At 64.0% G+C, this 114,053-nt stretch carries 107 protein-coding genes and 4 tRNA genes (2 of these 111 cut by a window edge); 51 read left to right on the forward strand and 60 right to left on the reverse strand.

Going from position 1 to position 114,053, the window contains the following annotated elements; translation table 11 throughout:
- On the forward strand, positions 1-865 hold the 3' portion of the coding sequence (locus tag QRN13_RS07755) for a dicarboxylate/amino acid:cation symporter (protein ID WP_284877473.1). It extends 458 nt beyond the left edge of the window; only the last 865 of its 1,323 coding nucleotides appear in the window; its start codon lies off the left edge, out of view; it ends in the stop codon at positions 863-865.
- A gap of 2 nt (positions 866-867) precedes the next feature.
- Here QRN13_RS07755 and sseA read toward each other — a convergent pair whose 3' ends face one another.
- From sseA to QRN13_RS07770, 3 genes are read right to left on the reverse strand one after another with little or no spacing between them, the layout of a single operon-like run.
- On the reverse strand, positions 868-1,692 hold the full coding sequence (sseA, locus tag QRN13_RS07760) for a 3-mercaptopyruvate sulfurtransferase (protein ID WP_284877474.1): 825 nt from the start codon (positions 1,690-1,692) through the stop codon (positions 868-870).
- A complete protein-coding gene (locus tag QRN13_RS07765; RefSeq protein ID WP_284877475.1) occupies positions 1,689-2,909 on the reverse strand; it encodes a class I SAM-dependent methyltransferase in 1,221 nt (406 codons plus the stop codon). Before QRN13_RS07765 ends, sseA begins: the two co-directional genes overlap by 4 nt.
- A 32-nt stretch (positions 2,910-2,941) precedes the next feature.
- Entirely contained in the window at positions 2,942-4,399 is a 1,458-nt protein-coding gene (locus QRN13_RS07770; protein ID WP_284877476.1) for a cryptochrome/photolyase family protein, read from the reverse strand.
- A 111-nt stretch (positions 4,400-4,510) separates the two neighbouring features.
- Between QRN13_RS07770 and kdsA the strand changes: the two genes are divergently transcribed.
- From kdsA to QRN13_RS07805, 7 genes are all read left to right on the forward strand, one after another.
- Complete coding sequence (kdsA, locus tag QRN13_RS07775; RefSeq protein WP_284877477.1) at positions 4,511-5,389, forward strand: 3-deoxy-8-phosphooctulonate synthase; 879 nt, start codon at positions 4,511-4,513, stop codon at positions 5,387-5,389.
- A gap of 30 nt (positions 5,390-5,419) precedes the next feature.
- Positions 5,420-6,862, forward strand: coding sequence for a D-glycero-beta-D-manno-heptose 1-phosphate adenylyltransferase (gene rfaE2, locus QRN13_RS07780; RefSeq protein WP_284877743.1), 1,443 nt, complete (start codon positions 5,420-5,422; stop codon positions 6,860-6,862).
- Positions 6,863-6,870: 8 nt separating this feature from the next.
- Complete coding sequence (rfaD, locus tag QRN13_RS07785; protein WP_284877744.1) at positions 6,871-7,860, forward strand: ADP-glyceromanno-heptose 6-epimerase; 990 nt, start codon at positions 6,871-6,873, stop codon at positions 7,858-7,860.
- Entirely contained in the window at positions 7,860-8,951 is a 1,092-nt protein-coding gene (locus QRN13_RS07790; RefSeq protein WP_284877478.1) for a DUF3089 domain-containing protein, read from the forward strand. The genes rfaD and QRN13_RS07790 overlap by 1 nt, the downstream gene beginning before the upstream one ends.
- Before the next feature lie 75 nt (positions 8,952-9,026).
- Entirely contained in the window at positions 9,027-10,016 is a 990-nt protein-coding gene (locus QRN13_RS07795; protein WP_153921808.1) for an SPFH domain-containing protein, read from the forward strand.
- A gap of 17 nt (positions 10,017-10,033) precedes the next feature.
- Positions 10,034-10,492, forward strand: coding sequence for an NfeD family protein (locus QRN13_RS07800; RefSeq protein WP_284877479.1), 459 nt, complete (start codon positions 10,034-10,036; stop codon positions 10,490-10,492).
- Positions 10,493-10,522: 30 nt separating this feature from the next.
- Positions 10,523-11,920, forward strand: a complete 1,398-nt coding sequence (locus QRN13_RS07805; RefSeq protein WP_284877480.1) for an MFS transporter — start codon at positions 10,523-10,525, stop codon at positions 11,918-11,920.
- Here QRN13_RS07805 and rnhA read toward each other — a convergent pair.
- On the reverse strand, positions 11,917-12,369 hold the full coding sequence (gene rnhA, locus QRN13_RS07810) for a ribonuclease HI (RefSeq protein ID WP_284877481.1): 453 nt from the start codon (positions 12,367-12,369) through the stop codon (positions 11,917-11,919). The genes QRN13_RS07805 and rnhA overlap by 4 nt on opposite strands.
- 111 nt (positions 12,370-12,480) lie before the next feature.
- Here rnhA and QRN13_RS07815 point away from each other — a divergent pair, with 111 nt between their 5' ends.
- The 3 genes from QRN13_RS07815 to tatC are packed head-to-tail and all read left to right on the forward strand — an operon-like array spanning position 12,481 to position 14,188.
- Positions 12,481-12,699, forward strand: a complete 219-nt coding sequence (locus QRN13_RS07815; protein ID WP_017503863.1) for a twin-arginine translocase TatA/TatE family subunit — start codon at positions 12,481-12,483, stop codon at positions 12,697-12,699.
- A gap of 23 nt (positions 12,700-12,722) precedes the next feature.
- On the forward strand, positions 12,723-13,301 hold the full coding sequence (tatB, locus tag QRN13_RS07820) for a Sec-independent protein translocase protein TatB (RefSeq protein ID WP_066551524.1): 579 nt from the start codon (positions 12,723-12,725) through the stop codon (positions 13,299-13,301).
- A complete protein-coding gene (tatC, locus tag QRN13_RS07825; RefSeq protein WP_066551525.1) occupies positions 13,298-14,188 on the forward strand; it encodes a twin-arginine translocase subunit TatC in 891 nt (296 codons plus the stop codon). Before tatB ends, tatC begins: the two co-directional genes overlap by 4 nt.
- A 99-nt stretch (positions 14,189-14,287) precedes the next feature.
- Here tatC and glnA read toward each other — a convergent pair whose 3' ends face one another.
- Positions 14,288-15,694, reverse strand: coding sequence for a type I glutamate--ammonia ligase (glnA, locus tag QRN13_RS07830; RefSeq protein WP_066551526.1), 1,407 nt, complete (start codon positions 15,692-15,694; stop codon positions 14,288-14,290).
- 81 nt (positions 15,695-15,775) lie between these two features.
- Positions 15,776-16,114 carry a P-II family nitrogen regulator gene (locus QRN13_RS07835; protein ID WP_008261682.1) on the reverse strand — a complete coding sequence of 113 codons (339 nt, stop codon included), beginning with the start codon at positions 16,112-16,114 and terminating at the stop codon, positions 15,776-15,778.
- A gap of 114 nt (positions 16,115-16,228) precedes the next feature.
- Between QRN13_RS07835 and QRN13_RS07840 the strand changes: the two genes are divergently transcribed.
- Complete coding sequence (locus QRN13_RS07840; RefSeq protein ID WP_284877482.1) at positions 16,229-17,065, forward strand: NAD(P)H-hydrate dehydratase; 837 nt, start codon at positions 16,229-16,231, stop codon at positions 17,063-17,065.
- A 29-nt stretch (positions 17,066-17,094) separates the two neighbouring features.
- Here the strand turns inward: QRN13_RS07840 and QRN13_RS07845 are convergent, their stop codons facing one another.
- Genes QRN13_RS07845 through QRN13_RS07855 form a run of 3 tightly spaced genes read right to left on the reverse strand, consistent with a single transcriptional unit; the run spans position 17,095 to position 22,701 of the window.
- On the reverse strand, positions 17,095-20,448 hold the full coding sequence (locus QRN13_RS07845; RefSeq protein WP_284877483.1) for an error-prone DNA polymerase: 3,354 nt from the start codon (positions 20,446-20,448) through the stop codon (positions 17,095-17,097).
- Positions 20,445-22,031: a Y-family DNA polymerase gene (locus tag QRN13_RS07850; protein ID WP_231868780.1), complete on the reverse strand. Its 1,587-nt coding sequence runs from the start codon at positions 22,029-22,031 to the stop codon at positions 20,445-20,447. Before QRN13_RS07850 ends, QRN13_RS07845 begins: the two co-directional genes overlap by 4 nt.
- Complete coding sequence (locus QRN13_RS07855; protein WP_284877484.1) at positions 21,922-22,701, reverse strand: ImuA family protein; 780 nt, start codon at positions 22,699-22,701, stop codon at positions 21,922-21,924. Before QRN13_RS07855 ends, QRN13_RS07850 begins: the two co-directional genes overlap by 110 nt.
- Positions 22,702-23,051: 350 nt before the next feature.
- Between QRN13_RS07855 and QRN13_RS07860 the strand changes: the two genes are divergently transcribed.
- On the forward strand, positions 23,052-23,720 hold the full coding sequence (locus QRN13_RS07860; protein WP_284877485.1) for a zinc-binding dehydrogenase: 669 nt from the start codon (positions 23,052-23,054) through the stop codon (positions 23,718-23,720).
- A gap of 11 nt (positions 23,721-23,731) precedes the next feature.
- Positions 23,732-23,986: an MDR/zinc-dependent alcohol dehydrogenase-like family protein gene (locus QRN13_RS07865; RefSeq protein WP_284877486.1), complete on the forward strand. Its 255-nt coding sequence runs from the start codon at positions 23,732-23,734 to the stop codon at positions 23,984-23,986.
- A gap of 33 nt (positions 23,987-24,019) precedes the next feature.
- Here QRN13_RS07865 and QRN13_RS07870 read toward each other — a convergent pair whose 3' ends face one another.
- Both QRN13_RS07870 and QRN13_RS07875 read right to left on the reverse strand, forming a co-directional pair.
- Positions 24,020-26,533, reverse strand: coding sequence for an ABC transporter permease (locus QRN13_RS07870; protein WP_284877487.1), 2,514 nt, complete (start codon positions 26,531-26,533; stop codon positions 24,020-24,022).
- Positions 26,530-27,222 (reverse strand): ABC transporter ATP-binding protein, encoded by a 693-nt coding sequence (locus tag QRN13_RS07875; RefSeq protein WP_284877488.1) that lies wholly within the window; start codon positions 27,220-27,222, stop codon positions 26,530-26,532. Before QRN13_RS07875 ends, QRN13_RS07870 begins: the two co-directional genes overlap by 4 nt.
- Positions 27,223-27,462: 240 nt before the next feature.
- Between QRN13_RS07875 and QRN13_RS07880 the strand changes: the two genes are divergently transcribed.
- From QRN13_RS07880 to QRN13_RS07895, 4 genes are all read left to right on the forward strand, one after another.
- Entirely contained in the window at positions 27,463-27,999 is a 537-nt protein-coding gene (locus QRN13_RS07880) for an arylesterase (protein WP_284877489.1), read from the forward strand.
- 104 nt (positions 28,000-28,103) lie between these two features.
- Complete coding sequence (locus QRN13_RS07885) at positions 28,104-28,316, forward strand: hypothetical protein (RefSeq protein ID WP_284877490.1); 213 nt, start codon at positions 28,104-28,106, stop codon at positions 28,314-28,316.
- Between the two features lie 196 nt (positions 28,317-28,512).
- On the forward strand, positions 28,513-30,024 hold the full coding sequence (locus QRN13_RS07890; RefSeq protein WP_284877491.1) for a tryptophan halogenase family protein: 1,512 nt from the start codon (positions 28,513-28,515) through the stop codon (positions 30,022-30,024).
- Between the two features lie 214 nt (positions 30,025-30,238).
- Complete coding sequence (locus QRN13_RS07895) at positions 30,239-33,334, forward strand: TonB-dependent receptor (RefSeq protein ID WP_284877492.1); 3,096 nt, start codon at positions 30,239-30,241, stop codon at positions 33,332-33,334.
- A gap of 64 nt (positions 33,335-33,398) precedes the next feature.
- Here the strand turns inward: QRN13_RS07895 and QRN13_RS07900 are convergent, their stop codons facing one another.
- Complete coding sequence (locus QRN13_RS07900; protein ID WP_284877493.1) at positions 33,399-34,805, reverse strand: tryptophan 7-halogenase; 1,407 nt, start codon at positions 34,803-34,805, stop codon at positions 33,399-33,401.
- Entirely contained in the window at positions 34,802-36,328 is a 1,527-nt protein-coding gene (locus QRN13_RS07905) for a tryptophan halogenase family protein (RefSeq protein WP_284877494.1), read from the reverse strand. Before QRN13_RS07905 ends, QRN13_RS07900 begins: the two co-directional genes overlap by 4 nt.
- 137 nt (positions 36,329-36,465) lie before the next feature.
- Here QRN13_RS07905 and QRN13_RS07910 point away from each other — a divergent pair, with 137 nt between their 5' ends.
- The 4 genes from QRN13_RS07910 to QRN13_RS07925 all read left to right on the forward strand — a co-directional run bounded on the left by QRN13_RS07910 (position 36,466) and on the right by QRN13_RS07925 (position 43,002).
- Positions 36,466-37,509: a LacI family DNA-binding transcriptional regulator gene (locus tag QRN13_RS07910; protein WP_284877495.1), complete on the forward strand. Its 1,044-nt coding sequence runs from the start codon at positions 36,466-36,468 to the stop codon at positions 37,507-37,509.
- Positions 37,510-37,663: 154 nt separating this feature from the next.
- A complete protein-coding gene (locus tag QRN13_RS07915; protein ID WP_502868582.1) occupies positions 37,664-40,189 on the forward strand; it encodes a glycoside hydrolase family 3 protein in 2,526 nt (841 codons plus the stop codon).
- A 30-nt stretch (positions 40,190-40,219) separates the two neighbouring features.
- A complete protein-coding gene (locus tag QRN13_RS07920; protein ID WP_284877496.1) occupies positions 40,220-41,524 on the forward strand; it encodes a cation:proton antiporter in 1,305 nt (434 codons plus the stop codon).
- A 47-nt stretch (positions 41,525-41,571) separates the two neighbouring features.
- Complete coding sequence (locus tag QRN13_RS07925) at positions 41,572-43,002, forward strand: sugar porter family MFS transporter (RefSeq protein ID WP_284877497.1); 1,431 nt, start codon at positions 41,572-41,574, stop codon at positions 43,000-43,002.
- 61 nt (positions 43,003-43,063) lie between these two features.
- Here QRN13_RS07925 and QRN13_RS07930 read toward each other — a convergent pair whose 3' ends face one another.
- Positions 43,064-44,905 (reverse strand): glycoside hydrolase family 9 protein, encoded by a 1,842-nt coding sequence (locus tag QRN13_RS07930; protein ID WP_284877498.1) that lies wholly within the window; start codon positions 44,903-44,905, stop codon positions 43,064-43,066.
- 208 nt (positions 44,906-45,113) lie between these two features.
- Here QRN13_RS07930 and QRN13_RS07935 point away from each other — a divergent pair, with 208 nt between their 5' ends.
- The 3 genes from QRN13_RS07935 to QRN13_RS07945 all read left to right on the forward strand — a co-directional run bounded on the left by QRN13_RS07935 (position 45,114) and on the right by QRN13_RS07945 (position 50,858).
- The gene (locus QRN13_RS07935; protein ID WP_284877499.1) at positions 45,114-46,364 is read left to right on the forward strand and encodes an MFS transporter; all 1,251 of its coding nucleotides are present in this window, start codon (positions 45,114-45,116) and stop codon (positions 46,362-46,364) included.
- A 710-nt stretch (positions 46,365-47,074) separates the two neighbouring features.
- On the forward strand, positions 47,075-49,096 hold the full coding sequence (locus QRN13_RS07940) for an SIR2 family protein (RefSeq protein WP_284877500.1): 2,022 nt from the start codon (positions 47,075-47,077) through the stop codon (positions 49,094-49,096).
- Complete coding sequence (locus tag QRN13_RS07945; RefSeq protein WP_284877501.1) at positions 49,089-50,858, forward strand: hypothetical protein; 1,770 nt, start codon at positions 49,089-49,091, stop codon at positions 50,856-50,858. Before QRN13_RS07940 ends, QRN13_RS07945 begins: the two co-directional genes overlap by 8 nt.
- 222 nt (positions 50,859-51,080) lie before the next feature.
- Here QRN13_RS07945 and QRN13_RS07950 read toward each other — a convergent pair whose 3' ends face one another.
- A complete protein-coding gene (locus tag QRN13_RS07950) occupies positions 51,081-51,635 on the reverse strand; it encodes a recombinase family protein (RefSeq protein WP_284877746.1) in 555 nt (184 codons plus the stop codon).
- A gap of 250 nt (positions 51,636-51,885) precedes the next feature.
- Here QRN13_RS07950 and QRN13_RS07955 point away from each other — a divergent pair, with 250 nt between their 5' ends.
- Together QRN13_RS07955 and QRN13_RS07960 are read left to right on the forward strand one after the other, a co-directional pair.
- Positions 51,886-52,782 carry a 3'-5' exonuclease gene (locus QRN13_RS07955; RefSeq protein WP_284877747.1) on the forward strand — a complete coding sequence of 299 codons (897 nt, stop codon included), beginning with the start codon at positions 51,886-51,888 and terminating at the stop codon, positions 52,780-52,782.
- A 164-nt stretch (positions 52,783-52,946) separates the two neighbouring features.
- Positions 52,947-55,073 (forward strand): CHAT domain-containing protein, encoded by a 2,127-nt coding sequence (locus QRN13_RS07960; protein WP_284877502.1) that lies wholly within the window; start codon positions 52,947-52,949, stop codon positions 55,071-55,073.
- A gap of 31 nt (positions 55,074-55,104) precedes the next feature.
- On the opposite strand, the gene QRN13_RS07965 is transcribed toward QRN13_RS07960, so the two are convergent.
- Genes QRN13_RS07965 through QRN13_RS07980 form a run of 4 tightly spaced genes read right to left on the reverse strand, consistent with a single transcriptional unit; the run spans position 55,105 to position 58,272 of the window.
- Complete coding sequence (locus tag QRN13_RS07965; protein ID WP_284877503.1) at positions 55,105-55,851, reverse strand: DUF6602 domain-containing protein; 747 nt, start codon at positions 55,849-55,851, stop codon at positions 55,105-55,107.
- Positions 55,848-56,786 carry an AAA family ATPase gene (locus QRN13_RS07970; RefSeq protein WP_284877748.1) on the reverse strand — a complete coding sequence of 313 codons (939 nt, stop codon included), beginning with the start codon at positions 56,784-56,786 and terminating at the stop codon, positions 55,848-55,850. Before QRN13_RS07970 ends, QRN13_RS07965 begins: the two co-directional genes overlap by 4 nt.
- Positions 56,786-57,301, reverse strand: a complete 516-nt coding sequence (locus QRN13_RS07975) for an HORMA-1 domain-containing protein (protein ID WP_284877504.1) — start codon at positions 57,299-57,301, stop codon at positions 56,786-56,788. The genes QRN13_RS07970 and QRN13_RS07975 overlap by 1 nt, the downstream gene beginning before the upstream one ends.
- Before the next feature lie 5 nt (positions 57,302-57,306).
- Positions 57,307-58,272, reverse strand: a complete 966-nt coding sequence (locus QRN13_RS07980) for a CBASS oligonucleotide cyclase (RefSeq protein WP_284877505.1) — start codon at positions 58,270-58,272, stop codon at positions 57,307-57,309.
- Between the two features lie 1,213 nt (positions 58,273-59,485).
- Between QRN13_RS07980 and QRN13_RS07985 the strand changes: the two genes are divergently transcribed.
- Genes QRN13_RS07985 through QRN13_RS14670 form a run of 3 tightly spaced genes read left to right on the forward strand, consistent with a single transcriptional unit; the run spans position 59,486 to position 62,552 of the window.
- Positions 59,486-60,598 carry a TnsB C-terminal domain-containing protein gene (locus QRN13_RS07985; RefSeq protein WP_350224842.1) on the forward strand — a complete coding sequence of 371 codons (1,113 nt, stop codon included), beginning with the start codon at positions 59,486-59,488 and terminating at the stop codon, positions 60,596-60,598.
- A complete protein-coding gene (locus QRN13_RS07990) occupies positions 60,592-61,485 on the forward strand; it encodes a TniB family NTP-binding protein (protein WP_284877506.1) in 894 nt (297 codons plus the stop codon). Before QRN13_RS07985 ends, QRN13_RS07990 begins: the two co-directional genes overlap by 7 nt.
- A gap of 2 nt (positions 61,486-61,487) precedes the next feature.
- Positions 61,488-62,552 carry a TniQ family protein gene (locus QRN13_RS14670; RefSeq protein WP_350224843.1) on the forward strand — a complete coding sequence of 355 codons (1,065 nt, stop codon included), beginning with the start codon at positions 61,488-61,490 and terminating at the stop codon, positions 62,550-62,552.
- A gap of 599 nt (positions 62,553-63,151) precedes the next feature.
- Here the strand turns inward: QRN13_RS14670 and QRN13_RS07995 are convergent.
- Positions 63,152-63,946, reverse strand: coding sequence for a DUF1365 domain-containing protein (locus tag QRN13_RS07995; protein WP_284877507.1), 795 nt, complete (start codon positions 63,944-63,946; stop codon positions 63,152-63,154).
- Positions 63,943-65,280, reverse strand: a complete 1,338-nt coding sequence (locus QRN13_RS08000; protein WP_284877508.1) for an NAD(P)/FAD-dependent oxidoreductase — start codon at positions 65,278-65,280, stop codon at positions 63,943-63,945. Before QRN13_RS08000 ends, QRN13_RS07995 begins: the two co-directional genes overlap by 4 nt.
- A 166-nt stretch (positions 65,281-65,446) precedes the next feature.
- Here QRN13_RS08000 and QRN13_RS08005 point away from each other — a divergent pair, with 166 nt between their 5' ends.
- The 3 genes from QRN13_RS08005 to QRN13_RS08015 are packed head-to-tail and all read left to right on the forward strand — an operon-like array spanning position 65,447 to position 67,463.
- Positions 65,447-66,025 (forward strand): sigma-70 family RNA polymerase sigma factor, encoded by a 579-nt coding sequence (locus QRN13_RS08005; RefSeq protein ID WP_039245158.1) that lies wholly within the window; start codon positions 65,447-65,449, stop codon positions 66,023-66,025.
- Positions 66,022-66,660 (forward strand): cadmium/peroxide/UV radiation responsive anti-sigma factor ChrR, encoded by a 639-nt coding sequence (gene chrR / locus QRN13_RS08010; RefSeq protein ID WP_284877509.1) that lies wholly within the window; start codon positions 66,022-66,024, stop codon positions 66,658-66,660. The genes QRN13_RS08005 and chrR overlap by 4 nt, the downstream gene beginning before the upstream one ends.
- Positions 66,661-66,710: 50 nt before the next feature.
- Positions 66,711-67,463 (forward strand): DUF1295 domain-containing protein, encoded by a 753-nt coding sequence (locus tag QRN13_RS08015; protein ID WP_284877510.1) that lies wholly within the window; start codon positions 66,711-66,713, stop codon positions 67,461-67,463.
- A gap of 7 nt (positions 67,464-67,470) precedes the next feature.
- On the opposite strand, the gene trhO is transcribed toward QRN13_RS08015, so the two are convergent.
- The 9 genes from trhO to QRN13_RS08060 all read right to left on the reverse strand — a co-directional run bounded on the left by trhO (position 67,471) and on the right by QRN13_RS08060 (position 72,756).
- Entirely contained in the window at positions 67,471-68,427 is a 957-nt protein-coding gene (gene trhO / locus QRN13_RS08020; RefSeq protein ID WP_284877511.1) for an oxygen-dependent tRNA uridine(34) hydroxylase TrhO, read from the reverse strand.
- A 27-nt stretch (positions 68,428-68,454) separates the two neighbouring features.
- A tRNA-Arg gene (locus QRN13_RS08025) sits at positions 68,455-68,531 on the reverse strand.
- A gap of 19 nt (positions 68,532-68,550) precedes the next feature.
- The gene (locus tag QRN13_RS08030; protein ID WP_039245189.1) at positions 68,551-68,856 is read right to left on the reverse strand and encodes an ETC complex I subunit; all 306 of its coding nucleotides are present in this window, start codon (positions 68,854-68,856) and stop codon (positions 68,551-68,553) included.
- A 77-nt stretch (positions 68,857-68,933) separates the two neighbouring features.
- Positions 68,934-69,010 (reverse strand) — tRNA-Pro (locus QRN13_RS08035).
- A gap of 45 nt (positions 69,011-69,055) precedes the next feature.
- A complete protein-coding gene (locus QRN13_RS08040; protein WP_284877512.1) occupies positions 69,056-69,535 on the reverse strand; it encodes a DUF192 domain-containing protein in 480 nt (159 codons plus the stop codon).
- Positions 69,536-69,556: 21 nt separating this feature from the next.
- On the reverse strand, positions 69,557-70,096 hold the full coding sequence (locus QRN13_RS08045) for a cold-shock protein (protein ID WP_284877513.1): 540 nt from the start codon (positions 70,094-70,096) through the stop codon (positions 69,557-69,559).
- A gap of 206 nt (positions 70,097-70,302) precedes the next feature.
- Positions 70,303-70,377 (reverse strand) — tRNA-Glu (locus QRN13_RS08050).
- Between the two features lie 78 nt (positions 70,378-70,455).
- On the reverse strand, positions 70,456-72,267 hold the full coding sequence (gene recJ / locus QRN13_RS08055; RefSeq protein ID WP_284877514.1) for a single-stranded-DNA-specific exonuclease RecJ: 1,812 nt from the start codon (positions 72,265-72,267) through the stop codon (positions 70,456-70,458).
- Between the two features lie 39 nt (positions 72,268-72,306).
- Positions 72,307-72,756 (reverse strand): hypothetical protein, encoded by a 450-nt coding sequence (locus QRN13_RS08060; RefSeq protein ID WP_284877515.1) that lies wholly within the window; start codon positions 72,754-72,756, stop codon positions 72,307-72,309.
- 84 nt (positions 72,757-72,840) lie between these two features.
- On the opposite strand from QRN13_RS08060, the gene phaC reads away from it, so the two are divergent.
- Positions 72,841-74,772 (forward strand): class I poly(R)-hydroxyalkanoic acid synthase, encoded by a 1,932-nt coding sequence (gene phaC / locus QRN13_RS08065; RefSeq protein WP_284877516.1) that lies wholly within the window; start codon positions 72,841-72,843, stop codon positions 74,770-74,772.
- Positions 74,769-75,146, forward strand: a complete 378-nt coding sequence (locus QRN13_RS08070) for a hypothetical protein (RefSeq protein ID WP_055753598.1) — start codon at positions 74,769-74,771, stop codon at positions 75,144-75,146. Before phaC ends, QRN13_RS08070 begins: the two co-directional genes overlap by 4 nt.
- Here QRN13_RS08070 and msrB read toward each other — a convergent pair.
- From msrB to rplM, 4 genes are all read right to left on the reverse strand, one after another.
- Positions 75,143-75,646, reverse strand: a complete 504-nt coding sequence (gene msrB / locus QRN13_RS08075) for a peptide-methionine (R)-S-oxide reductase MsrB (protein WP_284877517.1) — start codon at positions 75,644-75,646, stop codon at positions 75,143-75,145. The two genes, QRN13_RS08070 and msrB, sit on opposite strands and share 4 nt — an antisense overlap.
- Before the next feature lie 39 nt (positions 75,647-75,685).
- The gene (gene argC, locus QRN13_RS08080; protein ID WP_284877518.1) at positions 75,686-76,636 is read right to left on the reverse strand and encodes an N-acetyl-gamma-glutamyl-phosphate reductase; all 951 of its coding nucleotides are present in this window, start codon (positions 76,634-76,636) and stop codon (positions 75,686-75,688) included.
- Positions 76,637-76,737: 101 nt separating this feature from the next.
- On the reverse strand, positions 76,738-77,232 hold the full coding sequence (gene rpsI, locus QRN13_RS08085) for a 30S ribosomal protein S9 (protein WP_017503896.1): 495 nt from the start codon (positions 77,230-77,232) through the stop codon (positions 76,738-76,740).
- A 2-nt stretch (positions 77,233-77,234) separates the two neighbouring features.
- Positions 77,235-77,711, reverse strand: a complete 477-nt coding sequence (gene rplM, locus QRN13_RS08090) for a 50S ribosomal protein L13 (RefSeq protein ID WP_055809236.1) — start codon at positions 77,709-77,711, stop codon at positions 77,235-77,237.
- A gap of 261 nt (positions 77,712-77,972) precedes the next feature.
- Between rplM and QRN13_RS08095 the strand changes: the two genes are divergently transcribed.
- Positions 77,973-79,358 carry an alkaline phosphatase PhoX gene (locus QRN13_RS08095; RefSeq protein ID WP_284877519.1) on the forward strand — a complete coding sequence of 462 codons (1,386 nt, stop codon included), beginning with the start codon at positions 77,973-77,975 and terminating at the stop codon, positions 79,356-79,358.
- Here QRN13_RS08095 and QRN13_RS08100 read toward each other — a convergent pair.
- The gene (locus tag QRN13_RS08100; RefSeq protein ID WP_284877520.1) at positions 79,327-80,427 is read right to left on the reverse strand and encodes a COX15/CtaA family protein; all 1,101 of its coding nucleotides are present in this window, start codon (positions 80,425-80,427) and stop codon (positions 79,327-79,329) included. The genes QRN13_RS08095 and QRN13_RS08100 overlap by 32 nt on opposite strands.
- Before the next feature lie 134 nt (positions 80,428-80,561).
- On the opposite strand from QRN13_RS08100, the gene QRN13_RS08105 reads away from it, so the two are divergent.
- Both QRN13_RS08105 and QRN13_RS08110 read left to right on the forward strand, forming a co-directional pair.
- Positions 80,562-80,813, forward strand: a complete 252-nt coding sequence (locus QRN13_RS08105) for a transglycosylase (protein ID WP_284877521.1) — start codon at positions 80,562-80,564, stop codon at positions 80,811-80,813.
- On the forward strand, positions 80,813-81,007 hold the full coding sequence (locus tag QRN13_RS08110; RefSeq protein WP_017503901.1) for a DUF2842 domain-containing protein: 195 nt from the start codon (positions 80,813-80,815) through the stop codon (positions 81,005-81,007). The genes QRN13_RS08105 and QRN13_RS08110 overlap by 1 nt, the downstream gene beginning before the upstream one ends.
- Before the next feature lie 77 nt (positions 81,008-81,084).
- Here QRN13_RS08110 and QRN13_RS08115 read toward each other — a convergent pair.
- The 7 genes from QRN13_RS08115 to QRN13_RS08145 form a co-directional block, all read right to left on the reverse strand.
- Positions 81,085-81,161, reverse strand: a tRNA-Pro gene (locus QRN13_RS08115).
- A 59-nt stretch (positions 81,162-81,220) separates the two neighbouring features.
- Positions 81,221-81,628, reverse strand: a complete 408-nt coding sequence (locus QRN13_RS08120) for a MerR family transcriptional regulator (protein ID WP_284877522.1) — start codon at positions 81,626-81,628, stop codon at positions 81,221-81,223.
- Positions 81,629-81,633: 5 nt separating this feature from the next.
- The gene (locus tag QRN13_RS08125; protein WP_026108237.1) at positions 81,634-81,942 is read right to left on the reverse strand and encodes an integration host factor subunit alpha; all 309 of its coding nucleotides are present in this window, start codon (positions 81,940-81,942) and stop codon (positions 81,634-81,636) included.
- Positions 81,943-82,019: 77 nt separating this feature from the next.
- Positions 82,020-82,997, reverse strand: a complete 978-nt coding sequence (locus tag QRN13_RS08130; RefSeq protein WP_284877523.1) for a beta-ketoacyl-ACP synthase III — start codon at positions 82,995-82,997, stop codon at positions 82,020-82,022.
- Positions 82,994-84,037 carry a phosphate acyltransferase PlsX gene (plsX, locus tag QRN13_RS08135; protein WP_240893665.1) on the reverse strand — a complete coding sequence of 348 codons (1,044 nt, stop codon included), beginning with the start codon at positions 84,035-84,037 and terminating at the stop codon, positions 82,994-82,996. Before plsX ends, QRN13_RS08130 begins: the two co-directional genes overlap by 4 nt.
- Before the next feature lie 139 nt (positions 84,038-84,176).
- Positions 84,177-84,695 (reverse strand): YceD family protein, encoded by a 519-nt coding sequence (locus QRN13_RS08140; protein WP_284877524.1) that lies wholly within the window; start codon positions 84,693-84,695, stop codon positions 84,177-84,179.
- Between the two features lie 5 nt (positions 84,696-84,700).
- The gene (locus QRN13_RS08145; RefSeq protein ID WP_017503907.1) at positions 84,701-85,225 is read right to left on the reverse strand and encodes a ubiquinol-cytochrome C chaperone family protein; all 525 of its coding nucleotides are present in this window, start codon (positions 85,223-85,225) and stop codon (positions 84,701-84,703) included.
- Between the two features lie 91 nt (positions 85,226-85,316).
- On the opposite strand from QRN13_RS08145, the gene QRN13_RS08150 reads away from it, so the two are divergent.
- Positions 85,317-85,796 (forward strand): outer membrane protein assembly factor BamE, encoded by a 480-nt coding sequence (locus tag QRN13_RS08150; protein WP_017503908.1) that lies wholly within the window; start codon positions 85,317-85,319, stop codon positions 85,794-85,796.
- Positions 85,797-85,874: 78 nt separating this feature from the next.
- On the opposite strand, the gene QRN13_RS08155 is transcribed toward QRN13_RS08150, so the two are convergent.
- The 13 genes from QRN13_RS08155 to QRN13_RS08215 form a co-directional block, all read right to left on the reverse strand.
- A complete protein-coding gene (locus tag QRN13_RS08155) occupies positions 85,875-88,022 on the reverse strand; it encodes a sodium-translocating pyrophosphatase (protein WP_055753608.1) in 2,148 nt (715 codons plus the stop codon).
- A gap of 177 nt (positions 88,023-88,199) precedes the next feature.
- Positions 88,200-88,631, reverse strand: a complete 432-nt coding sequence (locus QRN13_RS08160; RefSeq protein WP_055753609.1) for a hypothetical protein — start codon at positions 88,629-88,631, stop codon at positions 88,200-88,202.
- Between the two features lie 42 nt (positions 88,632-88,673).
- A complete protein-coding gene (gene thiL, locus QRN13_RS08165; RefSeq protein ID WP_284877525.1) occupies positions 88,674-89,663 on the reverse strand; it encodes a thiamine-phosphate kinase in 990 nt (329 codons plus the stop codon).
- Positions 89,663-90,187, reverse strand: coding sequence for a transcription antitermination factor NusB (gene nusB, locus QRN13_RS08170; protein WP_284877526.1), 525 nt, complete (start codon positions 90,185-90,187; stop codon positions 89,663-89,665). The genes thiL and nusB overlap by 1 nt, the downstream gene beginning before the upstream one ends.
- The gene (ribH, locus tag QRN13_RS08175; RefSeq protein ID WP_284877527.1) at positions 90,184-90,645 is read right to left on the reverse strand and encodes a 6,7-dimethyl-8-ribityllumazine synthase; all 462 of its coding nucleotides are present in this window, start codon (positions 90,643-90,645) and stop codon (positions 90,184-90,186) included. Before ribH ends, nusB begins: the two co-directional genes overlap by 4 nt.
- Positions 90,642-91,778, reverse strand: coding sequence for a 3,4-dihydroxy-2-butanone-4-phosphate synthase (gene ribB / locus QRN13_RS08180; RefSeq protein ID WP_284877528.1), 1,137 nt, complete (start codon positions 91,776-91,778; stop codon positions 90,642-90,644). Before ribB ends, ribH begins: the two co-directional genes overlap by 4 nt.
- Complete coding sequence (locus QRN13_RS08185; protein ID WP_284877529.1) at positions 91,778-92,380, reverse strand: riboflavin synthase; 603 nt, start codon at positions 92,378-92,380, stop codon at positions 91,778-91,780. Before QRN13_RS08185 ends, ribB begins: the two co-directional genes overlap by 1 nt.
- 65 nt (positions 92,381-92,445) lie before the next feature.
- Positions 92,446-93,066 (reverse strand): RibD family protein, encoded by a 621-nt coding sequence (locus tag QRN13_RS08190; protein WP_284877530.1) that lies wholly within the window; start codon positions 93,064-93,066, stop codon positions 92,446-92,448.
- On the reverse strand, positions 93,066-93,536 hold the full coding sequence (gene nrdR, locus QRN13_RS08195) for a transcriptional regulator NrdR (RefSeq protein WP_039245113.1): 471 nt from the start codon (positions 93,534-93,536) through the stop codon (positions 93,066-93,068). The genes QRN13_RS08190 and nrdR overlap by 1 nt, the downstream gene beginning before the upstream one ends.
- A gap of 7 nt (positions 93,537-93,543) precedes the next feature.
- A complete protein-coding gene (glyA, locus tag QRN13_RS08200) occupies positions 93,544-94,827 on the reverse strand; it encodes a serine hydroxymethyltransferase (protein WP_039245111.1) in 1,284 nt (427 codons plus the stop codon).
- A gap of 547 nt (positions 94,828-95,374) precedes the next feature.
- Positions 95,375-95,563 (reverse strand): DUF6898 family protein, encoded by a 189-nt coding sequence (locus QRN13_RS08205; protein WP_284877531.1) that lies wholly within the window; start codon positions 95,561-95,563, stop codon positions 95,375-95,377.
- The gene (gene hemA, locus QRN13_RS08210) at positions 95,560-96,786 is read right to left on the reverse strand and encodes a 5-aminolevulinate synthase (RefSeq protein WP_284877532.1); all 1,227 of its coding nucleotides are present in this window, start codon (positions 96,784-96,786) and stop codon (positions 95,560-95,562) included. Before hemA ends, QRN13_RS08205 begins: the two co-directional genes overlap by 4 nt.
- A gap of 131 nt (positions 96,787-96,917) precedes the next feature.
- Positions 96,918-97,754, reverse strand: coding sequence for a class I SAM-dependent methyltransferase (locus tag QRN13_RS08215; RefSeq protein WP_284877533.1), 837 nt, complete (start codon positions 97,752-97,754; stop codon positions 96,918-96,920).
- A 112-nt stretch (positions 97,755-97,866) separates the two neighbouring features.
- Between QRN13_RS08215 and hemB the strand changes: the two genes are divergently transcribed.
- On the forward strand, positions 97,867-98,865 hold the full coding sequence (gene hemB, locus QRN13_RS08220) for a porphobilinogen synthase (RefSeq protein WP_284877534.1): 999 nt from the start codon (positions 97,867-97,869) through the stop codon (positions 98,863-98,865).
- Positions 98,865-99,356, forward strand: coding sequence for a GNAT family N-acetyltransferase (locus QRN13_RS08225; RefSeq protein WP_284877535.1), 492 nt, complete (start codon positions 98,865-98,867; stop codon positions 99,354-99,356). Before hemB ends, QRN13_RS08225 begins: the two co-directional genes overlap by 1 nt.
- Positions 99,357-99,359: 3 nt before the next feature.
- Here QRN13_RS08225 and QRN13_RS08230 read toward each other — a convergent pair whose 3' ends face one another.
- Complete coding sequence (locus tag QRN13_RS08230; protein ID WP_284877536.1) at positions 99,360-100,220, reverse strand: NAD(P)-dependent oxidoreductase; 861 nt, start codon at positions 100,218-100,220, stop codon at positions 99,360-99,362.
- A 116-nt stretch (positions 100,221-100,336) separates the two neighbouring features.
- On the opposite strand from QRN13_RS08230, the gene QRN13_RS08235 reads away from it, so the two are divergent.
- From QRN13_RS08235 to QRN13_RS08255, 5 genes are all read left to right on the forward strand, one after another.
- The gene (locus tag QRN13_RS08235) at positions 100,337-101,227 is read left to right on the forward strand and encodes a flagellar motor protein MotB (RefSeq protein WP_055753623.1); all 891 of its coding nucleotides are present in this window, start codon (positions 100,337-100,339) and stop codon (positions 101,225-101,227) included.
- 114 nt (positions 101,228-101,341) lie between these two features.
- Positions 101,342-102,079, forward strand: a complete 738-nt coding sequence (locus tag QRN13_RS08240; RefSeq protein WP_284877537.1) for an arginyltransferase — start codon at positions 101,342-101,344, stop codon at positions 102,077-102,079.
- A gap of 75 nt (positions 102,080-102,154) precedes the next feature.
- On the forward strand, positions 102,155-102,925 hold the full coding sequence (gene yaaA / locus QRN13_RS08245) for a peroxide stress protein YaaA (protein WP_284877538.1): 771 nt from the start codon (positions 102,155-102,157) through the stop codon (positions 102,923-102,925).
- 53 nt (positions 102,926-102,978) lie between these two features.
- The gene (locus QRN13_RS08250) at positions 102,979-103,821 is read left to right on the forward strand and encodes a 3-hydroxybutyrate dehydrogenase (RefSeq protein WP_284877539.1); all 843 of its coding nucleotides are present in this window, start codon (positions 102,979-102,981) and stop codon (positions 103,819-103,821) included.
- A gap of 18 nt (positions 103,822-103,839) precedes the next feature.
- On the forward strand, positions 103,840-104,943 hold the full coding sequence (locus QRN13_RS08255) for a patatin-like phospholipase family protein (protein ID WP_284877540.1): 1,104 nt from the start codon (positions 103,840-103,842) through the stop codon (positions 104,941-104,943).
- Here QRN13_RS08255 and QRN13_RS08260 read toward each other — a convergent pair.
- Positions 104,903-105,820, reverse strand: coding sequence for an L-threonylcarbamoyladenylate synthase (locus QRN13_RS08260; protein WP_284877542.1), 918 nt, complete (start codon positions 105,818-105,820; stop codon positions 104,903-104,905). The two genes, QRN13_RS08255 and QRN13_RS08260, sit on opposite strands and share 41 nt — an antisense overlap.
- Entirely contained in the window at positions 105,817-106,368 is a 552-nt protein-coding gene (locus QRN13_RS08265) for a cytochrome b (protein ID WP_284877543.1), read from the reverse strand. The genes QRN13_RS08260 and QRN13_RS08265 overlap by 4 nt, the downstream gene beginning before the upstream one ends.
- A gap of 134 nt (positions 106,369-106,502) precedes the next feature.
- Between QRN13_RS08265 and QRN13_RS08270 the strand changes: the two genes are divergently transcribed.
- The 5 genes from QRN13_RS08270 (at position 106,503) to QRN13_RS08290 (ending at position 112,937) form a co-directional block, all read left to right on the forward strand.
- The gene (locus QRN13_RS08270; RefSeq protein WP_284877544.1) at positions 106,503-108,287 is read left to right on the forward strand and encodes an acyl-CoA dehydrogenase; all 1,785 of its coding nucleotides are present in this window, start codon (positions 106,503-106,505) and stop codon (positions 108,285-108,287) included.
- Between the two features lie 79 nt (positions 108,288-108,366).
- Positions 108,367-110,586 carry a S9 family peptidase gene (locus QRN13_RS08275; RefSeq protein ID WP_284877545.1) on the forward strand — a complete coding sequence of 740 codons (2,220 nt, stop codon included), beginning with the start codon at positions 108,367-108,369 and terminating at the stop codon, positions 110,584-110,586.
- Positions 110,583-111,149, forward strand: coding sequence for a GNAT family N-acetyltransferase (locus QRN13_RS08280; RefSeq protein ID WP_284877546.1), 567 nt, complete (start codon positions 110,583-110,585; stop codon positions 111,147-111,149). Before QRN13_RS08275 ends, QRN13_RS08280 begins: the two co-directional genes overlap by 4 nt.
- Positions 111,150-111,188: 39 nt before the next feature.
- Positions 111,189-111,527, forward strand: coding sequence for a hypothetical protein (locus tag QRN13_RS08285; RefSeq protein ID WP_284877547.1), 339 nt, complete (start codon positions 111,189-111,191; stop codon positions 111,525-111,527).
- 57 nt (positions 111,528-111,584) lie between these two features.
- Positions 111,585-112,937, forward strand: coding sequence for a hypothetical protein (locus QRN13_RS08290; protein WP_284877548.1), 1,353 nt, complete (start codon positions 111,585-111,587; stop codon positions 112,935-112,937).
- A gap of 1 nt (position 112,938) precedes the next feature.
- Here the strand turns inward: QRN13_RS08290 and QRN13_RS08295 are convergent, their stop codons facing one another.
- Both QRN13_RS08295 and pyrG read right to left on the reverse strand, forming a co-directional pair.
- On the reverse strand, positions 112,939-113,103 hold the full coding sequence (locus tag QRN13_RS08295; RefSeq protein ID WP_165116665.1) for a hypothetical protein: 165 nt from the start codon (positions 113,101-113,103) through the stop codon (positions 112,939-112,941).
- Between the two features lie 98 nt (positions 113,104-113,201).
- A protein-coding gene (pyrG, locus tag QRN13_RS08300; protein WP_284877549.1) for a CTP synthase crosses the window boundary here: on the reverse strand, positions 113,202-114,053 show its 3' portion. The gene runs 801 nt beyond the window's last position; only the last 852 of its 1,653 coding nucleotides appear in the window; its start codon lies beyond the right edge, outside the window; the stop codon is at positions 113,202-113,204.

Here is a 114,053-nt window from a genome sequence, read left to right on the forward strand (position 1 = left end):
GGATCTGATTCCGTCGAACGTCTTCACCGCTGCCTCCGAGAACCAGATCCTGCCGGTGATGGTGTTCGCTCTGTTCTTCGGCATCGGCCTGGTGATGGCCAAGTCGCCTGCGACCGACCGCTTGCAGCAGGTCATCGAGGGCATGTTCGAAGTCACGATGAAGCTGATCAACCTCTTCATCAAACTGGCCCCCATCGCCATCGCCTGCTTGATGTTCAACCTGGCGGCCCTGTTCGGCTGGGACCTTTTGGTGCGCCTCGCGGCCTATGTCGGCGTCGCGGTGGGCGCGATGGCGATCCACATGTTCGTCGTCTATCCGGTCGTGATCTGGATCCTTGGCGGCCGGTCGCCGATTGCCTTCTTCAAGGGCGTGCGCGAGCCGATGGTGGTGGCCTTCTCGACCGCTTCCTCCAACGCGTCTCTGCCTGTGTCGCTTAAGGCGGCCGAGCAGGAGCTGAAGCTGCCGCGCAAGATCGCTCGCTTTGTCCTTACGGTCGGCGCCACCGCCAACCAGAACGGCACGGCTCTGTTCGAAGGCGTAACGGTGCTGTTTCTGGCCCAGTTCTTTGGCATCGACCTGACGATCACGCAGCAGGTCATCGTCATGCTGGTCTGCATCCTTGGCGGCATCGGTACGGCAGGCGTGCCGGCTGGTTCGCTGCCGGTCGTGGCGATGATCCTGGTGATGGTGAAGGTGCCGCCGGAGGGCATCGGCCTGATCCTGGGCGTGGATCGCTTCCTGGACATGTGCCGCACAACCCTGAACGTCACGGGCGATTTGGTTCTGGCCACCGTCGTTTCGCGCGGCGAGGAAGACGAGCCGATCGACGCCGACGATGTCGTCCCCGTGGCGCCGCCGGCCTGATCTCAGCCGGTTTCGACGGGGGTGTCCGTTCGGGCACCCCATTCAGCCCAAGAGCCGTCATAAAGCCGCGACGGACGACCGAGTTCGGCTAAGCCCAGCGTCAATATCGCGGCGGTCACTCCGGATCCGCAGGTCGTGATGATAGGTCGGTTGATATCCACGCCGGCGTCCGCAAAGGCCTGCTCCAAAGCTGAGCCACGCTTCATCGTGCCGTCGTTGCTTAGCAATCGGCCGAAGGGGAGGTTGTGTGCGCCGGGCATATGGCCGCTGCGAACGCCGGCGCGAGGTTCGGGCGCCGCGCCGTTGAATCGTGGTGCGCCTCGCGCATCCACGACCTGGGCGTCCTGGGCCAAGGCCGCGCGCACGTCATCCAACGAGGCGACAGCATCGAGCGTCATCTTGGCATGGAAGTCTTTTGCATCTGCGACTGAAGGCCCGGAGACGGTTGGCAGGCCGTCGTCACGCCAGCGCGGCAGGCCGCCGTCGAGCACCTGAACCCTCGTCGCGCCCATCGTCTTCAGCATCCACCAGACGCGCGCCGCCGAGAACAATCCGGCTGTATCATAAACGACGATCTGGTCATCGACGGAGAGGCCCAGCGTCCCGACCGCCGCCCCAAAGGCCTCTGGTGTCGGCATCATGTGGGGCAGTGGGCTGTCGTGGTCCGATATCGCGTCCAGATCGAAAAAGACGGCGCCAAGGATATGAGACCGCTCGAAATCGGAGCGCGCATCTCGCCCATCCAGATGCCAGCTGCCATCGACGATCCGTAAATCCGGCGCGCCCAATCGCGCGGCAAGGTCCGTCGTCGAAATCAACGGGCTCATGGGCGAGACAGGCTCAGTTGGATGACGTCGGTGCGGCCGGAGCGGAAACCGGCCTCGCAATAGGCCAGATAAAAGTGCCAGAGCCGGCGGAATCTTTCGTCAAAGCCGGAAAGCTTGCTGATTTCGCCCCAGGACGCCTGGAAACGTTCATCCCAAAGCTTGAGCGTCGCAGCGTAGTCGAGGCCGAACCGTTCCACCGACTGCCATGACAGTCCGGCTTTCGACACGACCGGCGCCAGCCGGTCTTCGGAGGGCAGCATTCCGCCGGGGAAGACGTATTTCTGGATGAAATCCGTCCGGGCATTGTATTCGTCGAACAGGTCGTCCTGGATCGTGATGATCTGTAGTCCGGCCTTGCCGCCAGGTTTAAGCACGTCGTGGACCTTGCCGAAGTAGGCGGGCCAGTACTCCATGCCCACAGCCTCGAACATCTCGATGGACGCCACCCGATCAAATCGACCCTGCACATCGCGGTAGTCGATCAGCTGAATATCGGCGCGGTCGCTCAAACCCGCGTTGAACATGCGCTGGCGAGCGAAATCGTGCTGCTCTGTGGAAATCGTGATCCCGGTGACCTTGGCGCCGATCTCGCGCGCCGCGAACTCGGCGAAGCCGCCCCAGCCGCAGCCGATTTCCAGCACTGACATGCTTGGCCGAAGATCCATCATTCGGGCCAGGGCGACGTATTTCTCACGCTGCGCCACCTCCAACGCCTCACCATCGCGGCTGAAGCGGGCCGATGAATATGTCATCGTGCCGTCCAGCCACTGGGAATAGAAGGCGTTGCCCAGATCGTAGTGGGCGTGGATGTTTTTCTTGGATCCGGTCTTGCTGTTACGATTGGTGCGGTGGCTCAGCCAGTTGACCACCCACATGATCAGGTTGCCGTCGAACAGGCGCCGGATGTGATCGTAGTTGTCCACCAGGGTTTCGAGCAGACCGGCCAAGTGCGGACTGTCCCACTCGCCCGCGATATAGCCTTCGGCGAAGCCGATATCGCCGGCCGCGAGTACGCGGCGTGCGAACCGATAGTCGCGCACCGTCATTATGCCGCTGGGGCCCGGCTGCTTGCCTTGAAGCACATGGGTCTCACCATTGGGCAGTTGCACCGTCAAGCGGCCGAAGGTCCAGTTGGCGGCCAGAAGCCGCAGCATCATAGCGAACACGCGCGGTGTTCGGCTGGCGACGGCTTCGATATCGGCGTGTGCGACGCTCATTTTTTGACTTTCAACGCGGAATACAAAGGGGGTCAATCACGGTCGCTGTGGTCGTCGCCGCGACCGGAAACGGTCTTCAGGGCAGCAAGCGCCCGGGCGCGGCCCTTCTCATGTTCGACGATCGGCTTGGGGTAATCGCGCCCTAGAACGATTTCGGCGTCACGCAGCACTTCAGCGGGTGCGGTCCAGGGCGACTGTAGCCAGCGGTCGGGCAGGCGGCGAAGTTCCGGCACCCACCGACGGACATAGCCGCCGTCGGGATCGAACTTTTCGGCCTGCGTGATGGGATTGAAAATGCGGAAGAAGGGGGAGGCGTCTGCGCCCGACCCTGCGACCCACTGCCAGTTCTGCACATTGCTGGCCCGGTCGGCGTCCACCAGCGTGTCCCAGAACCAGGCTTCGCCTTCGCGCCAGTCGATCAGCAGATGTTTGATCAGGAAGGAGGCGACGACCATTCGCACCCGATTGTGCATCCACCCCGTCGTCCAGAGCTGACGCATCCCGGCGTCCACCAACGGGTATCCGGTCCGCCCCTGTCGCCACGCCCTGAGGCTCGCGTCGTCCTTACGCCAGGGCATGGCGTCATATTCGGGACGGAACGCGCGCTCGGTGATGTAGGGAAAATGGTGCAGCAGGTGCGCCGAGAACTCGCGCCAGCCGATCTCAGCAATGAATTTGTCGGCCTCCGATGATGACACCTTGCCGTCTTTGGCTTCCTGTCGGGCGCGGTCTATCGCCCGCCAAGGGCTGATCTCGCCCCAGTGAAGATGCGGCGACAGGCGGCTGTTGGCGCCTTGCCGGTCGGGAAAGTCGCGATCCTTCGCATAGGTCTTCAGGCCGGATGGTATGAACCTGGATAAGGCCTGCGAGGCCCCATCCTCCCCCGGCGTCCAGTCGAAGCCCTTGGACCAATCCGGACGGTGGGGGTGCAGCTTCCAGCCGTCGAGGTCGTCGGATTGAACCGTTTCGGGCGTCTGTATCTGGCGAGGTCCCGTTGTGTGAGCCGGCGCCTCGGCCGTGGCCAGCAGAGCTCTCAAGAACGGCGTGAAGACTTTGTACGGCTGGCCCGAACCGTTCAGCACCTCGCCCGGGCGGCAGAGCAGGGCGCCATTGAAGCCACGACATTCGACGCCGTCCGCCTTGAGCGTATGGGCGATTTCGGCGTCATGCTCAAACGCCTCTGGTTCGAACAGGCGGTTCATAAAAACAACGTTGGCGCCGGTTTCGGCGATCAGCGCCTGAAGCTGGCTCAGCGCATTGCCCTTGCGCAGAATCAGGCGCGAACCGCGATATTGAAGCGCGGCATCCAGCGCCCTCAACGACTTGTCGAGCCACCAGCGCGACGCGGCGCCCATCGGCCGCTCGAAATGCTCGTCTAGAATATAGACGGGCAGGATTGGTCGCCCCGTCTCCGCTGCGTGGTTCAGGGCGGGATTGTCATGCAGTCGCAGATCGCGGCGAAACCACAGGATGACAGGTTTGGTGGCCACGCGGGCGAACTCCGTGATAACTTGCGCTCATCCCTTCAGAGCGCCACCTGATGGCCCAATAGCTGCGGCAAAAGCCGCCTCCACAACACCGAACGTCGAAAGAGCCGCCTCGTGAGCCGACCCAACGCTGTCATTACGTTGTCCGAAGGTCTTCGGACGCCTGTCGTCATCGGTGGCGGCGCAAGAATCGCTTTCATCGCCGGTCCTTGCCAGATGGAGAGCCGCCAGCACGCGCTGGAGACGGCCCATGCCCTGAAGGAAATCGGCGAGCGGTTGAACGTCGGCATCATCTACAAGACCAGTTTCGACAAGGCGAACCGGACCAGCGCCAGCGCCGCGCGGGGCATCGGTCTGAAAGACGCCATGCCGATCTTCGCCGAGATTCGCGAGGTGACCGGCCTGCCAACCCTGACGGACGTCCACTCCGAGGTTCAGTGTGGTCCGGTCGGCGAGGTCGTCGATGTGTTGCAAATCCCGGCCTTCCTCAGCCGCCAGACCGACCTGCTGCTGGCCGCCGCCGCCACCGGCAAGGCGATCAACATCAAGAAGGGTCAGTTCCTGGCTCCTTGGGACATGAAGAACGTCATCGCCAAGGTCGTCGGCGCCGGCAATCCGAACGTCATGGCCTGCGAACGCGGCGCCAGCTTCGGCTACAACACTCTGGTCAGCGACATGCGAGCGCTTCCGGTGCTGCGAGAGATCGGCTGCCCCGTCGTCTTCGATGCGACCCACAGCGTTCAGCAGCCGGGCGGGCAGGGCGCGTCGTCGGGCGGTCAGCGCGAGTTCGTGCCGGTGCTCGGGCGCGCGGCGGTGGCCGTCGGCGTCGATGCAGTCTTCATGGAAACGCACCAAGACCCGGATAATGCGCCGTCGGATGGCCCAAACATGGTGCCGCTGAGCCAGTTCGAGACCCTGGCCGCCGAACTGATCGCCTTCGATGACCTGGCCATCAAGATCGGGGCCAAGGCGCCGGTGGCGCGGGCCGCCTGAATCCTCTAGGTCGGACCTATGTCTGACACCATGGATCTGGGCGCCCTTCAAAGCCTGTTGGAGCGCGTGCGCGGCCTGAAGATCGCCTGCGTCGGCGATCTGATGCTGGATCGCTACGTCTATGGCGAGGTGAGCCGCATCTCGCCCGAGGCGCCGATCCCTGTGCTCCGCACGAGCCGCACCGTCGCCATGCCGGGCGGCGTCGGCAACGTCGCGCGTAATATCGCGGCTATGGGTGGGGTGGCGCGGCTGGGCGCCGTGATCGGCGACGACGCGGCTGGAGCGGAACTGACCGCTCTGATCGCCGCCGAGCCGCACATAGAAGACGTCGTGGCGAGGCCGGCAGGCGCGTCCACCATCGTGAAGACGCGCTTCGTTTCGGGAGGGCAACAGCTGTTGCGTTTGGATGACGAGGCTGCGCCGACCTCGATCCAGGATTCGGACGCGTTTGCAGACGCTTCGGTGTATTTGCTTTCAGATTACGCCAAGGGCGTCGTCAGCGATGCACTTCTGGCTTCGGCGCGGAACGCGGCGCAGACATCGGGTGCGCCGGTTGTCGTCGATCCAAAGGGAAGGGACTTCGCTCGCTACGGCGCGGTCGATGTCATCAAGCCCAATGCTTCGGAACTGGCCGGCGCTACAGGCCTGCCAGTCGGGACGGACGCCGAGGTCGAGACGGCTCTGGCCGCCTTGCTGGGCGCCACGACCGCCAAGGCGATCATCGTCACACGTGCGGGTAAGGGCATGAGCCTGGCGCGGCGCGGCGAACGAGTGAAGCACTTCCCCGGCCGGGCGCGCGAGGTCTTCGACGTGTCTGGCGCCGGCGATACAGGCCTCGCCGCCATCGGGTTGGCGCTGGGCGCCGGCGCATCGCTGGAGATGGCGGTCGAGTTCGCCATCCTGGCCTCTGGCGTGGTCGTCGGAAAGGCTGGCACGGCTGTCGTCACACCCGCGGAGTTGATCGAAGCCGAGATGAGTCAGCACGCCACCGCTGCGGTGTCCAAGGTGACGCCGCTCGACGAGTTGGCGGTCGAGGTCGAGGGCTGGCGGCGTCAGGGCCTGAAGGTCGGTTTCACAAACGGCTGTTTCGACATCCTGCACCGCGGCCATGTCGCCTATCTGGCGCAGGCGCGCAGCTGGTGCGATCGGCTGGTCGTGGCGCTGAACACCGACGCCTCGGTCAAACGACTGAAGGGCGAGGGGCGACCGGTGAATGATCTGGACAGTCGTGCCGTCGTCATCGGCGGGCTGGCCAGCGTCGATCGCGTCACCAGTTTCGATGACCCGACGCCGATCGCCCTGATCGAACGGCTGCGTCCTGATGTTCTGATCAAGGGCTCGGACTATACGCGAAAGGGCGTCGTGGGCGGCGATCTGGTCGAAAGCTGGGGCGGCGAGGTCAAGCTGGCCGATTTTAAGGACGGCTATTCAACCACGCGGACGATCGAGAAAATGACAGGGAGCGCGCAGTGACGCCGAGAATGATCGTCGTGACCGGCGGCGCCGGTTTCATCGGCTCGAACATCGTCGCCCGACTGACGGCGGAGACCGCCTATGATGTGGTCGTCTGCGATCGTCTGGAGACGGCCGACCTGGCCAAGTGGAAGAACCTGGCCAAGCACGCGATCGCTGACTTCTGGTCGCCGGAAGAGTTGTTCGAGCAGCTGGAGCGCCACGCTGAGCGGATTGAGGCCGTGGTCCATATGGGCGCGATCTCTTCGACGACCGAGCCGGACGCCGACCTGATTTTGCGGACCAACTTCACTCTGTCCCGCGACCTGTGGGATTGGTGCGCGATCCGGGGATCGCGGATGATCTACGCGTCGTCGGCTGCGACCTATGGCGACGGCGAGACGGGCTTCAACGATGACGACGATGCAGACTCATTATCGCAGCTTCGCCCGCTAAATGCCTATGGCTATTCGAAAATGCTGTTCGACCAATATGCAATCCGACAGGCGGATCGGGGGCAGGCGCCGCCTCAGTGGGCGGGGCTGAAATTCTTCAACGTCTATGGCCCGAACGAGGGTCACAAGGGCGGAATGAAGTCGGTTGTGGCGCAAATCTGGCCCAAGGTTGCGGTGGGCGAGACCGTGACCCTGTTTCGGTCGCACAATCCGAACTATGCGGACGGCGGGCAGATGCGGGACTTCGTCTATATCGACGATGTGGTCGATATCATCGAGTTTTTGCTCCAGTCGCCGCAAGTCTCCGGCATCTTCAACGCCGGCTCGGGTCAGGCGCGGTCGTTCGCCGATCTTGCGCGCGCCACCTTCGAGGCCGCCGGCAAGACGCCCTCCATCGATTATGTCGATACGCCCCTGTCGATCCGCGACCGCTACCAGTATTTCACCCAAGCCCGCATGGATCGCATCCGCGCCGCAGGCTTCGAAGGTCAATCCACGCCGTTGGAAGAAGGCGTGCGGCGCTACGTGCAGGACTTCCTCGCCACGGCTGATCCGTACCGCTGATGCGTCGGCTGACCTTCAGGCAATGGGTCGGGTATGCAGGCTTCGCCGCCGTCTTCGTGCTGACGGCGGCCGTTGCGGTGTGGAGCGGCGACATTCTGAGGGCAGGGCTGGACCCGCAGGTGCCGTTCCAGACCTACAAGCCGCCGCCCGCGCCCGACTATCGAAAGACATCCTCCTGGGCGCTGATCGACCAAGGCGCGCCCAACCAGGCGGCGGTCTTCTTCGTCATGCCGACCACTTTCGATGGTGGAGCCGAGTGGAATGGGCCGATCGACGATGCACGGGCCAACGCCTATATGCGGCGCGTCGTGCTGCCCAACTATGCGTCGCCGTTCGCCCGGGAGGGCAGGGTCAGCGCGCCGCTGTATCGTCAAGCCAGCCTGTACACCCGCCTGACCTTGCGTGATGACGCGCGCGAAGCGCGCGCCTTTGCCTATGAGGACGTGAAGGCCGCCTTCGAACTGTGGCTACAGCAGCATCCGTCTGGCCCCATCGTGATCGCCGGCGTCGAACAGGGCGGAGAGCTGACGGCGCGTCTGGTTCGCGACCAGTTCCGCGCCAATCCGGCGCTGAAGGACAGGCTTGTTGCCGCCTATCTGATCGAGACCCTGGTCGGGCGCGAGATGTTCCGGCAGGCGATATCGCCATGCGACGCCGCCGATCAAACGGGATGTGTCGTGGCCTGGGCGTCGGTGCAGGACGGCGACGAACCAGGCGCGCGGCGGAAGCTGAGACGCGCTCTGGAATGGGACGATCGCGGCGATCTGGTGAATCTGTCCACTGATCCTATCTGCGTGAATCCGGTAACGGGTGCTGCGAGCCAGCCGCGCGCGCCAGCGCGTCAGCACAGCGGCGCGACCAATGCGACCGGCTTGGAATGGGGCGCCCGACCGGCTCTCACGGGTCGGCTTATTTCCACGGAATGTCGTGGCGGCCTGTTGTGGCATAGCGCGCCTGACGCCGATTTTTTGACGGCTGGCGGCAGTTGGGCGGATCGGCGCAAGATCGTCCCCTACAACCTTTTCTACGGCGACATCGAGCGGGACGTCAGCGTGCGTCTCGCAGCTTGGCGGGCCAAGCACGACCTTTAAGGCGGCCATCCTTTCGGTTTGTCTGGCGCCGCTCGCGCGCAGCGGGTAGGCTTGCCGCGTCAGGGAGGGATCTGAATGGACGTGACCACCATCTTCGCCGGCGTCGTGCTGTTGCTGGCCATCGTGCTGTTGATCAGCGTGATCAAGATCGTGCCGCAAGGCCGTGAATTCACAGTCGAGCGCTTCGGCAAATACACGAAGACTCTGAGCCCCGGCATCGGCTTCCTGACGCCGTTCGTGGAACGCGTCGGCCGCCGCATGAACATGATGGAACAGGTGCTGGACGTGCCGACCCAGGAGGTCATCACCAAGGACAACGCCATGGTGAAGGTCGACGGCATCGTCTTCATCCAGGTGATGGATTCCGCCCGCGCCGCCTATCGCGTCGACGATCTACCTTACGCCATCTCGCAGCTATGCATGACCAATCTGCGGACCGTGGTCGGTTCGATGGAACTCGATGAGGTGCTGAGCCAGCGCGACAGCATCAACACGCGCCTGCTGCATGTCATCGACGCGGCCACCGAACCGTGGGGCGTCAAGGTCAATCGGATCGAGATCAAGGACCTGACCCCGCCGACCGACATCACCAATGCCATGGCTCGCCAGATGAAGGCCGAGCGTGAACGTCGCGCCGTCATCACCGAGGCCGACGGCGAGAAATCCGCCGCCATCGCTCGCGCCGAGGGCGCCAAACAGGCCGCCATCCTTCAGGCCGAGGGTCGCAAGGAAGCCGCCTTCCGCGACGCCGAGGCGCGCGAGCGCGAGGCCGAAGCCGAGGCCCGCGCCACGGCCATGGTGTCGGAAGCCATCGCCCGCGGGGACGTCAACGCCATCAACTATTTCGTGGCTCAGAAGTACGTCGAGGCCTTCGCGGAACTGGCCCGCAGCCCGCAGCAGCGCACCGTCATCGTGCCGGCCGAAATGGGCGCCCTGGTCGGCACGATCGCCGGCATCGGCGAAATGGTCAGCCTGGCCAAGGATCAGAACTCGGGCGCGACGCCGCCCGTGCGGCCCGCGCCGCCCCGCCGCCCCGCCGGGGGCTCCGTTCCACCCTCGGCCTGATCGAAGGAGGCTGACCCATGATGTCGCTTGCTGATCTCTATGTCGCCCAGCCGTTCTGGATATGGTTGGCGATCGGGGTTCTGCTGCTGGCGGTCGAGGCGATGTTCTCGACCGAATGGCTGCTGTGGCCCGCTGTTTCAGCCGGCGTCGTCGCGGTCATGACGGCGGCGGGCGTGCAGTTGGGGCTGCCGGGCGAGGTCGCCGTGTTCGCTATTCTGACGGTCATCGCCACCCTGCTGTCCCGCCGTCTGATCTCCAAAGCCAATCCCGACGGTCCCGACATCAATGACCGAGACAGCCGTCTGCTCGGCCAGCGCGCGCGGGTGGTCGAAACGTTCGTCTCGGGCCGCGGTCGCGTCTTCATCTCCGGCGCTGAATGGCCGGCGGAGATCGTGGGCGAGGCGCCGGTCGAAGGACAGGATGTCGTCGTGATGCGCGTGAACGGCTCTTTGCTGACGGTGCAATCACCCGTCTGAACGCAACGGTGGCATCGGCGTTCGTCAGGCATGACAGACAGCCAGAACGCCGTCACAGACGGCTTGCCGACACCCAGACGCTATTGGGCCATTGTGTCCATCGGCTTGGGCATCACGCTTGCCGTCCTGGATGGCGCGATCGCCAATGTCGCCCTGCCGTCGATTGCACAGGATTTACAGGCGTCATCGGCCGCCTCGATCTGGATCGTCAACGCTTATCAGATCGCCATCGTGGTCGCTCTTTTGCCACTGGCGTCGCTGGGCGAGATCGTTGGCTATCGGCGTGTGTCACAGGCGGGGCTGGCCGTGTTCACCCTGGCCTCCATCGCGTGTGTGTTCGCCAACTCCATCGAGACGCTCAGCCTCGCACGCGTTGTTCAGGGCTTCGGAGCGGCAGGCATCATGAGCGTCAACGGGGCCCTGGTCCGTTACACCTATCCGCAGCGACTGCTGGGTCGTGCGGTCGGGATCAACGCGGTGATCGTGTCGCTGGCGGCGGCGGCGGGGCCGACCATCGCCAGCGCTATCTTGGCTATTGGACACTGGCGCTGGCTCTTTGCGCTGAATGTACCCATCGGCCTGTTGGCGGTGTCGCTGGCGGGTTTCACCCTGCCGCACAACCGACTCCAGCCGCGAAAGCTGAACTGGCTCGGGGCCGCGCTTAACGCTGCCGCATTCGGCCTGCTGATCACAGGCCTTCAATCGCTGGCGCACGGTGAGGCGGCCGTTCTTGGCTTCGGTCTGACAGGGGCAGGGCTCGCAGCCGGGATTTTGCTGATTCGCCACGAGCGCTCACGGACGTCGCCGTTGATACCGCTCGACCTCCTGGCGCGACCGATGTTCAGCCTGTCGGTCGCCACCTCGATCATATCCTTCACCGCCCAGATGATGGCGTTCGTCGCCTTGCCGTTCTTCCTCCAGGGCACATTGGGGCTTACGGCGGTCGAGACTGGCCTGCTGATGACCCCTTGGCCACTGGCGACCATGATTGCCGCGCCGCTGGCCGGCCATCTGTCTGATCGCTATTCGGCGGGCGTGCTGGGGGCCATCGGCCTGAGCCTGTTCGCCTGCGGCCTAATGGCGCTGAGTTTCCTCAATGCCGATTCGACCCATTTCGACATCGTGTGGCGCATGGCGCTTTGCGGCGCGGGCTTCGGATTTTTCCAGTCGCCCAACAATCGCGCCATGTTGTCGGAAGCGCCGAAGAATCGCGCCGGGGCAGCGGGTGGAACCCTGGGCATGGCGCGGGTCGTCGGGCAATCCCTGGGCGCCGTGGTGGTGGCCTTTCTGCTGTCGGCCGCGCCGATCAACGGCGTTAGGCATGGGTTTCAGATCGCGGCCGTCACGGCTCTGTTTGGTGCGGTGATGAGCGGGTCGCGAGTCCGCCGACGTCCAGCCGAGCCGGACAAGGAAGTGGAGGCGGTCTAGCGCCGGGGCAGTTCCGCGACCCCGCGATTCGCCAGTTGGTCGGCGCGTTCGTTCAGTTCATGGCCGGCATGACCCTTCACCCACCGCCATTTCACGTCGTGACGCAGGCGGGCCGTGTCCAGCCGCTGCCACAAGTCTGCGTTTTTCACAGGCTTTTTGTCGGCCGTCAGCCAACCGCGCGCCTTCCAGCCGCGCATCCATTCGGTGATACCCTGCATGACGTATTTGCTGTCGGTATGCAGTTCGACCTTACAGGGCCGTTTCAAGGCTTCCAGCGCCATAATGGCGGCCATCAGCTCCATGCGGTTGTTGGTCGTGTTGGCCTCGCCGCCCCACAGTTCCTTTTCGTGACCGCCGCCGTCCTGAAGCACGGCGCCCCAGCCTCCGGGGCCCGGATTGCCCTTGCAGGCGCCGTCGGTGTGGATGATGACGTGATCGGAGGGACTCATGGTCGCGCAGACCTACAGCCTCCCTTGGCGCGGGGCCATCACTGCGCCTATATGCGGGTCGAATTAAGAGTGGATGGGATCGGATGGCCGATCCCCGCGAGGAGATTAGCCATGGGCTCCATGAGCATCTGGCATTGGGCCATCGTCATCGTCGTCATCGCGCTGCTGTTCGGTGGCCGGGGCAAGCTGTCGGGCATCATGGGCGACGCCGCCAAGGGCATTCGCGCCTTCAAGGACGGCCTGAAGGACGAAGACAAGAAGGACGGTCCGCACGAGGGCGTCAGCTCGCTGCCGCGCACCGAGGCGGAAAAGGAAGAGCTGAAGCGCTAGTCGTCGTCTGTAAGGGCTGACGCATGGGCGGGCTCGGCCCCGGTATCGGGGGTTTCGAATTAGTGGTGATCGGTCTGGTGGCCCTGCTTGTGGTGGGGCCAAAGGATCTGCCTGTCCTGATGCGTCGCGTCGGTCAGATGGTGGCCAAGGCGCGCGCCATGGCCAATGAGTTCCGATCCAGTTTCGACGAGATGGCGCGTCAGTCCGAACTGGACGACCTGCGCAAAGAGGTCGAGGCGCTGCGGACGGGGCAGGGGGCCGTGTATCCCCTGGGTGCCGAGGCGGACGCCGCCTTCAAGGACATCAACGCCGGATTGACCGGGCCGACTGCGGCGGTTGCCCTGCCTGCGCCCGAAACGGAGGCGCCGGTGATGACGCCTGCGGCAGATGAATGGCCGGATACGCCCGCGCCCGTTGAGCCCGTTACGACGACGAAATCCAAGCGAGCGGCCCCCAAGGCAAAGACGGGGGCGGCGGTCGCCGGATCGGCGACCGCCAAGCCTCGCTCAGCCGCCAAACCGAAGACCGCCGCGCCGGCGGCCAAGGCCAAGCCTGCAGCCGCCAAGCCCAAGACCTCGCGCAAGAAAGCCGTTGACCTGTGACGCCTTCCGATCGTGACGAGGCCGAGATCGAGGCGTCGCGCGCGCCCCTGATGGATCACCTGATCGAGCTGCGCGGGCGGCTGCTGATCTGCGTCGTGGCCTTCTTTTTGGCCTTCATCCTCTGCTTCGCCTTCGCCAATCAGATCCAGATTGCGCTGATCAAGCCGTATCAGGCCGCCGTGGCGATCCATGCCGCCGCCCTGTCGACCGGCGGTCACGCCAATCCGATCGAACTGATCGCGGTGATGACGGGGATCAAACCCTATCCGCCAGGGAGCGCCGCCGTTGTCCAACTGATCGCCACGGCGCCGCTGGAACAGCTCTTCACCAAGATGAAGATCGCGGCCTTTGGTGCGGCGGTCCTGACCTTCCCGGTCATGGCGTGGCAGATGTACCGGTTCGTGGCGCCGGGTCTTTATCGCAACGAGCGCGGGGCGTTTCTGCCGTTCCTGATCGCCGCGCCTGTGATGTTCTGCCTCGGCGGGGCGCTGGTCTATTATGTCATGCTGCCGTTCGTGATGCTGTTCTCGCTGAGCCAGCAGGTGGCCACCGACGGCATATCCGTGGCGCAGACGACCAAGATTTCCGACTATCTCAGCCTGGTGACCTCGCTGCTTCTCGCCTTCGGGCTTTGCTTCCAGCTTCCTGTGGTGACGACCCTTCTGGGCCTCGCTGGCCTGATCAGCTCCAAGGTCATGGCGGCCGGTCGGCGCTACGCCATCGTCGCCGTGGTCGTGGTCGCGGCGGTCGTCACGCCGCCCGATCCGATCAGCCAACTGATGCTGGCCGTGCCGCTGGTCATTCTCTACGAGATTTCAATCTGGTGCGTGCGACTAATCGAGCTGCGCCGCAAGAAAGCGGACGATCTGGAAGCCGAGATCGCTTAGCGCCACGGCGGCGTGTCGGTCGCTGCTCGAAACAGCCAGGCCATGCAAAAAAGGCCGGGGAGCGATCCCCGGCCCTTTGTCTTGACTGCGATCAGGTGATCAGCAGCTGTAGTACATGTCGAACTCGACCGGGTGCGGGTGCAGTTGCAGACGCATCACCTCTTCCATCTTCAGTTCGATGTAGCTGTCGATGAAGTCGTCATCCATGACGCCGCCCTTCTTGAGGAAGGCGCGGTCCTTGTCGAGGTTCTCGAGCGCTTCACGCAGCGAGCCGCAGACCTCGGGGATCGAGCCGCGCTCTTCCGGCGGCAGGTCGTAAAGGTTCTTGTCGGCGGGCGCGCCCGGATCGATGCGGTTCTCGATCCCGTCCAGACCGGCCATCAGCAGGGCCACGAAGGTCAGATAAGGATTGCCCATAGGGTCGGGGAAGCGGGCTTCCAGACGCTTGGCCTTGGGCGAGGAGACGTGCGGGATGCGGATCGAGGCCGAACGGTTGCGGGCCGAATAGGCCAGCTTCACCGGGGCTTCATAGCCGGGGACCAGACGCTTGTAGCTGTTGGTGGTCGAGTTGGCGAAGGCGTTGATGGCCTTGGCGTGTTTGATGATGCCGCCGATGTACCACAGACATTCCTGCGACAGACCAGCGTACTGGTCGCCGGCGAACTGGGGCTTGCCGTCCTTCCAGATCGACATGTGAACGTGCATGCCCGAACCGTTGTCCGCAAACATCGGCTTGGCCATAAAGGTCGCCGACTTGCCGTATGCGTGGGCCACATTGTGGATCACGTATTTATAGAGCTGCAGGCGGTCGGCCATGGTCAGCAGGTCCGAGAACTTCAGGCCCAGTTCGTGCTGAGCTGGAGCCACCTCGTGGTGGTGCTTCTCGGGCTGAAGGCCCAGATCGCGCATGACGCCCAGCATTTCGCCGCGCAGGTCCTGTCCGGAATCGACCGGATTGACGGGGAAATAGCCGCCCTTGGGCCCAGGGCGATGGCCCATATTGCCTTCGGAATATTCAGCGCCGGTATTGGCCGGCAGCTCGGTCGAATCGTAGCTGTAGCCGGTGTCGTGCGGCTGGGTCGACCAGCGCACGTCGTCGAAGATGAAGAACTCCGCTTCCGGCCCGAAGAAGACCTGGTCGCCCACGCCCGACGACTGGACGTAGGACAGCGCCTTCTTGGCCATCGAGCGGCTGTCGCGGTTGTAGGGCTCGCCGGTGTCCGGGTTCAGCACGTCGCAGAACAGGAACATCGTCTTCTGCTGATAGAAGGGATCGATATAGGCCGTGGTCAGGTCCGGCTTCAGCAGCATGTCGGACTCGTTGATGGCCTTCCAGCCGGCGATCGACGAGCCGTCGAACATCGTGCCTTCGTTCAGGAAGTCCTCGTCGACCAGATCGACGTCGAAGGTGACGTGCTGCAGACGGCCGCGCGTGTCGGTGAAGCGGACGTCCACATATTGGACCTCCTCATCCTTGATCTCTTTGAGGATCTTGCTGGCGCTCATTCTCGAAAAGTCCTGTTCTTGTCGTTTGGGGAGGAGACCGGACAACGACCCGAGGGCCGAAGGCCGGGGAGGGTAGTCAGGTCAGACGGCTTGGGCTCCGGTTTCGCCGGTGCGGATGCGGATCACCTCGGCGACGTCGGACACGAAGATCTTGCCGTCGCCGATCTTGCCTGTGCGGGCCGAGGTCTGAATGGCCTCGACAACCGCGGGTGCGAGGTCGTCGGCGACGACCACCTCGATCTTGATCTTGGGCAGGAAGTCGATGACGTATTCCGCGCCGCGATACAGTTCGGAATGACCCTTCTGGCGGCCATATCCCTTGGCCTCCAGCACAGTCATGCCTTGCACGCCCACGTCCTGGAGCGCCTCTTTGACGTCATCCAGCTTGAAGGGCTTGATGATGGCTTCGATTTTCTTCATGGCGACCCCGGAGCGGCGCACGGAATGCAGCGGCGCTCGGGCGCGAATGGGACACAGCAGGGCCGCTCAAAGCAAGCGATTTTCGCAGGCTGGCGAAGGATAATCGGAACGCGGATGATAGAAACCAACGACCCGGCGATCTGGCGCAATTTTCTGCCTTGGCCGAGCGCGGAAACGCACAAGCATGCGCGTGGACGTTTGGCGGTCGTTTCGGGAAAGGCGCATCATACCGGCGCTGCGCGACTTGCAGCCCATGCGGGTCTCAGGATGGGCGCTGGTGTCGTGCGAATCCTTTGTCCGCCAGATGCAGCGTCGGTGATCGCGCCGGCTGTGCAGGCAGTGATGTTGACGCCTTTTTCTTCACCCGAAAACTTAAGTCGAGAAGCTGCCGGCAGCGACGCCGTCGTGATCGGGCCAGCCGCAGGCTTGGACGATGCGACGATCGCAAACATTCAGGCGCTGGGCTCGACCGGCGCCGTTCTGGTGATCGACGCCGACGGCCTGTCGGTCTTCAAAGGTCGGACTGCGGAACTGTTCGCGGTGTTGGATCGTGACGATATCCTGACGCCGCATGAAGGCGAGTTCAAACGACTGTTCCCAGGCCTGCTTGCACAAGGCCGCGAAACGGCCGTTCAAGAGGCTGCGCGAGCGACCCAGGTGACGATCGTCTTGAAGGGCGCCCAGACGCTGATCGCATCGCCTGACGGCCGCGTCCGCCGAAACGAAAACGGCTCGCCGTGGCTGGCGACAGCCGGAACCGGCGACGTCTTGGCTGGCATGATCGGCGGATTGGCGGCCCAGCGTATGGACAGCTTCGATGCCGCTTGCGCCGCCGTCTGGCTTCATTCCGATGCCGCAGAACGCTTTGGGCCGGGACTGACCTCAGACGACCTCTACGATGTTTTGCCGAAGGCGTTGTTTGAGCAGTGGAGTATCGGGAATCAGAAATGACATTTTGAGTTCGGTCCCGCAATTCTGGATCAATGAAAATCTCTAGATCCTGGCAAGATACGCACATCACGCGGATGGCGATGCGGTGGATGGCGGGGTGTCTGGGGATGGGCAACGACGTCCGCGCGGGCGAGTTGGACGGCGGTGTCGTGATCTTGTGACAGGCGGGACAGTTCGCTGGAGCGGTCGATGACGCGGTGGGCGACCAGGTGGACGACACCTTCGGGGCTCTTCTCCACTACGCCCTCGACCGCCATCAGCCGGGCGGCCATGACCTCGCGGCGGAACTGCTCGAACATCCGCGCCCACAGGACGACGTTGATGATGCCGGTCTCGTCTTCCAGGGTGACGAAGATGGCGTTGCCCTTGCCGGGACGTTGACGCACCAAAACAACACCAGCGACCTGCACCACGGCGCCCCCGCGTCGGGCTTCGGTTTGGGCGCAGGTCAGCAGGCCTTCGGCGTCGAAGATCGGGCGCAGGATCGCCATAGGATGCGCCTTCAGCGACAGGCGCAGGGTCTGGTAGTCGGCGGCGACATGCTCGCCCAGCGGCATGACCGGCAGCCGGACGTCGGGTTCGGCGCCGAGCTCGCGGGCGTCGGCGGCGGCGAACAAAGGCAGGGGCGCGTCGTCAGACAGGCGTCGTACCGCCCACAGGGCCTCGCGCCGGTCCAGCCCCTGCGAGCGGAAGGCGTCGGCGTCGGCCAGCTTGCGCATAGCGGCAGACGGCAAGGCGGCGCGGCGGGCCAGAGTTTCGATGTCGGACAGGGGCGAGCCGCGGGCGGCGGCGAGCGCCTCTGCCCAGTCTTCGCGAAAGCCGTCGATCTGGCGCAGGCCGATCCGCAGCGCCGGCGTCCTCTCCGAACCTTCCAGACTGTTGTCCCAGCCGCTGTATGAGACATCGACCGGTTGCACCTCGACGCCGTGTTCGCGGGCGTCGCGCACGATCTGGGCCGGGGCGTAGAACCCCATCGGCTGGCTGTTCAGCAGGGCGCAGGCGAAGGCCGCCGGATAGTGGCGTTTGATCCATGAGGAGACATAGACCAGTTGGGCGAAAGAGGCGGCGTGGCTTTCCGGAAAGCCGTAAGAGCCGAAACCCTTGATCTGGTCGAAGCAACGCTGGGCGAATGTCGGGTCATAGCCGCGTTCGATCATGCGGCCGACCATTCGATCCTCATAGGTGTGCAGGGTGCCGTCGCCCCGGAAGGTGCCCATGGCCTTGCGCAGACCATTCGCTTCCTTCTCGTTGAACTCGGCTGCGACCATGGCGACCTTCATCGCCTGTTCCTGAAACAGGGGAACGCCCAGGGTCTTCTTCAGCACCTGCTCCAGTTCGTCGTGGGGGTATTGCGGTCCCGGCTTGGAATACTCCGGCTCCTCGAGCCCATTGCGGCGGCGCAGATAGGGGTGAACCATGTCGCCCTGGATCGGACCGGGTCGGACGATCGCCACCTGAATCACCAAATCGTAGAGGCGGCGTGGCTTCAGACGGGGCAACATGTTGATCTGGGCGCGGCTCTCGACCTGGAACACGCCGATGGAGTCGCCCTTGCACAGCATGTCGTAAACGGCGGGATCGTCGCGCGGGATCGTATGCAGCGCCCAATCGTCCCCGTGATGAGCGCGGATCAGATCGAACGCCTTGCGGATGCAGGTCAGCATGCCAAGCGCCAGCACATCGACCTTCATCAGGCGAAGTGCATCGATGTCGTCCTTGTCCCATTCGATGAAGGTGCGATCCGGCATGGCGGCATTGCCGATAGGGACCAGTTCGTCCAGCCGGTCCTGGGTCAGGACGAAGCCGCCGACGTGCTGGGACAGGTGGCGGGGAAAGTTCAACAGCCGCATGGCCAGCTTCACCGCACGCTGGATCATGGGATTGGCGGGGTCCAAACCAGCCTGTTTGACATGGCGTTCGCCGATCTCACTGCCCCAACTGCCCCATTGGCTGGAGGCCAGACGGGCAGTCACGTCCTCGGTCAGACCCAGCGCCTTGCCGACATCACGGATGGCGCTCTTGGGACGATAGCGGATGACGGTGGCGGCGATGCCGGCGCGCGCGCGGCCATAGCGAGTGTAGATGTGCTGGATGATCTCCTCGCGCCGCTCGTGCTCGAAATCGACGTCGATGTCGGGCGGCTCGCCACGGTCGGTGGAAAGGAAGCGTTCGAACAGCAGGTCGGATTCCGCCGGGTCCACCGCCGTGATCCCCAACACATAGCAGACAGCCGAGTTGGCCGCCGAACCACGACCTTGACACAAAATCCGCTTGTCGTTCGCCACACGCACGATGTCGTAGATGGTCAGGAAGTACGGCGCGTAGCCGGCCTGCGCGATGAAGATCAGTTCTTTATCCAGCAGCGCCTTGACCTTGTCGGGCACGCCGTCGGGATAACGCATCTCGGCGTGTCGCCAGGTCAGCTGTTCCAGCCAGCCCTGCGGCATCTCATCAGGCGGGGTTGTCTCTTCCGGATACTGGTAACTGATGTCGCCCAAATCGAAGCCGATACGAGACAAGGCGTGCTGGGTCTCGACCAGGGCCTCGGGCGCATCGCGGAACAGGCGGGCCATCTCGTCGAGTGGTTTCAGCCAGCGTTCGGCATTGGCGTTCAGGCGTCGGCCTGCGTCCTCGATCGTCACGCCTTCGCGAATACAGGTCAGCACGTCCTGCAGATCGCGTTGGATCGGGTCGTGATAGAGAACATTGTTGACGGCCAGAAGCGGTGCGCCGCTTCGCTCTGACAGTGTCTTCAGCCGGGCCAGTCTTCGACGGTCGTCGCCGTTGCGCCCCATCACCGCGCCCAGCCAGACTGCGCCGGGCGATGCATAGGTCAACTTTGCCAAGACCTGATCGATGCCGTTCAACCGTTCGCCCGGCATGAGGATCAGCAGCAGATCCTCGGGCGCGGCCAGCAGATCGCGCAGTCCGATCTCGCACTGCCCCTTCACCGCCCGGCGATTGCCCAAGGTCAGCAGCCGCGTCAGTCGTCCCCAGCCGGCGCGCGTCTCAGGATAGGCGATGATGTCGGGCGTCCCGTCGTTGAAGACCAGACGCGCGCCGGTCGCCAGTTTGAACGTCGCGGCCCTATCCTTGACCATCTGTGACAGGGCTGGATCGTTCAGCGGATCCTCGACATAGATCACTTCGCCGGGCCCGCCGCCGTCGCGCACGACATCGGGCGGCGACAGGCCGTCCTCGCGGATGGTCCGCAACGCGCTCCAGGCCCGCACCACGCCGGAGACCGTGTTGCGATCGGCCAGACCCAGCCCCGAATGCCCTCTCAGGATCGCGGTCAGCACGAGATCCTTCGGATGCGACGCCCCGCGTAGGAAGGAAAAGTTGCTGGCTGTGGCCAGCTCAGCATAGGCGGGCGCGGTCATGCGAACAGGCCGTGGACAAACCAGCGCGGTTCGTCGGTCTCGCCATACAGGCCCTGACGGAACAGCCAGAAACGCCGACCCTCGCGGTCCTCGACACGGTAATAGTCGCGGGTCTTCTGATCCGGCGCGCGCCACCATTCGCCGCCGATCCGCTCCGGCCCTTCGGCCAAGGCCACCTCATGCAGAACCCGGCGCCATCGGAAACGCAGGGGCGAACCGTCCGGCACCTCCGCCAAGGTTTCCACCGGCTGGGGCGGGTCGAACATCTGAAAGGGCCGCAAGGGCGGATCGTCGGGATCGAGATCAGGCCATTCATGGGCCGTTCGCAGCGCCTTCATCGTCGCCGGAACCATCCGTCCGGCGCGCTCGGGGATGTGCGACCCTAGCGGTTCGAAACTCAACACCGCCTCGGGCCCCAGTCGAGCCGTCAATCGGTCGATCAGACGACTGAAATCCTCGCCGTCGAGGCGGTCGCCGTTGAGGCCGCACTGAACCGGTTTCAACGTCTGGGTTTCCAGAACCGATAGCCGCATCTGATCGAAACCGAAGCCGGGATCCAGCGGGCTTGCCAAGGCCGCCAAACGTTCGCGAAACAGAAGCAGCACCGTGTCCACATCGCGTGTCGGACGACCCGTTCGTGCGACGACGCGCCGAATCTGACCATCGACTCGATAGAAGCCGGCCTCGAACGCCCGCCCGCCCTGGCCCGCTTGGTCCAGGCGATCGGCGGTGTCGATCAGCAGGTCGGACAGGACGCGCTCCACGTCCGCGTCGGTGATTATGGGTTCGAAAAAGACGCGGTCCACGACGATGGGGGGCGGCGGTCGGTGCGGGGTGATGCGGACATCTTCGTCGCCGAGCACACGAGCCAGATGTGCGGGAAAGTCCGTCCCAAATCGGGCCGCAAGAGGCGCGCGCGGCCGGTCGTCCAGATCGGCGATCCTCTTCAGCCCGGCGCGCTGCAGCGCCTGGGCGTCACGCTCCGGCAACTCTAGCGCCGTGATTGGCAGCTGGCGCACCGCCTGTCGATCCTCGCCCGACGCGAACAGGCCACCCCGCGCGAAACGGGCCAGGGCGCGCGCCGCCTGGGGTGTGGACGCCAAGGCGCTGCGCATCTCCAGGCCGATGCGACCCGCACGCTGATGCGCGGCGCGCACCAAGCCAGCCTCCCCGCCGAACAGATGGGCGCAACCGGTGACGTCCAACAACAGACCGTGCGGCGCATCCTCGGCGATCATCGGAGTGAAGCGGCCGAAGTCTTCCAGCACCCGCAGCAGCAGGTCAGAATCCGCCTCGGGCCTATGGATGATGGTGCGCAGGGACGGCGTTCGCGCCTTCGCGTCAGCCAGGGTCAGTCCGGGCGTCAGCCCCGCCCTTGCCGCCGCCGGATCGACGGCCGCCAGACGCAGAGCGCCGCCGACCTTCTCGACCAGAACGACCGGCGCGGGATCAGGTCCAATTTCAGGCCCAATCTCAGGCGACGCGTCGCCCGCTATCGCCCCACGCCTCAGCCGGTCGCTGGGCAGCCACGGGAACCATAGCGCCAGATAGCGGCGCCGGTTCGCGGAACGATCGGGCGTCACGATCCCACTCCAAGATCCAGTTTTTCACTTCGCCCCCACCGCGCCGCCGCAGCAGGGTAAGTGAGAAAGACGGATGACCAGGCGCGCCTCCGGCCAGAGAGGTGGAGGCTGTTGCCTTCACAGACCATCTTGTCTCTGCCGCACTGGGTGATGGCTCGGCTCCAGCACGCACACAGAAAAGCGTTGCGCCTCCCAACTTGGCCGCCAGAGCAAGGCGTCGACTAGAGTTCAATGAGAGGGCTTTAGAATTTCCCCAGGCGCTAATAACAACAGATCCGAAAGGAGGCGATTTTAGTGATTCCTCACCAACAATGAGAAGACTTTTTATATTTGGGGCTTTGACTAGCAAAATTTTAGATGAATCAATTCCCATTTCTTCAATGCCAACGACATAGGGTGTCCCATGTTCTGAAGTCATCGTTGCATCCAATGCCCAGACAACATGCTGTCCATTTGCGGAAAGCATCCCGACCGCCAAAGCAAAGGCATTCACCGCAACTGCGTCTGCAGGATTGGCTGCATAGAGTTCGTGAATCGCTTCCTGCTTAAAAACACCAGACAACAGTCCAGGCGTCTGTTTTGAATGACAAACTTCTGGGCAGCCTTGGTTCAAGGCCCTGATTCGCTGACGGACAAGAGATAAACGTTCAGCCCTGCACATGTTCTTCATTTGTTCTTTTTTTGCATTGTGAAGAGAGACTTTGTCAAGCCGTTATGTAGCGGCCAGATCGAGCATGACAAGCGCGTCAGACCAGATCTGAACCGATCGCGGGACACAAAACGTCGTGCATCCGTTCACCACCCGATGCCTCGATAAGGACCAATCTTCATGGCCCACAAAACGCGTGAATTACGATCAACGGTGAACAGGGACGGGGTTCTAACGCTGTCGCTTGCGGAGATTGTGCTGGATGATCCGGCCTCCGACGAAATCATTGTCCGTATCGAGGCGGCTCCCATCAATCCCAGCGATCTCGGTTTGCTGTTGGGCCGGCGGACGCAACCTCGGTCCGCAAGGATGTGTCGGACGGCATTCCGCAGCTTAGCCTCGATATTCCACCGGCGCGGATGGGCGGCATGGCCGGCCGGATCAACCAGTCGCTTCCAGTCGGCAACGAAGGGGCAGGGACCGTCATCGCCGCCGGTGATCAAGCAAAGGACTGGATCGGGCGTCGGGTTGGTGTGATCGGGGGCGGGATGTACGCCGATGTTAGAAAGATCAGGACGCGGGACGCCCTACCGCTTCCCGAAGGTGTGACGGCCGCCCAGGGCGCAGCCTTGACAGTCAATCCCATGACGGCGCTTGGTTTCGTCGAGACCGCTCGGGCCGAAGGACATTCCGCAATCATCCACACTGCAGCCGCATCCAGCCTGGGCCAGATGCTCCAGCGGATTTGCGCCCAAGACGGTGTGCCACCCGTCAATATCGTGCGTTCTGATGATAAGTTGCGACTGCTGAAGGACGCGGGGGCGACGCATGTTCTCAACAGCCGCGAAGATGATTTTCGAACACAACTCATCGACGCTGTCACTGAAACCGGGGCTACGGTCGCGTTCGACGCCATCGGCGGCGGATCTCTGGGCGGCGAAATCATGCAGGCGATGGAACATGGCGCGGTCAACTGCATGACCGAGTACAGCCGATATGGCTGTCAACGTTCAAGCAATTTTACGTCTACGGCGCGCTAAACACTTCGCCGATGGTTCTGGACCGTCTTGCTTTTGGTTTCCAGTGGAGCGTGTCCGGCTGGCTGCTCACACCTTTCATGCAGAAGGCTGGACCCGAGACGGTATCGCGCATGCGTAAGCGCGTATTTGATGAACTCACCACCACGTTCGCAACGCGCTACACACGTACAATCGGTCTTGCCGAAGCGTTAGAGCCAGAGATTCTTCGCGCCTACGAGCGTAAGGCGACAGGCGAGAAGTTCCTGATCGATCCGACATTGAATTGATACAGGTTGATAAACGAATAGGCTTTTACGCAATCAATCCGACCGAAGAACCGGCGCCGGGCGACGCGACAGGGCGTGCAAGGCCGCCACACTGCCGCCCAAGGCCGCGACGCCCGTGGCGCTGGTAAGAAGAAGAACGACGCCGGGCCAGTCCACGCTCCAGCTTGCCTTGAAGGCGAGGGTCACGACCGGCCACGCGCCGGCGGCGCCGAGAAGAAGGCCGGCCAGACCGGCGATCGCGCCGACCAGGCTGTACTCCACGAGATAGGCGGTTAGAATCTGGGCGTGGGAACCGCCCAGCACCTTGAGCACGGCGGCCTCGCGCGCCCGCTCGCGCACGCCCGCCGCAATGGCCCCGATCAGGACGAGCAGGCCCGCGAGACCGGCGACGGCCGCGGCCCCGCGAATGGCCAGGGCGAGGCGGTCGAACAGGGTGGCGGCGGCCTCGAGCTGCTCGCGGACGCTGATGATGTTCACCTCTCGGAAGTCCGCACCCAGCGCCTGCGTCAGAGCGTGTTCTTCGGTGGGCGAGGCGCGGGCGATGGCGACGCTGCGCGGATTGGCGCCTTCGATGGCGGCGGCGTTGAGGACGAGCAGGAAGTTGGTCCCGAATCCGCCCGGCTCGGTCCGACGAAGGGCGGCGATGCGTACGTCCATCTCGCGGCCCAGCAGTTGCAAGGTCAGGCCGTCGCCCACCTTGAGATCAGCGGCCTTGGCCAGATCCCGCGAGAGTGCGATCTTAGGCGGACCGGCGTAGTCGGCGGCCCACCATTTGCCGGACACGACGTTCGCATCGTCCGGCGCGCCGGCTAGGGCGGACAGGAGAATGTCCTGATCGAAGGCCCAGCGTTCGCCTTGAGGCAGGGCATCCACATCGACCGGCGCGCCTTTCAGCCGCACGATCCGCCCGGTCAGGAGGGGAAGGCGCCGGTAGCGATCCGGTCCGGGCGTCTCCATCACCTTCGCCACCGCCGCATCGAACGCCGCGCCGCGATCAGCGGGGATTTCCGTGAAGACGACGGATGGGGCCGATCGTGGTGCGACCTCGGTGATCTGGCCCAGCAGGCTGGACTGGATCAGGACGACCATGGCCAGAAGCGCGACGCCCAGGCCGATGGCGGGGGAGGCGGTGCGCGCCGCCGAGCGCGGCCCGGCGAGATTGGCCAGTCCCAGCCGCACAGCGCCGCCGGCGTGTCGTCTCAAACGCCCGGCCAGGAAGGCCGCCGTACGGCCGAGCGCCCACAGAAGGGCGAAGGCGACCGCCGTGCCGCCGATCAAGGCCGCCGCTGAAAGCTTGGACGGCGCGGTCCAAAGGGCCAGACCCGCCAGGCCGATGGCGGCCAGGACAGCGAAGACCAGTTCGACGCCGAGGACGGGTCGGTCGGTGAGCTGGCGACGGAACAAGGCGGAGGGCGGCGTGGCGCGGGCGCGGGCCAGGGGCGCGAGCGCGAAGGCCGCGGCCGCCAGAAGGCCGAACGCGCCCGCCTTGGCCAAGGGCGCTGGATAGACAGCGAAGAGGGCGGGGATGGGCAGGCTGTCCTTCGCCAGCACGCCGATGGCGAGCGGCACGATGGCGCCGATCACGAGCCCGATGAAGACCCCGACGGCGGCCAGCACGCCGATCTGGATCAGATAGATATTGCGGATCAGCCCGCCCTCGGCACCCAGCGCCTTCAGCGTCGCGATCGACGGCTTCCGGCCTTCCAGATAGGCCGAGACGGCGCCCCCGACGCCGAGTCCGCCGGCCACCAGGGAGGCCAGACCGATGAAACCCAGGAAATACTCCAGCTGATCGATCAGCCGTCCGGCGCCAGCGGCGGCCTCCGACCGATCTCGCGCTTCAAGCCGACTTTGCGGAAACCGCTTTTCGATGCCAGCGATGGCGGCCTTGGGATCGACGCCGGCGGGAAGGGCGATGCGCACCGCCTCGCCAAACAGGCCGCCGGGCGCGAGCAGGCCGGCCTGTTCGACGGCGGGAATCGTCGTCACCACGCGCGGCCCGAGCGCAAAGCCCCGGCCAAGTCGGTCAGGTTCGGCCAGCAGGACGGCGCGGGCGACAAACCGCGTGTCACCGACGGTGAAGGTGTCGCCGAGCTTGAGATTCAAACGGTCCAGCAGCGCCTGTTCGACGACAGCGCCCGCTAAGCCGTTCTCGACGCGCAAGGCCGTGGCCAGATCAGGTGCGCCGGACATTTCGACCGCCCCAACAAGCGGGTAGGCCGCGTCGACCCCGCGCATATCGACCAGACGACGCTGGCCGGTTTCAGTTTCGGCCATGCCGTTGGCTCGCACCGAATAGGCCACGGGCCCCATCGCGGCGAAGGCGGCGCGTTGGTCAGGGCTGAACCGGCCCTGGTCGAGGCTGAAGACGACGTCGCCGCCGAGAATCTCGCGCGCTTGGCTGGCCAATCCTTGGCGGAAGGCCTCCGCAGTCGATCCGGAGGCGGCGATCGCCGCCACGCCCAGCGCCAGACAGGCCAGAAAGATTCGAAACCCCGCAATTCCGGAACGGAGTTCGCGGCGGGCGAAGCGGAAGGCGAGTTTCATGCAGAGGCCTGCGCCGGGGCGACGACCCGGCCGTCGCGCATCGTCACGATCCGGTCCGCGCGCGCGGCGAGACGGTCGTCATGGGTCACCATGACCAGGGCCGCGCCGCTGTCGCGCACGAGGTCGAACAGCAAGTCGGCGACCAAGGCGCCGTTGGTCCCGTCCAGATTTCCGGTCGGTTCGTCGGCGAACAAGAGTTCCGGCCCGACGGCCAGGGCGCGAGCCAGGGCGACACGCTGCTGCTCGCCGCCCGACATCTGATGAGGATAATGCGACCGCCGGGCGCCGAGGCCGACCCGCTCCAGCCAGTTGCGCGCCAAGGCTACAGCCTCCGGCCTGTGCGCCAACTCCAGCGGCGCGGACACGTTCTCCTCGGCCGTCATATTGGGCAGGAGGTGGAAGCTCTGAAAAACGAGGGCGGCGCGCCCCCGACGCAGACGAGCTCGACCGTCCTCGCCCAGCGCGGCCATATCCTGACCGAACAGCATGGCCCGACCCCGGGTCGGGGTTTCCAGCCCTGCGGAGACGGAAATCAGCGAGGATTTTCCCGATCCGGAGGGGCCGACGATGGCGACCGTCTCGCCCGGCGCTACGACCAGGTCCACGCCGCGAAGGATTTCCACGAGTCCTGCCGCCGAGGGCAGGGTGAGGACGACGCCGTCGAGGACGAGTGGGGCGGCTGAAGCCATCGATATGTCGCCTGCTGCACTGGGAGGAGGAAAATCGGTCCCTATATGGGAGTGCAGATCATGACTCCAAAGCCCTCCTCGCCCATGCCGCCTATTCCCCGCCGCACGCTGCTGACCGGTGGGGTGGGGCTCGTCTTCGCCGGATGCAGCGCCTCGAAAGAGGACACGTCAGAGACGCCGGCTAAGCCTTCGGTCTCGCCTTCACCCACGGCAGTACCTTCGGACGGGCCGGAAAAGATCGTGACCCTCTTGGGAGATTCCATCACCGCCGGATTCGGCCTGCCTTCCGCCGAGGCTCTGCCTGTGCGCCTGGAAGAGGCGTTGAGGGCAAAGGGGTTCCGGGTGAGGGTTCGCGGCGCCGGGGTTTCGGGCGACACGACCGGCGGCGGACTGGCCCGGGTCGGCTACAGCGTCCAGGACGACACCGACCTATGCATCGTGGCCCTGGGGGGCAATGACATGCTTCAGGGCGTGGATCCCAAAACGGTCCGATCCAATCTGGAGGCGATCATCGCCTCGCTGAAGGCGCGCGATATTCCCGTCTTGCTCGCAGGGATGAAGGCTCCGCCTCAATACGGCGCCTACGCCGTCGAGTTCGACCGCATCTTCGCGGACTTGGCGCGCAAGGAAGATGTTCCGACCTATCCCTTCCTACTGGAAGGGGTGGCCCTGGATCGCCGTTACAACCAGCCTGACGGCATCCACCCCAACGCCGAAGGGGTGCGCATCATCGCCGACGGACTGGCGCCGGTCGTCGTAAAAGCGCTGTCCAGATAGTGAAGGACGCGGCGACGTTATGGGATCGCCCTAAGGCCCCGATTGCTCATCGCTTTGTGCGACGGCTGACTGTTGTTTGAAAAGAACCCCTGTCCGAGCGTTTTATGCCGAAATCCAACGATACCGTACATCTGCGTTTCACGCTGAAGGGCGAAAGCGGCCCATTCTGGCAGACGAATGCAACGATTGCTTCAGTCGGCAGTGGAACGGCTCTGCTCGACGGCCTGGATCGCCAAATCGTCGCGCGCATCGCCGATCTCCGCCGGGCAGGAGAGGGGCGTTGGACACTCGACTTAGAGGTGCGGGCGCGGCCGTGATTGGATTGCGTTTTCAACTTTATCGACTTGCATGTGGCGCACAAGTTGATTTGCCGATGCCCGAAGGTCGACTTTGGCGTTAATGCGAACGTCCCATCAGTAACGCTTACCGATCCAGCGCCACCTCGGCGACGGTCCAAATTAATGCCGTAGGCAACATTGCAATCGAGACCTAAAATCCTGACCGAGGCGCAACTTGTCCGACCCATCTTCAATCATAAATCGCATCGTCATCGTCGGGGGCGGCACGGCGGGGTGGATGGCGGCGGCGGCGCTGGCGCATGCGTTCGAGGGCGCCGGCAAGACCGTGACCTTGGTCGAATCCGAGGCGATCGGCATCATCGGCGTCGGCGAGGCGACGATCCCTGAAATCGTGAAGTTCAACGCGCGCCTGGGGATCGACGAGGCGGACTTTCTGCGTGAAACCAAGGCCACTTTCAAGCTGGGGATCGAGTTCGACGGCTGGCGACGCGAGGGCGAGCGCTATTTCCATCCGTTCGGCGCCTTTGGGCTGGATATGGAAGGCATCGCCTTTCATCATTTCTGGCTGAAGGCCTGCGCCGAAGGCGGGTCGGAGCCGCTGGAAACCTATTCCATGGCCTGGCAGGCCGCGCGCCGTGGCCGTTTCGTCCATCCGCAGGGCGGGCCGCAGTCGCCGTTGTCCAGCCTGGGCTACGCCTATCATTTCGATGCGGCGCTCTATGCTGGCTTCCTGCGCCGCTTTGCGGAAGGGCTGGGTGTCGTTCGCCACGAGGGGCGGGTGGTCGAGGTTCAGCAAGCGGCGGACGGCGAGATCGCGGGCGTCAGGCTGAACGACGGGCGGATCGTCGAAGGGGACTTCTTCATCGATTGCACCGGCTTCGTCGGACTTCTGATCGAGCAGGCGTTGAAGTCAGGCTACGAGGACTGGAGCAACTGGCTTCCATGTGACAGCGCTGTCGCCGTCCCGTGCGTGCGGGAGGGGGCGTTGTCCCCTTACACGCGGTCGACGGCGCGCGAGGCCGGATGGCAGTGGCGCATCCCGCTGCAACACCGGGTGGGCAACGGCTACGTCTATTCCTCGGCGCACATCTCGCATCAGGAGGCCGAGGACGCGCTGATGTCGCGGCTGGAGGGCACGGCTCTGGCCGAGCCGCGTCGCCTGCGGTTCGCCACAGGCCGGCGCAAGGACTGCTGGAAGCGCAATTGCGTGGCGGTCGGATTGTCGAGCGGCTTCCTGGAGCCCTTGGAATCGACCAGCATTCACCTGATCCAGAGCGCCATCACCAAGCTGATCACCCTGTTTCCGTCGCACAAGAACAGCGACGGCCTTCGCCGTGAGTTCAACGCGCTCATGGAGGAGGAATTCGTCACGGTCCGCGACTTCCTGATCCTGCATTACAAGGTCAACCAGCGAGCGGGAACGTTCTGGAGCCACGTGCGCGACATGCCGATCCCGGACAGGCTGGCGGCCAAGATCGCTCTGTTCGAGGATACGGGTCGGATCGTCAGGCGCGACCATGACATCTTTTCCGAATCAAGCTGGCTGGCGGTCGCGGTGGGGCAGGGACTGACGCCGCACGGGCGTCACCCGATTTCCGACGTCATCAATCATGACGCCAATCTGGGCCGGCTGTCGGCGATCCGTGACAGCATCTGGCGCACGGCCGACGCCCTGCCGACGCACGAAGGCATCCTGACGACGACGATGAATCGTAAGGCGTTTTGAGGCCGGGCCTGCCGCCTGCAAGCCGTGTCAGCAGACTGGCGTCCGTCGCAACGGTGCGCGCGCACCGCTTCTGAACCCGCCGATCGAAAACGCGCCAAGTTTGTCGCGAAGCGTTGACATCGCTGTCAGTCGGTAGTCCAACACGCTCGCGGACGGTCGATCAAGGCTGCCGAAACGATTGCGACGGGCTGAACCGTCCTCGGGGGGATCAGAAGTGAAGTCAGAGATGTTCCAAGCCGGCTATGCGCCCGCCGCTCGCGGGCTGCGCCGTTCCGTGTCCGCCCTGGCGTTGACGGTCGCCGTAGTCGGTGCAACCGCCGCCCACGCCCAATCGACGCCGACGCCCCAGACCACGACCCCCGCCACGGACGATGCGGCGCAGGTCGACGACGTCGTCGTCACCGGCATCCGCGCGCGGATCGCATCCTCGCAGGCGATCAAGCGCGACTCCGACACCTTCGTCGATGCCGTGACCGCCGACGACATCGGCGCCCTGCCGGACAAGTCGGTCAACGAGGTGCTGCAGCGAATCCCCGGCGTGAACATCAACCGTTTCCAGGGCCCGACCGACCCCGACCACTTCTCGGTCGAAGGTTCCAACGTCATCATTCGCGGCCTGTCCTACGTCCGCTCAGAGTTCAACGGCCGCGACGCCTTCAGCGTGAACACGGGTCGCGCCCTGGGCTTCAACGACGTGTCGCCGGAACTGCTGTCGAGCGTGCAGGTGTTCAAGAATGCGACGGCCGACAGGATCGAAGGCGGCATCGCCGGGGTCGTCGATCTGCGCACCCGCAAGGCGTTCGACAGCCGCAAGTTCGTCTTCGGCGCGACGGTCGAAGGCTCTTATGGCGACCTGCGCGAAAAGCCGGGCCTGGGCTTCTCGTCCCTGATCAGCAACGTCTGGGACACCCAGTACGGTTCGTTCGGAGCCCTGCTGAGCTATGGCGAATCCGACCTCTATTCCGAAGCCTACGGCAGCCACCTCACCGACTTCACCTACCGGTCCGATCTCTCGAACGGCAACGATCGCCGCTATGTGCCTCGAGGCGGCGCGGTGCGGACCCAGCAGTTCGACCGTTCGCGTTCGACTCTAGACGGTTCGCTACAGTGGGAGTCCACCGATGGCCGCGCCAAGCTGACCGGCGAATACATCCGTGCCGATTCGACCTCGGCCTGGGGCGAGCGCGTGGTCGAGGTCGATCTGGGCAGCGGGGGCAATCCGACTCCCTTGCCGGGCCAGTCGTTCACCTATGATTCCAACGGCGTCTTCACGAGCGGTTTGCTGGTCAGCAATTCGCCGAACCTTCAGGTTCTGCCCAAGCGTCAGCGCGATCTGCAAACCCTGACCGAAGATTTCTCTCTGGCCGCCGAATTCCATCCGACCGATCGCCTGTCGATCTGGTTGGATGCGCAGTACAGCAAGGCCAGCGCCGACGATCTGGACATGAGCGTCTATGGCGCCATCACGCCGCTCTACACCTTGATCGGCGAAGGGCGTCATGGCGTCCCGGACATCCAGTTCGTGGACGCGTCAGGTCAGCCGTCTGCCAGCACAAACGACCCGTCGAACTTCTACTATCGTTCGGCGATGGACCACATCGAACAGTCGGACGGCGATCAGACCGCGTTCAAGGCCGACGTCAAATACGACTTCGACAACTCGCCGCTGCGCGCCATCCGCATGGGCGCGCGCTATTCGGACCGCGAGCAGACGCGGCGCTACACCGCCTATAATTGGGGTGCGATTTCCGAGAGCTGGGCTGGCGGCGTCACGCCGTTCCAGACCACAGGTCCGCTCGCTGTCGAAGCCTATGACTTCCCCAACTTCCAGCGCGGTCACAATCCGACGCCGATGAACGGCTTCTATCCGACAGCCGATCTGATTGCGGCCTATCGGGACGGCACGCTGCAGGCGGCCTTGGCTGCAGCGAGCAGCTCGGGCTCGACCTGGCGTCCGCTGGATCAGCGTCCGGGCGCTATCGCCGGCACGCCGTTCTTGCCGGGCGATATCAACAACTCGGCCGAACAAACGACATCGGCCTATGTCCGGTTCGACTTCGGCTGGGATGATGTCTTCGGTCCGGACACCGCCATCACCGGCAACCTGGGTGTTCGCTACGCCAAGACCGACTTCCAGACGCGCGGCTTCATCTCCAGCCCCAACATCGCGCAGAACTTCGGTGATGCGAACGGCAACGATCCGCGCTTCCCGGGTCAGAACATTCCGGTGACCCAGGCCAATGCGGCGGCCATCGCCCGTTTCCGGTGCTCGACCGTCCAGCCGGGTCAGTCGGCACCGGGCTACTGCCTGCTGTCGAACGACCGTCTGAACCAGCTGGTCGCCTTCAGTGACGGCAGCTTCCAAGAGGTCGAGCTCGGCAACAGCTACGACGACTGGCTGCCCAGCCTGAACGTCAACCTGAAGTACAAGGAGTGGGTGTTCCGCGGCGCAGTGTCGCGCGCCATGACGCGCCCGGACTTCGGTGTGACGGCCTTCGCCGCCACCCTGTTCTACACAGACATGAACCAGGTCCGGGACAACGGCGGCGACGTCAACACCGCCCCGCTGCTGACGACCTTCACCGGCGGATCACAGCTGACGGGCGTGCGCTCGTGGAACTATGACCTTGGCGTGGAATGGTATTTCAAGCCGGGCAGCTCGCTGACCTTCAACGCATTCTACAAGGACCTGTCGGACATCCTGGCCAGCGGCTCGACCGTCCAGCAGTTCAGCAACGCGCAGGGGGTCTCCACCGACGCTCAGGTCAACCAGCAGGTCAATATCGGCTCCGGCTGGATCAAGGGCTTCGAGGTCGGTTATCAGCAGACCTACAGCTTCCTGCCAGGCCTGTGGAGCGGGCTGGGTATCGAAGCGAACTACACCTACGTCGAGCCTTCGACCTTCCCCAACGCTGTGACCGAGCCGCGCTATGTGGGTCTGGAACTGCCGTTGCAGCAGCTGTCGAAGCACACCTACAACTTCTCGGTCTTCTACGAGCGGGATCGGCTGTCGGCGCGCCTGGCCTACAACTGGCGCAACGGCTTCCTGCTGACGCCGCGCGACGACGTGAACCCGTTCTCGCCGATCTTCAACGACTCGACGGGTCAGCTTGACGGTTCGATCTTCTACACGCTGAACGACAACTGGAAGATCGGCCTGTATGGCGCCAACCTGCTGGACGAGGTCACCGTCACCCAGCAGCAGACGTCCTACAACGTCAACGGCGCAAACCAGGCCGGTCCGCTGGCCCCGCGCTCCTACTTCCGCAGTGACCGCCGCGTGACGTTCAGCCTGCGCTATACCTTCTAAGACTTCTTCTCTGAGCGAAGACTTGGGGCGTCGATCCGATCGACGCCCCTTTTTTCGTTCTGGATCAGCCGCCTTCGCGCAGCCGGTCGATGAACTGAGAATGGGCGGGCAGGGCGGCCAAGGTCTGGTCGAAAGCCATGACCATTCGCCCCAACGAAGCCGTTGCGCTCTTGATGTCCAGACGGTCGGCCTGGATGTCGTAACGGCGCGGCGTCAGGCCAAGGCCGGCCATCAGCAGGGTCCAGTGCTGTGGGTCGTAGGGATCGCCATCCAGGCCGACACCGGCGTTGCGAGACGTAAACTGAGCGATGCGACGCGCGAGGTCGTCGCCAGGCGGGGCCAGTCGCTGGCCTTGCGACCCGCACAGAAGGATCAAATGGAGTCGGTCCGCGCGGTGCGTGATGTCGCGAACGACGGCATCATTATAAGCCTCGGCGCAGGCTGGAATCTGCTCGGACGCGCCCGGCAGCGATAAGACCAGTTGTGTCAGCTGTCGCTCCAGCGCGGCGCTATCCAGGCCCAAGGCGTCGCCAAAGCGCGCCGCCGCCGGACCAAGAGCAAGACGACGGCCGGTCCAGGGATGCGTATCCAGGCCGGGGGCGAGGGCGACGTCCGACTGGGCGGCGACATCAACGCCGCCCAACCAGGCCGCCAGCGCCGCCGTCGCAACGTCAGCGGTGGTGCGATCTGCGGCGTAGGCCAGGCTGGCGAAACCGCCGCCGGGCAGGGGGCTGCGACTGGCCAGCCCTTCGAACAGGTTGGTCATATCCAGATGCGGCGCGTGATCGCCACCCGCGTAGCGCACGGTCAGACAGCGGTCGTAGCCCAGGCGTGCGGTCCAGTCGCCGTCGCCGTCAAAGGCTCTGGTCGTTCGCGTGTCCACGGTCATGAAGGGCGCGATCTCGCGGGTGTCGCCCAGACCCTCTCGCACGCCGGCGCGCCGGGCGATGTCCCGCAGTCGCGCCGTCAAAACGCGCGCGTCCAGCATCAGTCTGGGACGAAGAAGAGAGCGGGGCGATTGCCGATCCGGGCTGGGATGGGCGTAACGACCGGCCGCCATCACGCGCGCCTGAAACTGCAGCGGCGCCAGAAGAGTGGCATAGTCGGGGGCGTCAGGAGATTGACGGGCGGCGCGCAGCACCACATCCGCCAACGCGACCCCATCGATCCCAGGTAGGGGCTCCTGCTCGACGACGGCGATGTCTCGCCCGTCGCGCCAGTTTCGCAGCAGCGAGCCGAGGAAGAAACCGCCGTGGCCCCGAGCCAACAGGTCGGCGCCGTCAGACAACTGGACGAGCACACCGTCTGGATCGGCGATCACGACCTCGGGCTCTTCACCAAGCGCGGGAGGAGCGGCGTCTTCGATCAGGACCGAATGACCGGACGGCAGCGTCTTGGCCAACAGGGCGGCCGCCGCCCAGGCCGCCAGTCCGCCGCCTCGAATGACCCAAGCCTTGTCTGACCCGCTCATCGGACGCCCCCAGCGCGCTGGCCCGCCTGGCGGATGAAGGTCATGTGATCGGGCGTTCGATCGACGGTCGATCGGACGTCGTCGCTCAGGCACCCCAGCTTGGCGGACAGGGCTTGCGGTTCCAGCCGATCGACACGCGGATCCCAGGCGTTCGGGACGATGTTCTGCCCCACCAGCACGGCGAGCCAGCTGGGCGGCAGGAAGACGCCGATGTCGTAGTCGGGCAGCAGGCCGCGCGACTTGAAGGCCTCGACCTTGGCCGACAGACTGTCTGGCCAGGCCATGGTTCGCATCTCGCGCCAGAACGGCTCGTCGCGCTGGTTGGCGACATAGTGCAGGACGAGGAAGTCACGAATCCGGTCGAACTCCAGCGCCATGATCCGATTGTATTCTTGGGCGTCCGCCGCCATCCCGACCCTGTCGGGAAACAGATCCAGCAAGGTCGTGATGCCCAACTGGATCAGGTAGATGCTGGTGGACTCCAGCGGCTCAAGGAAGCCGCCGGACAGACCGATCGCGACAACGTTTCGGCTCCACAGTTTGTGCCGACGCCCCGTCTTGAAACTCAATCGACGCGGCTCGGCCAGCGCCGGACCTTCCAGATTGGACATCAGGGTCGCCACGGCGTCCTCGTCCGAGATATGGGCCGAGGAGAAGACGTGGCCGTTTCCGGTGCGATGTTGCAGGGGAATGCGCCATTGCCAGCCTGCCGCACGGGCCGTCGCGCGGGTATAGGGGCCGACCGGCGCCGTCGTCTGGCACGGCACGGCGAAGGCGCTATCGCAGGGCAGCCAATGGCTCCAGTCCTCGAACGTCGTCTCCAGCGCCTGATTGATCAGCCGACCGCGAAAGCCCGAGCAATCGACGAACAGATCGCCCGAAACACGGCGCCCGTCCGACAGGACGACGGCGTCGACATCGCCCGTCGCGCCATTCAGGACATGATCGACGACCTTCCCTTCGGTGCGGACCACGCCGCGCCCGCACGACACTTGGCGCAGGAAGGCGGCGTAGCGGCTGGCATCGAACTGAAAGGCGTAGCTGAAGGTGCACAGCATGGAGCCGGGGTCGGAAACCGGCCGCTGGAAGCGGTTCGCCTCGGCCGCCCTGACTGGATAGCTGTAGTCGCTGATGTCGGCTGCGTCGCCCATGGCGCGGCGCGCGGCCCAGACATGGTGGAAATCGATCCCCTCGATCGGCTCGCCATAGGCGCCGAAGGAATGGATATAGCTGTCGCCGGGCCGTCCCCAATCCACGAACTGGATGCCCAGTTTGAAGGTCGCCTGAGTCTGGTCGATCAACGTCTGTTCGTCGATGCCCATGGCCGTGTTGAAGGCGCGGATGTGGGGCAGGGTGGCCTCGCCCACGCCGACGATGCCGATCTCGTCGGACTCGACCAGTTCGATCAAGACGGCGCTGTCCGCCAGACGATGAGACAGGGCGGCTGCCGTCATCCAGCCAGCGGTTCCCCCGCCCAGGATGACGATTTTTCGGATCGAACCGGCATCGTTTTGGATCATCATGCCGACTGTCTAGCAGACCATTTTTCGGCATGACAGCGATGGACAAGCCTGACCATAAGCTGTGTCGGCATCGCCTTTTCGAACGGGGATGTTAGAAGCGATCTGAGCGACGTTCAGGGGGACGGATTTTGGCGACGGTGACGATCTATGACGTGGCCGCGAAGGCGGGCGTGTCCATCAAGTCCGTGTCGCGCGTGCTCAACAACGAGCCGAACGTCAGCCCCACGCTGCGAACCAAGGTGGAGGAGGCGGCTGCGTCTCTGGGGTATCGACGCAGCCTGTCGGCGCGCAGTCTGGCGGGGGCGTCGTCGTCCCTGATCGCGGTCCTGGTGGACGCGGATCTGACCATCGAACACTGGAAGAGCGGGCGCGGAAGCGACTATCTGGGGCGTCTGGAGTTCGGCGCCCTGATGGAGGCGCGCCAGGTCGACTACCATCTGATGATCGAGCTGGTGGACCATAACTCGCCTGATCTCGAACGCGATCTGATGGCGCTCTTGAACTCCATCCGGCCCGAGGGCGTCATTCTGACCCCGCCGAACTCGGACAATACGGTGGTGATGGATGCTCTCGACGCGGCCGGTACGCCCTATGCCCGCATCGGTGCGGAAGCGGCGTTTGATCGGGGCTTCTGCATCGAGATGGACGAACGGCGCGCCGCATTGGAGATGACACGTCATCTTATCGACCTCGGGCACACGCGGATCGCCTTCGTCACCGGACCAGTCGCCTACGGCGCCAGCCGGCGCCGTCTGGCTGGCTACAGGGACGCCATGGCCGAGGCTGGCCTGGATGTGGCGTCGGCTTGGGTGGTGGAGGGCGACTTCACCTTCAACTCCGGAGCGCGGGCGATGGAGAAACTGCACGAGACCTCGCCCGACATCACGGCGATCTTCGCCAGTAACGACGATACGGCCCTTGGCGTCCTGCAATGTGCGGCGAGGCTGGGGCTGTCGGTGCCCGGCGACCTGTCGGTGGCCGGTTTCGACGATTCGCCCGGCGCGGGTTTCAGCACGCCGGATTTAAGCACCATCCGTCAGCCTGTAGCGGAGATGGCTGCCGCCGCCGCGCAACGCCTTATTCCGCCTCTGCGTCGTCTCCTGGACGGCGACGCCGCCGCGCGTGTCATCGTTCCGCATGATCTGATCGCGCGCCAGTCCACGGCTCGCAGCGAGCATTGAAAGGGCAAGCTCAGGGCAGCTGTTGACAGCGCTGTCAGACGTTTGGCACAGTGGGTTTCGTCCGGGGCTGTTTCGGACATCCATATCGGCCTGAAGGCGCGTCTCCGGGGTTGGCTTGGGCGGCGTGGCGGCCGCAACGATCAGGTCTCCTTCCATGCGCATGGCCGCCACCGCCCTGGTGATCACCCTCATGTCGAGCGCCTGCGCCATCGACCCCAGTATGGCTCGGACCGTTCCCGTTCAGGCCGTGACGCCCCAAGCCTCCATCGTCACAGACGGGGCGCGCGCCCATCCGGCGCTTTGGCCCCATGCGGCGTCTCCGGTGGCGATGACCGATGCGGCGACGGAAGCCTTCGTCACCGAATTGATGAGCCGGATGACGCTGGAGGAGAAGGTCGGCCAGACGATCCAGGCCGACATCGGCTCGATAAAGCCTGAAGACCTGCAGACCTATCCGCTGGGTTCGATCCTGGCGGGCGGCAACTCCTCGCCGGGCGGCGACGAGCGCGCCTCGGCCGACAAGTGGGTGGAACTGGCCCAGGCCTTCCGTGCGGCGGCGGCCCAGCGGCCGGGCGCCAGGATCCCGCTGATCTACGGCATCGACGCCGTGCACGGTCACAACAACATCGTCGGCGCCACCATCTTTCCGCACAACATCGGCCTGGGCGCCGCGCGCGATCCCGACCTGATCCGCCGCATCGGCGAAGCGACGGCGCTGGAAGTCGCTGTGACAGGCGCCGACTGGACCTTCGGCCCGACTCTGGCCGTGCCCCAGGACGACCGCTGGGGCCGGACGTATGAAGGCTATGCCGAGAACCCCGAGGTCGCCAAAAGCTACGCCGGCCCCATGACCCTGGGCCTGCAAGGCGCGCTGTCTGCGGATCATCCGTTGACCCCCGGCCATATCGCCGGCTCGGCCAAACATTTCCTGGCTGACGGCGGCACCACGGGCGGCAAGGACCAGGGCGACTTCGCCGGGTCCGAGCAGGAGCTGATCCGTACCCATCTGTCGGGCTATCCCCAGGCGATCGACGCCGGGGTGCTGTCGATCATGGCCAGCTTCTCCAGCTGGAACGGCGTCAAGCACTCGGGCAACGAGACCATTCTGACCGACGTGCTGCGCGGCCCGCTGGGCTTCGACGGCTTTGTGGTGTCGGACTGGAACGCCCACGGCCAGCTGCCGGGCTGTTCCAACGAGAGCTGCGCCCTGGCCTTCAACGCCGGCATCGACATGTTCATGGCCCCCGACAGCTGGAAGCCGCTGTACGAAAGCACCCTGTCCCAGGCGAAGTCGGGCGAAATCCCGATGGCGCGCCTGGACGAGGCGGTGCGCCGCATCCTTCGCGTCAAGGTCAAGACTGGCCTGTTCAACGACAGCCGCCCGGTCGAAGGACATCTGAACGAGCTGGGCTCGCCGGCCCACCGCGCCCTGGCGCGTGAAGCGGTGCGCAAGTCCCTGGTGTTGCTGAAGAACGAAGGCTCGGTGCTGCCGATCCACGCCGGTGCACGGGTGCTGGTCGCCGGCCACGCCGACGATATCGGCCAGGCCTCGGGCGGCTGGACCCTGACATGGCAGGGCACGGGCAACTCGAACGCGGACTTCCCCAACGGCCAGTCGATCTGGAGCGGCATCCGCGAGGCGGTCGCCGCCGGCGGCGGCCAAGCGACGCTCAGCGCCGATGGCTCCTTCACCCAGAAACCCGACGTGGCCATCGTCGTCTTCGGCGAAACGCCCTATGCCGAGTTCCAGGGCGATGTGGACACGCTGGACTTCCTGCCGACCGAACCGCTTGAGACGTTGAAGCGCCTGAAGGCGGCGGGCATTCCGACCGTGTCGGTCTTCCTATCGGGCCGCCCGATGTGGACCAATCCCGAGATCAATGCGTCCGATGCCTTCGTCGCGGCTTGGCTGCCGGGCACGGAGGGCGGCGGGATCGCCGATGTGCTGGTCGGCGATGCGGCGGGCAAGCCGCGCAACGACTTTACCGGAACCCTGTCCTTCAGCTGGCCCAAGACCGCCAAGGGCGAGCCGCTGAACGTGGGTCAGCCGGGTTACGACCCGCAGTTCGCCTATGGCTACGGCCTGACCTACGCCCGTCCGGCGCGGGTCGGCGCCCTCTCCGAAGACAGCGGCGTCGTCGGGTCCGGCAGCAATCTGGATCGCTATTTCGTCGATGGACGCTTCGTCGCGCCCTGGTCGCTGATGCTGCGCGACGCGGGCGGCGAGTTCCGCCTGGGGGCCGAGAAGAGCGGCGCCAGCCCGCGCGGCGGCGTGTCCGTGCGCTCCACCGACGGCGCAGGCCAGGAATCGGCCCGCGCCCTGACCTTCTCGCAGAACGGGGGGCAGGCCATCATCGCGGCCCAGCCGGTCGATCTGACGCGCCAGTCGAACGGCGAGATGGCCATCGCCTTCCGCTATCGCGTGGACGCCCGCGCCAAGGGGCCCGTCTTCCTGACGCTCGGCTCCGGTTCGGTCGATATCTCCAGCCTGATCGCCACAGCGCCCGTCGGCGAATGGCGCACGCTGAAGGTGCGGCTGTCGTGCCTGCGCGACCGCGGCGCCGACATCGCCGCCGTCGATCAACCCTGGGGCCTGCGCACCGCTGCCGACTTCGCGGTTACGGTCGAGGATATCCGCCTGGCGTCGAACGAGGGCGACGCCGTCTGTCCGACGCAGTAGGCTGACGCTCGCCAAGGGGGGACCGGCCGCATGACCAATGCTGAACTGAGCGTGGCCTTCTTCCTGCAGATGGCGATCATCATCGCCGCCTGCCGCATCGTGGGCTGGCTGGCCAAACGCTACCTCGGCCAGCCGCAGGTGGTGGGCGAGATGATCGCCGGTGTGATCCTGGGCCCGTCGCTGTTCGGCCTGTTCGCGCCCGATCTGCAGGCGGCCCTGTTCCCCAAGGAGTCGCGCTCGATCCTGTTCGTCGGCGCCCAGCTGGGCGTCGGCCTCTACATGTTCCTGGTCGGGCTGGGCTTCCGGCGCGACCACTTCCGGGCCAATGCGAAGAGCGCCGCCGCCGTGTCGCTGGCCGGCATGGCCGCGCCCTTCCTGGTCGCCGTCGCCATTGCGCCCTGGCTGGTCGCTGAGGGACTGTTCGGGCAGGGCATCCAGACCTGGCAGGCCATGCTGTTCATGGGCGCGGCCATCTCGATCACCGCCTTTCCCATGCTGGCGCGCATCATCCAGGAGCGGGGGCTCAGCGGCACGCGGCTGGGTTCGCTGTCGCTGGCGGCGGGCGCCATCGACGACGCCGGCGCCTGGTGTGTCCTGGCCATCGTCCTGGCCAGCTTCGGCGCGGGACCGATGGTGGCTGTGACAGCCATCGCCGGAGGCGGCGCCTTCGCCCTGTTCATGCTGACGCTGGGGCCGAAGCTGCTGGCGCCGCTGGGCCGAATCGTCGAGCGGGAGGGGCGGCTAAGCCCGACCGTGCTGGGCATCGTGCTGATCCTGTTCATGCTCAGCGCCTGGGCCATGGACGCAGTCGGCATCCATGCTGTCTTCGGCGGGTTCATCCTGGGCGTCGCCATGCCGCGCGGTCTCTTGAGCGACGAGGTCAAGCGTCAGCTGGAGCCGTTTGCCGTGCTGGTGCTGCTGCCGATGTTCTTCACCTTCTCGGGGCTGAACACACAGCTGACCATGGTCAACAGCCTGGGGCTGCTGGCCGTGACCGCCGTCATCCTGCTGGGCTCTATCCTGGCCAAAGGCGGCGCCTGCTGGGCCGCCGCCCGCCTGACGGGGCAAGACAACGCCACGGCCATGGGCATCGGCGCCCTGATGAACGCGCGCGGCCTGATGGAGCTGATCATCATCAACATCGGCCTGCAAAAGGGCGTCATCGGCCCGGCCCTGTTCTCCATCCTGGTGCTGATGGCCATCATCACCACCCTGATGGCCTCGCCCCTGTTCGAGTGGGTTTACGGCCGGAAAGCGAGGGAGCGGGGCGAGCTGGGCGGGTTGAACGAGTTTGATCCCGAATTGCCGGGTATCACCGAACGCCAGCAGGCTTAGGAATAAACGCCCGAACCATTTTGCGGGCTTTCGGAGGGAATATCGAGATGGCAGGACCGACGGGTGGCTCCGGCCCCGACATCGCGGGCGACGACCGCGTCAACATGGCCTTCATCGCCCTGATCGTGGCGGTCGCCACCATCGGCGGCTTCATGTTCGGCTACGATTCCGGCGTCATCAACGGCACCCAGGACGGGCTGGAGGCGGCCTTCAACCTGTCGGCCCTGGGAACCGGTTTCAACGTCGGCGCAATCCTCTTGGGCTGCGCCGTCGGCGCCTTTATCGCGGGACGTTTGGCAGACGCCATCGGCCGTCGCACGGTCATGCAGATCGCCGCCGCCCTGTTCATCGTCTCGGCCTTCTGGGCGGGCGCGGCAGACACTTCGGCCCACTTCATCATCGCCCGCTTCATCGGCGGCTTGGGCGTGGGCGCGGCCTCGGTCCTGTCGCCGGCCTATATCTCCGAAGTGACGCCAGCCTCGATCCGCGGCCGGCTGTCGTCGGTGCAGCAGATCATGATCATCACCGGCCTGACCGGCGCCTTCGTGGCCAACTACGCCCTGGCCAAGACCGCCGGCGGATCAACGGCGGAATTCTGGCTGGGCTTCCCCGCCTGGCGCTGGATGTTCTGGCTGCAGGTCATCCCCGCCGCCGTCTATCTGATCGCCCTCCTGGTCATCCCGGAAAGCCCGCGTTTCCTGGTCGTCAAGAAGAAGGACGCCCAGGCCGAGACGGTCCTGTCCAAGCTGTTCGGCGTCGACGCCGGTGCGCGCAAGGTCCAGGAAATCCGCGCCTCGCTGGCGGCCGACCACAAGCCCAAGTTCGCCGATCTGCTGGACCCCGCGACGAAGAAGGTGCGCCTCATCGTCTGGGCCGGGCTCATTCTAGCCGTGTTCCAGCAACTGGTCGGCATCAACATCGTTTTCTACTACGGCGCGGTGCTGTGGCAGTCGGTCGGCTTCTCCGAGAACGACGCGCTTCAGATCAACATCCTGTCCGGCGTCTTGTCGATCGCCGCCTGTCTGGCCGCCATCGCCGTCATCGACAAGATCGGCAGAAAGCCTCTGCTCCTGATCGGTTCGGCCGGCATGTTCGTGACCCTGGCTGTCGTCGCCTGGTGCTTCTCCAAGGCCGCCCTGATCGACGGATCGCTGCACCTGGACGATCAGACCGGCCTGATCGCCCTGATCGCAGCCAACGCCTATGTGGTCTTCTTCAACTTCAGCTGGGGTCCGGTCATGTGGGTCATGCTGGGCGAGATGTTCCCCAACCAGATGCGCGGTTCAGCCCTGGCCGTCGCCGGCTTCGCCCAGTGGATCGCCAACTTCGCCATCTCGGTCAGCTTCCCGTGGATGGCGGCGACCCTGGGGCTGGTCTTCACCTACGGCTTCTACGCGGTCAGCGCCCTGATCTCCTTCTTCCTGGTCCAGGCCTGGGTGAAGGAAACGCGGGGTCGCGAACTGGAAGAGATGGCCTAGGCGTTTCACACGCTAGCTTCCGCCGTCCGAAGAACGGCGGAAGTCTTGGACTTGCGACGTCTCAATGGTCGTCGATGAAGGCGGCGACCCAGACCAGGGGCGCGTTCCAGTTGATGGCCACTTCGTTCAGGGCATAGGCGTTGATGTCGTCGGCCCAGCAGGTCTGGGCCGCGCACTTGCCGACCAGGGTCTTGGCCACGTCGTCGATCATGGCCTGATTGTTCGGCCCGCCCGACAGGGCGCCCGCCGGGGGTAGGGGATAGGCCGGGTCGGCCTGATGCGCCCAAAAGCGATGGTGCGGGTTCTGGACCGGACGATCGCCATAGCCGGTCACATAGGACCGATCCATCGGATTGCGGCCGAGAACATAGTCCAGTGACCAGATCACCGCGTTGCGGAAATTCCAGTCGCCGGTGTAGTCGAACGCAGAGCCTAGGATCACCGCTCGGCTCATCAAGGCGCCGTTCGAGCCCCATTCGTATTTCTCGCCCGCGACCGGCAGGCCGTAGCCCTGACCATAGCCGGCATCGACGTATGCGCGGGCGGCCGCCACGATATTGGCGCGCACGGTGACCAGATCCTCGGGCGGCAGAACGTCCGGCACGGTCGCCAGCGTCAGCGATCCCAGCGACGCCGTCCAGGAAAAGCCCGGATCGCCAGTCGCGCTTTTGCCCGACAGCGGTCCGCCCAGATAATAGGGCGAAGTCTCCAGCGCGTTCAGATAGGCCGGATTGCGCGTGGTGGCCAAAAGCTCGGCCGTGGCCCAATAGAATTCGTCCGAGAAGTCGTTGTCGCCATAGGCGCCGCCGCCGGCGAAATTCTCTCCGGCCCGAACGTCGCGATTGCGCAGCGCCGCGCGGAAGGCCCGTTGCGACGCCGTCAGACATCGGCGCGCGAAGGCCGGATCGATGTCACGCCAGATCCGCGCGCATTGGGCGCCGACTGCAGCGAGATTGAGCGTCGCGGCCGTGCTGGGCGAATACAGAATGCGCGGCTGTGGATCGTCCGCCGGGGCCATAGGCAGGCCCGTCCACTGCGCATCATGCACCTTGTGATGGACCATGCCGCCGGCGTCGATCTCGGTCAGGGTTAGCGGCTGACCCGGCGCCTGGGCGCCGACCGGGACCTTCAGCTTCACGCCGTCGGCAATCTGCATCTTCAGCAGGAACTCGATCTCGTAACGCGCCTCGTCCAGCAGATCGTTGACGCCGTTTCCGGCCTCGGGAATGTCGACCTTGCCGTCCGCGAAGGCGCTTGCGCCGGGGCCGCTCTTGGTCATGGCGCGTTCATAGGCGTTCAAAAGCATCCAGACCGAGATGCCGCCGTTGACGACGTATTTTCCGTGATCGCCGGCGTCATACCAGCCGCCGGTGACATCCAGCGTATAGTCGCATCCGGGCCAGACCACGCCGGCCATGTCCGCGCCCGAGAAACAGGCGGCGACCTCGTGCGGGTGCCCGGCCGCACGCGCCAGATCCGGCCGCGCGACATAATCCGCCAGGATCGGCACGCCCGCTCGATTCTGATAAAAATAGGCCAGGGCGTCGTACTTCAGTCGCGCGTGCGGATGCTGCTGAATCGAAAAGGGGCGGCTCTCGTGCGATCCCACGATCAGGCGGTAGCCTTCGCCGTCGGTCTGCAGCGACTGAAAGTCGACCGTGTGGACGCTCTGCCCGGAGGCGGCGTCCTGGCCGAAGACTTTTGACGCGCCCTGGGCGACGACAGCGCCGGAGCGATCGACGATCCGCCAGGGCAGTGGCCGTGCAGCGTGATCTTCAACCGTCGCCGTCTTTGGGCCTTGCGTCTCGAACCCGACCTGGCTCATTCGGACTGCAACGGCCGCAGGCTCCGCGTGGGCGGCGCCGAATGCGGCCGTTAGGGCCAAGACTGCTACGGTCGTCACCAATCTCTTGTTCACCCTAACCTTCCCTCACGGCTTTGTTGGTTCTTAGACGGCGCAGTTTGCGAAGACGTCCGCTTCGCTCTAGAACAGAAGTATCTGACAGCGTTGTCAAGAAAGGCTTTGGACGCCTTCGTCTATCCCTACTCAGGCCGAAGGATTGCGCTGGAACGCACTTCGGTGGTCGTGTCATAGAGGCGTAGGTCGTTCGATGGAGGAGGGCGAAGTTTCAAGTTTTTCCCATCCCCGCCGTACACGACTGATCGTTGCGGCGTACTTGGTGCTGTTTCTGGCCGCCTTCATTGGCTTGGCGCCCCTTTTCCAGATCATCGCCCCGCTTCATGCGGCTGGGCTGGATACGGATTCCAAAACGGAAATCCTGAGCCGTGCGATGTTCTGGGGCGCCATTACGGCTGCTGGCGCCAACGTCGTCATGGGGACCATCAGCGATCGAACCACATCACGGTTCGGGCGTCGAAGGCCTTGGATCGCGTTGGGTGCGCTCCTGACGGTTCTGAGCTATGTGGGCATATGGCAGTCGTCGACGCCGGCTGAGTTCGTCTGGGCCTTGATCGGCTTTCAGCTGGCTTTCAACGTTCTGGTGGCGCCGCTTTCAGCGGTGTTCGCAGATCGCGTGCCGATCGCCTTGAGAAGCACCGTTTCTGCGATGCTGGGACTGTCTTATCCGCTCGCCGTGGCTTTGGGGTCCAGCCTGATGGCGCTCGGTCCTCAATATGAGCTAAGCAGATTGGCACTTTTGGCGGGCATTCTTCTTGGTGCTGCCGCGTTATTTGTTGCGGTTTTCGATGAGGCGGCTCCACAACGAAAAGTCAGTTTGCCGTCTTACACCGGCCGCACCGGATCGCTGCTTGCGCCGTTTCGATCCCGCAACTTCACCATAGTCTGGTTAGGTCGGCTACTCATTGCGACCGGCTATGCTCTTGTCAGTGTTTATCTGCTCTTTTTCGTCACCGACGCAGTCGGATGGCCTAGGCATGCCCCTGAACGTTCCCATGCCGTGCTGACGGGCGTTGCACTCGTGAGCGTCGTAATCGTCGCTAGTGTAATGGCGCTGTTTGGAACTCGTATTGTCCAGCGGCAAGCTATAGCCTTAGCGGGGGCAGTGGCCTTGTGTTTGGCAACTATTGCTTTGGCGATTGCGCCGTCATGGACAGTCGTTGTTTTTGCCTTCGCGATCTACGGTTTAGGGCAAGGTGCGTATGGGTCGGTAGAAATGGGGTTGATGGCGGATGCACTTCCCAAACAAAACAACCGTGGACGGGATATGGGCCTCAACAACCTGGCAGTCGCCTTACCCCAAGCAATGGCCCCACTTTCTGCGACTATTATAGAACGTATGGGTTTCAATATTCGAGGACTCTACATCGCGGCGGCCGCGTGTTTCGCTGCTGCTGCTGTCATTACTAGCTTATTTCGTTCGTCTCGCACTGAAAAAATGTGATCGCAGATCAGACATCTAGATTGGCTGCGGGCCACCTAAATTGCGTTTGCGCGATTTGATAGCTGCGCAGCGCGGCTCTTGCTCCATGGCAAGCTAACTGTCAGCGTTCCTGACTCGTAAGACTCCAACTATCTGAATTCAATAGAACTTCATGTTCCTGGTTCGTTGGATTCTAATCGGCAGGACTTCTGGCTAGCGGTCTCGCTCTGCTAGCAGTCGTTGTCGCTGCTTTTCGGAGAGAGACATGGCTGCCCGCACCTCCAGCGTTTCTAGCCCTAGGACGGGGATGTTCAGGGTGCGTTTTACATCGCCAGTGGTCGATAGCAGCCACGGGTTGGCTCGCGCCAAGCGCCGCAAGACCCATAAGGGTAACCAGATCTGCATGACTACGCCTCGCTGTGGTGAGAACGACCTTAGCTGTTGCAGGCAACAATGTCGGTCATAGACCTTGGGGCTCCGGGCGGATGGCCCGATAAACGTGCTGCGCGATAAGCCGAAGGTCGCTGCAACCCCCACCCATCGTCTGGCCGCTTCGTCTGCGTCACCACGAGACCGACACTGGTGGGCTAGCTGGCAAAGCGGCGTCTTGGGCTGACACGCTCTAAAGGGCGGAGCATCGCTATCCGTAGTTGCGTCTCTTGGATAATGATGTCGCCAAGGTAAGGGGGAAGCTGAGTCGAATGCCACAATTTGTGCGCCACGGTCCCATCGTGCCCGATAAGCTCGTCCAGGATCTTGAGGACGACCGGGTCATCATTTTTTGTGGCGCGGGCATCTCGATGGGAGCAGGGCTCCCCAGCTACAGGGGGCTTGTCGAGCACTGCTATCGCGAGTTGGGTAGGGCGGAGCCAAAAGCCAAAGATAAGGAATGGGATTGGCCAGATCGCATGCTCGGCTTCCTAGAGAGCCGCAGCACGCCAGATCAAGTGCGAAAGATCGTTGCCGATCGGCTGAATCGGCCACCCTCAAACCTCGACATGCACAAGGCCATCCTCCGTTTAGCCCGCCTGCGCAACGTCGAGGGTACGCGGTTGATCACCACCAACTTCGATACCTATTTCGAACAAGCCGGACACGAGTTTCGCCTCGGGCACGACTATCATGCCGGTCCGATCCTACCGATCCCAAGAGATGATCGGGCGTCCAGCTGGCGAAGTCTGGTATACCTGCACGGCCGGCTGGACGAGGGGGCTAACCATCAGTTGGTCATGACCAGCGCCGATTTCGGGCGCGCCTATCTAACCGAGGCCTGGGCGGCGCGCTTCGTCGCCCGGCTGTTCGCGGACTTCACTGTCCTGTTCATCGGGTACAGCCTCAATGATCCGGTCCTGAGGTACATGACCGACGCGTTTGCGGCTGAGGATGCAGATGCGCGTTTGGGTCGAACCCGCGGACCCGCCTACATTTTCACATCCTATACGGGGCGCGATATCCCGGACTCGCAGCCCTACCTTGATCGTAACCTTCATCCTATTTTCTATCATGGAATGCGGCACCATCTGCGGCTCAAGAGGACGCTGATGGCCTGGGCCGATGCCCGCGAGGACTATCTGGCGAATACAGCTCGCATGATCGACCGGATCGCGAAGTTTCGGCCGGACGCGATAGATCCAACCGATACAGCCAATCTTCTTTGGGCCGTCGCTGGTCGGCCGAATGACAACGGCCATGGTGCGCGGGTATTTTCTAAGGTCCGCGTCGGTTCGAAGGCGGAGCCGCCACCGATCGAGTGGTTAGACGTGTTCGAGGGACAAGAGAGTGAGCGGCTGGCGCAGCATGATCGGGAAGAAGCTCGAGCAGTCGCCATGGGGGCGGCAAAGTCAGAGGCGAAGGATGCTGACTTCGCATTGCTTTTCCCGTCCGCGTTAGACGGTCGCCAACTCGGGCTGACACCGTTCGGTGTTGCGCTCATTCCATGGCTGCTTCGTCACCTTGAGAATGAAGGCTTTGTAAGACGGGTCATTCTCAAACTTGAGCGTGGCCGGCGGCCGCATGCGATACTGCGTCAGAGAATTAGGCAAAGGCTATCCGATGGCCCAGCGCTTGAGCCAGGCTACGATCGCTTCTGGCGCATTGTGTCCTCCGAAGGGGATTGGGCCTTGCCATCCAGCGGGATACGGGTCGGTTGGAGCGTCGCGCATGCAATGGGCACGCACCATGAATCTCCATGGTTGAAACAGGAGCTGCTTTCCGCCCTCAGACCGTCGCTGAGTTTGAAGCAGGCGCTCGATCGTCGTGTTTTCGACGATCCGAGCCTGGACACGGAGCCGCCGCAGGTCATTGAGCGCGTCACGCAAATTGCGGACGCGGAGGTGGTGCTTGCGGATGACATGAGCCTGCAGAGCATCATCGATGCGGCTAGTCGCTTAGAGGACCCCGGTGCCTATTGGGCAAGCCTATTGGATGACCTGACTAGCCTACTCCTACGCATTCTTGACCTGTACGCGGTCGTCGGCCGAGCAGATATCAATCACGATCCAAGTGTCTTCAGCCGCCCTTCCATCGTGCCGCACGATCAGAACCACGATCATCAAAACTGGCCAATACTGTTCGATCTAATATGGCTTGGGTGGACTAGGATCGAACGAGAAGACGCTACAGCCGCCCGAATGCACGTGTCACGATGGCGGCAGCTGCCATACTTAAGCTTCGGCCGTCTAGCGGCAGCGGCCATGAGCTACAGCGAGCTCTTCTCAGAAGAAGAAGGATGGGAGGTGTTGACCCATGTCTGAAATTCCAATGATCTGGAAATCTGGTGCTCGAAAGGAGGCGGGGGAACTCCTGACGCGTCTTTGGTCCACAGGATCTGATGAAGCTCGAGAAAAGATCGCGCAGACGATCATTGCTGGCCCTCCACCAGAGCTGTTGGATAGGATCGAGCCAGAGGAACGGAACTCCTCCCGCGATCGGCGTATCTTTGATCGCCTGGCCATTATCGAGCGTGTCGGAGCGCCACCACTTAACCAGGCTTTGACGCGGGAGGCAGAGCGCCTTCGTGTGGCCTATCCCCATTGGCTCGCTCAAGACGGAGAACGTGCTCTTTTCACCACGTGGTCTGAGGTCCGGATCGGAAACGAAACTAACTACAGTTCTGATGCTCTCAAGGAGATGGAAGCGCCCGAGCTGGCAGAGGTCCTTTCGCACGAAGAGGAATTCCGTGAAGGGTTGATGGATGCGTGGCGCGAGGTCGGTGTCGCGAAGCCAGACCTTGCAATCGCGGTGATGGAGCTCTTGACCAACACCGCCGCTGCTCAGCCACCAGAGATTTACCAGTATGGCCTCTGGGGTGTGCGGGACAGTGCCGCCCTGCCCGAATACCGGACGAGGACTTTGTCGATCGCCCTGGCGTTGCCCGCGGAAACGTTCGCGCGTCCCGAAATCGTTTATGCTGTAGCCGACGTTCTGGACGCTGCCAGCAAGGGCAAGCTGCAGGATTATGAGTCGACGATCTTCTGGGAGCTATTCGATGCGACGCTTCTCGCGGCGGCTATGGACCCGGACAATGCTGAGGTGCCAGAGGATCGAGGTTGGATTTCGCTTTCAATCAATCGATCAATGGGCCGCCTCGCCACAGCATTCTTGGCGAGACTTTTTGCGCGCGGCCTGAAAGTTGGGGATGGCATCCCCAAAGATCTGGTCAGCAGGTTCGACCTTCTGTTGAGCCCGGGCACCGATGCCCACAGGCCCGCGCGCGTCATCGCTGCATCGCGCTTGTCCTATCTGTACGCGGTTGATTCCAGCTGGGCCAACGCGGTTCTCGTTCCCAGATTTGACTGGGCGGATGAGGTCGAGGCCCTGGCTGTTTGGCAGGGTTTTGCTTGGCAGCCCCGTATCGACGAAAAGCTGTGGCCGGCGCTGAAGCCCCATTTCCTCGGGTTATTTGAGGCAGAGCGCATGGAGCACATGCGCAGCACTGGTCGAAACATGGCCGCGATGCTGATGCTGATCGGGGTCGAATTTGGTGCCTCTGAGCTTCCCAGGGACGATGTGCGGCAAGCCATCAAGGCGATGCCCGGCACCATGAGGACCGAGGCGGCGGCTTGGATCGCATCGTATCTCCAGCAACCCAACGAGGAACCGATCGAGGGGCGCAATCCAAGAGCTGACGAGCTCTGGACCAAGAAGGTGGCACCATGGCTCAAGCTGGTTTGGCCAGTAGAGCCAGAGTTCAACGAACGAGGCACATCGTCCCAATTCGCCCGAGCCGCTGTAGCGACCAATCATCGCTTCCCTGAAGCGGTGGCCATGCTGACACCTTATCTGAGGGTGGCCGACGCCGACTTGGCAATCCATGAATTGGCCAGTTCGGGGCATCCTGAGGTGCATCCAGAGGCATCGCTGAGCCTGCTGACGGCGATCGTGAACCTGGACACACTCTACTTTGCTGACGATGTTGGAACGGTCCTTCAGCGCATAGGCGAGGCGGACCCGGCTTTGATGAACTCAAATGCGTTTCGCCGCCTTGATGAGCAATTGCGCGTGCAGCGCCACTGAATTCCGGAGATGACGGCAAAAGAAGGATGGTGAGATGGGCAACGGGCTTGGCGACGGGGATGTTTAGGGTACGTCTCGCATCGCCAGTGTTTGGCAGGAGCCAGGGATTGGCTCGAGCCAAGCGCCGCAAAACCCATAAGGGCAACCAGATCTGCACGACTGAGCCTCGTTTGCGGTCGGAACGACCTTAGCCATTGCGGACGACAAGATCGGTTATGGACCTCACGGCTTCGAACGGAGGGCCCGATACAACGTGCTGCGGGATACGCCCAAGGTCGCTGCGATCTCAGCCATCGCCTGGTCGGGATGCTGCATCAGATGTCGCGCTTGCGTCAGTTGTCTCTGCGATAGGGCAGGGGGCCGCCCGCCTTTCCGGCCTCGGGCACGGGCAGCGGCTAAGCCGGCCATTGTCCGTTCGCGAGTCAGATCGCGTTCCATCTCAGCAAGGGCGGCCATCATGTGGAAGAAGAACCTCCCAGCGGGGGTGGTCGTGTCGATGCCGTCTGTCAGGCTTCGAAACTCTATGCCGTCCTGGTTCAGCTTGGCGACAAACTCAACGAGCTGGCGCACCGTGCGTCCGAGGCGATCGAGCTTCCATACGACCAGTGTATCGCCTGAACGAAGATGAGATAGAGCGGCGGCCAACCCAGGACGGTCCAGCCTGCTGCCGCTCAGCTTGTCGGAGAATATTCGGTCGCAGCCGGCCGCGCTTAACGCATCCGCCTGGAGCTCCAAATTCTGCTCATCAGTTGAGACTCGCGCGTAACCCAAGAGCATTTGCGTCAAAACCCGTTATCGCGGCGTCGGATGAGACGCTGAATTCGCTACAGACTACTGCAACACGAGCGCTGTAGGAATCCTGCAAAGTGGACAGGCACCAGGTGTCGCGTGTCAAAAACGGTCGTTTATGACTTCATACAACAGTCCGGCGCTGAGTGATTGGCCAGTTCGGGTATCCGCCTGGCGCCCCGTGTCGGGGACGAGGTCGATATCGACGCAGTGGAAGACGAAGCTGCTGAGGACCTTGATGACGTATTCGGCTGAGCAGCTCGAAGCCATGGCAGACGCGCTGGTGGCTTCAGGCGACTATCGGGTCGTTCGCCGCCTCAAGCCTCGCCTCGGCATTACACCGCCGCCAGGCGTTGCGGTGCGCTGTGGCTTGGTCGTCGATGTGGAGACGACCGGCCTAGATCCGCGTCGACATGAGATCATCGAATTGGCAATGACGCCGTTCAGCTACGGCCTGGATGGCACGGTGTTCATGGTCGGCGAAAGTTTTCAGGCGCTGCGGGAGCCCAGCGAACCAATCTCGCCGGAAATCACAGCGATCACCGGCATCACCGATGCTATGGTCAAGGGACAGGTTATCGACTTCAACGCTGTCGCGCGGTTTGCCGCTCCAGCTTCGCTCATCATAGCGCACAACGCGGCGTTCGATCGCCGCTTCCTCGAGCGCTTCGACCAAGTCTTCTCGACCAAACCTTGGGCCTGTTCGCTCAGCCAGGTCGATTGGGCCGCGGAGGGATTCGAAGGCGTCAAGCTCGGGGACCTAGGTCAAGCCGCGGGGTTCTTTTATGACCGCCATCGCGCGATGAACGACTGCTTGGCGACCGTGGAACTGTTGGCGTCACCGCTTCCGCGATCGCGCGTCACCGGACTCAGTAGGCTCCTAGATGCCGCCCGCGTTCCGACATGGCGGATTTGGGCAGAGCACTCACCCTATGAGCTGAAGGATACTCTAAAAGCACGCGGCTACCGTTGGAACGGTGATCTTGGACCACTTCCGCGAGCTTGGTACATCGACGTCCCTGACGGCCAACAAGAGGCTGAACTTCACTTCCTCAAGGCGGAGATCTACCGCCGCGAGATCGACCTTTTGGTGCGCCGGATCGATGCGCACGATCGATTTTCGGACCGCGTTTGAAAGGAGTCTCTGAATATGCAGAGAAATAAACGAGTGAGCGTCCGTTTCCGGATCAGGAGCAAGTGTGTCTGCCGTTCGCGCAAGCTATTGTCATTTTGGTGAGGGCGCGATGAAAAATATAGCACCGGTTACTTCGCCCCATCCACATCACTTGCAGTGAGACCATGACGCTCGGCGAAACCTTTCCCCGTACTGCCGCCGCTTGGCCTGATCTGGTTCGGTGGGACGCGAACTTCGCATGGGCCGGAGGCTCCGCTGCGGCCATCGCTCAGCTCCTGATTGACAAAATGGTCGAACTTCAGATGCAGGGGCGAGCCGCTTTGCTCGAGTTTGCTAAGCTGGTGAGACTCGACCTGACCGACGAGACGACGCGAGTAGGGGATGGTGACTGCGCCGCTCAGATCGATGCCGTTCGATTCCTAGTTTCCAGTCCTGCGATCGCGACCACCCTCGCCTTGGGGCAGAACGGCGATTGCTACTCATGGCTGCACTGGTCGGCCAGCCGAACGCACGTTTTTGACGCCCGCACTAACAGCGGGCAGTACCGGCTGCCTCCATTCGACGGGGCGTCTGCCGACGCCAACCAACTTTGCATCGCTCACCTGACCGACTGGATCAGCGCAGCGTTCATGATCGCGAGAAAACTCGGTGGAATGGACCAGTGGTGCGCAGATATCGCTGACTTCTGCATCGCACATGTCCTTGATGAACTTGTCGCGGGTCTGCCGGAGGATGACCGAGTGACCGCCATCGTCACCATCGCCAACTGGGCGACAGATCGGGATGATCCACATGCTGAACCTCTTGTCCAATCTCTCGCCGCAATGTTCGATCACCTCCCTCCTCGTGCCAGAGCGACGGTGGCCATGCTGTTCACGACCAGCGCGAGTCGCTGGACGGGGCGGACGCACCAGGAGTGGGCAAGACTGGCTCTCGACGAGCTTCGTCCGGTCCTTGTCGAGCACGAGGCACTACAGTTCCTCTCAGTGACACTCGACACTCTAGACCGCTGGGCCGCCGCTCGCACCGAGGTCCTCGCCGAGATCCGCAACCTTGTGTCCCAGTATCGGGCCGGCGAGGCGGCAGACCAAGCCCCGCTCGCGCTTGAAGCGCGAGTGTCGATCATCCATCCGCTGATCTTCAACCTCACGGAATATGGCACCGTTGACGATATCGTTGATGTGCTTTGGGCTTGGTATGGCGACGACAATCACGACCGGCCCGACGCGAACGTCTTGTTCGTCGGATCCGCCCATCGCCACGGCGTAGCCTATCTGTGGCCGGGTGGGCGCCTTCACGTTGGTGAAGAGCAGCCGGTTGCGACACTTCAACTGCTGCTCGACGCTTTGTCCGCCGCCTTGAACGAGTATTTCCGAGGTCCTGACGGGGATAGGGTTAGATGGCTGGACGATCGGATGATCGGCGCTCCCGCGTTCGATATGGCGGATGAACTCGTGCGGGCCATGTCGAGCCATTATCGTCTGGATGCACTTGAAGGTGCACTGCCGCAGGGCTGGAGGCCACGCTCAATTATCGTGCTTCCGGCACATCGGGACCCTCTGCAGGCGCTGCTGGCGTCGCAACTCGGCTGGCTCGCCCCGCTGGAGGCGAGTGTGACAGCCGGGCAAGATCAACGTGAGATCCGCCGTCTTTCTGTCTGGCCAGGCGAGACTCACACCACTGAAGCTGAAGTGTCCTTCTTGACAGCGGTCGCGCAGCGTTCGGGTTGGACCGTCAACGTCGTGGCTGGGCTCCTCGATGCGGAGGCCTTCCAGACCTTCTATGAGGACGTTGAAGCCGATCTTCTGTGGGTCATCGGTCACGGAGCCCAATCCCCGTTCCGTCAGAATGAGAGCGGTCTCATCCTCGCGGGGGGTGAAGTCCTGACGTCCGCACAAATTTCCGGCTTCGTCCAACCGAACGACGGGCGGCGTTTGCTTGTTCTGAATATCTGCAGCGCGACTGCCACGCAGAATCGCGGTGGCTTGGCGCGGATTGGCTTCGGACACGACCTGACGACAGCTGCTCAGACGGTAGTCGGGCATCTTTGGCCTATCGACTATTTCGCCGCGCTCGCTTTCGGCTGCTCGTTCGCACTGGACCTCCCCAGCTTGGGTCCAGCAGACGCTTTGAAGTCCGCAGTCGACCGCATGAAGACCCCCGCGACGCTTCTGCGTGATCTTGAAGGTCTTGACCGGAATGCATCCGCACTGGACCGCCTGAGAAGCGACCGGGCAGCAGAACAAATCTCCAGTATCCTCTCATGGGGTAGCCCGGCGCTGCTGACCTGACGGTATTCAGATTTCCCGTCATTCAGTCCAGCTAGGGTTCCTCTTTCGTCGCATCGAGGATCGACGCGTAAGCGCTCCAGTCTATGGCTGTGACGGTTCCAAGCGACTGCAGCTTGCCCAGCAGTCGGAACAGGAAGTGGATCAAAGCCCCGTCAGCTCCCCGAACCTTAAGTTCGCCCTCAAAGCGGTCGAATGCACCGTCGTTCAGTGCGCACCCGCAATCGAGCAATTCGTCAGCTTCTGTCGGAAGATGATTGATGAAGGTGTCGTCGATGCCATCGGCCCAGCTAGACCGGGCCGTGAGAATGCCGGCCACGATGGGGAAGGGCGCTCGCGGCGAGTAGGCGCCCCCGGCATGGGTGATAGCCACTGAGGTGCGGTGCAACCTGCGAACGGAAGCGGCCTTCTCCCCAGCGTACTGCAGATAGGCCTTGTCGAGATGGGGCTTGCACTCGAACACAGCGTAGACGGCCTCGGCCGGGACGTATCGATGGCTTTGCTGGTCCAGCAGCGTGGGCGTGTAGTGCCGATCATAGACGACCAGATCAATCTGGTGGCTACGGCCGCCCAGGCTGTCGATGACGAAGGCGGAGGCGACCTCGTACCGGTTCGGCAAATAGGCGCGAAAGATCTCCAGCCAGTGCTCCTCGTTGACAGCGCCCTTGGCGCCGGAGTGACCTATCGAACTGTTGGCGCGCTGAATCTTGAAGGACAGCTCTGTTTGGACGTCGATGAACGCTTGGTGCATCCAAGCGAGGTCGGATTGCTCAGCCGTCATACACCGCCCTCCTTGAAGCGCGGCGTCGGCTGCATGGCTCGCGCGATCTCAAGCGCGCGGTGGGGATCGATTGCCGTCGTTGGATAGGCGTCGAGTATAATCCCCGGGGCCAACCGCTGCGTCAGATCGGAATAGGTGAAGCCGTCCTGGCAACCGGGCCGGGCCCCGGTGGCGGCGACCAGCGCTTCGATATGGCTTTCGGGCCAGCCGAAGCCGCCGAACATGGCCGTCAGCGCGTGGCGGCGCTGGGCCTCGTTCGGGCGAGTGAACGTTAGGATATCGGCCGCCCGCCGGCGGACCGCCGGATCCAAGGCGTCGAGACGATTGGTGCACATGAGGACGGCGGCGGGCAGTTGTTCGGTCGCGAGCCGGTTCACCCCGCGAATGAAGGCGTTCACGCCGGCCTTGTCCTCGTGGTGCATCTGGGCCGCTTCCCGGGATTGAGCCAGGGCGTCAGCCTCATCGACGAGCATCAAAACAGCTCCTCGGGCCCGGCCGTTCGCACCCTTGAGACGCTGCGCGTCGGCTGCGACCGCGTCGAAGGCCGCCGACAGCAGTTGGGTCATTTCCCCTACACGACCCTGGCCGCGCGTGGCGAGGCTGAGCGGGTAGAGGGTGATGTTGATGTCCTCCTGACGGGCCACCGCGTCCCCGATCGTTTCGGCCAGCTCGGTCTTGCCCGAACCGACGTCGCCTTCGAGCACCACCAGCGGAGGGCGGCGGCCGACAACATCGATCAGGCCCTGCGCATGCGGATGATGGTGGCGTTGCCAGTCCTGCAAGCGTCCCGGATTGACGAGGACGCCGACCATCTTCGTCAGGCGAGCCTTGTGATCGTCCAGGCCAACCAGCCGGGCGAGGCGCGCCTGCGCATTGAAGTCGGGCAGGACGACACGCGGTTCAAACAGGTCGTCCAGGCCAGGTTTCGTTGACATCACCAGCTCCTCAGGGTCGAGCGTTGAAGGGCCCGCCCGCCGGCGGAGTAGTTAAGGTCCGCGGCGAGGTAGCCGGAGATCGTGGGCTCGGAGGCGTTCGACCTGGAGAAGGGAAGGTCGGCCTCGAACGTCGCCTGCTGGGTCGACGTCAAGGCGAACCAGGCGGTCGTGTAGTGCATGTAGCTGGCGAAGGCGGCACCCAGCACGTTAGCGCCGGGCCGGATCTTGCCCGGATCATCGTCGATGCCCGTCGAGCCGTTAAGGTCCGAGGCCTCGTAGCGCAACGTCGGCTCGATATAGTCGCCGTCGCGCTTGAAGCCGTAGATGACACGTTTAACGTACCCGCCCTTGAGCATCGCGATCAGCTCGGTCTCGTAGTCCGCGATCTGCTGGTCGGTGGGCCGTCCGTACAAGCGTTGGATGCGCCGGAGGTCGGTCGCGACCTTGGCCGCGATATGGCGCGCGTGGGTCACCGTGAAGGTGGCGGTTTCCGTATAGGTGGTGGCGAAGGTCATGGGCGTCAGACCTGGAACGAGGGGCCGAAGACCTTCTGCCAATAGCGGACGGTCTCCTGTTTGGTGGGGGCGTGCAGGGCGGCGTCGATAGCGTCACCGGCATCCAAGGCCGCATCGACGATCATGTCGGCCTGGGCGCTCGTGTAGAGGCGGGCCACATTGTTCAGCGCGTTTACCGGATCGATGATCTGGACCGGTTCAGCGAACACGCCGACCGACGAGGCGGGATAGCAGTCGGTGAACACGATCTTCTCGCGCATGTTCGACCGCGCGATGTAGGTGAACACCGCCTGTAGGGCTTCGTAGTAGTCCGACAGATCCACCCCCTGGTCGCAGAGGTGAGCCACGACCATCTCGATCATGAAGCTCTTGAATCGGAAGCCGTCGCGCTCCGCCTTCATGTTGCGGGCCCAGAACTTCACCAGGCGAACGACCTGGGCGTAGTGTTTGGGTTGCGCCTTCTTGCGCGCCCGGGTGAAGGCCAAGTGCAGCGGAATGCTGGTCCTCAGACGCGACCCGTCATCCTGGCTCACCAGGTCGCCGTACCATTGCGGATCGCCGTCGTAGAGGATCGGCACCACGTCGACGTCGAGACCCGATCCGCGGAAGGAGACGGTGACCGAATAGGTTTTCGGGGTGACCTGATCGGCGCTGAAGTTGGGGAAGGCCTTGCGCAGACGCTCGGCCAGATAGTCCAGCAGAGCGCGCGTATCCGTCGGCGCCGACGCGCCGCTGATGTAGGCCGCCATGTCGATGTCGTTGATGGTCCGCAGGGCCGTGCCCTTGGCCAGGCTTCCGGCGATCTGGAGCCGCCTCAGGCTGAAATCCGGGTGTTCCGTCAGGTAGGAGTCAAGGCGCTCGCCGAGCCGGTTGGCCTGCGCGCGATACTCGATCGCCTTGTTGGAAGGCAGATTGACCCGATCTTCGGCGAACCGGACCAGATCCTGGTGATCAACGTGGGTGCGGGCCAAACGCCCCTCCATCCTGAAACGCGCGACGCCGCGTGCGCCGCTCCGGCACTAGGGCTCGTTTCAGGACCTTGGGGGTGGCAGCACGGTTGTGCTGACGTCGACGATGCGCAAAAGTCGCACCGCCGACCCTTCGCGAGTCGGTACGCAAGAGGGGCGGCTTTCTGGACCGCCAAGTCGACGGCCGCCTCTCTTCACCCCCTCAGTCCGCTGGCGCGGCCATCAACACGGGGACGGCTACTGGTTCCGGCGCAGCGGCCGCAGCCGTCGAGCCAGAAAATAGTTCGACATCGGACGGTTTTGGAACAGCCCAGCTCCGACCGCAGACTCATGACCTAGACCGAGTCGCAGCGCTCAGGAAGACGTATTTCACGTCCTGTTAACCCGTCCGCAGATTTGCGCCGATTCGTGAGTTGGGTCGAGGCGTTTGTCCAGATGTTGTGGTCTACCGTTCACTGCTCCCCATCATGGTGGGCTGGCCTAGTTCCGCGTGGCTACAATGTCGCAGTGATTGCTGCCGCCAGACGTGATCAGAAGCGCTGAGGCGGAGGCCTGTTCTTTGTGAACTGCCCATGTGGGCTACTTGCGCTAAGGCTCACCACTACGAGTAGTTTGTGATCCGAGTTGACAGCGCCAGGGATTCGTCTGCTGATATCCACATATCTAATTATCGGCGAGTCTTCTCATGGCCCGACGGATGAACCGCGCCGAGGCATCAAACACTGAATGGGACAAGGCAGTTCGCCAAACAGAGGTTCTCGCTCCGTTAGCGCAGCAGGATAGGAGAAGACGCGCAGATGTTGATCGAGCTGCCCAGATTCTGGGCATTTCGACGTCCAATGCCTATCGTCTGCTCCGACTTCTAGCGACCGATCCTCGTCCTACGGCTATCCTGCCACATGCGCCAGGACCGGAGGCCGGCAGGAGCTTGCTCGATCCCCGTGTTGAGACAGTAATCTCAGAGGTATTGAAACGCTCATATTGCTCGGTGCAAAAGCCCAAGGAATCGGCCGTAGTCTTAGAGATCAGGGCAAAGTGTCGGGCGCAGGGCTTGGCTCTTCCGGGTCGTAAAGCCATTCACGCGCGCATACAGGCGATCGACCTGTTCACACGGTTACGCACAAGGGAAGGGGAGAATGCTGCCGAACGAGCCGCGCCTCGTCCCGGAGGCATGGAAGCGACTGCCCCCAATCATATTTGGCTCATCGATCACACCTTGGCCGATGTCATCCTCGTGGACAGGCGTTACAGGCTACCGATCGGGCGGCCTACGATCACCCTAGTCATCGACGCCTACACGCGGATGTGCGTCGGTTCCTACGTGAGCCTGGGCGCTCCATCAATCATCCAGACTTCGATGGCTCTTCTGAGGTCGTTCATGCCCAAGGACGCCCTTCTGGAATCCATTGGTCAGGATTGGCCTTGGCCCTGCAACGGTTTTCCATCGGTCGTTCACTCGGACAACGGCATGGACTTCAGATCACTCGCTATTCGGCGTGGACTAGACACATACGGTATAGTCCAACACTTCCGGCCCGTCCGCCAACCGCGGTATGGTGCGCTTATCGAACGTTTTATTGGTACACTGATGGGCGAGTTGCACCTCGTACCCGGTACCACCTTCTCTAACGTCGATCGACGCGGCGAGTATGATAGCGACCGCCGCGCTGTCATGACGCTCGATGCTTTCGAAACGTGGGTCCTGCTTCAGATCAGTCGTTATCATCGCTCCCCACACCGCGGAATCGACGGCTTCACACCTCAATCGCGATGGGACGAAGCAGTTGAAAGAGGTTTCAAGCCGCGAGCGGTGCCGCCAAGCTATGCAGAAGATGTGCTGCTGGCTTTCCTGCCTGGCTCGAAAAGAAAGATCAGCCGCACGGGCATTCAGTTCAAAGGCCTGCGATACTGGGCTCCTTGGTTCGGACCGCTAATTCGCAAAGGAGCGGGATCGGTCGAACTCCGCTTCGACCCACGTGATATGTCCTACATCTGGGTCTTGGGTCCGACCGGATGGGAGAGGGCTCACCTATATCGAAGAAGGGCCCCTTTCACGCTGAGAGAGCACGAGCTCGCTTCTGCCGAACTTCGAGCGAAGGCGGCTTCCACGGTGAGCGAAGATGACATCCATTATCTGCGTGAACAGATGCAGGAGCTTGTGGAGGCCGAGGCAAAGGCGACCCGTCGAGCCAGACGTCGCAACGAGAGCAGCCATCGCGCTATTGAGGCTGCGGAAGCTGTGGTTTCCACCATCGAAACCCCGCCATTGGCTCTCGATTTCGCCTCGGCGTCGCGCCCATTGCGACAGAGGGAGGTCGAAGAGTGGTGACCGATACTTTGGCCCCGCACCAGGACCCTTGGTCACGAGTTACCCTCATTCTGAAAGATCGATGGGCCTCAAATCCTGTGAGCGATGAAGCCCTGGTTCGCGCTCGCCTCACCGTAGCCACCGCAGGTCGCTTGCGGCCAAAGGCCTTGCTATTCTGGGGTGTCCCCAACGCTGGCAAGACGGCGCTAAAAGTGAAGCTTCTGCGAGAAATATCTCAGAAAACTTTTCTCCCCGGATTGGCGTCGGCACCGGAAGTCCTAACGGTTGAGGCACCGGTCGAAGCTGACGAAGCTCGCTTCTACGAGGCCATACTGCAGGCCGGACATCAATATGTGCCTAGCGGCAACGTCCGTACGCTGTTGAAAGCGGTTTCTGCGTTTCTTGATGAGCTTCGTCCCGACGTCATGATCTTGGATGAGGCGGGCAACCTAAACGCTTATGTCGGCGCTCGAGGCAACGTCTGCCTCAACGCAATACGCAGACTTTGCAATGTGCATCGAATGGCTCTCCTTGGCTTCGGGACGGCGGCAGCGATGACGGCTTTGCAAGGCGATGAGCAGCTTGAAAATCGTTTTGAAACCTTCGAGCTCAGACCACTCGCCCCGCCAGAGTTTCGAGAGTTCGTTGAACTTCTAACCGGAGCCATGCCACTTCGACACGCAACTCACTGGACTATCGGCATGCTAGAGAGCGCGTATGAGCTGAGCGGCGGATATGTTGGTCGAGCGTCGTACGTGGTGCAGGAGGCAAGCGCGCAGGCGGTGCTGTCCGGCGATGAACAAATCACTGAAAAAATTCTCAAATCCAGTGAGCTCAGCAATAGTCTCGCCGCATTGAGGCACGCTGGATCGAGAGCGGGAAGACGAACCCGACGGCCGTTTGTCTGACAATGCTTGCATACCCTGACGAAGCGCTAACCTCGATTGTGCTGCGATGGTCTGTCAGAAGGCGCCTGAATCCATCGTTGGCTCACAATGCGATCCGGGCCGGCGGAACCCACCTTCCACCAGCAGTCCTCAAGGCCATGCAAAGAGCCGGCGCTCCATCACCGCAGCTAGAAAGGCTGACCGCTATGTGGATCAGCGAATGGCCAAATGTTTCCGTTGGCGATTTGCGCGTTCCGCCGGATGACGGATCTGGAATCGGTAAGGGGTGTGCCGCCTGTTTGGCCGATGATGCAGCGGGGGGGCGCGACCATTACCTGCGCAATGCCTGGCGCCTTTCATGGCGCGTTACTTGTGAAAAACACCGAACCGCCCTCGTTGAGTTCTCTGCGGCTGAATTAGTCCCCGTCTTCTTAGCCGGCCGCCGTGACCACAAAGTCCGCTTCACTCGTGACGTCGATCAAGTCACAAATCCATTTTGGCGTGGCGGTCAGCGAAGCGTGGAGGGAAAAGGTTCAATTTCAGTGCTGGGGGGATGTCTTGAAAATGATATTTGCTCGGCACTTCGGGGCGCGCCTTTTCCAGACAATTGGTGTGTAGGTCCATGTTGGCGTTCTGTACGCGATGTCTTGGTGGATTTGTCCGATTTGCTTCTTAAGCAGGCGCGGGGAGGCCGCGAGCGTCTCATCCATAAGTTTGCCGATGGGGACTGGATACCAGCAGTCCACGCGTTAGAATTTGCACCGGGAGCCTACCCGCTAATCGGTGCCTTCTGGCAGCGTCGTCTTTTAGAAACCTGCGCCCGTATCCTCATTGACCCGTCTCGGTTTGTGCATCTGTTCGATGGTCGCCAAGCGAATGTGCACGCTGAACTTGCTTACGGTCGGATCGGCCAGGAACGAGCACGTGGGCCGCTCGGCCGGCTTGCTTCGTCCGACCCCCTAGTAGTGCTATTCGCCTATGCCCACGAGCGCCATTTGGCGGAGATGGAGCGGCGGATTAGGAGCTGGCCCGCGCCCTTAGTTAATCGCGCTGCTGCGGCTGCGTCGGTCGCGCTTTATATACAATAGTATATAATCAGCCTCTCTGGACGACCGAGCCCGGGTTTGCGAATCTGCCGGAGCCGGCTGCAAAAGGGAGCAAAAGTGAGGACCTCAGGCGACGCGCACTCCGTGGAGGAAAGCGGATATCGTTCGATGAGTCTTCGTCTGCCTAGGCCGATGCATGAAGCAATGAAAGCTCTGGCTGCCAGCCACGGTTTGAAGGCTGCAGATTTTTACGTGGAGACTGTAGAGGCGTTTATCCGGGATCATATGGCAACCTACAGGCACCTTTTTGCGATTGAGAACGACGCTGTGCACATCAGCGTCAATGTACCTATCCGGTTCGCTCACACTGTTCGAGACGCGGCGCTTGACCGTCGGGTTACCCCAAATGAGCTGGTGTTCACAGCTGTCAGCCACGTCTTGGACAGCATGAACGCGGAGGCAGCTTAGCCGCTCAGTCCAGCGAACCTTGAACGCGAATCCAACGGACTTCGAACTAAAGCGCCCATTCGGCGGGGAGTCTTAAGCACGTGGAACACTGACACTAACCCTACAACACTTTTGAACTTGACCGGCCTTCACATAATATATCTTAGACGATAAAACGATCTTGCTACTTTGGGTTACAGCCGGCTCTCTTGAGCTTGGCGTTGAATGGTCACTGGCTTGTCTGCCGGTCTAGGCTGCCGTGTCAGACCGACGCCTTTGACCCACAGCTTCAGCGCCTCCCAGTGGATCGCCGCGACCACCTTGAACGTCATCAGCGGGATCGCTGCTGTCGCAGCGGCGACGCTGCGATCCTCCAACCGTTCTCGCTTTGCCGCCATAGCAGCCGTGATCAAAACGTCTTCGGCATCTAGCCCATCGATAGTCATGTCGAGGCGATCGCCCGGTGTATGGCCACGGAACTGGTAATCCATATCCATGCCCATGAATGGCGACACATAGAGCGCCTTGGCCGCGCCTTGGCGAATGACGCCTGCGGCCTGATCTTCGATCGGGATCGGAATGACATAGGCGTGGCGGATGCCGAAGGTGCTGGTCACCTCGTACACCATGGCGGCCAACCGTCCGTCGGGCCAATGGCAATAGTAGATGCTGATCGGGTTGAAAACGTATCCGAGGACGCGTGGCATGGTTAACAGGCGGACAGTTCCGCCCTTTAAGTCGATGCCGGCTTGAGCCATCCACGCATCCACCTGAGGACGCAGCGCGCCAGAACCGTCTCCGTAATCCTTGTCATGAAATGACAACAGATTGAATCGATTGCGCGAAAACAGGCGCAGGCGCGCGTCCACATCATCGATTTCCGACAGGTCGAGCAGGAGCCAGAAGACGCGATAGTTCAGCTTATGGATCTTGGGGCGAAGGCGTCGGTGCATGACCCGGCCGCGATAAAGGGCCGAGCTGAATGTCATGCGGCACGTTCCAGCTGCGCACCCATCGGCGTTGTCAAATGAATGCGCCCGCTTTCGTTGGCGACGGACCAAGGGCGACGCACGCCGCCAAGCTGCTCCGCAACCGCAAGCCCCGATTGCAAGCCGTCCTCGTGGAAGCCCGCACCGAAGTGGGCCCCGCAGAACCAGACGCCTCCCTGCCCTTGCAGGCTCCACAACTGCTTCTGAGCCTGTATGGCGGCGGGATCGAAGATGGGATGCTCGTAGAGTTCGCTACGCAAAATCGTGTCGGCGCGCGGCGGACGCGGCGGATTCAGGGTGACGAAGAGGTTGTCGCCCGGCAGACCTTGCAGACGGTTCATCCAATAGGTGACGCAGAGGCCGTCGTCCGCGCCGATATAGTTCCAACTGGCCCAGGCGCGACGGCGATGCGGCATCAGGCCGGTGTCAGTATGCAGGACGGTCAGATTTCGGCTGTACCGGAAAGCGCCGAGCAGCGCCTTCTCGCGCGCCGTTGGTTCGGCCAGCATCGCCAGAGCCTGATCGGCGTGGGACCCGATCACGACCTGGTCGTAGCACTCGACCCCTCCTTGGCTGTCGTGAACGAAGACGCCATGGTCGCTACGCCGCACGGAAGTGACGCCGTGGTCCAGCCGAATGTCCTGGATGCCACGAGCGAGATGTTCGACATAGACGCGGCTGCCACCCTCGACGGTGCGCCACAGCGGCCGCCCCACCAGTTTCAACAGGCCGTGATTGCCGCAGAAGCGGATGAAGGACTCGGCCGGATAGTCCATCAGCGTGTGCGCCGGCGATGACCAGATCGCGGCGGCCATAGGTAACAGGTGATCGTCGCGGAACGCCTCACTGAACCCCTCCCGCTTCAGGTAATCGCCAAGCGTCAGCGAGGAATCGGACATCACAGCCAAATCCTTTGGCGCGTCGCGATAAAAGCGCAGGATTTCGCTCAGCATCGACCAGAAGCGAGGACGCAGGGCATTGCGACGCTGAGCAAACAAGCCTGGCGCGGCATATTCGAACTGTCCGTTATCCAGCGAGACAGCAAACGACATATCCGTCGCACGTGTCGCGATCCCCAAATGCTCAAACAGGGCGATCAGATTGGGATAGGTCGCGTCGTTAAAGCAGATGAAGCCGGTGTCGACCGCGATCTCGCCGGAAGGCACGCTGGCCATCACCGTATTCGAATGCCCGCCCAGGCGGTCGCCCTTTTCGTAAAGCGTCACGTCATGACGTTTCGACAGAAGCCAGGCCGAAGACAGGGCGGCGACGCCAGATCCGACCACAGCGATCTTTTGACGTTCGGCAGAGGGCGTCGCGGACGACAGGGGCATGAAAACTCCGAAAGAGACACCGCAGCGCAATCGCTAGGGCATGAACGGATTACGGGTCGCCGTCATGTTCGGATCGCGATTGATCCAGACATTTCCGCTGAGCGTATTAGTGTTCATGCATGCCGAGCCGTTATCCTTCGCATCAACGCCATGTCGGTCAAACCGCATGAAGGCGCTCGACAGCTTGCCTGATCCGCTGCTGCACGATCGGCTGATCGAACAGATCGCCCTGAGACGCGATCGTGACGCGTTCGCTGCGCTCTTCGCCTATTTCGCGCCGCGGCTGAAGGCCTGGCTGATCAAATCGGGCGCGACGCCTGGCGCGGCCGAGGACTTCGCGCAGGACGCGATGCTGACCGTGTGGCGCAAGGCCGATCTGTTTGATTCGTCCAAGGCGCGCGCCGCCACATGGATTTTCACCATCGCTCGCAACCGTCGGCTGGATATGCTTCGTCGTGACGCGCGTCCCCTGCCGACGCCCGAAATCGAGCTGGCGGGGGATGATGTCCGCCGGCCGGATGAACTGCTGTCGATGTCGCAAGACGCGGATCGCGTGCGCGACGCTCTGGCCCGGCTCAGCGCCGACCATGTCGAGGTCCTGCGTTTGGCCTTCTTCATGGACAACTCTCATTCCGAGATCGCCAAACACCTCGGCCTGCCGCTCGGCACCGTCAAATCCCGTATTCGTAACGCCATGACCAAGCTTCGTCTGATCCTCGCGCCGTCCGAGGAGGCTGCGCGATGAAACCTCAGCGCAATCCCTCCGAAGAACGTTTGCTGGCCTATGCGGCCGGCACGCTCAGCCCGCCCGAGGCTGTGGTGATGGCGGCGCATCTGGCGATGCGACCGGCCAATGACGCCTGGGTGCGAGACCTGCAGGCCGTGGGCGGGGAGTTTCTGGACGAGACCTCCCCCTCCCCCTTGTCCAATGATGCGCTCGCCTTGGCGATGGCGCGGATCGAGACGGATGCCGGCAAAGCCAATCACAGCGCGCCCCTGAACGACATGCCCGAACTGCCCGAGCCGCTGCGGCGCTATTCGCTGGGTCCATGGCGCTGGGTCGGGCCCGGCATGCGCGTGCGAGACGTCCATGCGCCGCGGGATGGGGATTGCCGCGTCATTCTTCTCAAGATTGAATCGGGTCGTGAGACGCCAAAACACACGCATGGCGGCGTCGAGTTGACCTGCGTCATCTCGGGCGCCTATGCGACCGAAACCGAGCGGTTCGATGTGGGGGATTTCGAAGAGGCGGATCCGGAGGTGCTGCACCAACCCCGTGTGGTGTCAGACGAGCCGTGCCTGTGCGTCGTCGCGCTTGACGGTCAGATTCAACTGGATGGATGGGTTGGCAAGCTGATCCAGCCCTTCGTTCGCCTGTGACCGCTCTCGCGGCCATTTGGGGTGTCGCCGCCCTATTTCTCGTTGTCGTCATGTCTGCGGCCTGGCTGGTTCAGAAACGAACGGGCCAAGGCGGTTGGGCGGACGCCTTCTGGTCGCTTGGACTGGGAGCGGCTGGCGTCGGCGTCGCACTCTTCCCGATCGACGGCACCGCTCCGTCATTGCGCCAGTATCTTGCAGCGCTTCTGATCGGGCTTTGGGGCTTGCGGCTGGGGTCCCACATCGCTGCTCGCGCCTCCCACGAAGAACGCGAAGACGCTCGCTACGCGCGTCTGCGAGAGGACTGGGGCGCCGGTTTTCAGGTCAAGATGTTCGGCTTCCTTATGTTGCAAGCCGGAGCCGCCGCCTTCTTGGCGCTCAGTGTGATGGCGGCGGCGCGCAACCCGGCGCCGGGCCTGACGCTCCAAGATGCTGTCGCGACACTGATCTTTGTTGGAGCCCTGGTTGGAGAAGCCGTTTCGGATCGCCAGCTGGCGGCCTTCAAGCGCAACCCGGCCAACAAGGGTGGAATCTGCGATGTCGGTCTTTGGGCCTGGTCACGCCACCCGAACTATTTCTTCGAATGGGTAAGTTGGTGCGCTTGGCCTGTGTTCGCCATCAATCTGAGCGGTGAATGGCCCTGGGGTTGGCTCGCGCTGACAGGGCCAGCCTATATGTACTGGCTTCTGACCCAGGTGTCCGGCGTGCCCTTGCTGGAAGAGCATATGCGAGAGTCGCGACCCAAGGCGTTCGAGGCCTATGCCGCCCGCACCAGCGCTTTCTTCCCTCGCGCGCCCCGGCGATGAGGCGATCCTAGTCTTTCTGAACTGATCCCAGATGCGTCTCGCCGCGTTCGCGGGCCATTTCCATCTGCCTATGACGCTCGGCATATCGCTGCCGCTGGACCTCGTCGCGGACGTCGTGACAGCGCTCGCAGCATACGCCTTCGACATAGTGAGGCGAAGCACGACCGGCCTCGTCCACTGGCAGACGACATCCCCGGCACAAGGTATGAGGACCTTGGCTTAGGCCGTGCCCGACCGAGACGCGTTCGTCAAAGACGAAACACGCTCCATGCCATAGGCTCTGATCCTCATCCACCATCTCAAGATAGCGAAGGATGCCGCCCTCCAGATGGTGGACGTTCTCCACGCCTTCGGCCTTCAGGAAGGCGGTCGATTTTTCGCAGCGAATGCCGCCGGTGCAGTACATGGCCACGCGCTTGGCGCCGGTCTGCTCAAGCAGGGCGCGACCTTCGCTCCTGAACCAGTCGGGAAAGTCTCGAAAGCTGCGGGTATTAGGTTGAACAGCCCGTTCGAATGCGCCGATCTCGCCCTCGTAGTCGTTGCGCGTATCGATCACCAAGGTCTCGGGATCGGCGATCAGGGCGTTCCAGTCCGTGGGCGTGACGTAGACGCCCGCCTGATTGGGAGGGTCCAGATCCGGCTGTCCCATGGTGACGATCTCGCGTTTGACGCGCACCTTCATCCGGTGGAACGGCAGGGCGTCTGTCCAGGCGTATTTGAGTTCGAGCGTCTCGAATCCTGGCATGGCGTGGATCGTGGACAGCACCGCTGCGATGGCCGCCTCGGATCCTGCGATGGTGCCGTTCAGACCCTCCGGCGCGACGAGCAGTGTCCCCCTCACCTGCCCAGCGTCGCAGACCGTTTGAAGCGTCTTGCGTACGGCTTCGGGGTTGGCCACCGGTGCGAACCGGTAGAGTGCGGCGACACGGACGGCTTGATCGCACGAGGTCTGATGGTCGGTCATGGATCAGCCCCTAGAATGCGCCGGAGATGGCGCGCCCAGCAGGACTCGAACCTGCAACATCCCGCTTAGAAGGCGGGTGCTCTATCCGGTTGAGCTATGGGCGCTCTGGCAAGACGTCAGGCGTCAGTGCGTCCAGGACTGCTTGCGGTTAGTGGCGAAATTGTCGGCATAGGCCTTGATGATCACCGGCGGATCGTTCGGCTCGTGCAGACGGAAGGCGATGCCGTGACGCTCGGCATATTCGATCGCCTCTTCCTTCGATTCGAAACTCAGACGGACCTGGCCGTTCATGTCGGTGGAGCTGGTCCAGCCCATCAGCGGATCGATGGTGCGCGCCGAAGCGGGTTCGAATTCCAGCCGCCAGTCGCGGCTCTTGGCCTTGCCCGACTGCATCGCAGTTTTGGCCGGGCGGTAGATGCGAGCCAACATGGCGAAATCCTCAGTGACGGCGGGGTCTGTGACCCTGCCATAACGCGCGCTGGACATATGATCCAGCGGCCTTCCGTTGGTCGGGGCGAGAGGATTCGAACCTCCGACCCTCTGGTCCCAAACCAGATGCGCTACCAGGCTGCGCTACACCCCGGACCGAACGGAGCGCTCTATTGGCACTTCGCGAGGCGATCCGCAATCAAGGCTTGAAATAAGGATGTAAAACTTTGTCACCTGGCTTGGCGTTGATTTCGGCCGCCCGCCCTGCCCGCAGTTCCAAGACGCCGTTGGCGGCGCCGCTGGACGGTATCGGCGCCTCGGAGAAGGGCGTGGCGTGCGAAGCGATCGAGACGATCCGGCCCTGCGGATCGATATACAGAATATCCAGGGAGCTCGGCGTGTTGCGCATCCAGAAGCTTTGCTCGCGCGGCGCTTCGCCCGGCCACTGGAACAGCATGCCGCGGTCGGCTTCGAGCGGCGGACGAAACATCAGTCCCCGTTGACGTTCGGGCTCTTCGTCAGCGATCTCGACCCAGAACTGATGCTCGCCTGACGTGGTCACGACGGCCAGCTTCTGCAGCGGCTCGCCATTGGGGCCGACCGGCGCCTTGGCCGCGCATCCGGCGAGAGCGAGCATAATAAGGCCCGCCATTGCAAAACGTCTCGTCGCCTTGATCATACGCCTCTCCTGGGCGCTGGATCAGTCGCCCGTTCTGATGTCTGCAACCACCAGACCTTTGGGCCCGTTGGCGAATCGCACCCGCACCGCATCGCCAGGAATCAGATCATCCAGGCCGCAACGACGCAGGGTTTCGATGTGGACGAAGATATCGCCCGGCTCACGATCACGCACGACGAATCCGTAGCCTTTGGTGCGATTGAACCATTTGACCAGGGCGGTCTCCAGCTGTTCGTCACTTTCGGCGACCAGGCGCGGCGGCGGCGAAGTCACGGGTCGACGCACGGCGGGCGTCGCTTCGCCCTCGCCCAGGTCATGGATTTCGATCGTCTGCCAACCCTTGGCGCGCTTGACGCAGTCGCAGGTGATGGTCGCGCCTTCATCGGCCGCGTCACGGCCGAGATCGCGCAGGCTGCTGATATGCAGCAGGACATCTCTCGTTTCGGTCAGGGTCGGATCGTCAGGGACGATGAACCCATAGCCCTTGACGGCGTCGAACCACTTCACGCGCCCAGTGACGCGAACGGTCTGCGCCGTTTCCGTCTCTCTAAAGTCAGACACTTAAAAACCCCCGCCCGCGCCTCCAGCGGACTCGTTTTATATTTAACACTGTTCCGCGAAATTTTGAAAAGCGGAAAATGCGCGTCTATGCAGAAGCTTGTGTTTGGGGGATCGCAGGCGCTGGCGAATGACCGCCAGTCTCTTGTGCTATCTGAGCTAGGCTGCTTGCCGGAAGCCTCAAAGGCTCAACCGTAGTCCTGCCCGCGTGGCAGTCCCTAGGGGAGTCGAACCCCTCTTTTCAGGTTGAAAACCTGACGTCCTAACCGATAGACGAAGGGACCGCTGCGCGGGAGAGCCGGCGATATAGCCGCGCCCTCGGAGCGGTGCAAGCGTGGATTTTCAGTTTTTTGGAGCCATAGTCAGATCATTCGAGGATCGGCGACATCCTCGATCTCGAACTGCACGCCCTTGCGGCCATTCCAGTCGTCAGCCTTCAGCCGGCCCACGACGCTCAGCCCACCCTGCCCCGACAGTAAGGCCTGCCCTGTCGGCAGATCGGCGCAACGCCAGGCGATTGCCTTGATCAAAGCGCCATCTGGACCGACCAGCCGGCACCTTACATGGCCGCCATTCATAGCGACGGGTTCACGGGCTTGAACCCCACTCAGGGCGAAGCTGGGTTCCGGGTTGGCAGGACCGAAAGGGGCCAGACGCTCGAACGATTCGAATAGATCGCGCGTCGCCGCCGCGGGGTCGATCAGGGCGTCGATCTCCAGCACGTCCTGTGCGACAGCTTCGACCCTTTCGGTAGCGAGTCGCTCGTTCAGGAAGGCGGTCAGCTTGGACACGCGCGCACCCTCCATCGTCAGGCCTGCCGCCATGGCATGACCGCCGCCAGCGAGCAGGATCCCGCTCTCCCAAGCCGCCTGGATTGCGCGTCCCAGGTTCATGCCTGGCTGTGATCGGCCTGACCCTTTTCCGAGACCGGTCACGGGATCAACGCCGATGACGATCACCGGCTTGCGCCAGCGCTCGCGCAAACGGCCGGCGACGATCCCGACGACGCCCGGATGCCAGTCCTCGCCCGCGACCACGACGACGGCGCTCTCGTCGGCATGGGCGCCGGTCGCCTCGACCCGACGAACGGCGGCGTCGGTGACGGCTCGCTCGACATCGCGCCGTGACACGTTCAGCGCATCGAGCTCGATCGCCAGGGCCTCGGCCTCGGCCGGATCATCCGTCGACAACAACCGCGCGCCCAGGTCGGAGCGACCGATGCGTCCTCCCGCATTGATGCGCGGTCCCAAGATGAAACCGGCGTGATTGCTCTTGGCCGGTCCCGGTTCGGCGCCGGCCGCCGCCAACAGCGCACGCAGACCCGGATTACGCCAGTCGCTCATGACGTTGAGACCAAGGCCGGTCAGGGCGCGATTGAAGCCTGTCAGGCCCGTCACGTCGCAGATCGCGCCCAGGGCCGCCAGATCCAGCCACTGACGAATGTCCGGCTCGGGCCTCTCGGCGAACAGGCCCCGACGCCGCCCCTCCCGGTTCAGCGCCGCCAGAAGAACGAACACGACCCCCGCTGCCGCAAGATTTCCCTGACCCGAGTTGCAGCCCGGCCGGTTAGGATTGACCACTGCCAGCGCCGTCGGCGGCTCGCTGCGCATCAGGTGGTGATCGATAACGACGACGTTCAAGGCGATGGCAGCCGCATGGGCCAGGGCTTCGTTCGCCGCCGCCCCGCAATCCACCGTAATGACCAGGTCCGCACCCGATGCCTTCAGCGTATCGAAGGCCTTGGCGCTGGGGCCGTAACCTTCGGTCATCCGGTCCGGAACATAGATCGAAAGCGTATGCCCCATTGCCCGAAACCAACGCACCAGCAGCGCCGCGCTGGAGGCGCCATCCACGTCATAGTCGGCGAACACATGAATGTTCGCCTTGGCCCGAAGCGCGTTCAGGATAGCATCGGCCGCTGCGTCCATATCCATGAAGCTGGAGGGGTCGGGAAACAGAGCGCGCAGGGTCGGAGTGAGGAAATCTTGTCCCTGGTCTACGCGTACACCCCGCGAGGCCAAGGCCCGGGCCAGCGGTTCTTCCAGGTTCAGGGTTTGCATGTGCGCGCGCGTCGTTGCGGCATCGGCCGGACGTTGACGCCAGGCGCGCCCGGACAGGGACCGGGACACGCCGAGGAATGCGTTCAGGGTCTTTGCGCCGCCGTCGTCTGCCATCAGCGCATTATCGCGGGATTCTGCCTCCCGCGCGACCGGTCATCGCGTCGGGCGGCGGTCGAGCGGCGGCGGAGCCTTGGCCCTGTCACGCAGGCTTTGGGCGAAGGCCTCGATATCCGCCTGGGTTCGGACGGCGTCAGGCGACACCGGAACGGCGTTCACGGCCGCGCGTGTTTCGGCGGCGAGCGCCTCGGCGTCGCCGAGCGTCCAGTCGATGCGTGCGATCTCGCTGGTCAGCGTCGCGCTGTCGCCCTGGAGACGCTGCACATTCGAAGCGACCTGAGTGACCGGCGGCAGATCGGTCGGCGCTGCCGGAAAGTCCTCCCAGCGCGGATAGCGCCGATTGGCGTCGACCAGTTCCTGGATACGCGGCGCCAGCGGCGAGACAACCTCAGTCTTCGAGGCGGATGCGCCGATACAGCCGCTCAATGGCGTCGCGATCGCGGCTGCGGCGATCAGGATCATCTTTTTCGAGTGCGACGCGTTCATTTCCTTGATGGTCTTATGCCATCATCGCGGTGCGCGGAAGGGCGGATGAACCGCCCTCTGGCGCCGGAAGCGTGAAGGACGATCATGGCCAAGACTCCCAGAACGCCGACAGCCGCCGCTGACCGCCCTGTGCGCAAGGCCGGACGTCCGACGTCCGCCAAGCCCCGCCCGCCCAGGTCAAAACCTGCCGAAACGCGGGAGGCCGTCTCTGAAACCCATGCAGAGCCGACTCCTGAACCGACCGCAGCGACGCCCAACCAGGCCGAGGTGATCGAAACCCTGTCGATGAATCTGGCCAAGGCGGCCATGATGGCCCAGAGCGCGATCGCCGAGGCGGCGCTGACCCAGGCCGATCGCCCGGCCGCCCTTTCCGCCGATCCCTTCAACGTCGCGCCAGCCATGACGTCAGTCATGACCAGCTTGGCCGCCCAGCCCGACAAGATGATTCAGGCCCAGGCCGACCTGTTTGGCCGCTATATGCAGCTCTGGTCATCGACGGCGCGTCAGGCGGCCGGCGAGGCGCCCGATCCCGCTCCGGTCGACAAGCGGTTCAAGGACCCGGCCTGGTCCGAAAACCCCATGTTCGACATGATGCGGCGATCCTATCTGCTGACGTCGGACTGGATGAACGGTCTGATCGCCGGGGTCGAGGACGTCGATCCGACGCTGAAACGTCGCGCCCAATTCTTCACCCGCCTGCTGACCGACGCCTTCTCGCCGTCCAACTTTTTGGCCTCCAACCCCGTCGCGCTGAAGGCCTTGGCGGAGACCAGCGGTGAATCGCTGGTGAAAGGTATGCAGAACTTCGCCGCCGACCTTGAGCGTGGCGGCGGATCGCTGCGCATCAGCCAGGCCGACTACGGCAAGTTCGTCGTTGGCGAGAACGTCGCCACCGCACCGGGCCATGTCGTGTGGCGCGATGAGCTGTTCGAGCTGATCCAATACGCGCCGACGACTGAAACCCAGCACGAAATCCCGCTGCTGATCTTCCCGCCGTGGATCAACAAATTCTACATCATGGATTTGCAGCCGGCGAACTCGCTGATCCGCTGGCTGTCGGCTCAGAGCTTCACGGTCTTCGTCTGTTCTTGGGTCAATCCGGACAAAGACAAGGCCGGCTTCGGCTTCGACGACTATCTGGAAAAGGGCATTTATCGCGCGGTCGACAAGACGCTGGAGCAGGCGGGAACCAAGCAACTGAATGCCGTGGGATATTGCATCGGCGGCACCCTGCTTGGCGCTGGTCTGGCGCATATGGCGGCCAAGGGCGACAAGCGCATCGCCGCCGCCACTTTCTTCGCCGCTCAACATGACTTCGCCGAGGCCGGCGACCTGCTGCTGTTCACCGACGAACACTGGATCGCCGAGATCGAGCGTCAGATGGATGCGGCGGGCGGCGTCTTGCCGGGCGCGGCCATGGCGGAAACATTCAACGCCCTGCGGTCCAACGACCTGATCTGGTCCTTCTTCATCAGCAACTATCTGCTGGGCAAGGATCCGCCCGCCTTCGACCTGCTGTTCTGGAACGCCGATCAGACCCGCATGCCCAAGACGCTGCATCTCGACTATCTGCGTCACATGTATGGGGCCAACGCCTTGGCCAAGGGGCAGTTCGAGATCGGCGGCCTGACGGCGGACCTGTCGAAGGTCGAGATCCCGCTCTATTTTCAGGCCAGCCGCGAGGATCACATCGCGCCGATGAACTCGGTCTATCGGTCCGCCAAACTGTTTGGCGGCGAGGACGTGACCTTTACCCTGGCCGGGTCAGGTCACATCGCCGGCGTCATCAACGCCCCCGCCGCAAAGAAATATCAGCACTGGACCAACCCCGCCCTGCCCGCGACCTTGGCCGAATGGCAGGCTGACGCCGTCGAACATCCCGGCAGCTGGTGGGAGCATTGGGCGGCCTGGCTCGGCGCGCGTTCCGGTAAGAAAATCCCCGCCCGCGACCCGGCCAAGGGGCCACTCAAGCCAATCGAGCCAGCGCCGGGCAGCTATGTGAAAGTGAAGTCTTGAACCGTCTCGAACCCAACGCCTTGCTCGCCCTCAGCACAGGCGTCGCCTTGATCCTGCTGATCATGACGGCCAGCCTGTTCGGAGAACCGGGCAACACGGTCAAATATGTGATCTCGGCCGTCATCTGCGCGGCCGCCTTTGTCCTGCTTAATGAACGAATGGCGCGCGCGATGAAACGACCGGTCGCTCAGCCGCTGATCCACGTCAGTACGCCGGGTACGGCGGTCTGGGCCGGACTGTTTCCATTGATCGTCATCGCCATGGCCTGCGCGCCCGTTTTCTTCGCCGGTCACGACTATGGGCTGCTGGTGATCATCGCCTCGGTCATCTTCGGCCTGACCGTCGATTCAGCCGTGCGCGCCCGTCGCGCCTAGGCCGAGACGAACTTCAGCGCCACACCGTTGTTGCAGTAGCGCAGCCCCGTCGGACGCGGACCATCGTCGAACACATGCCCCTGGTGTCCCAGGCAGCGGGCGCAATGGTATTCGGTGCGTGGAATGCCGATGGCCAGGTCGCGCTTCTTGCCGATATTGGCGGCGATGATGTCATAGAAGCTGGGCCAGCCGGTGTGGGAATCGAACTTCCACTGCGATCGGAACAGCGGCAGATCGCAGCCCTTGCAGACGAACGTCCCGCGCGCATGCTGATCGTTGAGAGGGCTGGAATAGGGACGCTCCGTCCCCTCGTGCCGCATGACGCGCCAGGAGGCTTCGCCCAAGCGTCGTCGCCAATCCGCATCGGACACCCGACGATAGGGCGAGGCTGCGTACTGCCCCTCCCCGGCTTCGGACGTCTCAGGCGAACAGGCGGACAGGGCGAGCGCGCCGGCGCCCATTAGAAGGCCCCGGCGATGCGGGATCAGGGACTGGGTCATGTCCCTGATACGACGAAGGTCGCGGAATGGTTTCAGACCTCAGATCAGACCGGTCGTCTCATCCAGACCCAGCATGATGTTCAGGTTCTGCACCGCCGCGCCCGACGCGCCCTTGCCCAGGTTGTCGAGCAAAGCGACCAGCCGCGCCTGCTCGCCATTCCGGTCGCCGAAGACATGCAAGCGCAGGCGGTTGGTGCCGTTCAGGCCTTCGGGCTCGATGCCGGTCATGGCCTCAGTCTCCTCCAGGTCGGCGACCTCGACGAAACGCTGGCCGTCATAGGCCTCGACCAGAGCGCCGTGCAGCCGTTCGACAGAGGGGGTTTCCGGCAGGGCCGCCAGATGTAGCGGAACCTCGACCAGCATGCCCTGGCGATAGTTTCCGACCGCCGGCGTAAACAGCACGTCTCGGCTCAGACCCGTGTGTTTGGTCATTTCAGGCACATGCTTGTGTCTCAGCGTCAGGCCATAGGCGCGATAGGCGGTCGTAGCGCCCACACTGTTTTCTCGGGCCGCCTCGAACTCGGCGATCATGGCCTTGCCGCCGCCGGAATAGCCCGACACCGCATTGACCGTGACCGGATAGTTAGCTGGAACCAGACCCGCCTTCACCAGCGGCCGCATCAAGCCGATGAAACCGGTCGGATAGCAACCGGGGTTTGACACGAACTGAGAGCGCGCGATCAGCGCACGCTGCCCGGCATCCATCTCAGGAAAGCCATAAGCCCAACCCGGCGCGACCCGATAGGCGGTCGAGGCGTCGATCACCTTGACCGATGGGTTCTCGATCATGGACACGGCTTCCCGCGCGGCATCGTCAGGCAGACACAGGATCACGGCGTCGGCGCCGTTCAGGGCCTCACGCCGTGCATCCGCATCCCGACGTCTGTCGCCCAGCAGGATCAGCTTCAGATCCGGGCGCGCTTCCAGCCGCTCGCGGATTTCCAGCCCCGTGGTGCCGGCCTCGCCGTCAATGAAGATGGTGTGGGTCATCTGTCTCTCCCGTCCCTTCTCCGCTTAAGGAGTAAAGGCGCAAGAAAAAGGGCGCTCCGGGTCTCCCCGAAGCGCCCCAAATCCAAACCGTGTAAACGCGATTAGCGCTTCGAGAACTGGAAGCTGCGGCGAGCCTTGGCGCGGCCGTACTTCTTGCGCTCGACGACGCGACTGTCGCGGGTCAGGAAACCGTGCGGCTTCAAAACCTTGCGCAGTTCCGGTTCGAAGTGCGTCAGGGCGTGCGACAGGCCGTGGCGGATGGCGCCGGCCTGGCCCGACAGGCCCGAACCTTCGACGGTGCAGATCACGTCATATTGCGTGGCGCGGTCCGAGACGGTCAGCGGCTGGGCGATCATCATGCGAAGCACGGGACGAGCGAAATACTGCTCTTGGTCCTTGCCGTTGATGGTGATCTTGCCGGTGCCGGGCTTCACCCAGACGCGAGCGATGGCGTTCTTGCGCTTGCCGGTCGAATAGGCGCGGCCTTGAGCGTCCAGCTTCTGGACATAGACGGGCGCGTCGTTCTCGACCGAAGAGCTCAGGCCCTTCAGGGCGTCGAAGCCGGTTGCGGTTTCGGTGTTGGTCACGTCGGTCATGCTCAGACGCTCCGGGTGTTCTTGGGCGACGCCGACTTGAAGTCGATCGTTTCCGGTTGCTGGGCTTCGTGGTCGTGCTGGTTGCCAGAGAACAGGCGCAGGTGCGTCATCTGCTTGCGGGCCAAGGGGCTTTCCTTGGGCAGCATGCGCTCGACGGCCTTTTCAAGCACGCGCTCGGGGAAACGGCCGCCCAGAACCTTCTCAGGCGTCGTCGACTTGACGCCGCCCGGGTGACCGGTGTGGCGATAGTAGATCTTGTCGGTGTTCTTCTTGCCGGTGAACACCACCTTGTCGACGTTGGTGACGACGACATAGTCGCCGCAATCGACGTGCGGGGTGTAATCGCCGCGGTGCTTGCCGCGCAGACGGTTGGCGATGAAGGTCGCAAGGCGGCCCACCACGACGCCTTCGGCGTCGATGTGGATCCACTTCTTCTCGACCTCGGCCGGCTTCAACGAAGCCGTAGTGCTCTTCAGCATGAGGGGGTTCCTGGAGACGAAAATCGGGTCCGGCCCCCGAGGGAACCGAATGAAGGCGCGCTGATACAGGAGACGATTGGTCGCGTCAACGCACACGACAACGCCGCATTCGCCTCAACGTATTGTTAAAACACAGTTTTTCAAATACGGTATTAAAATACCCAGCGCAACTGGTGTGAGAAGCGTTACGGCGTAACACAAAACGTCATCAAACCATGATTATAGGCGGGCATCGCAACGGCGACAGCTTTGGAGCCCTTCATGATCCTTCATCGTCGTGGTCTGATCGCCACGGGCGCAGCCGCCGCCTTCTCGGGACTGGCGCGTCACGCCGCCGCTCAGACGGCGGGCGAAGAGACCTACGTCAACGACGTCCATGGCTACGGACCTCTGCTGCGCGATCCCAATCGTCTGCTCGATCTGCCCGAAGGCTTTTCCTATCAGGTCGTCGCCCAGAGCGGCGACACGATGGACGACGGCCTGTTCGCTCCGGGGCAGCCCGACGGCATGGCCTGTTTCCCGCTTGAAGGGTCTCGCGTGGCCCTTGTCGTCAATCACGAGCTGAAGGGCTCCAGCGGCCTGCATCGCAACTTGGGTCCTGGCGGCCTTCGTGAGGAACGGCTTGACCTGCTGGACGCCAGCCGAGGCTACGACACCTACAAGAATGGCCGCCCCCTGCCCGGCGGCTGTTCCACCATCATCTATGATCTGGCGACCCGCCAGATGGTCAGCCGGCATCTGACGCTGGCCGGCACCTCGACCAACTGCTGCGGCGGCCCGACGCCGTGGGGCAGCTGGCTGACCTGCGAGGAGACGCTGGAGACGCCGGCCGACGCCGATGTGACCAAGGCCCACGGGTGGGTCTTCGAAGTGCCGGCGACCGCGACCGGCCTGGTTGATCCCGTGCCTCTCAAGTCGATGGGCCGCTTCGATCATGAGGCCGTCTGCGTCGATCCCCGCACCGGCGTCGTCTATCTGACCGAAGACGACAACGCCGGCCTTTTCTATCGCTTCATTCCCAATGCGCCCGGCAAGCTGATCGAGGGCGGCCGGCTTCAGGCGATGGCCTGGAACGGCGCGCCCTCGGCCGACACCCGCAATCAGGACGGTCGCATCTGGGCTGTCGGCGATTGGAGGGAGATCGAGTGGATCGATCTGGACGACGTCGAATCTCCCAATGGCGACTTGGCCAAGCGCGGTCATGCAGCCGGCGCGGCCTGGGTTGCGCGGGGCGAAGGCGTCTGGTGGGGCGATGACGAGCTGTATTTCACAGCGACCTCGGGCGGACCAATCCGACGCGGTCAGGTGCTGCGCCTAGTTCCCGGCTTCGACGGCGCCGCCGATCGTCTTCAGCTGTTCGTCGAGAGCACTGATCCAAAGACGATGAACATGGCCGACAACATCACCATCGCGCCTTGGGGCCATCTGATCCTGTGCGAGGACAACTATTCCTCCGAGGTGCGCAATCACCTGAAAGGCGTCACGCCAGAGGGAAAGGTCTATACGATCGCCCGCAACGTCTTCACGGGCAACTCGGAGTTTGCCGGCGCCTGCTTCTCGCCGGATGGCGAGGTGCTGTTCGTCAACATCATGTACCCCGGCATGACCCTGGCGATTAGAGGCCCATGGTCCTCGGTCCGGACATGAAGATGCGGGGCTGAGCCCGCAGCACCAACCAAAGGTTCACGGTGGCCGTCGCCAGCACGATCGCGGCCCCCGCCTGGTGCAATACACCAAGCCACACCGGAACCGCGTGCAGCAGGGTCACGATCCCCAGCAGAGCCTGGAACCAGATCACACCCGCAAGCGTGAAGGCGCCGAACCCCATTCCCTCCGCCACGCGCCAGCGCCAGGCCTGGAATGTATAGACGCTGACGGCGATCAGCAGACCATAGGCGACCAGTCGGTGATTGAACTGCGTGAGCGCCTGATCATGCAGGAAGGCGGCCGCGCCCAGGCTCCAGTCGGCCGGAGGCAAAACGGCGCCGTTCATCAGCGGCCAGTCGGTATAGACCAGCCCCGCATGACCGCCGGCCACGAGGGCGCCCAGCAGACATTGCAGGAACACCGCGCCCAGCAGCAGGCCGGCACCCCTGGCCCAACCCGACGGCGGCCGGCCGTGATCTTCACCGTTCCAGGCCTCTAGCCCCGTCCAGATCAGGGCGGCGAACAGCACGAACGCCAGACCCAGGTGCGTCGCCAGACGCTCAGGCGCCACGCTGACACGCTCGGACAGGCCGCTGGACACCATCCACCAACCGATCAGACCCTGAAGGCCGCCTAGGGCCAGGAGCAGGACACAGCGCCAGATCAGACGATCGGGCATCGCGCACTGGTGGAATACCGACCGGGCCGGCGCCAAACGGCACAGCAGGAAGACGATCAGCGGCAGTGCGAACACCACGCCCACCAGACGCCCGATCAGCCTGTGCAGCCATTCCCACCAGAAGATGCCCTGAAACTCGGCCAGGCTCATGCCGGCGTTGACCTGCGCGTACTGCGGGATATGCTTGTACTTCTCGAAGGCCTCGGCCCACTGCGCGTCGTTCAGAGGCGGAATGGCGCCCATGATGGGCTTCCACTCCGTGATCGACAGGCCAGAGCCTGTCAGCCGCGTGATGCCACCGATCACCACCATCAGGAAGACGACGGCGGCCGTGGCGAACAGCCATACGGCGACGGCGCGGTTACGATCTGGATTTCCGAAACGGTTCATTCGACGCCTGACACTGACCCGGATATGGTGTCGCGTCGAACGAAGACCAGACGCGACCGGTGCGGTATGCCCGCCCCAAGCGACAAGATCGAGTCGGATTGAGTTAACGGCGCTGTCGCCGCAGGAGATTAGGGTTGCAATACGCCGATATCGCCGCCGCCGTCGCAGGCGGCCTGCTGCTGGCCTGGATCGCGGACCTTCTGACGGGCCGGCGCGGCTTCGGCGGCACAAGTCTGGTGTCCGGGATGGGCCTGGCCTGCGGATGGTTTCTGGCGGTGCGGGTCTTCGCGGTCAGCACGATGGACAGTTGGGTCTGGGTGCCGTGGGCGCTCGTGGGATCGGGTATCTGTCTCGTCGCCTTCTTCCTGTTCCGGAACAAGCGCTGATGCCGCCGCGTCTGCGTCGCTTCGTCGCCGCGATCGGCGTGCTGCTCTTTCTCGTTTTCTGGGTCTGGGGCCTGATCGCCCTGCGCGGAATGCTGCCGCCGTCGCAGTGGATCGACTTCCTGTTCTTCGGCATCGGCGGGACCGCCTGGGGCCTGCCGCTCATCCCGCTGCTGCGATGGGCCGAGCGCGGCTGAGCGCCGAACCTGGGCCCAGATACGGCGATGGGGCCGCCCGCAAGGACGACCCCACCATCATCATTCTTTTTCAAGAATGGTCGGAGCGACAGGATTCGAACCTGCGACCCCTTGACCCCCAGTCAAGTGCGCTACCAGGCTGCGCCACGCTCCGAAGGCGCTCCCTATAGACGGGGGGACCGCGGTCCGCAAACGCTAAAACGACTTTTCCACCTACCGTGAAAGAACAGCGTCCAGACGCGCTTTGGCCTGCTCCAGATCGGCTAGAACCCGATGCAAATTCGAGGTTTCGGCCCGCGCGACGTTGGAAGAAGCGGCTGAAATCGTGACATCGCCGTCGTCGATCAGTGCGGCGACCTCCGCCCCGATCAGCTTTTTCAGCCCCTGTTCCTTGTGCAGACGCTGGACGCCGCGAATCGTCAGCCCATCGTCGTGCAGCAGGCGTTTGACCGCCTTCAGCATCGCGATGTCCTGAGGCCGATAAAAGCGCCGACCGCCGGCTCTTTTGACCGGCCTGACGAAATCGAACTTCGTTTCCCAGAAGCGCAGGACATGCTGCGGCGCGCCGACCTCTTCAGCCGCTTCGGAAATGGTTCGGAAGGCGTCGGCGCTCTTGGCCACCGCGATCAGGCCTCGACGACGGCGTCGTGAACCCGGCTTTTCATGATCTGTGAGGCGCGGAAGCTGATGACCCGGCGCGGATTGATCGCCGCCGGTTCGCCCGTCTTGGGATTGCGGCCCATCCGTGCGCGCTTCTCACGGACCTGGAAAACGCCGAAGCCGGAAAGTTTCACCGTCTCGCCGCGCTCAAGCGATTCGACGATCAGTTCCAGGGTGCGCTCGACCAGGCTGGAGCATTCCTGACGCGACAGGCCGACCTCTTCATGCACGGCTTCGCACAAGTCGGCGCGCGTCACGGTCTGTTGGCCTGCCATCTTATCCCCGCTGTCATGCGATCCGCTCGCATCCATAGGGGCGCAAAGCCCCCGAAAAATCAATGCCTCGATGTCGATTAGAGCCGAAGCGCGCAGGCGCCCCAGGTAAGGCCGCCGCCCATGGCTTCAAGCAGCACCATATCGCCCTTCTTGATCCGTCCATCCTGGATCGCAGCATCCAGCGCCAGCGGGATCGAGGCGGCCGAGGTGTTGGCATGGGTGGCGACGGTGGAGACCACCTTGTTCTCATCCAGACCCAACCGGTCGCCGACGCCCTTGATGATTCGTTGATTGGCCTGGTGCGGCACGAACCAGTCGACATCCGCGATCTGGATGTTGGCGACGGCGCAAGCGGCGGTGATGCCCTCTGCGATATTCACGACGGCATGACGGAAGACCTGGTTTCCGGCCATGCGCAGATGGCCAACGGTCCCCGTCGTCGCCGGGCCGCCATCGACATAGAGAAGATCTGTCTTGGATCCGTCAGCGCGCAAGGCGAAACCCAACATGCCCTGGTCGTCCGATGTCCCCTGCCCTTCGCGCGGTTCCAGCACCACGGCACCGGCCCCGTCGCCGAACAGGACGCAGGTGGTCCGGTCGGTCCAGTCCATCAGCCGCGTCATCTCCTCGGCCCCGATCACCAGGGCGCATTTCGACAGACCGCGCGCCACGAAGCCGTCAGCGACGCTGAGCGCATAGACGAAACCGGAGCAGACAGCTTGAACATCGAAAGCAATGCCGACGCCCGCGCCCAGCTTGGCCTGGACGATCGACGCGACCGCCGGGAAGGTCATGTCGGGCGTGGTGGTGGCCACGATAATAAGGTCGACATCGGACGCCGCCTTGCCCGCGTCGGCGAGCGCCTTCCTGGCGGCCTCGACCGCCAGATCGCTGGTCGGCTGGTCATCACGCGCCTTGTGACGCTGCTTGATCCCGGTGCGCTCCTGAATCCATTCGTCGGATGTGTCGACGAACTTGGCCAGGTCGGCATTGGTGACGATCTCATCCGGCAGGTAAGAGCCGACGCCGGTCACGGCGCTGCGGGTGACGGTCACTGGAGGGGTTCTCCCACGGCTGCGGCGGGCTTGGCGGCATGGTCGAACACCGCGTCCAGCTTGCCCAGGTTGTCCCCCACCTTGCTCATATAGTCGCTGCGGGCCAGATCGACAGCGATGCGGATCGCATTGCCGAACCCCTTGGCGTCAGCGCCGCCATGGCTCTTCACCACGATACCGTTCAGGCCCAACAGGGGGCCGCCGTTGATGGCGCTGGGGTCGATCTTCTGGCGCATTTTCTTCAACGCCGGCATGGCGATGACGGCGCCCAGCTTGGATTGCAGATTGGAGGTCAAAGCCTCTTTCAACAGGGCGGAAATATAGCGCGCTGTGCCTTCGGCGGTCTTCAGCGCGATGTTTCCGGTGAAGCCGTCTGTCACGACCACATCCACCGTGCCCTTGGCGATATCGTCGCCCTCGACGAAGCCGTGATAGTTCAGATCGAACGGCCCGTCGCGCAGGATGGCGTGCGCCTCCTTGACCTGTTCGTTGCCCTTCATGTCCTCGGACCCGACGTTTAGGAGGCCGATTGTCGGGCGGGCGATGCCGCGCACTGCGGACTGGAAGGCTTCGCCCATGATGGCGAACTCGATCAGCTGCTCCGCATCGCTGCCGATGTTGGCGCCGACGTCCAGAACCGCCGTATGGCCCTTGAAGGTGGGCCAGCTGGCGACGATAGCCGGACGCTCAAGTCCGGGCGCAGACATCCGCAGAATCAGTTTCGAGATCGCCATCAGGGCGCCGGTATTGCCGGCCGAGACGACGCCACCGGCCTGACCCGTCTTCACCGCCTCGATGGCGTTCCACAGGCTGGAGCCCTTGCCGCGGCGCATGGCCTGGGCCGGCTTTTCGTCCATGGCCACGACCTTGTCGGTGTGGCGGATCTCGCAGACGTCCGCCGCCAGTCCGCAACGCGCCAGTTCCGGCGCGATCTTGGCTTCGTCGCCATGCAGCAGGAAGCGAACTCCCTCCCCGTCATGGGTCCGGATATAGCTGCGGATGCCGGGAACGACGACGGAGGGCCCGTGATCGCCGCCCATGGCGTCAAGCGAGATCGTAACTGGGGCTGGCAAATGGACCTCTTGTGGCCGCGTCGTCTTGTCGCGCGACGCTTGGCAGGATGCGCTGGACGATAGCGCCGACGCCGGGGGATGCAACCACCCGGCCCCTACGTCAACCTCAGCCTTGGTCGTCTTTGGACTTGAGCGCCTTCAGGGCCGCGAACGGAGAAATCTCCGTCGGCTCCTCAGGTTGCACGAACTCCGCGCCCGGCTTGCGCGGGAACGGATCAAGCGACAGCACCAATTGCTCGACCGCGTACTGGCCCAGGTCGATCTTGCCGTCCTCGATCACGTCGGCGTCTTCTTCATCCAGCGTGACCTCGATCTCGTCGGTTTCCTCTGGCTTGGCTTCGACAAGCTGAATGAAGAACCGGCGATTTACATCGACTGGCAAGGGCTCCAGCGTCAGGCCGCAGGTCTGCACCGCATGTGCGGTCACCCTGCCCTTCATCGTCCATTCGCTGGTTGACGGCGTCGGCTTGATTTCTAGATCGACGGCGAAATCGTCCAGCCCCTGAAGATCGAGGCTGCGGGCGATTCGCTTGCGAGTGTCTGCATCCGGCTCCAGCCGGCGGCTCAGGCCCGCGCCGATCTGATTGACCCGCACCGTTTCACTGTAGGGGAGCGTCGCGCTCATCTCGTTCAAACTTCCGCCCAGGCCGGCGTCGCCAGCACCTTGTTGAAATCCTGCGCCGCCAGGGCTGCGCGTGTCGTCAGCGCATAGCGCGCCAATGTGTCCGCATGGGGCGCTTGCGGATCCGCATAGACATTCTTCGCCATCGCCTCCGCCAGAGCCGCCGCATCGCCAGCGCGCAGCGGCTGCTCATAGGCGTTCATCCGGCCGTAGAGGGCCTCGCCCAGCTTACGCATCTTCTTGCCGACGGCGACGTCTCCCACGCCTTCTTCGCGCAGGACGTGATCCAGCGCCGAGACATAGACGTCGAAGACCGCCTGAGCCGCATCCTGGCCCTGAGCTGTGTTCTCATCGCGCAGCCGCAGCACCAGCAACAGCACATGCAGCGTGTAAAGTTCGAATCGCGCGTCGATGCGGTCATCGACCGCCAGGCGCGTGTAGAAGGCCGGATTGCGGGCCTGGCTGACGGCCTTGGCGTAAAGATCGTCGCCGAGACGGACGCCGGATCGGGGTTTGAACAGGTTTTTCAGCATGGGTTCCAACGGCCCCTTTTCCGCCGCGCCGTTGAACTAGGACGCAGGTCCGTCTAGGTCAAAGACCTTGTTCTCTCGCAGGCGCCCGACCATGTCCCGTTTCGTCCCGCTTTTCGTCGCTGTTTCGCTGGCCGGCCTGTCCGCCGCCTGCGCCCCGACCATCGGCTCCAACGGCTTCCAGGCCATCGACGCCAAGCCGCAAGACGTGGTCGCCGGTACGGACACCAAGGAAACCGTCCTCGCCAAGCTGGGTTCGCCTTCGACCACTTCGACGTTCGAGCCGGATCAGGTCTGGTACTACATCAGCCAGACGACCGAGAAATACACCTACAACCTGCCCAAGGTTTCGACCCGCACCGTGACGGAGATCACCTTCGTGCCTCAGGGCGATCAGGTCGCTTCGGTACGCACCCTGGGCCTGACGGACGGCGAGCAGATCGCCATGAACCGCAACGAGACGCCGACGCGCGGTCGTGAGCTGACGGTTCTGGAGCAACTGCTGGGCAACGTCGGTCGTGGCCAACTGCCACGCACCGAGGATGACACGCCCGGCCAACGCCGCCCCGACTGAGGCGGCTCATCTCCCCAAAGCAAAGACGCCCCGGAGATCGCTCTCCGGGGCGTTTTCATAAGGGCTGGGTATTTGAGCCTAGCCGATGGTCCCGCTCGCCAGCACCGCCAGCAGCAGCAGGGCGACGATATTGGTGATCTTGATCATCGGGTTCACCGCCGGACCCGACGTGTCCTTGTAGGGATCGCCCACCGTATCGCCGGTCACGGCCGCCTTGTGGGCTTCGGAGCCCTTGCCGTGGACGACGCCGTTCTTGTCGGTGAAGCCTTCCTCGATCACCTTCTTGGCGTTGTCCCAGGCGCCGCCGCCTGATGTCATCGAAATGGCGACGAACAGGCCGGTGACGATCACGCCCATCAGCATGGCGCCGAGAGCGGCAAAGGCGTTCGCCTTGTCCGAAATGGCCAGCACCGCGACGAACAGGACGATCGGCGACAGCACCGGCAACAGCGACGGCACGATCATCTCGCGGATCGCCGCCTTGGTCAGGATGTCGACCGCCCGGCCGTATTCCGGCTTCACCTCATAGGTCATGATGCCGGGGTTCTCGCGGAACTGGCGTCGGACCTCCGCGACGACCGATTCGGCGGCCCGTCCCACCGCCATCATCGACATGCCGCCGAACAGAAACGGCAGCAGTCCCCCGAACAGCAGCCCGACGACGACGTAGGGATTGGTCAGATCGAAGGCGATCGGACCCATGTCGGCGAAGAACGGATAGTCCGCCGGATTGGCCGAGAAATACTGCAGGTCCGACGTATAGGCGGCGAACAGCACCAGCGCGCCGAGGCCCGCCGAACCGATGGCGTAGCCCTTGGTCACGGCCTTGGTGGTGTTGCCCACGGCGTCCAGCGCATCCGTCGAATGCCGCACGTCGCTGGGCAGACCGGCCATCTCGGCGATGCCGCCGGCGTTGTCGGTCACGGGTCCAAAGGCGTCGAGCGCCACGATCATTCCCGCCACGCCCAGCATGGTCGTCGTGGCGATGGCGATGCCGAACAGGCCGGCCAGCTGGAAGCTGGCCACGATGCCGACGATGATCGTCAGCGCGGGCAGCGCCGTCGCCTCTAGCGAGACGGCCAGGCCCTGAATGACGTTGGTGCCGTGCCCGGACACCGAGGCGTTGGCGACCGATCGCACCGGACGGAAGCCGGACCCGGTGTAGTATTCGGTCACCACCACGATCGCCGCCGTCACCGCCAGACCGACCATGCCGGACCAAAACAGCGCCATCGGCTGGATCTCCAGACCGCTGGCCGTCACGATCGGCCCCGTCACCATCTGATCGATCACCCACCAGACCGCGCCGATGGACAGGACGCCGGTGACGATAAGCCCCTGATAGAGGGCGCCCATGATGTTGTTGGACTTGCCCAGCCGCACGAAGAAGCTGCCGATGATGGAGGTGACAATACACACCGCGCAGATCGCTAGCGGCAGCACCATCATCAGATCCACATAGGGCTGCCCCCTGAAGAAGATCGCGGCCAGCACCATGGTCGCGACCGTCGTCACGGCATAGGTCTCGAACAGGTCCGCCGCCATGCCGGCGCAGTCGCCCACATTGTCTCCGACGTTATCGGCGATGGTCGCGGCGTTGCGAGGATCGTCCTCGGGAATGCCCGCCTCGACCTTGCCCACCATGTCGCCGCCCACGTCGGCGCCCTTGGTGAAGATGCCGCCACCCAGGCGCGCGAAGATCGAGATCAGGGAGGCGCCGAAGCCCAGCGCCACCAGCCCGTCGATCACCTCGCGGCCTGTCGAGGCCAGGCCCAGATGCTGGGTCAGCACGATGTAGTAGCCTGACACCCCGATCAGGGCGCCGCCCGCCACGAACATGCCGGTGATGGCGCCCGAGCGGAACGCCAGGTTCAACCCCTTGGACAGACTTTCGGACGCGGCCTGCGCCGTGCGGACATTCGCCCGCACCGAGATCAGCATCCCGGCATAGCCGGCTGCACCGGACAGGACGGCCCCGATAAGAAATCCGATGGCGGCATAGATTCCGATAAGGAAGTAGGCGGCGATCAGGATCACGATCCCGACGATGCCGATGGTCAGATATTGCCGCTTCAGATAGGCCGAGGCGCCTTCCTGGATCGCGGCGGCGATCTCTCGCATCTTGTCGTTGCCAGTGCTCGCCTTCATCAGCACGGCGGTCTGCGCGGCGCCATACAGCACCGCCAGCACACCGGCCGCGAAGACCAGCGTAAGTGAGTTCGTCATTGGCGTTTCCATGCCCTTGCAAACAGGCGCGCAGGCCTTGGCGCGGTCGGGCGTTATCGCCTCTGTCCGCCTTCCGGTCCCCCCGCACGCGGCGAACGCGTCAGTGCGTTCTTTGGGATTTGCCAAGGGAGCCTGTCATGGCAGGCGGAGTGACGCAACAGCGGTCGGTCAGCCCGTTTAGCGAGCGGTCTGCATGCCCGTGCGGCGACGCGGCGACTGGCTGACGACCTCGACGCGTCGGACGGAACCGCGACCCGAGATCGCCGCAGACGCCGCCACCAGCGACGCGGACAGGGCCCGCTCGTCCAGCCGTGTCCAGTCGCCGGGCACGGTGAAAGGCGTCTTGTGAGCCGCGCGGACGACGGCGTCGCGGAAGAAGGCTTCCTTGGGCTTCATCTGTTCGACGGTCTTGCCGGCGCCCAGTTCAAGCCTGAGGGCGACGAACACGTAGTTCCGCAAACGCCCGCCCTCGATGACAGGCAGGCCGAGGCCTGCGATGCTCAGGGCCGCAGGCGCAGACTCGGTTTCGCTGGCGGAGGCGGCGGCGCGACTGGCGGCGGCGCCGGTCAGGGCGGCGGTTCCGGAGGCGATCAGGGTTCTACGGTCCATAACGACACCCTGCCGGACGGGCGTTAGGATTCCCTTGCCGCGTCAGCCGTGGGTCCAGCCGTTTTTGGCCATCGGCACGGGCTGACCGTCGTAAAGAACCGTCAGGCCCTGTCCAGCGGTGACTTCGCCGACGCGGGTCAGGCGAATCAGCCGGCGCTCGGCCTCGCGACGCAGGGCGTCCTCGTGGCGCGGATGTGCGGTGAAGGCGATCTCATAGTCATCACCGCCGCTAGCCAGGTCTTCCAAAGACAGCTGCGGATCGACCCGATCGTCGAACCAGGCCTGGGCCGCCGCGGACAGGGGCAGGACGTTGAGATTGAGCGACACGCCGACCCTGCTAGCTTGCGCGACGTGGCCCAGATCGGCAGCCAGGCCGTCCGACACATCGACGGATGCTGTGGCGAACTCGCGCACGATGTCGGCGAAGTCGGTCCGGGGCGTCGGCATCCGGTAGTGGCTGACCAAGGCCTCCATCCGCTCAGGCGACAGAGCCAGTTGTCCTTGCGCCGCCTTGAGCCCCAGAAGCCCGTCCCCGATCACGCCGGTGACGAAGACGAGGTCGCCGACCTGCGCGCCTGCGCGAGAAACGGCTTTGCCCGTCGGCGCCCACCCCAGGGCCGTCAGCGAGAAGGACAGCGGGCCAGGAGTCTTGACCGTGTCCCCGCCGAGCAGATGGACGCCGAACCGCGCCTGATCCTCGGCCAGCCCGGAAGCAAAGGCCTCGCGCTCGGGCCAGCCGCAGCGTTCGGACCAGAAGCAGGCCAGCAGATAGCCGAACGGCCCAGCGCCCTTGGCGGCAAGGTCCGACAAGTTCACTCGCAGCAGCTTCCTGGCGACCGTGTCCAGCGGATCGTCGGGCAGGAAATGCACGCCCTCGACGATGGCGTCCTTGGTCAAGACGAGGTCACAGCCGGGGCGTGACGGCAGCACCGCCACATCGTCGGCCAGCCCCCTGCCCCATTCGGGATGGGCCAGGGGCTTGAACAGCCTCTCGATCGTCTCGAACTCGCCCGCGACGTCGAGCGCCGGCATTATTTGCGCGTGTCTCTGGATACGCCGTCCAGCGCCGCGTTGACGAAGCGCGCCTCGGCGTCGTCGAAGAAAGCCTTGGCCAGTTCGACATATTCGTCGATCACGACCTCGCGCGGCGTCTCGGGATGCTTGATCAGCTCCCAGGCGCCCGACCGCAGCAGGGCGCGCAGGGTGGCGTCGATCCGCTCAAGCTTCCAGTTGGAGGCCAGACGCGCCTTGATGGCGGCGTCGATGTCGCGCTGGCTTTCGATCACGCCGCGCACGATGTCGGCGAAATAGGCTTCGTCGGCCTCAGCCAGGGCCTCGCCCTCGATGTCGGCGTCGAAGCGGAAGTTGGAAAATTCGGTGATCACCGTCTCCACGCCCTCGCCCGCCAGTTCCATCTGATACAAAGCCTGGACGGCGGCGAGACGCGACACGGTGCGGGCGCGACGCTGTTTGGAGCTCAGATTGGGCTCGGCGCGCTGCTTTTCGGCTTCGGCGAGTTGTTCGAGGACGGCTTTGACGCTGTTCGGTTCAGTCATGCGCCGACGCCATGACGCAACCGCTTCTTCAATGCAATGAGGTCCAGGCACGCCTTGGCCGCGCCGCCGCCCTTATCCCCTTCCGAAAGACGGGCCCGATACCAAGCCTGATCTTCGTCCTCGGTCGTCAGGATGCCGTTGCCGATGATGACGCCCTTGACGCCCAGCGCCATGATGCCGGCCGCCGACTGATCGGAGACGATCTCGAAATGGTAGGTCTCGCCACGGATGACCGTGCCCAGGGCGACGTAGCCGTCATAGCGGGGGGCGGTCGGGAAGCGGCCGGCCTCCTCGGCCAAGGCGATGGCCGGCGGCACCTCCAGCGCGCCAGGCACGGTGATGACGTCGAAGTCGGCGCCGCGCGCCTTCAGCGTCTCCCTGGCCCCTTCAAGCAGGGCGTCGGCCAGGTCGTCGTAGAAGCGCGCCTCAACGATCAGAATACGGGGGGCTTCGGTCACGCCTTTATTTCTCCATCCATGTCGCGCCAGCCGACGATGCGCAGGCCGTAGCCTTCCAGCGCAGTCGGTTCGGGTCGCGTCGAACTCATCACGATCATATCCTTGACGCCCAGGTCCAGCAGGATCTGGGCCCCCACGCCATAGGCGCGCAGCGAGCGATCCATCGCCGCCGGCTTGTCCACGCCTGCCAGTCGTTCGGCCAGCGAGTTCAGCGACGGATCGCGAAGGAAGACAACGACGCCGGGACCGTCATGTTCGGTGATCTGTTTCAGGGCGCTGGGCACATAGTCCTGGCGCGCCTCGACGTGGCCTAGCAGGTCGCAGGCGAAGTCCACCTGGTGCATCCGCACCAAGGTCGGTTTGGCCGGATCGATGCGCCCCTTGACCAGAGCGACATGCTCGGCGCCCTCGATGGTGTTCTTGTACAGCATCAGGCGGAACGGGCCGCCGTGAACGCTCTCGAACGGCGTATCCATGATCCGCTCGACGAAGCGTTCGGTGCGGCGGCGATAGGCGATCAGGTCGGCGATGGTGCCGATCTTCAGCCCGTGCAACTGGGCGAAGGCGACCAGATCGGGCATCCGCGCCATCTCGCCGTCGTCCTTTATGATCTCGCAGATCACGCCGGCGGGCGTCAGGCCGGCCATGCGGCTGATGTCCACGGCCGCCTCAGTGTGGCCGGCGCGGACCAGAACACCGCCGTCGCGCGCGACCAGCGGGAAGATGTGTCCCGGCGAGACGATGTCGTCCATGCCCTTGGACGCGTCGGTCGCCACATGGATGGTGCGCGAGCGGTCGGCGGCCGAGATGCCGGTCGTAACGCCGTCCTTGGCCTCGATCGAGACAGTGAAGGCGGTCTTCATGCTCTCGCGATTGTCGGCAGCCATGGGCGGCAGACGCAGTTGCTGGGCCCGCTCGGCGGTCAGGGCCAAGCACACCAATCCGCGCGCCTGGCGGATCATGAAGTTGATCTGGTCCGGCGTTGCGAACTGGGCGGGGATGATGATGTCCCCCTCGTTCTCGCGGTCCTCGGCGTCCACCAAGATGTAGGGACGGCCGTTGCGGGCGTCTTCCAGAATGTCCTCGATGGGACTGATCGGGCTGTCGTTCATATTGGCGGCCTGGGCTTGCATCAGGCGGTCTCCTGCCACCGCGCGAGGTATCGCGCCAGCATGTCGATCTCCAGATTGACCGGATCGCCCACTTTCAAGCGACCCAGGGTCGTCACGTCCCAGGTATGCGGAATGATGTTCAGCGAGAAGACCTGACCCTCGACGGCGTTTACGGTCAGAGACACGCCATCCACCGTGATCGACCCCTTGGCGGCGATATAGCGATGTAGTGGCGCGGGGGCCTCGATCTCGATCCGGTGCGATCCGCCTTCGGGCGTGATCGAAATCACCTGGCCAAGACCGTCGACGTGGCCGGACACGACATGGCCGCCCATCTCGTCGCCCAGCTTGGCGGCCCGCTCCAGATTGACGCCGTCGCCGGTCTTCCAGGCGCCCAAGGTGGTCTTGGACAGGGTCTCGTTCGACACCTCGACGGCGAACCAGCCCCCCCGTGCATCGTGGCCCTTTTCGGTCACCGTCAGGCAACAGCCCGCGTGGCTGATGGAGGCGCCCAGGTCGATGCCGTCGGTGTTCCAGGCGGTCTCGATCTCGTAACGGCGGTCGCGATCGGTCTCGCGAACCTCGCGGACGCGGCCGATGTCGGTGACGATGCCGGTGAACATTTGGACTCGGGACCCCTTGGGAGAAAAATACCGTCTAATTCGTCTAATCGTCTAATTGGACGGCGTCAGAGACGGGCGTAGCGTTCCCACAGATCGTCCCCGACGGGCGCGACGCCCAGGCGACGGAACTTGGGGGCGTCGGCCAGCTTTGCAAGAGCCAGGGCGGCGACGCAGGGCCGCCCCTCCCCGCCCAGCAGGATCGGAGCGCGAAACCATTCCAGCGCATCGACGGCGTCGGCGCGCAGGAAGGAGGCCGCGACCTGACCGCCGCCTTCGATCAGAAGCGAGGTTGCACCAGCGATTTCCAGGGCTTTCAGCACGGCGGGGATGGTGGGACGACCATCCTTGGCGTCGATCTGCACCACCTTGGCGGCGCCGATACTGCGCGGCTCCACAGCGGTCAGGATCAGGGTGTTTTCGCCCGCGACCTTCGCCGCCTGCGGCGTGCGCAGCCGGCTGTCCAGCACGACGCGCAAGGGCTGATCAACGCTGCGGCCCGGCAGACGAGCGGTCAGTTCGGGATTGTCGTGCAGAACCGTCTCGACACCGACCAGGATGGCGTCGTGGGCGGCGCGCAGGCGGTGACCCTCAAGCCGCGCCGCTTCGCCGGTGATCCACTGGCTCTCGCCCGAGGCCGTGGCGATGCGCCCGTCCAGGGAGGTCGCCAGTTTCAGCGTGACCCGCATCAGGCCTTGCCGGACGGTTCGTCGAACCCTTCGTCGCCGAGGAATTTGGCGAAGTCGCCGGTGTGGCGGAAATCCTTGTAGACCGAGGCGTAGCGGACATAGGCCACCTCATCCACGCCCTTCAGCGCCTTCATGATGAAGTCGCCGACCGTGCTGGACGGGATTTCGGTCTCGCCCAGGCTTTCCAGCTGGCGGACGATCCGGTTGACCATCTGCTCGACCTGATCGGCCTGAACCGGGCGTTTGCGCAAGGCCACGCCCAGCGAGCGTTCCAGCTTGTCGCGATCGAAGGGCGTGCGCCGTCCATTGCGCTTCAGGATGACCAGTTCGCGCAGTTGCACGCGCTCGAACGTCGTGAAGCGCCCGTTGCAGTTCGGGCAGGACCGGCGGCGTCGAATGGCCGAGCCGTCGTCCGACGGCCGACTGTCCTTCACCTGGGTGTCCTGATGACCGCAAAAGGGGCACTTCATCAGGCGGTTATCCGTAGATCGGGAAGCGGTGCGTCAACTCTCGCACCTGGGCCGCGACGCCTGCGACCACGGCCGGATCGGCTTCGTCACCGCCGTTCATCGACGAGACGACGTCGGCGATCCAGTGACCGATCTGCTTGAACTCTTCCTCGCCGAAGCCGCGCGTGGTGCCGGCCGGCGTGCCCAGGCGGACGCCCGAGGTGACGGTGAACGGAGCGGTGTCGAACGGCACACCGTTCTTGTTGCAGGTCATCAGCGCCTTTTCGAGCTCATGCTCGGTCGCCTTGCCGGTCACGCCCTTGGGCCGCAGGTCGACCAGGGCCAAGTGGCTGTCGGTGCCGCCCGAGACGATGGCCAGGCCGCGCTCGATCAGGACGCCGGACAGGGCCTGGGCGTTCTTGACCACCTGTTGGGCATAGCCCTTGAACTCGGGCTTCAGCGCCTCGCCGAAGGCCACGGCCTTGGCGGCGATGACGTGTTCCAGCGGGCCGCCTTGCAAGCCGGGGAAGACGGCGGAGTTGATCTTCTTGCCCAGATCAACGTCGTTCGAGAGGATCATGCCGCCGCGCGGACCGCGCAGGGTCTTGTGCGTCGTCGTGGTGACGACGTGGGCGTGCGGGACCGGGTCCGGATAGGCGCCGCCGGCGATCAGGCCGGCGTAGTGCGCCATGTCCACCATCAGATAGGCGCCGACGCTGTCGGCGATCTCGCGGAAGCGCTTGAAGTCGATGTGGCGGCTGTAGGCCGAGGCGCCGGCGAGGATCAGCTTGGGCTTCTCACGCTCGGCCATTTCGGCGACGTGGTCGTAGTCGATCAGATGGGTGTCTTCGCGCACCTTGTAGGTCACGGGGCGGAACCACTTGCCCGACTGGTTCGCCGGCGAACCGTGCGTCAGGTGTCCGCCGCAGGCGAGATCCATGCCCAGGAAGGTGTCGCCGGGCTGCAGCAGGGTGAAGAAGACCGCCTGGTTCGCCTGGGCGCCCGAGTGAGGCTGGACGTTGGCGAAGGCCGCGCCGAAGAGCTGCTTGGCCCGCTCGCGCGCCAGATCCTCGGTCACGTCAACGAACTCGCAGCCGCCGTAATAACGACGACCGGGATAGCCCTCGGCGTATTTGTTGGTCAGGACCGAACCCTGCGCGTCCAGCACCGCCTGGGAGACGATATTCTCGGAAGCGATCAGCTCGATCTGTTCGCGCTGACGGCCCAGCTCGCCCTGAATGCCCTTGAAGACATCCGGGTCGGCGTCAGCGAGCGTCTTGGTGAAATAGGCGTCGTGGGTGAAGGCCGTCACGCTGGAATCCCCGGAAATCAGAAGCTGGCCTATCTATCCCCAGCCGCGCGCGACCACAACATCTTGTGGTCAGCCTTCGATAAGCCGCTTACGGCGTAGGGCCGGGGAAGCGCGAGAACCTTATATTCTTATCATAATCCGTGGGTTCTCGAACTTGGAAAAAGCAGACCCTGCAACTTGCCTTGTCAATCACAACGGCCGGTCCCTCAAACAAGGCCAAGGAGCCGTTGGGAAGATATTGCTGTACACGAACCGACGATCCTAGATCGATGATCTCGTAACCGTAGTCTGGTCTAAATTTACGCCAGCTTCGCGTCGATACGGCAGTCTTGGCCGTATCAAGATAGTCACAACGCTCAACTCTCGGACCGGTGCATCCTGGCGCAGAATGGTCCGCCCCAACCAGCAAGACGAGACCTGCTAGAGCTGCAAAAATCGAGAACGCGCCAAACCCTAAAATTGGCGGGCTGCCAGGTTGCAACATGGTATCCTCCCAAGTGCGAAGGGAACCATCGTTCAACGTCAGAGTCGATTCAATCGCGCTGTTTTAAAGCCCGCTGGACAAGGCCCGCCTCAGCTTGGCGATCGCGACCCGTTCGACGGACTTGGGTTCATTGACCGGCCCCATGGCGCTGACCTCCCGGCCCGTCGCGACATGGACGGCCGAGCATTTGAGGTAGGGGCCGTTTCGGGTGAATTCGACGATGACCTCTCCGAGGTCGTCGCCCGTCGTCATGCGGCGACGGGTCGGCGCGCCACGTTACAGTGGGCGAACAGCTTGTCCATCGCCTGGACCAGATGATCCATCATGGCGTCGGTGTGGTTCGGCGACGGCGTGAAGCGCAGGCGCTCGGTCCCCTTGGGCACGGTCGGATAGTTGATCGGCTGAACATAGACGCCGTACTCGTCCAACAGCATGTCCGAGATCATCTTGCAGTGGACCGGATCACCGACGTGCACCGGGACGATATGGCTTTCGCTTTCCATCACCGGGATGCCGGCGGCGGCGAAGCGGGCCTTTAGCGTCGCGGCGCGTTCCTGATGCTGGACGCGCAGTTCGGGATGGGCCTTCAGGTGACGCACAGAGGCCAAGGCGCCGGCGGTCAGGGCCGGCGGAAGCGAGGTGGTGAAGATGAAGCCCGAGGCCCAGCTGCGCACCGCATCAATAATCATGGCGTCGGCGGCGATATAGCCGCCCATTACGCCGATCGCCTTGCCCAAGGTGCATTCGATGATGTCGATCTGGTCCAGCACGCCGTCGCGCTCAGCGACGCCTGCGCCAGTCTCACCATACAGGCCGACCGCATGGACCTCGTCCAGATAGGTCAGGGCGCCGTATTTCTTGGCGAGCGCAATAGTGCCGGCCAGATCGGCGATGTCGCCGTCCATCGAATAGACGCTCTCAAACGCGATCAGCTTGGGCGCATCGGCCGGCGCCGACGCCAGCAGGGCCTCCAGATGCGCCAGGTCGTTGTGCATGAAGACGTGACGCTCGCCGCCGCCGTGGCGGATGCCGGCGATCATCGAGGCATGGTTCAGCGAATCGGAGAAGGTGATCAGGCCCGGCAGGATCTTCTGCAGGGTCGACAGCGTCGCCTCGTTGCCGACATAGCCCGAGGTGAACAGCAGGGCTGCTTCCTTCTGGTGCCAGTGGGCCAGTTCGGCTTCCAAATCGACGGCGGAGCGGGTCGTGCCAGAGATGTTGCGCGTGCCGCCGGCGCCGGCGCCCACCGCGTCGATCTCGTTATGCATGGCGTCCAGCACGACGGGGTGCTGGCCCATGCCGAGATAGTCGTTGGAGCACCAGATGACGACGTCCTGTTCGGAGCCATCCTCGCGGCGGCGCACAGCCTGCGGAAACTGACCGCGCACGCGCTTCAGATCGGCGAAGACGCGATAGCGCCCTTCGCTGCGAACCTGCTCCACGGAGCTATTAAAGGCGGCCTTATAGTCGAACAAACTACGCGTTCTTTCGCTTATGGCGATGTCTCTGCGTTGTTTGCTCTCCCGAAGCGGGCTTGTCCATGTCCGCCGCATGGACAAAACGCCCCAAACCCTTAATTGATAACGGTTCTCAGTATTGAGATCGATCAGCCCGGCTTGCGGAAGCGATAGACGAACTGGTCCGTCTTGCCGCGGATCTTCTCGTCGAAGACGTTCAGGCTGTGGTCGTCTGCGGGATTGGCGACGGCCTGGCTCGCGCCCTCGAAGACAAAGCCGGCCGCCTCGACCTCACGTTTCAGATAGTCGCCTTCGATGCGGTGCAGGGTCTGAACCGCCGAGATGCCCGTGCCGGGCGCCGCCTCATGGTCGATCAGGATGTAGCGGCCGCCGGGCTTCAACGCCGCGAACACCGCCGCGTTCATCCTCGCCACGTCGGTGTTGAAGCCGGGGATGTGGAAGTCGTGGTATTCCTGGCTCATGAAGATCATGTCCAGCGGCTCGGCGAAGGTCATGGAGTCCAGCAGGCCGTTGACGCGCGTCACGTTCGAATAGGCGGCGACAAGCGCATCGGCCCCGGCGTTCTCGCGCGCCATCGTCCGCTCGGGCACGAAGGCGTAGACCCGGCCGGTCGGGCCAACCACGTCGGAAAACAGGCGCGTGAAATAGCCGGCGCCGGGGCGAATGTCGGCGACCTTGTCGCCCGGCTCGAGTTGGGCGAAGGCGAGAATCTCGGCCGGGTGACGCAGCGGATCACGCGCGACCTCTTCGGCCGGACGCTTGGGATCGGCGACCGCATCGGCGTAGAGACTGGAATAGCCCGCTGGCTGCGCGTCGGCCGCCGGGGCGACGACGGTCCGCTCTCCGCCGTCCGAGTCGATGATGATGCAGCCGGACAGACCCGCCGCCAGAACCAGGGCCGTCGCACCCGCCGCCAATTTGCCGATCATCACCGTCTCCATCGATTTGTCGCGATAGGCTCGCATTTCGCCGATCCGCGCAAGCCGTCATCACGCACGAAACGATCCGACGCATCACGCGATTTGCGCACCGGTCGTTGCGGCGCTAGTCCGACGCTGGAGTTTCCAAGGTCTCGCCATGCTTCCCTATCAGCCCGCCCCCTTCCCGCTCGCCCGTCCGCGCCGCCTGCGGTCCAGCCCGTGGGTGCGGCGGCTGGTGGCGGAAACGACCCTGACGCCGGCCGATCTGATCTGGCCGCTGATCGTCCATGACGGCGCCGAGGATCGCGTCCCGGTCGCCTCCATGCCCGGCGTGTTTCGGCTTTCGCCCAAGGCGGCGGCGGCGGCGGCGGTCGAGGCGCGCGACCTCGGCATTCCGATGGTGGCCCTGTTTCCCAATGTCGATGGCGCGATCAAGGATGCGGTCGGCACCGGCGCAACCGACCCCGACGGCCTGATTCCCGACTGCATCAAGGCGATCAAGGACGCCGCGCCCGAGATCGGCGTCATGACCGACGTCGCCCTGGACTGCTACACCGACCATGGCCACGACGGGGTGATGGAAGGCGACCGGATCGCCAACGACGCCTCGCTGGACCGTCTGGCCGAACAGGCCTTCATCCACGCCCATGCCGGCGCCGATGTCGTGGCCCCGTCGGACATGATGGATGGCCGCATCCAGGCGGTGCGAGAGGCGCTGGAGGCCAACGGATTTCAGGACACGCTGATCCTGTCCTACGCCGCCAAGTTCGCCTCGGCCTTTTATGGCCCCTATCGCGACGCGGTGGGCTCCTCGGCGATGCTGAAGGGCGACAAGAAGACCTATCAGATGGATTACGCCAACTCCGACGAGGCTCTGAAGGAGGTGGCGATGGACCTGTCGGAAGGCGCCGATGCGGTGATGGTCAAGCCGGGCATGCCCTATCTGGATATCGTCCGGCGCGTGTCCGAGACCTTCCGCGTACCCACCTTCGCCTATCAGGTGTCGGGCGAATATTCGATGATGCAGGCGTCCATCGCCAATGGCTGGCTGGACCAGGACCGTGCGATGCTTGAAACCCTGCACGGGTTCAAGCGCGCGGGTTGCGCGGGCGTGCTGACCTATTTCGCACCGCAGGCCGCACGGCTGTTGGGCTGATGGGCGTGGAGATCCGGCCGATCACGAAGGCCGACTGGCCGGGCCTGTGGCCGATCATCGAGACCGTCACCCGCGCGGGCGAGACCTATACCTATCCGTTGGACATGGACGAGGCGCAGGCGCACGCCATGTGGACGCCGCCAGCGCCGGGCGGAACCTTGGTTGCGGTTGAGAACGGCCAGGTGCTGGGCGCCGCCAAGATCATTCCGAACCAGCAGGGAAACGGCGCCCACGTGGCCAATGGCAGCTTCATGGTCGCGCCCGAAGTGCGAGGGCGCGGCGTGGCCCGGGCGCTGGGCGAGGCCGCGCTGGCTTTCGCGCGGAATGCCGGCTTTCGATCCATGCAGTTCAACGCCGTGGTCGAGACCAATACCGTCGCCGTGGCGCTGTGGAAGAAGCTGGGCTTCGAGATCGTGGGCACGGTTCCCGAAGCGTTCGATCACCCGACGCACGGCCTGGTCGGCCTGCACATCATGCACCGCCGGCTTTAGGCGTCAGTCGCGAGGTCGCAGTCGCGCCGCCAGGCTGGAGGTGTCCCAGCGGTTTCCGCCCATGGCCTGAACCTCGGCGTAGAACTGGTCGACAAGGGCCGTCAGAGACAGGCGCGCGCCGTTTGCGCGCGCCTCGTCCAGCACCAGCCCCAGGTCCTTGCGCATCCAGTCCACGGCGAAGCCGAAGTCGAAATCGCCCTTGGCCGCCGTCTTCCAGCGATTGTCCATCTGCCAGCTTTGCGCGGCGCCCTTGGACACGGCCTCATAGGCGGCGTCGGTGTCCAGTCCCGCCACCTGAGCGAAGTGGACGGCCTCGGCTAAGCCCTGGACGACGCCGGCGATGGCGATCTGGTTGACCATCTTGGTCAGCTGGCCCGAGCCGGCCGGTCCCATATGTTTGATCGCCTTGGAATAGGCCTTCACCACGGGCTCGACCGTCGCCAGGGCGGCGGCATCCCCGCCAGCCATGACGCTGAGTTGTCCGTTCTCGGCGCCCGCCTGGCCGCCCGACACCGGCGCGTCGATGAACGACCGCCCCTGCCCGTTCGCCAGTTCGGCCATTTCGCGCGCCACCTTGGCCGAGGTCGTGGTGTGATCGACGATCACGGCGGCCTCCGACAGATGCGGCAAGGCCTCGGTCACCACGGCCCGCACGTCGTCGTCATTACCGACGCACAGGATGAACAGGTCGACGCCCCGGGCCGCCTCAGCCACCGTCGCCGCCGCCTTGCCGCCCGTCGCCGCAGCCCAGGCCTCGGCCTTTGCCACAGTACGATTGAAGCCGGTCACGTCGTGGCCCGCCTCGATCAGATGACGGGCCATCGGGGCGCCCATGACGCCCAGGCCGGCGAATGCGATCTTCATGACAGGCTCCTTGATCCTGCCGTCGGACTAGGCCCCGCCGCGCCGGGGTTCAAGGTCAACGCCCGGTTAACCTTGGCCAGCCCACAATGGGACACCATTCGTCGGGGTGCGCGTCCATGTCCGTGAGCGATCGTCCGATCCTCATCAAGAAGGTGAAGAAGGTCTCCGGCGGAGGCCACCACGGCGGTGCTTGGAAGGTGGCCTATGCGGACTTCGTGACCGCAATGATGGCCTTCTTCCTGCTGATGTGGCTGATCAACACCACCGACCCGGAGCAGAAACGCGGCATCGCCGAGTATTTCGCGCCCGCCAGCGTGTCCGAGACGACGTCGGGTTCCGGCGGCATTCTGGGCGGCACATCGCTGGGCGACGACGGCGTCAAAAGCGCCGGCTCGCAGTCTGTGCTGGAAGAACTGGCGCCCGAGGCGCCCGCGACCGATCAGACGGGCTCCAGCCTGTCGTCCGCCAGCGACTCGGCTCTCCAGGCCGAGATCCAGAAGCGCGAGGCCGCCGAGTTCGCCAGCGCCGCCGAATCACTGCGTCAGGCCATGCAGTCGATGCCGGAACTGGCCGAACTGTCGAAACAGCTGATCGTGGACCAGACGCCCGAGGGGCTACGCATCCAGCTGGTCGATCAGGAAGGCCGGTCGATGTTCGACAACAACTCTGCGCGCCCCAACGCCCGCGCCCAGGTGCTGCTGCGCGCCGTGGCCAAGGTGATCAACCAGTTGCCGAACCGCATCTCCATCACCGGACACACCAGCGCCGCGCCCGGTTCCAGCCGCGCCAGCGCCCCTGCGGACTGGACCCTGTCGTCCGAGCGCGCCAACGGCTCGCGTCTGGTGCTGCAAGGTTCGGGCGTCGATCCCGACCGGGTCTATTCTGTGGCGGGCAAGGCGGGGTCCGACCCGCTCTACCCCGACGATCCGACCCTGGCCGGCAACCGCCGCATCGCCATCGTCCTGTTGCGCGAGGCGCCGGTCCTGCCGTCGGACACCTCGCTGTGACCCGCCTCGGCTGCAACGCGAACAGGCTTGCAGCCGAAGCACGGATGACGCCAAATCGAACGATGAGCGTTGTGTCGTCGCAATATTGGCAAGATCGGATGCGGACCTGAGGCCGTGACCCAGCACGTACCGACCCGACAGCTTCGCTTCTTCATGACCTCGGTCGCGCCGTGCCCCTATCTGCCGGGCAAGACGGAGCGGAAGGTTTTCGCCAACCTCCCCTTCTCGGACGGCGCGCACGTCAATGACGAGTTGACGCTGGCGGGTTTTCGCCGCAGCCAGAACATCGCCTATCGCCCGGCCTGCGAGGCGTGTGACGCCTGTGTCTCGGTGCGGCTGCCGGTGCCAGAGTTCACGTTCAGCCGTTCGCAGCGCAAGGTTCTGGCCCGCAACGCCGACCTCTCGCGCGACCTGGTCGAAGCGGAGGCGACGACCGAGCAGTTCCAGCTTCTGCGCCGCTACCTGACCACGCGCCATCCGACCGGCGGCATGAGCGACATGGGCTGGCTGGATTACGTCGCCATGGTCGAGGACACGGCCGTGCGCACCCATCTGATCGAATACCGTCTGCCCTCCACCGACGGCGGGCCGGGCGATCTGGTCGCAGTAACCCTGACGGACCTGCTGAAGGACGGGCTGTCGATGGTCTACAGCTTCTATGATCCGACGATGGAGCGGCGCAGCCTGGGCCGGTTCGCCATCCTGGATCATGTGCGCCAGGCCGCCATCGTCGGCCTGCCGTTCATCTATCTTGGCTATTGGGTCCAGGGCTCGGCCAAGATGGATTACAAGGCCGACTTCCGCCCGATGGAAACTCTCGGCAAGCTCGGCTGGTCACGCCGGGACGCCTGACGGGCCCTTCGCCGCAGCCGGTTCAAATCGTCATCGAAGCATCCTATGTGGGCGGCGACATTACGGAGCCGCGTCTTGCTGATTGTTCTTTCCCCGGCCAAGCGCCTGGATTTCACCGAAGCCGATGCGGCTATTCCCGGCAGTGACCGCCGGTTCGTCGAAGATACAGCCAGCCTGTCCAAAACCGCCAAGCGTCAGACCAAGGCGGACCTGCGTCGGCTGATGGGGATTTCGGACGATCTGGCGACCCTGAACGCCGCGCGCTTCAAGGCTTTCGATCCTGAATCCACAGACGGCGTTCAGGCGGCCTTCGCCTTTGCCGGCGATGTGTATGAGGGTTTGAAAGCGCGTGAACTGGACGCCGACGCCTTGGCTTTCGCCCAGGACCATTTGCGCATCCTGTCAGGCTTTTATGGCCTGCTGCGTCCATTTGACCGGATTCAGCCCTATCGCCTGGAGATGGGCACGCGGCTGAAGACGCGCCGCGGCGCGAGCCTGTACGACTTCTGGGGCGACCGGATCTCCAAACAACTGAACGAAGACGCCGAAGGCCAGCCGGATCCGACGTTGGTGAATCTGGCCAGCCAGGAATATTTCGGGGCCGTCGATGCAAAGGCTCTGAAACTGCCTGTCGTCACGCCCCAGTTCCGGGAAGAGAAGAATGGCGAGAGCCGTATCATCTCCTTCTTCGCCAAGAAGGCGCGCGGGGCGATGGCGCGGTTCGCGATCGACGAACGCGTGGAACGGGTCGCCGACCTGAAGGCTTTCGACCGCGACGGTTATGCGTTCGACAAGGCCGCCTCGACCGACGCCGAGTGGATATTCATCAGATCGGGAAATTCTTGATCCCGACATCGACCTCCCGCTAATCTCGCCAAAACAAACGAAGGGGCGGATTCATGTCGCAAGAGCCTAAGGACTCCACGGGCGCCGACAGTCAGGGGGCGCGCGGTATCGGCGATCTGAAAGGGCAGGTCGCGGTCATTACGGGCTCGACCTCCGGCATCGGACTGGCTCTGGCGCGGGCCGTGGCGGCAGGCGGTGGTGAAGTCGTTCTGAACGGCTTGGGCGACCCGGCGGAGATCGAGCGCACTCGCGCCGATCTGGAGGCCTCATCTGGCGTTCGCGTCCTCTATCATCCGGCGGACATGACGCGCGGTGACGAAATCGCCGACATGATCGCCTTCGCTGAACGCGAACTGGGACGCCTGGACATTCTGGTCAACAACGCCGGCATCCAGCACGTCGAATCCGTCGAGAACTTCCCCACCGACCAGTGGGAGAAGATCATCGCCATCAACCTGTCGTCGGCCTTTTACGCCACGCGCGCGGCGATCCCGATCATGAAGGCGGAGGGGCGCGGCCGGATCATCAACATGGCCTCTGCGCACGGTCTGGTGGCCAGTCCGTTCAAGTCCGCCTATGTCGCGGCAAAGCACGGCGTCATCGGCTTCACCAAGACCGCAGCGCTGGAACTGGCGCGCGACAACATCACCTGCAACGCCATCTGCCCCGGCTTTGTCGAGACGCCGATCGTGACCAAGCAGATCGCGGATCAGGCCCGTACGAGAAACATGACCGAGGAGCAGGTGCTGACGGACGTGATCCTGGCGGCCCAGCCGACAAAGCGGTTCGTCACGACGGAGGAGTTGACCGGCATCTTCCTTTACCTGGTCAGCGACCTCGGCGCCTCGGCCAACGGGGCCAGCTTCTCCATCGACGGCGGCTGGACCGCGCAGTAGCTAAGGAAGGCGGCGGTCATGGCGATTTTTAAGCGCAAGACCGCCGAGGCGGCGGGCTCCGTTCCCGCCTCTCCCGCCCGACGTCCCATCTGCCTTGCACTTCAGGGCGGCGGCGCACACGGCGCCTTCCAATGGGGCGTGCTGGATCGTCTGTTGGAAGACGATCGGCTTGATATTCGCGCGGTGTCCGGCGTCTCAGCGGGAGCGATGAACGGCACGGCCTTGGTGTCGGGCCTCGCGTCAGGGGATGGCCGCGCCGCGTTGGACAAGCTCTGGCGAGAGGTCAACCAGTCCGGCGGTCGCAACGTCTTCGGCGACAGCGCGATCTGGAATGCAGCGCGGACGCCCGACTGGATCAAGGACAACCCATTCTGGCGCGCGGGCGAGACGCTGGCGATGTCGATGAGTCCGTATGAATTCAATCCGCTGAACCATAACCCTCTGAAACGGGTTTTGCAGGCCTCGGTCGATTTCGGCGCCGTCCAGGCCTCGGACATCCGGCTTTTCGTCGCCGCCACCGCTGTGCGCCAGGCGAAAGCGCGCATCTTCCAGACGAATGAGATCAACGCCGATGTCCTGATGGCGTCGGCCTGCCTGCCCCATCTGTTTCAAGCCGTAGAGATCGACGGGGAGCCCTATTGGGACGGCGGCTATCTGACCAATCCGCCGCTGTGGCCGTTGACCGGAGATGACACGCCGGACGACGTGCTGTTGATCACACTCAATCCGATGGTGCGCGACGAGACGCCTAAAAGCGCAGGCGACATCGTCGATCGGCTGAACGAGATCGTCTTCAACGCGCCGCTGGTCGCAGAACTGCGCGCCATCGCCCTGGCGGGTGAACTAATCGAACATGGACAGTTGAAAGGCGGCGGCGCTGGACCTTATCGGCACGTCCGACTGCACGCCATTGAGGCGGACGGCTGGCTCTCGGACCTGTCGCTGCGATCTAAGTTCAACACCGAATGGGGTTTCCTCAACGACCTGAAGGCGCGGGGACGTGCGGCCGCCGACGATTGGTTGAATGCGTGCCTGGGCAGCGTCGGACGCCAGTCCAGCGTCGATCTTCAGGCCCGCTCGGCTAGCCGACAAAGCCTGCGGCGCGGCGCAGACGGTCGTTGATGGCTTCACCCAGTCCCGTCGTCGGAATCGGCGACACGGCGATACCCGTCGGCCGTGTGCGGTCGGCGTCGCGCAGCAGTCGGAACAGATTGGCGGCGGCTTCGCGCAGGTCGCCCGACGGGCTCAGACTCCAGCGCAGCTCACCGGCGTCAGGGCCAAAGCCGAGCAGGATCTCGCCGTCACGCGCAGCGCCGGCCTCGATCCGAACCGGAGCATCCGGTGCATAGTGCAGGGTCATTCGCCCGGGCGAACGATGCCCCTCTACGCCCTCTTCAATGGGACCGACGACCACATCGATCTCGGATCGGGTGATGGCGCCTGGACGCAGCAGGGCGACCCGTCCCCCCAGCACCGACACGACCGTGCTTTCCAGACCGATCCGGCAAGGCCCGCCATCGACAGCCGCTGAGACCGCAAAGCCCGTCTCCTCGAAAGCATCTGTGAAGGTCGTCGGGCTCGGTCGGCCGGAACGATTGGCCGAGGGGGCCACGACTGGGCCGCCGAACGCCGCCAACACTTCCCTCGCCACCGGATGCGCCGGAACGCGGATCGCGACGCTGTCCAATCCGGCGCGCGCCAAGTCGCAGACGCTGCGCGTGTCCAAGATTGGCGTGATCAGGGTGAAGGGTCCGGGCCAGAAGGCGTCCGCCAAGGCAAGTCCGAGCGGGCCGAACTCGCCAATCTTGGCCGCCGCATCGACATCCACGACATGCGAAATCAGCGGATTGAACTTCGGCCGCCCTTTCGCGGCGAAGATGGCGGCGACCGCCTCGGCATTGCTCGCGTCGGCGCCCAGTCCATAAACGGTCTCGGTCGGCAGCAGGATCAGATCGCCGTTCGCCAGCGCCTGAGCGGCTTGCAGCGGCGTTTGGCTCACGGTCTGCGCGGGATGATCGGGATCATCCGGTGCAGCACATTGTCCCGATCAATGAACTGATGCTTCAGCGCCGCGATCACATGCAGGGCGATCAAGACATAGATACCCTTCACCGCCAGTTCGTGCAGCCCCATCAGGCTGCGCGCCGCTTCACGCCCGCCGCCGACGGGCAGCAGGGGCCAGGAGAAGAGGCCGAACCACTCGATCACGCGCCCGCCCGCCGATGATGCGAGCCAGCCGGTCATCGGAATGACGATCAGAGCCAGATAGAACAGGACGTGCGTCGCGCGCGCCGCCACCTTCTGCCAGCGCGGCAAGGCCGACGGCAAAGGAATCGCCGGATGCGCCAGACGCCATCCGATCCGCGCAAGGGTCAGCACCAGTATCGTCAGACCCAGCGACTTGTGCAGCATGACGAACTGGCCCGAAATCGGCCCTTCCGTATTCTCATGCGCCGTGATCAGCAGCACCTGCGCCAGAACGGCGGCGGCGATGCCCCAATGCATCAGCAGGGAAACGACCGAATATCGATTGCGGGGCTCGCCCATGTCTTCCCTTCCGCGACGGCACGGCGTCACCATGCATTCAGCCACTTTGCACTGAGACGGGGCGCGTCGCCAAGACGCTTGCAGCGACAAGCCCCGACGCGGCACTTAGGCCGCAAAGACGATTGAGGAAACCCATGACCTATCGCGCGCCCGTTCGAGACCTGGCCTTCACTCTGGAATCCGTCGCCGGCATGGCCGACGTGGCGGCGACCGGCGCCTTTCCCGACTATGACGCCGATGTCGCCGGCGCCGTTCTGGAGGCGGCGGGACAGTTCTCCGAAGAGGTGCTGGCGCCGCTAAACCGGATTGGGGATCAGAAGGGCTCGACCTACGCCAACGGCGCCGTCACCGCCGCGCCTGGCTTCGCCGACGCCTATCGCCAGTTCGCGGCCGGCGGCTGGACCGGGCTGTCGGCCTCGACCGAAGCCGGCGGACAGGCCCTGCCCAAGGCGCTGGAACTGGCGGCCTATGAGACCGTCCATGCCGCCAACATGGCGTTCGGCCTGTGCCCCATGCTGTCGCTGGCCTCGATCGAGGCGCTGGAGCAGGTCGGAACGGAAGAGCAGAAGGCCAAATATCTGACAAAACTGGTCAGCGGCGAATGGACCGGCGCCATGGTGCTGACTGAGCCGGGCGCCGGATCGGACCTGGGTTCGCTGATCACCACGGCGACGCCGAACGGCGACGGGACCTATGCGCTGAACGGGCAGAAGATCTACATCACCTGGGGCGACCACGACGCGACCGACAATATCGTGCATCTGGTGCTGGCCCGCCTGCCGGACGCGCCCAAGGGGCCAAAGGGCATCAGCCTGTTCCTGGCGTCGAAGTTTGCGGTGAAGGAAGACGGTACGCTCGGCGACCGCAACGCCTTCCGCCCGGTCGGCGTCGAGCACAAGCTGGGCATCCACGCCTCGCCGACCTGCGTCATGAGCTATGAAGGGGCGACCGCGGAGTTGGTCGGTCAGCCGAACCAGGGCTTGGCCCATATGTTCGTGATGATGAACGCGGCGCGCCTGGCCGTCGGCGTCGAAGGCGTCGGCATCGCCGAACGCGCCTATCAGCACGCCCTCGCCTATGCCTTGGACCGCCGTCAGGGTCGCTCGGTCTGGACCGGCGAGGCCAACGCCCCGATCTTTGACCATCCCGACGTGCGCCGCATGCTCAGCGTCATGAAGGCCAAGATTTCGGCGGCGCGCGCCGTGTGCCTGTCGACCGGCGTCGCCGCCGATCTGGCCCGCCACGCCGGGACCGAAGAGGAACGCCGCCATTGGAAGGGGCGCGAGGACCTGTTCACTCCGATCGCCAAGGCCTGGTCCACCGATATCGGCTGCGAGGTCGCCTCGATGGGCGTCCAGATCCACGGCGGCATGGGCTTCATCGAGGAGACCGGCGCGGCGCAATACTATCGCGACGCCCGCATCGCCCCGATCTACGAAGGCACCAACGGCATTCAAGCCATGGATCTGGTCGGTCGCAAACTGTCGATGGACGGTGGCGATGCAGCCAAGGCGCTGATCGCGGACATGAAGGCGACGCTGGTCGATCTCGGCAAGCTCTACAGCGGCAAGCCGGTCGAACGGTTCGCCACCGCCATCGAGGCGGTCGAGGACGCGACCCTGTGGCTGCTGGACCAGAAGGCCGATCCGAATGCGGCGGCCGATGTGCTGGCGGCCGCCGACGCCTATCTGAAACTGCTGGGCGATGTGGCCGGCGGCTGGATGCTGGCGAAGGGTGCGCTTGCCGCCAAGGCGAAGCTGGACGCCAACGAAGGCGATCCGGTGTGGCTGCAGGGCAAGCTAGACCTGTACGAAGTCTATGCCGCCAATGTGCTGGGCCACGTCTCCAGCCGCCTGGCGGCCGTGGGTCAGGGCGGCGACCTGCTGCGGCGCATGACGGTGGACGCGCTGGCCGGATGATCGGCTTGGCGTTTCTTCGTTTGACGTAGATGGGGCCGGACCTTCAAGGTCCGCCCTTCAAACAAGCAGGGAGCGTCCGATGAATCGTCGGCAACTGATCATGTCCACGGCGGCGACCGCCCTCGCCGTCTCGGCCTCCCCCGCGCTCGCCCATCAGTCCACCGGATCCCCCATGCCTCAGCCGCCCGTCGCCAAGAAAATCCCTGTCGTCATCGAACAACTGGGCCGCACCCGGACCGACGACTATCAGTGGATGAAGGATGACAATTGGCAGGCGGTCCTGCGTGATCCGACCCTGATCAAGGCCGAGGTCAAGGAACACCTGACCGCCGAGAACGCCTACCGCGAGGCCATGATGGCCTCCACCCTGCCCTTGCAGGAGACGATGTTCGCGGAGATGCGCGGCCGCATCAAGGAAGACGACAGCTCGGTTCCGGCGCCGGATGGCGGCTGGAACTACTATGTCGAATACCAGACCGGCGATCAGCACCCCCGCTACATGCGCGTCGAGCGTCAGGGCACCTGGATGGTGGATGGTCAGCCGGTGACGAAAAACTTCGTCATGGCGCCCACCCCTCAACTGCTGCTGGACGCCAACGAACTGGCCAAGGGCAAGGCCTATTCGGAAGTGTCGGCCGCAAGCCACAGCCCGGATCACACGTTGTTCGCCTTTGCCGAGGACGCCCAGGGTTCCGAGGTTCACAAGATCTACGTCAAGGACCTGGCGACCGGCGAGGTGCTGCCCGAGGTGATCGACAGCGCCACCGGCGACTTCGTCTTCTCGCCGGACAGCCAGTGGATCTTCTGGACCAACCGCGACGACAACGGCCGTCCGGACAAGATCTTCCGTCGCCCGGCGCGCGGCGGCGCGACCACCCTGGTCTATGAGGAAGCCGACGACGGCATGTTCATCGGCGTGGGCCGCACCGCCGACGACCAGTTTATCGTCATCGGCATTCAGAACCAGGAAACGTCGGAGGCGCGCTACATTCCCGCCGCGACTCCGACGGCCGAACCTATTGTGCTGGAGCCGCGCGTGGTGGCGACCCGCTATGACGTCGATCACTGGGGCGACCGCTGGGTGATCCGCACCAATGCGGACGAGGCCATCGATTTCAAGATCGTCCAGGCCCCGACCGCGACGCCGGCCAAGGCGAACTGGACCGATCTGGTGCCGCACACTCCGGGCCGCTTCATCGAAGGCCTGGACCTGACGAATGATCACCTGGCGCGTCAGGAACGCGCAGACGCAAACACCCGCATCATTATCCGCGATCGGACCGGCGCCGAGCATGAGATCGCAGTCGACGAACCGGCCTTCGCCCTGTCGCTGGCCGGCGCCTCCGAATACGAGACGACGACCACCCGCTACACCTACAACTCACCGTCTACGCCGACGCAGACGTTCGACTACGACATGGCGTCGCGCGAGCGGACCCTGCGCAAAACGCAGCAGATCCCGTCCGGTCACAACATCGAAGACTATGTGGTCGAGCGGCTGAACGCGCCGGCATCCGACGGTCAGTTGGTGCCGGTGACGGTGCTGCGCCGCAAATCGACGCCCGTCGATGGTTCGGCGCCCCTGCTGCTCTACGGGTACGGCTCCTACGGCATCCCCATGCCGGCCAGCTTCTCGACCAACCGGCTGTCGCTGGTCGATCGCGGCTGGATCTACGCCATCGCCCATATTCGCGGCGGTTCAGACAAGGGTTGGGGCTGGTTCCTCGACGCGCGGAAGATGACGAAGAAGAACACCTTCACCGACTTCATCGCCTCCGCCGAACACCTGATCGACAAGAAGTACGCCACGGCCGGAAACATTGTCGCTCAGGGCGGATCCGCCGGTGGGCTCTTGATGGGTGCGGTCAACAACATGCGGCCCGACCTGTGGGCCGGGATCATCGGTCAGGTGCCGTTCGTGGACGTGATCAACACCATGAGCGATACCTCCCTGCCGCTGACGCCGCCCGAATGGCCCGAGTGGGGTAACCCGATCGAGGACCCGGCCGCCTACGACTATATGATGAGCTACAGCCCCTACGATCAGGTCGAGCCGAAAGCCTATCCAGCAGTCCTGGCGACAGGCGGCCTGTCCGATCCGCGCGTCACCTACTGGGAGCCGGAGAAGTGGGTGGCCAAGCTGCGACCCGCGACCACCTCGGGCAAGCCCGTGCTGTTGAAGATCAATATGGAGGCGGGTCACGGCGGCGCGGCCGGGCGGTTCGATTATCTGAAGGAAGTCGCCCACGACTACGCCTTCGCCGTCTGGGCCATCGAAAAAGACTGGGAGCACGGGTGAGCGCACTAACGGTTCGCGACGCCCGTCCCGGCGACATCGCCGCTATCACGGCCATCTATGCCGAAAGCGTCGCCAATGGGCGCGGCACCTTCGAGCTGGAGGCGCCTGATGAGCCCGAAATGGCCGCAAGGCTCGCCGCCGTGGAAGCGCTCGGCCTGCCGCGCCTTGTGGTCGAGATCGAAGGCGCGGTCGCCGGATACGCCTATGCCGGGCCGTTTCGTACGCGTCAGGCCTATCGCTACATGGTCGAGGACTCCATCTACGTCGCGCCCTGGGCCAGGGGGCGCGGCGTCGCGGGCGCCCTGCTCGATGCGCTGATCGTCCGCTGCGAAGTGATGGGTCTTCGTCAGATGGTCGCGGTCATCGGTGATGCGGAGAACGTCGGCTCCATCGCCCTGCACCGCACGCGGGGCTTCACCGACGCCGGCGTGTTCAAGGCGGCCGGCTGGAAGCACGACGACTGGCGCGACGTGGTGTTCATGCAGCGCGCGCTGGGCAATGGCGGCGCCACAGCGCCCGACGCGGCGGGCCTGCCGCTTGTCGACAAAAAGCCGCTGCGCTGACGCATTGCGGCGTCATCACCCGACGCCTATCCTGACGCCGTGAAGATCGTTCAATCCCTGTTGCTGCTGATCGGCGCCCTGTCGGTGCTGGCGCTCGGCGCGGTCGGCGCCTCGGCGTCGCCGGCGACCGCCGCGCCTTGCCATGAGACGGGCCATGAGACAGGCCAGTCTTCGCCCGACCAGACCCCGAACCATGCGCCCAAGGCCATGAAGGCGATGGTCTGCTGCGTCGCCTGCGTAGCGGTACCGACGCTGGACCCCGCGCCGGTTTCCGGTCCGACCCTGTCGCCGTCGCGCATCGCCGCGGTTCCGACTGCCTTGCCGGCCGGGCAACGGCTGGCGCCCGAACCCGGACCACCCCGCCCCCTGATCGTCTGACACACCTCGCGCCTCTCGCAAGGCGCACTCCGTCACGATCATCAGAGGAGGCCTTGAATGGCTATCCGTACTCTCGTCGGCGCCTGCGCCGGCGCTTCCCTGCTCGCCCTGGCTCAGGCCGCGGCGGCGCAGGATCACGCGCACCACGCGTCGACCAAGCCCACTGCCGATCCGCACGCAGGTCACGACATGCCCATGTCATCGGCCGAGCCGATGACCGATCACGCCAGCATGGTTCACACGATGACCAGTCCCTACGGCCCCTGGCCCATCAACCGCGACGCCTCAGGCACCGGTTGGCAACCCGATGCGGGCGAGCACGGCGGCATCCACACCGTCCGTGGCGACTGGATGGTGATGACCCACGCCATGCTGAACCTGGTCTATGACAGCCAGTCTGGGCCGCGCGGCGGCGACAAGACCTTCGTCGCCGGCATGTTGATGACCTCGGCGCGCCGTGACTTCGACGACGGTTCGACGCTGAACCTGCGGGCCATGCTCAGTCCCGATCCGCTGATGGGTAAGTCCGGCTATCCGCTGCTGCTGGCGGCGGGCGAGACGGCGGACGGGGTCAATCCGCTGGTCGATCGACAACATCCGCACGATCTGTTCATGGAGCTGTCGGCCAGCTATTCGAAGCGCCTGTCCGACAAGGACAGCGTCTATGGCTATATCGGCCTGCCGGGCGAGCCCGCCTTCGGCCCGCCCGCCTTCATGCACCGCATGAGCGCGATGGACAGTCCCGAGGCGCCGATCACCCACCACTGGCTGGATTCGACCCACATCGTCTTCGGCGTGACCACCTTGGGCTGGGCGCACGACCGCTTCAAGATCGAGACCTCGGCCTTCAAGGGACGCGAGCCGGACGAGGAACGCTGGGGCATCGATTCGCCACGGCTGGATAGTTGGTCGGTGCGGGCTGCTTGGAACCCGACCGACGAATGGTCGCTGCAGGCGTCCTACGCCGATGTCTCCGCGCCGGAACAGTTGGAGCCCGACGAGGACGAGACGAAATGGTCGGCTAGCGCTATCCACACCCGCCGTCTGGGCAATGACGGCTGGTGGTCCTCGACCCTGGCCTGGGGCCGAAAGACCAACGACCACGGTGAATCGAAGGACGCCTGGCTGCTGGAATCGGCGGTCCATCCCAACGACCGCTGGACGATCTTCGCCCGCGCCGAGCGGATCGAGACGGATGAACTGGTTCCCGGCGTCGGCGGCGGCCATGGCCCGCTCTATACAGTGGGCAAGGCGTCGGTCGGTATTGTCCGCGACTGGCGGATCGCCGAACACGTCCGGTTCGGCCTCGGCGGTCTCTATGCCATGAATCGCGTGCCGACGGCGTTGGAGCCTCTGTATGGCGGCGATCCCGACGGGGCGATGCTCTTCGTGCGGCTGAAGATCGACTGATCTAGCTCAAGGCCTGCCCGGCTTCGGCCGGGCGGGCCGGCGGCTGGTCCAGAAGCCGCAGCGCTTCATAGCCGACCAGGACCACGCCGAGCACGAGCATCAGCGCTCCGGCGATCAGCACCAGGCGCACGTGCCGGTGCAGGTGATAAAGCAACTCGCCGATCATCGACGGTCCCGCCGCATTCGGATCGTGCCAATTCGATCCGTTCCGGACAGTCTACTGCAAAACGCGGACCCGATGGAGTCTGTGCGAACCGCGTTCCGTCAGACGAGGCGGCTCTGCACCACGGCCGCGCCGATGAAGCTGGCGAACAGCGGATGCGGCGCGAATGGACGGCTCTTCAGCTCGGGGTGATACTGAACGCCGATGAACCAGGGATGGTCCGGGCGTTCGACGGTTTCGGGCAGGACGCCGTCAGGCGAGAGACCGGCGAAGACCAGGCCGCCCTTCTGCTCGATCGCCTCGCGATAGTTGATGTTGACCTCGTAGCGATGGCGGTGACGCTCGCTGATCGCGGTCGAGCCGTAGATCTCAGCGATCTTAGATCCCGCCGACAAGGTCGAATCATAGGCGCCCAGCCGCATGGTGCCGCCCAGGTCGCCGCCCTGCTGACGCAGGACGCGTTGGTTGCCCTGGGTCCATTCGGTCATCAGGCCGACGACCGGCTCGGCGGTCGGGCCGAACTCGGTGGACGAGGCCTTGGGATAGCCAGCCAGGTTCCGCGCCGCCTCGATCACCGCCATCTGCATGCCGAAGCAGATGCCGAAATAAGGGATGTTGCGTTCGCGGGCGAAGCGGGCCGCCTCGATCTTGCCTTCCGAGCCGCGCTCGCCGAAGCCGCCCGGCACCAGAACGGCGTGCGCGCCCTGAAGACGCTCCTCACAGGCCTCGGGATCGCCTTCGAAGGTGTCGGCCTCGACCCAGTCGATGTTGACCTTGACGTTGTTGGCCACGCCACCGTGATGAAGCGCCTCGATCAGGGACTTATAGGCGTCCTTGAGGACCGTGTATTTGCCGACCACGGCGATGGTGACCTCGCCGTCGGGCTGCAGGCGGCGACGCGCGATCTCCTGCCAGCCGGTCAGATCCGGCTCAGGCGCATCGTTGATGCCGAA

Source organism: Brevundimonas sp. MEB006b, assembly GCF_030209705.1.
Classification (GTDB): Bacteria; Pseudomonadota; Alphaproteobacteria; order Caulobacterales; family Caulobacteraceae; genus Brevundimonas.

Coding starts and splice junctions, on each gene's coding strand:
- sseA (WP_284877474.1), bottom strand. CDS start 1,692: ATGAGCCCGTTGATTTCGACGACGGACCTTGCCGCGCGATTGGGCGCG.
- QRN13_RS07765 (WP_284877475.1), bottom strand. CDS start 2,909: ATGAGCGTCGCACACGCCGATATCGAAGCCGTCGCCAGCCGAACACCG.
- rfaE2 (WP_284877743.1), top strand. CDS start 5,420: ATGGATCTGGGCGCCCTTCAAAGCCTGTTGGAGCGCGTGCGCGGCCTG.
- rfaD (WP_284877744.1), top strand. CDS start 6,871: ATGATCGTCGTGACCGGCGGCGCCGGTTTCATCGGCTCGAACATCGTC.
- QRN13_RS07790 (WP_284877478.1), top strand. CDS start 7,860: ATGCGTCGGCTGACCTTCAGGCAATGGGTCGGGTATGCAGGCTTCGCC.
- QRN13_RS07795 (WP_153921808.1), top strand. CDS start 9,027: ATGGACGTGACCACCATCTTCGCCGGCGTCGTGCTGTTGCTGGCCATC.
- QRN13_RS07800 (WP_284877479.1), top strand. CDS start 10,034: ATGATGTCGCTTGCTGATCTCTATGTCGCCCAGCCGTTCTGGATATGG.
- QRN13_RS07805 (WP_284877480.1), top strand. CDS start 10,523: ATGACAGACAGCCAGAACGCCGTCACAGACGGCTTGCCGACACCCAGA.
- rnhA (WP_284877481.1), bottom strand. CDS start 12,369: ATGAGTCCCTCCGATCACGTCATCATCCACACCGACGGCGCCTGCAAG.
- QRN13_RS07815 (WP_017503863.1), top strand. CDS start 12,481: ATGGGCTCCATGAGCATCTGGCATTGGGCCATCGTCATCGTCGTCATC.
- tatB (WP_066551524.1), top strand. CDS start 12,723: ATGGGCGGGCTCGGCCCCGGTATCGGGGGTTTCGAATTAGTGGTGATC.
- glnA (WP_066551526.1), bottom strand. CDS start 15,694: ATGAGCGCCAGCAAGATCCTCAAAGAGATCAAGGATGAGGAGGTCCAA.
- QRN13_RS07835 (WP_008261682.1), bottom strand. CDS start 16,114: ATGAAGAAAATCGAAGCCATCATCAAGCCCTTCAAGCTGGATGACGTC.
- QRN13_RS07840 (WP_284877482.1), top strand. CDS start 16,229: ATGATAGAAACCAACGACCCGGCGATCTGGCGCAATTTTCTGCCTTGG.
- QRN13_RS07845 (WP_284877483.1), bottom strand. CDS start 20,448: ATGACCGCGCCCGCCTATGCTGAGCTGGCCACAGCCAGCAACTTTTCC.
- QRN13_RS07855 (WP_284877484.1), bottom strand. CDS start 22,701: ATGAAGAACATGTGCAGGGCTGAACGTTTATCTCTTGTCCGTCAGCGA.
- QRN13_RS07865 (WP_284877486.1), top strand. CDS start 23,732: ATGGTTCTGGACCGTCTTGCTTTTGGTTTCCAGTGGAGCGTGTCCGGC.
- QRN13_RS07870 (WP_284877487.1), bottom strand. CDS start 26,533: ATGAAACTCGCCTTCCGCTTCGCCCGCCGCGAACTCCGTTCCGGAATT.
- QRN13_RS07875 (WP_284877488.1), bottom strand. CDS start 27,222: ATGGCTTCAGCCGCCCCACTCGTCCTCGACGGCGTCGTCCTCACCCTG.
- QRN13_RS07885 (WP_284877490.1), top strand. CDS start 28,104: ATGCCGAAATCCAACGATACCGTACATCTGCGTTTCACGCTGAAGGGC.
- QRN13_RS07900 (WP_284877493.1), bottom strand. CDS start 34,805: ATGAGCGGGTCAGACAAGGCTTGGGTCATTCGAGGCGGCGGACTGGCG.
- QRN13_RS07905 (WP_284877494.1), bottom strand. CDS start 36,328: ATGATGATCCAAAACGATGCCGGTTCGATCCGAAAAATCGTCATCCTG.
- QRN13_RS07915 (WP_502868582.1), top strand. CDS start 37,664: ATGCGCATGGCCGCCACCGCCCTGGTGATCACCCTCATGTCGAGCGCC.
- QRN13_RS07920 (WP_284877496.1), top strand. CDS start 40,220: ATGACCAATGCTGAACTGAGCGTGGCCTTCTTCCTGCAGATGGCGATC.
- QRN13_RS07925 (WP_284877497.1), top strand. CDS start 41,572: ATGGCAGGACCGACGGGTGGCTCCGGCCCCGACATCGCGGGCGACGAC.
- QRN13_RS07935 (WP_284877499.1), top strand. CDS start 45,114: ATGGAGGAGGGCGAAGTTTCAAGTTTTTCCCATCCCCGCCGTACACGA.
- QRN13_RS07945 (WP_284877501.1), top strand. CDS start 49,089: ATGTCTGAAATTCCAATGATCTGGAAATCTGGTGCTCGAAAGGAGGCG.
- QRN13_RS07950 (WP_284877746.1), bottom strand. CDS start 51,635: ATGCTCTTGGGTTACGCGCGAGTCTCAACTGATGAGCAGAATTTGGAG.
- QRN13_RS07955 (WP_284877747.1), top strand. CDS start 51,886: ATGACGTATTCGGCTGAGCAGCTCGAAGCCATGGCAGACGCGCTGGTG.
- QRN13_RS07960 (WP_284877502.1), top strand. CDS start 52,947: ATGACGCTCGGCGAAACCTTTCCCCGTACTGCCGCCGCTTGGCCTGAT.
- QRN13_RS07965 (WP_284877503.1), bottom strand. CDS start 55,851: ATGACGGCTGAGCAATCCGACCTCGCTTGGATGCACCAAGCGTTCATC.
- QRN13_RS07970 (WP_284877748.1), bottom strand. CDS start 56,786: ATGTCAACGAAACCTGGCCTGGACGACCTGTTTGAACCGCGTGTCGTC.
- QRN13_RS07975 (WP_284877504.1), bottom strand. CDS start 57,301: ATGACCTTCGCCACCACCTATACGGAAACCGCCACCTTCACGGTGACC.
- QRN13_RS14670 (WP_350224843.1), top strand. CDS start 61,488: ATGCTTGCATACCCTGACGAAGCGCTAACCTCGATTGTGCTGCGATGG.
- QRN13_RS07995 (WP_284877507.1), bottom strand. CDS start 63,946: ATGACATTCAGCTCGGCCCTTTATCGCGGCCGGGTCATGCACCGACGC.
- QRN13_RS08000 (WP_284877508.1), bottom strand. CDS start 65,280: ATGCCCCTGTCGTCCGCGACGCCCTCTGCCGAACGTCAAAAGATCGCT.
- QRN13_RS08005 (WP_039245158.1), top strand. CDS start 65,447: ATGAAGGCGCTCGACAGCTTGCCTGATCCGCTGCTGCACGATCGGCTG.
- chrR (WP_284877509.1), top strand. CDS start 66,022: ATGAAACCTCAGCGCAATCCCTCCGAAGAACGTTTGCTGGCCTATGCG.
- QRN13_RS08015 (WP_284877510.1), top strand. CDS start 66,711: ATGTCTGCGGCCTGGCTGGTTCAGAAACGAACGGGCCAAGGCGGTTGG.
- trhO (WP_284877511.1), bottom strand. CDS start 68,427: ATGACCGACCATCAGACCTCGTGCGATCAAGCCGTCCGTGTCGCCGCA.
- QRN13_RS08030 (WP_039245189.1), bottom strand. CDS start 68,856: ATGTTGGCTCGCATCTACCGCCCGGCCAAAACTGCGATGCAGTCGGGC.
- QRN13_RS08040 (WP_284877512.1), bottom strand. CDS start 69,535: ATGATCAAGGCGACGAGACGTTTTGCAATGGCGGGCCTTATTATGCTC.
- recJ (WP_284877514.1), bottom strand. CDS start 72,267: ATGGCAGACGACGGCGGCGCAAAGACCCTGAACGCATTCCTCGGCGTG.
- QRN13_RS08060 (WP_284877515.1), bottom strand. CDS start 72,756: ATGAACGCGTCGCACTCGAAAAAGATGATCCTGATCGCCGCAGCCGCG.
- phaC (WP_284877516.1), top strand. CDS start 72,841: ATGGCCAAGACTCCCAGAACGCCGACAGCCGCCGCTGACCGCCCTGTG.
- msrB (WP_284877517.1), bottom strand. CDS start 75,646: ATGACCCAGTCCCTGATCCCGCATCGCCGGGGCCTTCTAATGGGCGCC.
- argC (WP_284877518.1), bottom strand. CDS start 76,636: ATGACCCACACCATCTTCATTGACGGCGAGGCCGGCACCACGGGGCTG.
- rpsI (WP_017503896.1), bottom strand. CDS start 77,232: ATGACCGACGTGACCAACACCGAAACCGCAACCGGCTTCGACGCCCTG.
- rplM (WP_055809236.1), bottom strand. CDS start 77,711: ATGCTGAAGAGCACTACGGCTTCGTTGAAGCCGGCCGAGGTCGAGAAG.
- QRN13_RS08095 (WP_284877519.1), top strand. CDS start 77,973: ATGATCCTTCATCGTCGTGGTCTGATCGCCACGGGCGCAGCCGCCGCC.
- QRN13_RS08100 (WP_284877520.1), bottom strand. CDS start 80,427: ATGAACCGTTTCGGAAATCCAGATCGTAACCGCGCCGTCGCCGTATGG.
- QRN13_RS08110 (WP_017503901.1), top strand. CDS start 80,813: ATGCCGCCGCGTCTGCGTCGCTTCGTCGCCGCGATCGGCGTGCTGCTC.
- QRN13_RS08125 (WP_026108237.1), bottom strand. CDS start 81,942: ATGGCAGGCCAACAGACCGTGACGCGCGCCGACTTGTGCGAAGCCGTG.
- plsX (WP_240893665.1), bottom strand. CDS start 84,037: ATGGGCGGCGATCACGGGCCCTCCGTCGTCGTTCCCGGCATCCGCAGC.
- QRN13_RS08140 (WP_284877524.1), bottom strand. CDS start 84,695: ATGAGCGCGACGCTCCCCTACAGTGAAACGGTGCGGGTCAATCAGATC.
- QRN13_RS08145 (WP_017503907.1), bottom strand. CDS start 85,225: ATGCTGAAAAACCTGTTCAAACCCCGATCCGGCGTCCGTCTCGGCGAC.
- QRN13_RS08150 (WP_017503908.1), top strand. CDS start 85,317: ATGTCCCGTTTCGTCCCGCTTTTCGTCGCTGTTTCGCTGGCCGGCCTG.
- QRN13_RS08155 (WP_055753608.1), bottom strand. CDS start 88,022: ATGACGAACTCACTTACGCTGGTCTTCGCGGCCGGTGTGCTGGCGGTG.
- QRN13_RS08160 (WP_055753609.1), bottom strand. CDS start 88,631: ATGGACCGTAGAACCCTGATCGCCTCCGGAACCGCCGCCCTGACCGGC.
- thiL (WP_284877525.1), bottom strand. CDS start 89,663: ATGCCGGCGCTCGACGTCGCGGGCGAGTTCGAGACGATCGAGAGGCTG.
- nusB (WP_284877526.1), bottom strand. CDS start 90,187: ATGACTGAACCGAACAGCGTCAAAGCCGTCCTCGAACAACTCGCCGAA.
- ribB (WP_284877528.1), bottom strand. CDS start 91,778: ATGCAAGCCCAGGCCGCCAATATGAACGACAGCCCGATCAGTCCCATC.
- QRN13_RS08185 (WP_284877529.1), bottom strand. CDS start 92,380: ATGTTCACCGGCATCGTCACCGACATCGGCCGCGTCCGCGAGGTTCGC.
- QRN13_RS08190 (WP_284877530.1), bottom strand. CDS start 93,066: ATGCGGGTCACGCTGAAACTGGCGACCTCCCTGGACGGGCGCATCGCC.
- nrdR (WP_039245113.1), bottom strand. CDS start 93,536: ATGAAGTGCCCCTTTTGCGGTCATCAGGACACCCAGGTGAAGGACAGT.
- QRN13_RS08205 (WP_284877531.1), bottom strand. CDS start 95,563: ATGACGACGGGCGACGACCTCGGAGAGGTCATCGTCGAATTCACCCGA.
- QRN13_RS08215 (WP_284877533.1), bottom strand. CDS start 97,754: ATGCGAGCCTATCGCGACAAATCGATGGAGACGGTGATGATCGGCAAA.
- hemB (WP_284877534.1), top strand. CDS start 97,867: ATGCTTCCCTATCAGCCCGCCCCCTTCCCGCTCGCCCGTCCGCGCCGC.
- QRN13_RS08225 (WP_284877535.1), top strand. CDS start 98,865: ATGGGCGTGGAGATCCGGCCGATCACGAAGGCCGACTGGCCGGGCCTG.
- QRN13_RS08230 (WP_284877536.1), bottom strand. CDS start 100,220: ATGAAGATCGCATTCGCCGGCCTGGGCGTCATGGGCGCCCCGATGGCC.
- QRN13_RS08235 (WP_055753623.1), top strand. CDS start 100,337: ATGTCCGTGAGCGATCGTCCGATCCTCATCAAGAAGGTGAAGAAGGTC.
- QRN13_RS08250 (WP_284877539.1), top strand. CDS start 102,979: ATGTCGCAAGAGCCTAAGGACTCCACGGGCGCCGACAGTCAGGGGGCG.
- QRN13_RS08255 (WP_284877540.1), top strand. CDS start 103,840: ATGGCGATTTTTAAGCGCAAGACCGCCGAGGCGGCGGGCTCCGTTCCC.
- QRN13_RS08265 (WP_284877543.1), bottom strand. CDS start 106,368: ATGGGCGAGCCCCGCAATCGATATTCGGTCGTTTCCCTGCTGATGCAT.
- QRN13_RS08270 (WP_284877544.1), top strand. CDS start 106,503: ATGACCTATCGCGCGCCCGTTCGAGACCTGGCCTTCACTCTGGAATCC.
- QRN13_RS08275 (WP_284877545.1), top strand. CDS start 108,367: ATGAATCGTCGGCAACTGATCATGTCCACGGCGGCGACCGCCCTCGCC.
- QRN13_RS08290 (WP_284877548.1), top strand. CDS start 111,585: ATGGCTATCCGTACTCTCGTCGGCGCCTGCGCCGGCGCTTCCCTGCTC.
- QRN13_RS08295 (WP_165116665.1), bottom strand. CDS start 113,103: ATGATCGGCGAGTTGCTTTATCACCTGCACCGGCACGTGCGCCTGGTG.